The sequence below is a fragment of the Marinifilum sp. RC60d5 genome (assembly GCF_052400665.1).
Classification (GTDB): Bacteria; Bacteroidota; Bacteroidia; order Bacteroidales; family Marinifilaceae; genus JBQTGK01.
Window position 1 is genome coordinate 1 of sequence record NZ_JBQTGK010000009.1, and the last position, 115,343, is coordinate 115,343.

At 34.5% G+C, this 115,343-nt stretch carries 91 protein-coding genes, 2 tRNA genes, 2 rRNA genes and 1 riboswitch; of the genes, 74 read left to right on the top strand and 21 right to left on the bottom strand.

All coding sequences use genetic code 11. The annotated features are described in order from the left end of the window. The 4 genes from ACT3CE_RS15305 to ACT3CE_RS15320 all read left to right on the top strand — a co-directional run. A 23S ribosomal RNA gene (locus tag ACT3CE_RS15305) occupies positions 1 to 112 on the top strand; the annotation flags it as partial. Between the two features lie 110 nt (positions 113 to 222). Continuing rightward, a 5S ribosomal RNA gene (gene rrf, locus ACT3CE_RS15310) occupies positions 223 to 333 on the top strand. A gap of 181 nt (positions 334 to 514) precedes the next feature. After that, positions 515 to 2,482 (top strand): putative porin, encoded by a 1,968-nt coding sequence (locus tag ACT3CE_RS15315; protein WP_444710644.1) that lies wholly within the window; start codon positions 515 to 517, stop codon positions 2,480 to 2,482. A 172-nt stretch (positions 2,483 to 2,654) separates the two neighbouring features. Further along, the gene (locus ACT3CE_RS15320) at positions 2,655 to 3,986 is read left to right on the top strand and encodes a transporter substrate-binding domain-containing protein (protein WP_444710645.1); all 1,332 of its coding nucleotides are present in this window, start codon (positions 2,655 to 2,657) and stop codon (positions 3,984 to 3,986) included. On the opposite strand, the gene ACT3CE_RS15325 is transcribed toward ACT3CE_RS15320, so the two are convergent. The 6 genes from ACT3CE_RS15325 to gdhA form a co-directional block, all read right to left on the bottom strand. Further along, positions 3,978 to 4,634, bottom strand: a complete 657-nt coding sequence (locus ACT3CE_RS15325; RefSeq protein ID WP_444710646.1) for an NUDIX hydrolase — start codon at positions 4,632 to 4,634, stop codon at positions 3,978 to 3,980. The genes ACT3CE_RS15320 and ACT3CE_RS15325 overlap by 9 nt on opposite strands. Before the next feature lie 114 nt (positions 4,635 to 4,748). Then, entirely contained in the window at positions 4,749 to 6,131 is a 1,383-nt protein-coding gene (gatD, locus tag ACT3CE_RS15330) for a Glu-tRNA(Gln) amidotransferase subunit GatD (protein WP_444710647.1), read from the bottom strand. Next, on the bottom strand, positions 6,131 to 8,095 hold the full coding sequence (gene gatE, locus ACT3CE_RS15335) for a Glu-tRNA(Gln) amidotransferase subunit GatE (RefSeq protein WP_444710648.1): 1,965 nt from the start codon (positions 8,093 to 8,095) through the stop codon (positions 6,131 to 6,133). The genes gatD and gatE overlap by 1 nt, the downstream gene beginning before the upstream one ends. Positions 8,096 to 8,183: 88 nt before the next feature. Next, positions 8,184 to 8,675, bottom strand: a complete 492-nt coding sequence (locus ACT3CE_RS15340) for a DUF2059 domain-containing protein (protein WP_444710649.1) — start codon at positions 8,673 to 8,675, stop codon at positions 8,184 to 8,186. Positions 8,676 to 8,757: 82 nt separating this feature from the next. Further along, positions 8,758 to 9,633, bottom strand: a complete 876-nt coding sequence (locus ACT3CE_RS15345; RefSeq protein WP_444710650.1) for a lysostaphin resistance A-like protein — start codon at positions 9,631 to 9,633, stop codon at positions 8,758 to 8,760. A 114-nt stretch (positions 9,634 to 9,747) separates the two neighbouring features. Beyond that, complete coding sequence (gene gdhA, locus ACT3CE_RS15350; RefSeq protein WP_444710739.1) at positions 9,748 to 10,746, bottom strand: NADP-specific glutamate dehydrogenase; 999 nt, start codon at positions 10,744 to 10,746, stop codon at positions 9,748 to 9,750. Between the two features lie 42 nt (positions 10,747 to 10,788). On the opposite strand from gdhA, the gene ACT3CE_RS15355 reads away from it, so the two are divergent. Both ACT3CE_RS15355 and ACT3CE_RS15360 read left to right on the top strand, forming a co-directional pair. After that, a complete protein-coding gene (locus ACT3CE_RS15355) occupies positions 10,789 to 11,094 on the top strand; it encodes a hypothetical protein (protein WP_444710651.1) in 306 nt (101 codons plus the stop codon). Positions 11,095 to 11,098: 4 nt separating this feature from the next. Continuing rightward, a complete protein-coding gene (locus ACT3CE_RS15360; RefSeq protein ID WP_444710652.1) occupies positions 11,099 to 11,467 on the top strand; it encodes a hypothetical protein in 369 nt (122 codons plus the stop codon). A gap of 2 nt (positions 11,468 to 11,469) precedes the next feature. Here ACT3CE_RS15360 and ACT3CE_RS15365 read toward each other — a convergent pair whose 3' ends face one another. After that, a complete protein-coding gene (locus ACT3CE_RS15365; protein WP_444710653.1) occupies positions 11,470 to 12,663 on the bottom strand; it encodes a hypothetical protein in 1,194 nt (397 codons plus the stop codon). A 136-nt stretch (positions 12,664 to 12,799) separates the two neighbouring features. On the opposite strand from ACT3CE_RS15365, the gene ACT3CE_RS15370 reads away from it, so the two are divergent. Then, on the top strand, positions 12,800 to 14,953 hold the full coding sequence (locus ACT3CE_RS15370) for a glycoside hydrolase family 2 TIM barrel-domain containing protein (RefSeq protein ID WP_444710654.1): 2,154 nt from the start codon (positions 12,800 to 12,802) through the stop codon (positions 14,951 to 14,953). A 45-nt stretch (positions 14,954 to 14,998) separates the two neighbouring features. On the opposite strand, the gene ACT3CE_RS15375 is transcribed toward ACT3CE_RS15370, so the two are convergent. Next, positions 14,999 to 16,243 (bottom strand): ABC transporter permease, encoded by a 1,245-nt coding sequence (locus ACT3CE_RS15375; RefSeq protein ID WP_444710655.1) that lies wholly within the window; start codon positions 16,241 to 16,243, stop codon positions 14,999 to 15,001. 72 nt (positions 16,244 to 16,315) lie between these two features. Here ACT3CE_RS15375 and ACT3CE_RS15380 point away from each other — a divergent pair, with 72 nt between their 5' ends. Both ACT3CE_RS15380 and ACT3CE_RS15385 read left to right on the top strand, forming a co-directional pair. Continuing rightward, complete coding sequence (locus tag ACT3CE_RS15380; protein ID WP_444710656.1) at positions 16,316 to 17,521, top strand: exo-beta-N-acetylmuramidase NamZ family protein; 1,206 nt, start codon at positions 16,316 to 16,318, stop codon at positions 17,519 to 17,521. A gap of 202 nt (positions 17,522 to 17,723) precedes the next feature. After that, positions 17,724 to 18,305, top strand: a complete 582-nt coding sequence (locus tag ACT3CE_RS15385; RefSeq protein ID WP_444710657.1) for a thioredoxin family protein — start codon at positions 17,724 to 17,726, stop codon at positions 18,303 to 18,305. Positions 18,306 to 18,392: 87 nt separating this feature from the next. Here the strand turns inward: ACT3CE_RS15385 and ACT3CE_RS15390 are convergent, their stop codons facing one another. Further along, complete coding sequence (locus tag ACT3CE_RS15390; RefSeq protein WP_444710658.1) at positions 18,393 to 19,592, bottom strand: pyridoxal phosphate-dependent aminotransferase; 1,200 nt, start codon at positions 19,590 to 19,592, stop codon at positions 18,393 to 18,395. Between the two features lie 315 nt (positions 19,593 to 19,907). Between ACT3CE_RS15390 and ACT3CE_RS15395 the strand changes: the two genes are divergently transcribed. The 5 genes from ACT3CE_RS15395 to ACT3CE_RS15415 all read left to right on the top strand — a co-directional run bounded on the left by ACT3CE_RS15395 (position 19,908) and on the right by ACT3CE_RS15415 (position 27,542). Next, positions 19,908 to 22,532, top strand: a complete 2,625-nt coding sequence (locus ACT3CE_RS15395; RefSeq protein WP_444710659.1) for a valine--tRNA ligase — start codon at positions 19,908 to 19,910, stop codon at positions 22,530 to 22,532. A 176-nt stretch (positions 22,533 to 22,708) separates the two neighbouring features. Next, a complete protein-coding gene (locus ACT3CE_RS15400; protein WP_444710660.1) occupies positions 22,709 to 23,059 on the top strand; it encodes a RidA family protein in 351 nt (116 codons plus the stop codon). 194 nt (positions 23,060 to 23,253) lie between these two features. Then, entirely contained in the window at positions 23,254 to 24,591 is a 1,338-nt protein-coding gene (locus tag ACT3CE_RS15405; RefSeq protein ID WP_444710661.1) for an NAD(P)/FAD-dependent oxidoreductase, read from the top strand. 232 nt (positions 24,592 to 24,823) lie between these two features. After that, on the top strand, positions 24,824 to 25,534 hold the full coding sequence (locus tag ACT3CE_RS15410) for a DUF6515 family protein (protein WP_444710662.1): 711 nt from the start codon (positions 24,824 to 24,826) through the stop codon (positions 25,532 to 25,534). Between the two features lie 502 nt (positions 25,535 to 26,036). Continuing rightward, positions 26,037 to 27,542 (top strand): glutamine synthetase family protein, encoded by a 1,506-nt coding sequence (locus ACT3CE_RS15415; protein WP_444710663.1) that lies wholly within the window; start codon positions 26,037 to 26,039, stop codon positions 27,540 to 27,542. Between the two features lie 79 nt (positions 27,543 to 27,621). Here ACT3CE_RS15415 and ACT3CE_RS15420 read toward each other — a convergent pair whose 3' ends face one another. Both ACT3CE_RS15420 and ACT3CE_RS15425 read right to left on the bottom strand, forming a co-directional pair. Then, the gene (locus ACT3CE_RS15420) at positions 27,622 to 28,947 is read right to left on the bottom strand and encodes an ammonium transporter (protein WP_444710664.1); all 1,326 of its coding nucleotides are present in this window, start codon (positions 28,945 to 28,947) and stop codon (positions 27,622 to 27,624) included. 330 nt (positions 28,948 to 29,277) lie between these two features. Next, positions 29,278 to 29,676, bottom strand: a complete 399-nt coding sequence (locus ACT3CE_RS15425) for a DUF4783 domain-containing protein (protein ID WP_444710665.1) — start codon at positions 29,674 to 29,676, stop codon at positions 29,278 to 29,280. Positions 29,677 to 29,900: 224 nt separating this feature from the next. Between ACT3CE_RS15425 and rlmH the strand changes: the two genes are divergently transcribed. The 3 genes from rlmH to ACT3CE_RS15440 all read left to right on the top strand — a co-directional run bounded on the left by rlmH (position 29,901) and on the right by ACT3CE_RS15440 (position 34,895). Beyond that, entirely contained in the window at positions 29,901 to 30,374 is a 474-nt protein-coding gene (gene rlmH / locus ACT3CE_RS15430) for a 23S rRNA (pseudouridine(1915)-N(3))-methyltransferase RlmH (protein WP_444710666.1), read from the top strand. Between the two features lie 82 nt (positions 30,375 to 30,456). Beyond that, the gene (locus ACT3CE_RS15435) at positions 30,457 to 34,122 is read left to right on the top strand and encodes an ATP-binding protein (protein WP_444710667.1); all 3,666 of its coding nucleotides are present in this window, start codon (positions 30,457 to 30,459) and stop codon (positions 34,120 to 34,122) included. Beyond that, positions 34,119 to 34,895, top strand: coding sequence for an MBL fold metallo-hydrolase (locus ACT3CE_RS15440; RefSeq protein WP_444710668.1), 777 nt, complete (start codon positions 34,119 to 34,121; stop codon positions 34,893 to 34,895). The genes ACT3CE_RS15435 and ACT3CE_RS15440 overlap by 4 nt, the downstream gene beginning before the upstream one ends. Here ACT3CE_RS15440 and ACT3CE_RS15445 read toward each other — a convergent pair whose 3' ends face one another. From ACT3CE_RS15445 to era, 5 genes are all read right to left on the bottom strand, one after another. After that, positions 34,896 to 35,489: a response regulator transcription factor gene (locus ACT3CE_RS15445; RefSeq protein ID WP_444710669.1), complete on the bottom strand. Its 594-nt coding sequence runs from the start codon at positions 35,487 to 35,489 to the stop codon at positions 34,896 to 34,898. Positions 35,490 to 35,501: 12 nt separating this feature from the next. Then, a complete protein-coding gene (locus tag ACT3CE_RS15450; RefSeq protein WP_444710670.1) occupies positions 35,502 to 36,230 on the bottom strand; it encodes a hypothetical protein in 729 nt (242 codons plus the stop codon). 110 nt (positions 36,231 to 36,340) lie between these two features. Next, positions 36,341 to 37,600, bottom strand: a complete 1,260-nt coding sequence (locus ACT3CE_RS15455) for a tetratricopeptide repeat protein (RefSeq protein ID WP_444710671.1) — start codon at positions 37,598 to 37,600, stop codon at positions 36,341 to 36,343. A 134-nt stretch (positions 37,601 to 37,734) separates the two neighbouring features. Continuing rightward, positions 37,735 to 39,042 (bottom strand): ribosome biogenesis GTPase Der, encoded by a 1,308-nt coding sequence (der, locus tag ACT3CE_RS15460; RefSeq protein WP_444710672.1) that lies wholly within the window; start codon positions 39,040 to 39,042, stop codon positions 37,735 to 37,737. A 51-nt stretch (positions 39,043 to 39,093) separates the two neighbouring features. Then, entirely contained in the window at positions 39,094 to 39,975 is an 882-nt protein-coding gene (gene era / locus ACT3CE_RS15465) for a GTPase Era (RefSeq protein ID WP_444710673.1), read from the bottom strand. Between the two features lie 695 nt (positions 39,976 to 40,670). Further along, positions 40,671 to 40,789: riboswitch (FMN riboswitch) on the top strand. 151 nt (positions 40,790 to 40,940) lie between these two features. On the opposite strand from era, the gene ribD reads away from it, so the two are divergent. From ribD to ribH, 4 genes are all read left to right on the top strand, one after another. Beyond that, entirely contained in the window at positions 40,941 to 42,068 is a 1,128-nt protein-coding gene (gene ribD / locus ACT3CE_RS15470) for a bifunctional diaminohydroxyphosphoribosylaminopyrimidine deaminase/5-amino-6-(5-phosphoribosylamino)uracil reductase RibD (protein WP_444710674.1), read from the top strand. A gap of 63 nt (positions 42,069 to 42,131) precedes the next feature. Continuing rightward, the gene (locus tag ACT3CE_RS15475; protein ID WP_444710675.1) at positions 42,132 to 42,788 is read left to right on the top strand and encodes a riboflavin synthase; all 657 of its coding nucleotides are present in this window, start codon (positions 42,132 to 42,134) and stop codon (positions 42,786 to 42,788) included. Between the two features lie 29 nt (positions 42,789 to 42,817). Continuing rightward, positions 42,818 to 44,056: a bifunctional 3,4-dihydroxy-2-butanone-4-phosphate synthase/GTP cyclohydrolase II gene (locus ACT3CE_RS15480; protein ID WP_444710676.1), complete on the top strand. Its 1,239-nt coding sequence runs from the start codon at positions 42,818 to 42,820 to the stop codon at positions 44,054 to 44,056. A gap of 60 nt (positions 44,057 to 44,116) precedes the next feature. Next, positions 44,117 to 44,578, top strand: coding sequence for a 6,7-dimethyl-8-ribityllumazine synthase (ribH, locus tag ACT3CE_RS15485; protein WP_444710677.1), 462 nt, complete (start codon positions 44,117 to 44,119; stop codon positions 44,576 to 44,578). Positions 44,579 to 44,708: 130 nt separating this feature from the next. Here the strand turns inward: ribH and ACT3CE_RS15490 are convergent, their stop codons facing one another. Then, a complete protein-coding gene (locus ACT3CE_RS15490; RefSeq protein WP_444710678.1) occupies positions 44,709 to 46,055 on the bottom strand; it encodes a pseudouridine synthase in 1,347 nt (448 codons plus the stop codon). A gap of 349 nt (positions 46,056 to 46,404) precedes the next feature. Here ACT3CE_RS15490 and glmM point away from each other — a divergent pair, with 349 nt between their 5' ends. The 9 genes from glmM (at position 46,405) to ACT3CE_RS15535 (ending at position 56,709) form a co-directional block, all read left to right on the top strand. Next, a complete protein-coding gene (glmM, locus tag ACT3CE_RS15495; RefSeq protein WP_444710679.1) occupies positions 46,405 to 47,793 on the top strand; it encodes a phosphoglucosamine mutase in 1,389 nt (462 codons plus the stop codon). A 515-nt stretch (positions 47,794 to 48,308) separates the two neighbouring features. After that, complete coding sequence (gene mdh, locus ACT3CE_RS15500) at positions 48,309 to 49,247, top strand: malate dehydrogenase (RefSeq protein ID WP_444710680.1); 939 nt, start codon at positions 48,309 to 48,311, stop codon at positions 49,245 to 49,247. A gap of 171 nt (positions 49,248 to 49,418) precedes the next feature. Further along, positions 49,419 to 49,847: a retropepsin-like aspartic protease gene (locus tag ACT3CE_RS15505; RefSeq protein WP_444710681.1), complete on the top strand. Its 429-nt coding sequence runs from the start codon at positions 49,419 to 49,421 to the stop codon at positions 49,845 to 49,847. A gap of 150 nt (positions 49,848 to 49,997) precedes the next feature. Beyond that, positions 49,998 to 52,982 carry a protein translocase subunit SecDF gene (gene secDF / locus ACT3CE_RS15510; protein WP_444710682.1) on the top strand — a complete coding sequence of 995 codons (2,985 nt, stop codon included), beginning with the start codon at positions 49,998 to 50,000 and terminating at the stop codon, positions 52,980 to 52,982. Positions 52,983 to 53,260: 278 nt separating this feature from the next. After that, positions 53,261 to 53,488 (top strand): twin-arginine translocase TatA/TatE family subunit, encoded by a 228-nt coding sequence (tatA, locus tag ACT3CE_RS15515; protein ID WP_444710683.1) that lies wholly within the window; start codon positions 53,261 to 53,263, stop codon positions 53,486 to 53,488. A gap of 43 nt (positions 53,489 to 53,531) precedes the next feature. Continuing rightward, a complete protein-coding gene (locus ACT3CE_RS15520; protein WP_444710684.1) occupies positions 53,532 to 54,467 on the top strand; it encodes a calcium/sodium antiporter in 936 nt (311 codons plus the stop codon). Between the two features lie 10 nt (positions 54,468 to 54,477). Beyond that, positions 54,478 to 55,137, top strand: a complete 660-nt coding sequence (locus tag ACT3CE_RS15525; protein ID WP_444710685.1) for an ABC transporter ATP-binding protein — start codon at positions 54,478 to 54,480, stop codon at positions 55,135 to 55,137. Continuing rightward, positions 55,130 to 55,906, top strand: coding sequence for a TIGR02757 family protein (locus ACT3CE_RS15530; protein ID WP_444710686.1), 777 nt, complete (start codon positions 55,130 to 55,132; stop codon positions 55,904 to 55,906). The genes ACT3CE_RS15525 and ACT3CE_RS15530 overlap by 8 nt, the downstream gene beginning before the upstream one ends. Positions 55,907 to 55,986: 80 nt before the next feature. Continuing rightward, the gene (locus tag ACT3CE_RS15535) at positions 55,987 to 56,709 is read left to right on the top strand and encodes a tRNA1(Val) (adenine(37)-N6)-methyltransferase (RefSeq protein WP_444710687.1); all 723 of its coding nucleotides are present in this window, start codon (positions 55,987 to 55,989) and stop codon (positions 56,707 to 56,709) included. Between the two features lie 14 nt (positions 56,710 to 56,723). Here ACT3CE_RS15535 and ACT3CE_RS15540 read toward each other — a convergent pair whose 3' ends face one another. Then, a complete protein-coding gene (locus ACT3CE_RS15540) occupies positions 56,724 to 57,467 on the bottom strand; it encodes a hypothetical protein (RefSeq protein ID WP_444710688.1) in 744 nt (247 codons plus the stop codon). A 79-nt stretch (positions 57,468 to 57,546) separates the two neighbouring features. Then, the gene (locus ACT3CE_RS15545) at positions 57,547 to 58,878 is read right to left on the bottom strand and encodes a saccharopine dehydrogenase family protein (protein WP_444710689.1); all 1,332 of its coding nucleotides are present in this window, start codon (positions 58,876 to 58,878) and stop codon (positions 57,547 to 57,549) included. A 280-nt stretch (positions 58,879 to 59,158) separates the two neighbouring features. On the opposite strand from ACT3CE_RS15545, the gene mutS reads away from it, so the two are divergent. From mutS to ACT3CE_RS15625, 16 genes are all read left to right on the top strand, one after another. Continuing rightward, positions 59,159 to 61,774 carry a DNA mismatch repair protein MutS gene (mutS, locus tag ACT3CE_RS15550; protein WP_444710690.1) on the top strand — a complete coding sequence of 872 codons (2,616 nt, stop codon included), beginning with the start codon at positions 59,159 to 59,161 and terminating at the stop codon, positions 61,772 to 61,774. A 221-nt stretch (positions 61,775 to 61,995) separates the two neighbouring features. Beyond that, positions 61,996 to 62,068, top strand: a tRNA-Gly gene (locus ACT3CE_RS15555). 17 nt (positions 62,069 to 62,085) lie between these two features. Beyond that, positions 62,086 to 62,169: transfer RNA gene (locus ACT3CE_RS15560), tRNA-Leu, on the top strand. Between the two features lie 342 nt (positions 62,170 to 62,511). After that, complete coding sequence (locus ACT3CE_RS15565; protein ID WP_444710691.1) at positions 62,512 to 62,979, top strand: hypothetical protein; 468 nt, start codon at positions 62,512 to 62,514, stop codon at positions 62,977 to 62,979. A 332-nt stretch (positions 62,980 to 63,311) separates the two neighbouring features. Beyond that, positions 63,312 to 63,878 carry a TetR/AcrR family transcriptional regulator gene (locus tag ACT3CE_RS15570; protein WP_444710692.1) on the top strand — a complete coding sequence of 189 codons (567 nt, stop codon included), beginning with the start codon at positions 63,312 to 63,314 and terminating at the stop codon, positions 63,876 to 63,878. A 148-nt stretch (positions 63,879 to 64,026) separates the two neighbouring features. After that, positions 64,027 to 65,106, top strand: coding sequence for an efflux RND transporter periplasmic adaptor subunit (locus ACT3CE_RS15575; RefSeq protein ID WP_444710693.1), 1,080 nt, complete (start codon positions 64,027 to 64,029; stop codon positions 65,104 to 65,106). 4 nt (positions 65,107 to 65,110) lie between these two features. Beyond that, a complete protein-coding gene (locus ACT3CE_RS15580) occupies positions 65,111 to 68,152 on the top strand; it encodes an efflux RND transporter permease subunit (RefSeq protein WP_444710694.1) in 3,042 nt (1,013 codons plus the stop codon). A gap of 17 nt (positions 68,153 to 68,169) precedes the next feature. Next, positions 68,170 to 68,946, top strand: a complete 777-nt coding sequence (locus ACT3CE_RS15585; protein ID WP_444710695.1) for an enoyl-CoA hydratase/isomerase family protein — start codon at positions 68,170 to 68,172, stop codon at positions 68,944 to 68,946. A 108-nt stretch (positions 68,947 to 69,054) separates the two neighbouring features. Next, on the top strand, positions 69,055 to 70,407 hold the full coding sequence (locus ACT3CE_RS15590; RefSeq protein WP_444710696.1) for a TolC family protein: 1,353 nt from the start codon (positions 69,055 to 69,057) through the stop codon (positions 70,405 to 70,407). A 580-nt stretch (positions 70,408 to 70,987) separates the two neighbouring features. Beyond that, on the top strand, positions 70,988 to 72,760 hold the full coding sequence (locus ACT3CE_RS15595) for a V-type ATP synthase subunit A (RefSeq protein ID WP_444710697.1): 1,773 nt from the start codon (positions 70,988 to 70,990) through the stop codon (positions 72,758 to 72,760). Further along, entirely contained in the window at positions 72,757 to 74,067 is a 1,311-nt protein-coding gene (locus tag ACT3CE_RS15600; protein ID WP_444710698.1) for a V-type ATP synthase subunit B, read from the top strand. Before ACT3CE_RS15595 ends, ACT3CE_RS15600 begins: the two co-directional genes overlap by 4 nt. Positions 74,068 to 74,094: 27 nt before the next feature. Further along, complete coding sequence (locus ACT3CE_RS15605) at positions 74,095 to 74,703, top strand: hypothetical protein (RefSeq protein WP_444710699.1); 609 nt, start codon at positions 74,095 to 74,097, stop codon at positions 74,701 to 74,703. A 2-nt stretch (positions 74,704 to 74,705) separates the two neighbouring features. After that, the gene (locus ACT3CE_RS15610; RefSeq protein ID WP_444710700.1) at positions 74,706 to 75,209 is read left to right on the top strand and encodes a DUF2764 family protein; all 504 of its coding nucleotides are present in this window, start codon (positions 74,706 to 74,708) and stop codon (positions 75,207 to 75,209) included. Further along, positions 75,209 to 75,817, top strand: coding sequence for a V-type ATP synthase subunit D (locus ACT3CE_RS15615; protein WP_444710701.1), 609 nt, complete (start codon positions 75,209 to 75,211; stop codon positions 75,815 to 75,817). The genes ACT3CE_RS15610 and ACT3CE_RS15615 overlap by 1 nt, the downstream gene beginning before the upstream one ends. 8 nt (positions 75,818 to 75,825) lie before the next feature. Beyond that, on the top strand, positions 75,826 to 77,640 hold the full coding sequence (locus tag ACT3CE_RS15620; protein WP_444710702.1) for a V-type ATP synthase subunit I: 1,815 nt from the start codon (positions 75,826 to 75,828) through the stop codon (positions 77,638 to 77,640). Positions 77,641 to 77,660: 20 nt separating this feature from the next. Further along, the gene (locus ACT3CE_RS15625) at positions 77,661 to 78,116 is read left to right on the top strand and encodes a hypothetical protein (RefSeq protein ID WP_444710703.1); all 456 of its coding nucleotides are present in this window, start codon (positions 77,661 to 77,663) and stop codon (positions 78,114 to 78,116) included. Between the two features lie 219 nt (positions 78,117 to 78,335). Here the strand turns inward: ACT3CE_RS15625 and ACT3CE_RS15630 are convergent, their stop codons facing one another. Then, entirely contained in the window at positions 78,336 to 78,701 is a 366-nt protein-coding gene (locus ACT3CE_RS15630; protein ID WP_444710704.1) for a hypothetical protein, read from the bottom strand. 102 nt (positions 78,702 to 78,803) lie between these two features. On the opposite strand from ACT3CE_RS15630, the gene ACT3CE_RS15635 reads away from it, so the two are divergent. The 28 genes from ACT3CE_RS15635 to ACT3CE_RS15770 all read left to right on the top strand — a co-directional run bounded on the left by ACT3CE_RS15635 (position 78,804) and on the right by ACT3CE_RS15770 (position 113,165). Then, positions 78,804 to 80,249 carry a tyrosine-type recombinase/integrase gene (locus ACT3CE_RS15635; protein ID WP_444710705.1) on the top strand — a complete coding sequence of 482 codons (1,446 nt, stop codon included), beginning with the start codon at positions 78,804 to 78,806 and terminating at the stop codon, positions 80,247 to 80,249. 112 nt (positions 80,250 to 80,361) lie between these two features. Further along, on the top strand, positions 80,362 to 80,922 hold the full coding sequence (locus ACT3CE_RS15640) for a hypothetical protein (protein WP_444710706.1): 561 nt from the start codon (positions 80,362 to 80,364) through the stop codon (positions 80,920 to 80,922). Continuing rightward, positions 80,922 to 81,158, top strand: coding sequence for a hypothetical protein (locus ACT3CE_RS15645; protein ID WP_444710707.1), 237 nt, complete (start codon positions 80,922 to 80,924; stop codon positions 81,156 to 81,158). The genes ACT3CE_RS15640 and ACT3CE_RS15645 overlap by 1 nt, the downstream gene beginning before the upstream one ends. Before the next feature lie 418 nt (positions 81,159 to 81,576). Further along, positions 81,577 to 81,780, top strand: coding sequence for a helix-turn-helix domain-containing protein (locus tag ACT3CE_RS15650; protein ID WP_444710708.1), 204 nt, complete (start codon positions 81,577 to 81,579; stop codon positions 81,778 to 81,780). Beyond that, positions 81,770 to 84,631 (top strand): DEAD/DEAH box helicase family protein, encoded by a 2,862-nt coding sequence (locus tag ACT3CE_RS15655; RefSeq protein WP_444710709.1) that lies wholly within the window; start codon positions 81,770 to 81,772, stop codon positions 84,629 to 84,631. The genes ACT3CE_RS15650 and ACT3CE_RS15655 overlap by 11 nt, the downstream gene beginning before the upstream one ends. After that, on the top strand, positions 84,621 to 87,656 hold the full coding sequence (locus ACT3CE_RS15660; protein WP_444710710.1) for an N-6 DNA methylase: 3,036 nt from the start codon (positions 84,621 to 84,623) through the stop codon (positions 87,654 to 87,656). Before ACT3CE_RS15655 ends, ACT3CE_RS15660 begins: the two co-directional genes overlap by 11 nt. Continuing rightward, positions 87,643 to 88,350, top strand: coding sequence for a hypothetical protein (locus ACT3CE_RS15665; protein ID WP_444710711.1), 708 nt, complete (start codon positions 87,643 to 87,645; stop codon positions 88,348 to 88,350). The genes ACT3CE_RS15660 and ACT3CE_RS15665 overlap by 14 nt, the downstream gene beginning before the upstream one ends. A 19-nt stretch (positions 88,351 to 88,369) precedes the next feature. After that, positions 88,370 to 90,319, top strand: coding sequence for a DNA methyltransferase (locus ACT3CE_RS15670; RefSeq protein WP_444710712.1), 1,950 nt, complete (start codon positions 88,370 to 88,372; stop codon positions 90,317 to 90,319). A gap of 597 nt (positions 90,320 to 90,916) precedes the next feature. Further along, positions 90,917 to 91,330: a Fur family transcriptional regulator gene (locus ACT3CE_RS15675; protein WP_444710713.1), complete on the top strand. Its 414-nt coding sequence runs from the start codon at positions 90,917 to 90,919 to the stop codon at positions 91,328 to 91,330. Positions 91,331 to 91,409: 79 nt separating this feature from the next. After that, on the top strand, positions 91,410 to 91,808 hold the full coding sequence (locus tag ACT3CE_RS15680; RefSeq protein ID WP_444710714.1) for a DUF6769 family protein: 399 nt from the start codon (positions 91,410 to 91,412) through the stop codon (positions 91,806 to 91,808). 66 nt (positions 91,809 to 91,874) lie between these two features. After that, entirely contained in the window at positions 91,875 to 92,342 is a 468-nt protein-coding gene (locus ACT3CE_RS15685; protein ID WP_444710715.1) for a hypothetical protein, read from the top strand. A gap of 39 nt (positions 92,343 to 92,381) precedes the next feature. Next, entirely contained in the window at positions 92,382 to 96,722 is a 4,341-nt protein-coding gene (locus tag ACT3CE_RS15690; protein WP_444710716.1) for a CusA/CzcA family heavy metal efflux RND transporter, read from the top strand. An 18-nt stretch (positions 96,723 to 96,740) separates the two neighbouring features. Then, the gene (locus ACT3CE_RS15695; RefSeq protein ID WP_444710717.1) at positions 96,741 to 98,066 is read left to right on the top strand and encodes an efflux RND transporter periplasmic adaptor subunit; all 1,326 of its coding nucleotides are present in this window, start codon (positions 96,741 to 96,743) and stop codon (positions 98,064 to 98,066) included. Positions 98,067 to 98,076: 10 nt separating this feature from the next. Beyond that, positions 98,077 to 98,409 carry a P-II family nitrogen regulator gene (locus ACT3CE_RS15700; protein WP_444710718.1) on the top strand — a complete coding sequence of 111 codons (333 nt, stop codon included), beginning with the start codon at positions 98,077 to 98,079 and terminating at the stop codon, positions 98,407 to 98,409. Between the two features lie 78 nt (positions 98,410 to 98,487). Beyond that, the gene (locus tag ACT3CE_RS15705) at positions 98,488 to 98,874 is read left to right on the top strand and encodes a DUF302 domain-containing protein (protein WP_444710719.1); all 387 of its coding nucleotides are present in this window, start codon (positions 98,488 to 98,490) and stop codon (positions 98,872 to 98,874) included. Beyond that, positions 98,855 to 99,661, top strand: coding sequence for a cation transporter (locus tag ACT3CE_RS15710; RefSeq protein ID WP_444710720.1), 807 nt, complete (start codon positions 98,855 to 98,857; stop codon positions 99,659 to 99,661). The genes ACT3CE_RS15705 and ACT3CE_RS15710 overlap by 20 nt, the downstream gene beginning before the upstream one ends. A gap of 6 nt (positions 99,662 to 99,667) precedes the next feature. Then, on the top strand, positions 99,668 to 100,558 hold the full coding sequence (locus ACT3CE_RS15715; RefSeq protein WP_444710721.1) for a cation diffusion facilitator family transporter: 891 nt from the start codon (positions 99,668 to 99,670) through the stop codon (positions 100,556 to 100,558). Positions 100,559 to 100,570: 12 nt separating this feature from the next. Then, positions 100,571 to 100,777, top strand: coding sequence for a GDCCVxC domain-containing (seleno)protein (locus tag ACT3CE_RS15720; RefSeq protein ID WP_444710722.1), 207 nt, complete (start codon positions 100,571 to 100,573; stop codon positions 100,775 to 100,777). A 306-nt stretch (positions 100,778 to 101,083) separates the two neighbouring features. Further along, positions 101,084 to 101,743 carry a hypothetical protein gene (locus ACT3CE_RS15725; RefSeq protein ID WP_444710723.1) on the top strand — a complete coding sequence of 220 codons (660 nt, stop codon included), beginning with the start codon at positions 101,084 to 101,086 and terminating at the stop codon, positions 101,741 to 101,743. 927 nt (positions 101,744 to 102,670) lie between these two features. Further along, entirely contained in the window at positions 102,671 to 103,402 is a 732-nt protein-coding gene (locus ACT3CE_RS15730; RefSeq protein ID WP_444710724.1) for a hypothetical protein, read from the top strand. Positions 103,403 to 103,404: 2 nt separating this feature from the next. Beyond that, a complete protein-coding gene (locus ACT3CE_RS15735) occupies positions 103,405 to 104,463 on the top strand; it encodes a WD40 repeat domain-containing protein (protein WP_444710725.1) in 1,059 nt (352 codons plus the stop codon). A 2-nt stretch (positions 104,464 to 104,465) separates the two neighbouring features. After that, positions 104,466 to 105,830 (top strand): phospholipase D-like domain-containing protein, encoded by a 1,365-nt coding sequence (locus ACT3CE_RS15740; protein WP_444710726.1) that lies wholly within the window; start codon positions 104,466 to 104,468, stop codon positions 105,828 to 105,830. Between the two features lie 984 nt (positions 105,831 to 106,814). Beyond that, positions 106,815 to 107,477, top strand: a complete 663-nt coding sequence (locus tag ACT3CE_RS15745; RefSeq protein ID WP_444710727.1) for a hypothetical protein — start codon at positions 106,815 to 106,817, stop codon at positions 107,475 to 107,477. Positions 107,478 to 107,501: 24 nt separating this feature from the next. Then, positions 107,502 to 109,202 (top strand): hypothetical protein, encoded by a 1,701-nt coding sequence (locus ACT3CE_RS15750; RefSeq protein WP_444710728.1) that lies wholly within the window; start codon positions 107,502 to 107,504, stop codon positions 109,200 to 109,202. A gap of 245 nt (positions 109,203 to 109,447) precedes the next feature. Next, entirely contained in the window at positions 109,448 to 110,152 is a 705-nt protein-coding gene (locus ACT3CE_RS15755) for a DUF4019 domain-containing protein (RefSeq protein ID WP_444710729.1), read from the top strand. A 279-nt stretch (positions 110,153 to 110,431) separates the two neighbouring features. Next, positions 110,432 to 111,253, top strand: a complete 822-nt coding sequence (locus ACT3CE_RS15760; protein WP_444710730.1) for a macro domain-containing protein — start codon at positions 110,432 to 110,434, stop codon at positions 111,251 to 111,253. 3 nt (positions 111,254 to 111,256) lie between these two features. Beyond that, entirely contained in the window at positions 111,257 to 111,772 is a 516-nt protein-coding gene (locus ACT3CE_RS15765) for a TIR domain-containing protein (RefSeq protein WP_444710731.1), read from the top strand. 250 nt (positions 111,773 to 112,022) lie between these two features. Continuing rightward, on the top strand, positions 112,023 to 113,165 hold the full coding sequence (locus tag ACT3CE_RS15770; RefSeq protein ID WP_444710732.1) for a carboxypeptidase-like regulatory domain-containing protein: 1,143 nt from the start codon (positions 112,023 to 112,025) through the stop codon (positions 113,163 to 113,165). Between the two features lie 197 nt (positions 113,166 to 113,362). On the opposite strand, the gene ACT3CE_RS15775 is transcribed toward ACT3CE_RS15770, so the two are convergent. After that, positions 113,363 to 114,889 (bottom strand): IS1182 family transposase, encoded by a 1,527-nt coding sequence (locus ACT3CE_RS15775; protein ID WP_444710733.1) that lies wholly within the window; start codon positions 114,887 to 114,889, stop codon positions 113,363 to 113,365. Positions 114,890 to 115,343 lie beyond the last annotated feature (454 nt).

Genomic DNA, 115,343 nt, shown 5'->3' on the forward strand with positions numbered 1-115,343 from the left:
AAGATGAGATTTCCTTTAAGGGTCGTTGGAGACTACAACGTTGATAGGTTGCAGGTGTAAAGGTGGTGACATCAAAGTCGAGCAATACTAATTACCCAAAAGCTTCTGAGTGACAAGGTCAATGGCTGAATCTAACAAAGGTTCTTTTACTTTATTTTTTTCGATATGTTATGATATTAGTTATCCACTTGGTTTAAGATCAAGAAAAAGGATACAATGATTTTAGGTGTTTATAGCGACAAGGTTCCACCTCTTCCCATTCCGAACAGAGAAGTTAAGCTTGTTAGCGCCGATGGTACTGCCGAAAGGTGGGAGAGTAGGTCGACGCCAACCTTTAAAAGAGTCTTATTCTGCATGAATAAGACTCTTTTTTTATTTAACTTGATTTTTATGTATCTGGTTAATTTTTCTTCTTTATGGAAATTTATTCCTTTAGCACTCTCTTAAGTTTTTTTAACCTATATTTTAATTCAATTTCTTCTCGTTTTACCCACTTTGTTTATCTTTGTAGGCTATGAAACAATATTTCATAATATTCGCATTTGTAATTGGATTTACATCTTTAGCTGTTGGACAGAATACCATTAGTCGAACTCCAATTGGTAAAAGGCAAAATAAATTTTCTAAGGATGATGATTCAAGTCAGCTTGATAGTTTAGGCTATAATGTTGATTCTATTATTAAAGCATGGAAGTTAAGGGATTTAAATTCGAGCAAACTATTAGTTAGTTTGGATACAATATTAGGTGAGCAGCAAAATTATAATCCTATTTATAAAACTAGTCTCTCTAATTCTTATCTTGGGAATTTGGGCTCAGCTTATCAAAGCAATATTTATATAGATAGAGTAAAGGATGAATCATTTCTTTTTTTTAAGCCTTATCGTACATATATGATAAAGCCTGAAGATATTGTCTATTTTAACACAACGACTCCTTATACCCGTCTATCCTATGAAACTGGTGGACCTAAAGGCCAATCTGAAAATTTACTTAGAGTATTACAAACTCAAAATATAAGTCCAAACTGGAATTTTGGAATTAATTATGATCTTATATCTAGTGATGGACAGTACCAGAATCAGAAAACAAAACTTTACGATTTTACTTTATTTTCTTCTTATAAGAAGAGAGAGTATAGTGTAGATGTGGTTATGAACATGAATCGTATGTTTAGTGAGGAAAATGGAGGGGTTTATAATGACTCATTAATTACAGATATAAATGAAGAGCCAGAGAATATTCAGGTTAATTTAAGTGATGCAAGTAGTAAGCTTACAAATTTTAATTTTTTTATGAATCATTCTTATGGAATAGGAAAAGAGACTGAAAAAATTGTAGAAGAAGACACAACATATACCTATGCAATTAATTTATTGTATAGCCTAAATTACGAAAATAATAGCTGGAAATATAAAGATGACGATTTGAGTAGTGATTATTATGATACTTCTTATCTGGATCAGAGTGCTACTTTTGATAAAGTTGAGCAATCTACAGTTAAGAATTCATTTCAGGTTGTCTTTAACGAAAATGAAAATAAATGGATCCGACTTGGTGCCAGATTTGGCATAGTGAGTGAATTTACTAAATATAATTTGCGTCGAAATGTGAGCCAATATGCATGGCAGCAGAAAGATGAGAATATTCATAGTAACGAGATACTAGCAAGTTTATTTAGTATGTCAGGGAAATCCTTAAACTGGAAGGCATCAGGAAACTATGTTTTCGAAGGGTATAAACAAAACGATTTTAAACTAAATTACGATCTTACGAAATGGCTTGGTGAAAAAAATCAAGGTCATGGATTCTCTATTTTTGGAAAACTGGAATCAAGAACAGCTGATTTTATGTTGAAAGAATATTATGGTAATCATCAGAAATGGAATACTGATTTTGATAAGATTACAGAGTTACAGGTTGGTTTTGAATATTTTAACGAAAAATATAAATTCAAAATTGGAGCCCGATTAAATCAGATTGACAATTATACTTATTTCGGTTTAGAAGCCTTACCGCAGCAATCGAATAGTGGGTTGACTATTGTTACAGGTTATGTAGAGAAAAATTTTAAATTAGGGAACTTTCATCTAAACCAAAAGTTGGTTGGTCAAAATAGTTCTAATGATGATATTTTGCCTTTACCCTCTTTATCAGTCTATAGTAATAACTATTATAAGAATGAATTTTTTAAAGGTGCTTTAGGTTTTCAAACTGGTGTTTCTGTACATTATAATACCGCTTTTTATGCTCCTGATTATATGCCTTCCACAGGGCAATTCTTTTTGCAGGATCAGAAGGAGTTGGGTAATTATCCTAAGATTGACGTGTATGTTAATTTTAGAATTAAGCGAACCAGATTGTTTATAATGTATGAACATCTAAATTCATCTTTTGGAGACAAAAATTATTTCACTACATACCACTATCCAATTAATCCAGGAATGCTTAAATATGGTCTTATATGGACTTTTTACAATTAAGAATTCTTTAATCTAAGCCAGATTTTATATCAAATTTATTTTGGTTGGCCCCCTGTTTATTTCTAATTTAACATTAGAAAAGGAAAATTATATGCCATATATTAAATATATAAAACTTGTTATACCTTTGATTTTCATGGTATTTCTGCAAACTTGTAATCAGCATAGAAAGATGGCTGAATTGCAAATGCAGGATAAACCTGTGATGGAATTAAAGCACGTAAAGCTGCGTGGTAAGTTAAGGGTAATGACAGATTACAATTCCACGAACTACTTTATATATAAGGGTAGAACAATGGGCTTTCAATATGATATGCTACAAGCTTTGGCAAAACATTTGGGAGTTAAGTTGGAATTAACAGTTAATAACGATCTTCGCGAATCTTTTGAAGCCCTCGAAAGAGGAGATGTGGATTTATTAGGGATGAATTTGGCTGTGACCAATCAGCGCATTGACAAGTTTAATTTTACGGTTCCGCATAGTCAATCGAGACAGGTACTGATTCAATTAAATGATTCTATACAACCTGTTAGCTATATTAGCAATCAATCTCAGTTGGTAGGAAAGGATATTCATGTATCTGAAGCTTCATCCTTTGAAGAGCGTTTAAAAAGCTTATCAAAGGAGTTAGGAGCAAGTATTAATGTGATACCTGAGAAAATGGAAGTTGAGCAACTTATATCGAAAGTTGCTAGTGGAGAATTAAAATACACCATTGCCGATGAAAATGTAGCTATGGTAAATCAAACTTATTATCCTGAAATAGATATTAAAACAACTGTTAGTTTTCCACAAAATCTTGCTTGGGCTTTGCGAAAGGGAGCTAATCATTTAACTCAGGATGTGAATATGTGGTTAATTGATTTTCAGAAAACGAAAGAATACAAACGAATATATCGCAAGTACTTTCATAGTTCACGAATAGAAGCTATGCTCCAGAGTGAATATTTTACACTAAAAAGTGGAAAAATATCTGAATATGATGATTTGTTGAAAGAAAAATCGCAGATTGTTGATTGGGATTGGAGATTATTATCTGCATTGGTTTATCAGGAGTCTCATTTTGATCCGAAAGCAAGATCGTGGGTAGGAGCTTTTGGTTTAATGCAATTGATGCCCGAAACAGCCTATAGATATGATGTTGATACTTTATCTCCGGCAAGGGATAATGTTGATGCGGGTGTTAAGTATTTAAAGTATTTAAGTGGGCGTTTGGATAAAACTCTTGATGATAAAACAGATCGTTTACAATTTTTACTTGCTTCCTATAATGTTGGCTTAGGCCATATTTTAGATGCACGTCGTTTGGCGCTTAAAAATGGTAAGAATCCCGATCAATGGAAGGGGAGTGTGGATTATTACCTATTGAATAAATCAAAGCCCGAATTTTTTAATGATCCTGTAGTAAAGTATGGATATTGCCGAGGAGAAGAACCCTATTTATATGTAAGCAAAATATTAGATCGCTACGCGCATTATAAAAATATGGCCTTATTAGAGTAGCCCGGCTCGTAATAATATGGCTCTTATTTCGGACAATATCATTGCGGTAGCTCCCCAAACTTTATGTCCTTTTGCATCGAAATAAGGTGCCGTAATGGTTATATTCTTTTTCTTAAAACTAAAATTGAAAACATTTTCCTGTGAAAGAAGTTCTAGAACTGGCATTTCGATAAGTTCTTCTACTTCGAATTTACTGATTTTAAAATCGGGTTTTTGAGTGCAGTACCCTAATACTGGAAGAACCATAAAATTACTTATAGGAATATACAGTTCGGTTAAAAGACCAAGAATATTAATTTTCTTGCTATCAACACCTAATTCTTCATTTGTTTCGCGAATAGCGGTAATAGTTCTATCTGAATCATACTTTTCATATTTACCGCCGGGTAGGCTAATTTGTCCACTATGATTCGTGCTTCCTATTGTTCGCTTTATAAATGGAAGATACAATTGACCATTCTTCGGATAAAAAAGTAACAGAACACTACTGTCTTTGGCTATGCTTTGGTTACTTTCTTTTAATGCATTTTCTCTTAATGAGGGGGCCATGATTTTTTGAGCATCAAATCCGGGAAGACCTTTGCTTAATTCCTTATTTATTGTTGAAGTAAATTGTTGTAAGTCAAATGCTGTGTCCATTATACTCATAAGCGTTTTTTTTATTTTACTTAAAGATAAAAATAAAGTTTCCTCGATTTGTCAAAAAATTATTAATCTTTTGTGATATTATTTAAAAACCCAGTGTTTAAACCGGGTTTATACTTATTTCCTAAAATTTTTAACAAACTGTTCTACCTCCGGAACACCTCCCTGATAAAGCAAATATCCGTTATAGGGTTCTCTTTTGGTAATTTCATCGTTTACAGGAGTCTTCATAATTTCAATTACTTCTTCTCTTTTCGTAGTTTGTCCTAAAGTCCAGCCAAGTTTTATGTACGCTGCTTCGGGTAACATATTATCTAAAGGAATTACGCCCATTGCCATTAAATCACGACCAGTATCGTACACAAACATGTGTGTATAACCCCAAAGTGTTTGAACGGTCATAAATATATTAACACCTTTCTCTATGGCTCTTTTTAAAGCCGGGTAAACAGGTTTGTTAACATGGCCAAGACCGGTGCCGGCTATAATTATTCCTTTATAACCACAATTTACAAGAGCATCGATAATATCAGGTTGCATATTAGGATAATAATATAGGATGGTAACTTTGTCTTCGAAGTAAGGTAGAATTTTTACATTTTTATCTTTTCTGCGATGGTTAAATTGTTTTTTTATTGATTTTACTCCTTTTCGGGTTACAGTAGCTAAAGGAGTATCGCCAAGAGTTCTAAAAGTAGACCGATAGCTGGAGTGCATTTTTCTGACTCTGGTTCCCCTGTGTAAAAAGCCATATTCATCTGAAGTTGGTCCAAACATACAAACCATAACTTCTGCAATTTCACCATGTCCGGCAGCTACGGCTGAATGCATAAGATTTAAAGCGGCATCAGAGGATGGGCGATCTGAGGATCTTTGTGAACCAACAAGAACAACAGGAACAGGTAAATTTTGAACCATGTAAGTTAGTGCTGCGGCGGTGTGATGAAGTGTATCTGTACCATGAGCAATAATAATTCCATCTACTCCGTTTTCTATTTCTTTGCCTATTGCTATTGCTAAAGCTTTATACTGTTTTGGCCCCATGTTTTCACTGAAAACGGCAAATACTTTTTCGGTTGTTAAGTTACAGATGTCGGCTAATTCGGGAACAGAACCGTATAATTCACCTGGAGAAAAGGCTGGGATTACAGCTCCAGTGCGGTAATCTAAACGAGAAGCAATGGTACCTCCTGTTCCAAATAGTTTTACATTGGGCTGTCCTTCGGTGTATGGAAATTCTTTCTCGGGAACTTTATAATTGGCTTTTTTATAGCCGGTTTCCTTCATTTCTGTTATTGTATTTATATTAATACCAATATTATAGCCAGTAGAAATTTTTAGAACGATATGTTGATCGTCATCGTTTTCGGCTCGCGGTAATATTGTACCATTAAATTCTCCTCTTGTAGTTACGATATGTGTTTTTCCCCACACTCTAACATTGTATTTTTTTAGGCTTTCTAACGAATCGCCTTTATATCCTTGAAATAGATCTTCCATTATTGCAGACGTTTATCGATAATTGTACGTAAATCCTTTAAGTCAATATTCCCAATGGCTTGTTTATGAAGCTGACCCATAATCCAGTTGGCAGCTTCTTCTTTTTTTTCAATGTCTTTAAATTTTTCAGAAAGAAAATCAATAGGAGCAGCTAACTCATCCAGACTTCTTTTTCTAAATTTTAAAGCCGTTAGCATCGAATTAAATTCCATGTTAGGATGTTGACAAAGAGTAGGAAGTAGATATCTGGCTATATTAGCATGTAATCCTTGTTCGTGAATATACCTAAAAAGAGCAATCAGCTTTCGAGAATTTAATTCGGGATTGGGCTTTATCTTACCTATAATATTTTTGTATGTGTGTCCAAAAAATATTGAAATCTGCTTAGGATCAAATTTAAAGCGATCGCAAATTTCTGCGATTACAGGATATAAATTTTCACTTAAAATAAAGTGATATGTATCCATTGGTACTCCCCATTTCATGAGTTGTTCAATTCTTATTGAGGTGTCGTGAGGTAAATTCTCCCTTAATTTATTGATATATTGATCTGATAATGGAATTGGAGCAGAATCGGTATCCGGATACATTCTATCGGCTCCGGGAAGTACTCTTTCGAATATTGTGGTTCCATTCGAAAGTGATTTTCGTGTTTCGTTGGGTACACCTTCAAATGCCATTTTGCAACGCTCATTTATTGTTTCCAGGGCAGTAGTAATATCTTCCTTAGGTCCCCAAATAATTAGTTGAGCATCATCCTTAGCGCTATTTAGTATTTTTTTTATTTTATTAAAATCGATTTCAGAAATTACAGTTTCATTTTGTTCGCTATGTGCCATATTTGGAATTTCCAGGCAGGCAATAACTTTTAATCTTTGCGAGATTTCATCGGCAAAAACTTGATCTGGTTGGGTAAAGTGCGATAGCAGGCCTTTAAAATAGGGAAGATTAATGGCAACCATTTTAAGGTTTTTTTCTTTACAATCGATAAGTGGCTGATAGGAAAAATTATAATCGTGAATATCAATTTCCTGAGCAGTATATTTCCACTTATCTTTATCTACTTTTTGTAAAAGTAATTTTTGGATATGCAATAAAGCCCATTGCCTGAATGCCTCGTTATGAGAAAGCTCTGGAATCCATTTGTTATGAGCTACACCTTTTATTTCTACGCGTGCTCCACCTTTGCAGCTTACATTTACATCTTCGCGACCTGCCCCCATTCCTGTGCGCACTAAGCCAGTGCTTCGGTTAAGAAATCGAATGTATTCTGCTGCTTCTCTTAATTCGTTGGGAGTCTTAAGTTCTGGGGCAGTAACAGTTTCGATTAGTGGGGTACCAAGACGGTCGGTTTTGTACCATCGTTCATGGCCAATATCGGCAATTTCGCGACACGAATCTTCTTCTATACTTAATTGTATAATATTGACTTTTTTATTGGTGAGTTGAATATGACCATTAACACCAAGAATTGCAGTTCTTTGAAATCCTGTTGGAATGCTTCCATCGAGATATTGTTTGCGGGTGATGTGAACTTCTCCAACAATATTTAATTTGCACATTAAAGATATTTTAAGTGCAATTCCTAAGGCTTCAGAGTTGATTTTAAAGGGAGGTGTATCATCAATTTCATAGGTGCAGGCTGTCTCATTATTTATTCGATAAATAATATTCTTACGGGTTTTAAATTCCATAAGGGCAGTGCCATCGTATCCACCTAGTTCGCTCATAGCTGGTCGCATGTGGCGAATTATTTCTGCATCGTAATCTTCGTTTTTCTGAAAAATTCCGCAAGGACAATGGCAAAACAACTTTTCTTTTGTGTCGAGTTGCTGATGAACCTCTAAGCCCGACATAAATCCTATTCGTTTATAGTCTTCAGGTTTTGCATTTCTGCGATTTACATAACCAATTTGCTGTCGGCTTAGCTCGTAGTTTTGTTTGGGTGTGATATTTTTATCCATTTTAGGCTTAGGTTATTTTTAACCGTAAAATGTACAAATTATCAGAGTATTATGATATGATTTTATTCATGTTTGCCTTTGGAAATAATCAGGGAGTAAATGGCAGTCTTATTTTGTAGCCTTTACGTTCGATATCTTCATATATTTTTTTGCCAATTGTTTGTCCCCATATCATTCCGGCCTGCATACTTTCGGTTGTGATTTCAGGAATTTTTTGTGCGATTCTTTTTCCTGCTTCCGATTCGAAAAATGTAATCATCGCCAATAAATCATCATGAGACATATTTTTCTTATAAACTGGGACAATCATATCCATTAAATCATCAATTGAGGTATTTAAAAATTCGTGTTCAGCTTTTTCCCAATATTTTTCGGGAACATCAGATTCTACACTTTTAAGTTGTTTAATCATTGTTTTTACCGATTTTGAAAAGCTTTCGGCAGATCCATTAATTTGAAAAAGGTATTTTACATCTTTTGTAAAGGCATCTTCTTCGTTATTTATAGGTTTAGTGTGGGCATTACTGTTTAAAGAAATGAATATAACAGATATCAGTAGTAAGGCTTTGTTTAGTTTCATTTTTTTGTGTTTTATGGAGAATATATGTCTAGGTTTAAAACTTTAAGTCACGGGTAAATATATGGTAACCTGTTTTGTTGGATTAAGATTTTAGCAAGCGATAATCCTGTTTTCGGTAGATATACCAAAATAGAATAATACAAGCAGTACAAAGAATACTGGCAAGTAAAGAACCTTCAAATCCAAATTTTCCACCAGTAAGTATCTCGCTACCATTAATAGTTTGAGAAATTAATGTATTAGTTTTTGTACCACTTACTTCGAAACCGAAAATTGGTCCCTGAAAAAAATTCCAGCTAAAATGAAGGGCAATTGCGAACCATAAATTTTTGGTGAATATATATCCAATTCCCAAGAGAATTCCGGCAAGTAGAATATTTGTAATTCCTAAAAATGAAACATTAGGATTAAATAAATGAAGGGCTGTAAATATTAGTGAAGAAAGTACTAGTGCAAGATATCTGTTCATTGAATCCATAAAGTTTGGTAGGATGTAACCACGGACAAATATTTCTTCGTTAAGTGCAACAATAATAAAAAGGAATAGCGATTGCAAAAGGCTTATTCCCGAAAATTTAATTGAATCAATTGTTAGGTTTCCATTTTCTTTAAGGATAATTAGTCCAAGTCCCATCATTACAATTCCCGCAAGTAATCCGTAAAGAATATCTTTGTATCGATTTTTTAATAAAAATCCTAAGTCGATAAATTTTTTTCGATCAATGAATCTAGCAAAAATCCAAACAATAAGTATTGTGCCAAGAGTCCCTGTAAACTGCGTTGTTAGCATTTTACTTTGCGATAAGTAGGTTTGACTTATGTTTGGTTCGATAACTATTTCGTTTATTATCATTCCAAATAATTGAAAAATAGCAGATACAATTAAAAAAGGAATAATAATTAGAATAGCACGCAGCCATCCTTGTTTTATAGCTGGTATTGGGTTTAATTGGGACATAATGGTTAAAATTTTATCAGGCACTAAAGTTAACAAAATAATTGAAATGGATTGTGGGCAATAAAAAAAGCTTGCTTTCAAACAAGCAAGCTATCTATGTTTTAATGTCTTTTTTTATACAATTCCTTGTGCTATCATTGCATTTGCTACTTTAACAAAACCTCCAATATTTGCACCATTTACATAATTTACAAATCCACTTGAAGTTTTTCCATATTTTACACAGCTTGTATGAATATCTTTCATGATTCGCTTTAAATGTTTGTCGACTTCTTCGCGAGTCCAGCTTATACGCATTGCATTTTGCGACATTTCCAGACCTGAAACAGCAACTCCACCTGCATTAGCAGCTTTACCTGGGCCAAATAGAATTTCGTGTTTAATATAAACCTCAATCGCTTTAGGAGTAGAAGGCATATTGGCTCCTTCCGAAACACAAATACATCCATTATCGATAAGTGTTTGGGCTTCTTTTTCGTTGATTTCGTTTTGGGTAGCACTTGGCAAAGCAACATCGCATTTTACTCCCCATGGTCTTTCGTTAGGAAAATATTCTACATTATATTTTTTAGCATATTCCTCAATTCGTCCTCGTTTACTATTTTTTAGACGCATTACGTACTTAAGTTTATCTGCATCAATTCCATTAGGATCGTAAATATAACCAGAAGAGTCGGATAAGCTTAGCACTTTTCCGCCAAGTTCATTTACTTTTTCGACCGTAAATTGTGCAACATTGCCCGATCCTGATACTGTAACAAGTTTATTTTTTAGACTATCTCTTTTTGCCATGAGCATTTCCTGAGCAAAGTAAACATTCCCATATCCTGTTGCTTCGGGATGAATTAAACTTCCTCCCCATTCGGCACCTTTACCCGTTAAAACTCCGGTAAATTCATTGCGAAGGCGTTTATACTGCCCAAATAGATATCCAATTTCACGACCGCCAACACCAATATCACCGGCCGGCACATCGGTGTCTGGTCCTATGTGTTTGCTTAATTCGGTCATAAAACTTTGGCAGAAACGCATAACTTCTCCGTCTGACTTTTGCTTAGGATCAAAATCAGATCCTCCTTTTCCTCCTCCCATTGGAAGTGTGGTTAAACTAATATCTTAAAATACAATTATATTCCTTTATCTAAGACAATTGAGTTGGTTTTAGATATTGTAAAAGAGGCTATGGGATCTCCAATAGAAATTGAATTTGCAGTAGACTTAACAAAAGATAAAGATGGAAAAGCATCATTCTATTTGTTACAGATAAAACCTTTAATTGGAAATGTTGATGACTACAACCTTAAGTTAGAAGAGCTTGATAGAAATAAATTGATGCTTTTATCAGAGATGAGTATGGGAAATGGCCTGGTAGATGATGTTTTAGATGTTATTTATATTGATCCGGTATTATTCCGCAGAGACAACTCCCGAAATTGCTTTAATAATCTCAAAAATAAATGAGAAAATGCGATTGAAAAAGAAACATTATGTTTTAATTGGTCCTGGCAGATGGGGTACCCGAGATCGCTGGATTGGTATTCCAGTGAAATGGAAGGATATTTCGAATGCTAAATTAATTGTAGAAACCAGTTTTGAAGCATATCCTTTGGATGCATCATCGGGTTCCCACTTTTTTCATAATGTAACCTCAATGAATATAGGATATTGCTCTATTCATCATCATTCCGAAACTTCCTTCGTTGATTATAATTTATTGAATAAGCAGGAATTAATTAACGAATATGGAGCAGTAAAACACATACGCTTTAACAAGCCATTAAGTATTAAAATGGACGGTAAAAAGCGATTGGCTGCCGTAAATTGGAAAATATGAAGTTAATCTAATGCTTTAAAATGAATGATTTCTGTTTTCAGGTTTTGTTCCTGATATCCGGAAACTTTAACAAGTAATTCGAAATATTTTGGAAAATTAGTCTGGTATTCGGGTTTATGTTTAAGTATTGTTTTTTCACAATTTTTACTGGTAAGTAAATCCATAAGTCCCTTGTTTCCTATGGAGTGGGAGTCGGAAAGAATGGATAAGGTTTTGCCTTTGGGTGTTGGAATTTTTATGAAGAAAGCATAATCTGTATAAAAATCGTTGTAAGATTTTATGGCAGAATATATAGTTGTATCGTTTTCTGATATTAATTGAAGGCTGAGACCACTTTTATGGGGGATTCGTATTGAACTTTGAGCTAAAAATTCATGGAATATTCCAATCGATTTTAATGATGTTAACACAATTGTATTGTTATTTATAATATTTTCGATATTAATATTTGATCCGGATTTTAGCTGAATTTTATTATCACTCTCCGATAAAACCTGAAATAAAAAAGGCAAAGAGTTGATGTTGTTGTTCGCGAAATAAGAGATGTCACTTTTTTTAATTTCATACTTATTTCGAGAGAATAATTCATTAGTGTTTACCAATTCTTCTTCAGAATTGATATTGAAATCGCGAATCACAATAGTTGAGTCGTTTTTTAGATTTCGAACGGTAAAAAAAAACGGATTAGCAAGTATAAGGTTAATATTACTTTTTTCAATAATATATTCCTTCCAAATTGAGTTGACCAATTTTTCTGACTTAAAAAAACCAGTTTGCCAGAATATCAGTAAATTAAATATAAGAAGTACACTTAAGCTGAGTAAAAATAGTTTAATGAGATTTGTATCTTTTTGTTGACTTCTTTTGCTTTCGGGTAAATGAAAATTAAGTTCGTATTTTCCTTTAGGAATTTCAATAATTATTTTTTCTTTTTCACCTTCTTTTTCGTAATAATCAGCAAGTTTTGTTCGTAGTTTATGAACATATACTCTGGCTATTGTTTCGTCATTCTCTTTTAAATCACCTTTTCTGTCGAACAAATCAATTGCAATGTTAATGGCTTTAACATGCTGCTTTTTTTCATGAGATTCGAATAGGTATTGCAGAAGTTTTCGAAGCATTTCTGACCTTGAAAATACCTTTCCTGTAAGTATTCTAGTTATAATTTCTTTTTTGTCTGATTCTGATATCTCCATTCTTATTATTCAGATATATAATAATTTAAGACCATTGGTTACGGTAACCGGTTACCGTTTTTAACTTTTAAGAGTAAATAATAACTCCTATTATTGTTTCAAATCGAAAGATATAACAAAACTAAAATATAATATCATGTTAAAGCAGAAATTGCATTATTGCCTTATTGTATTCATCGGAATTTATTTTTTATCCAGCTTTACAGCTGCCGCTGATAAAAGAATTAAATATTCGATTAATAATAATGAGTGGAAATTTAAAAAAGAAGATGTGAAAAATGCACATAAAGTTTCATTTAAAGATAGTGAATGGCTGAGTGTAAATATTCCTCACGATTTTAATGGCGGAAGTGATGGGGTAAATAATGATGTGTTCGAAGGAAGATTCGATTTTGAGAACGATGTTCGTACAATGTACAAAGGACCGGCTTGGTATCGCACAAAATTTAAGATAGATGAAGTTCAGAAAGGAAAACGTGTATTTGTAGAATTCGAGGCTGTTTCCTTAGAAGCTCAGGTATGGGTAAATGGAAAAAAAGTTGGTACTCATAAAGGTGGATATACGGCATTTTCTATTGATATTACCAATTTTATAAAGTTTGGGAAAGAAAATATATTGGCGGTAAGAGCCGATAATACTAACAATTCAGGGATAGCACCCTGGATGTCTGATGAAAAAGGTTCATTCCCATTTAGTTTCGATTATGCAGTTTATGGAGGGATTTATCGTGATGTATGGATTCAAATTACAGATCCGGTAAAGATTGAAAAGGTATTTAACACACCAGTATGCGGAGGGCAGGCTCCAAGTGTTTTATCTATTGAAACTCGTGTAAAAAACTATTCCAAAAATACTAAGAAGGTAAAATTAAGTTCTAAAATTTATTCTCCGAATGGAAAATTACTGGCTGATAAGATTATGAGTAAGACCATTGAAGCTGGTAGTGAAAATAGTTTTTTACAATCGGAATCGGCTTTTGGGGAGGTTAAATTTTGGAGTGTAAATGAACCTAATTTGTATAAGGTAGTTTCTACAATTAGTTACGATGGAAAAGTAATTGATAATTTTGAGAGTAGCTTTGGATTTAGATATTATACTCTGGCAAATAATGAGGCTTTTAGTTTAAATGGAGAACAAATGTTATTAAGAGGTGTAAACCGACATCAGGATATGGAAGGTTTGGGCTATGCTTTGCCGAATGAACAACATTATGCCGATGCACAAATAATTAAAGATGCCGGATTTAATGTGATTCGTCATGCTCATTATCCTTGCGATAGAGAATTTGCTAAAGCTTGTGATGAGTTAGGTTTACTATTGTGGTTAGAAATTCCCTTAACAGGTAGTGTTTCGGATGATCCGGCATTTTTGGTAAACTGCAAACAGCAGATGAAAGAAATGGTGGAACAATATTATAACAATCCTGCAGTAATAGTATGGGGTGTTGGAAATGAGTCTGATCGCTCGGGAGCAAATGAGGCAGGATCGAATAAAGTGTATCAGGAATTGGTTAATCAGACCAAAGAAATTGATCCCAACAGACCCATAACAGGATGTAATTTTAAGTACAAGTCGAATCAGCAAATTGTTGATGTTTATGCTCCACAAGACTGGAGTGGCTGGTATATGGGAGAGATAGATTCATATAATCCGTCTCAAATAATTGGAGAATATGGAGCTGATATGGAATATACGACCCATAGCGAAGAAAAATTTGATGTGAGCAAAAATTATTATTCTTCCGGAAAAACAGAGTTTTGGTCGCAGGAATATGGATGCTTACTACACGAATACAAAATTTCTGTTGGAGAATCGAATAAAGGTAAATTTCCCGGCCATTTTGTTTGGGTAGCTTTCGATTTTGCTTCTCCAAGAATTGGTCGTGACATAAATCCAATTCCTTATATGAATCAGAAAGGATTGATTTTGCATGATCACAAAACAAAAAAAGATGTTTATTACTTGTACCAGAGTATGTATAGAAAAGCAAGCGATTGTCCGATGGTTTATATTGTTTCTAAGTCATGGCCCGATCGTTTTGAAGAACCAGCAGAAAAAGATGTTTGGGTATATAGTAATTGTGATTCGGTAGTTTTGTATAAAGATTTGAAAAAGAATGTTTCTTACGGATCGAGAATTAAAAATGCGGGTCCCAGAGGTGATACTCGTTTTCAGTGGGATTCAATAATGGTGGATACCAAAGTTTTGTACGCTGAAGGATGGTTTGGCAATAAAATTGTAGCAAGAGATACCCTAAACCTGGGGAAACGATCCGATGTAGAAAAATAGAAATATTAAAGATTAGGGCAGGGAAATTACTCTGTCCTTTTTTTTTTAATCGAAACGAATAGCTTTGGACGGACTAATTTTTGTGATTAGATAGGAAGGAATTAGTAGCATAGATATTGTTGCTATTAAGCTGCCAACATTTAAAAGTAAAATATGGGTGAATTTTAAATTAATAGGTACAGTATCAACATAATAACTGGTAGGGTCGAGAGGGATAATTTTGAGATAATGTTGAAGCAGGCAAATTGTAATTCCAATAATATTTCCCCAAAGCATACCTTTTCCTATTATCATCGAAGCCTGATACAGAAATACTTTTCGAATAGACCAGTTTGCGGTTCCCAGTGCTTTTAAAATACCAATCATGCTGGTTTTTTCCAGAATAATAATTAGTAACCCCGAAATCATATTAAAGCCAGCAACCAGAATCATTAAGGCCAAAATTATCCAAACATTAATGTTTAGTATTTCCAGCCAACTAAATATTTGTGGATATTTACGGTCTATACTTCTTACTTTTAGGCTGCCGCCATCCTGGGTATAAGAACTTGCAGTAATTCCTTTAACCCAGTACGTAATATCTGCTAAATTGTCAAAATCATCAATAAAAATCTCATATCCACTTACCTGATCATTGCTCCAATCGTTTAGTTTTTGAATGTGCCTCATATCACAAAGCAGAAAGAGTTTGTCGAATTCGGCCATCCCGGTATCGTAAATCCCGCCTACGGTAAATCTTCGTTGCCGTGGAGGTTGCTGAATAAAATACACCGATAATTTATCTCCAATATTTAAATTTAGTAAAGAAGAAAGCGTTTTAGATATCAGAATATTATTGTTTTTTGTGCTGTCGGCAAGATGAATTATCTCACCATCAACAAGGTGTTTATTAAAAAAGCTCCAATCGTAATCTTTGCTCACTCCATTAAGCACAATGCCTTGTATCTCCGATTTAGTTTTTAAAATTCCGGGTTTGGTTGCAAAAGTTTGGATGTGAGTTATTCCATTAATTTGTTGGATTTTTTTGCTATCGATAATCTCTTTATTGATGGGTTGAGTCTCAAAAGAAGAATTGTTGTCGTAATTAGTGATTTGAATATGAGATCCAAAGCCAATTACCTTATTGGTAATTTCCGATTTAAAACCAGTAACTATGGCTACGGCCAAAATCATTACGCAAATCCCAAGCGAAATACTAACTTTGGCAATGCTGATGATTGGGTGAGAAATGTTTTTTTCTCCCTTTTCGTTAGTGGTAATTTTTTTGGCTATAAATAGTTCGAGGTTCAAAATTGAAATTATTTTGTTGCGATTCATACAAAAGTAGTAATTTCATGTTAACCCAAACGGAAAAATATTAAAATGAAGTCTACTGTTAGTTATTATTTGTTCACTTTTTTGTTGAGTATTATTTCTATTACTTCTTCCTGTGCCGAAGATAAGGATACTAGAATTGTTGTTGGTGCAGAAAATACCAGTCAGTATCTTTCTTTTTTACACGATAAGAATATTGCTTTGGTAGCCAATCAATCGTCTCTGGTGAATGGAGAACATCTGGTAGATTTTCTTTTGAAGAAAGAGATTAAAATTAAACGAATTTTTAGTCCCGAGCATGGCTTTAGAGGAAAAGCAGATGCTGGTGAAAAAATTAAAGATGCTAGGGATAAATTAACCGGAATAAAAATAGTTTCGCTTTATGGCAAGCATTATAAAGCATCGCCTGCCGATGTAAAAGGTATTGATGTTATGTTATTCGATTTGCAGGATGTTGGGGTTAGATTCTATACTTACCTTTCTACTTTGCATTATGTAATGGAAATATGTGCCGAACAAAATATCCCCTTAATTGTATTGGATCGGCCAAATCCTAATGCACATTATATAGACGGACCCGTTTTGGAGATGAAATACTCCTCCTTTGTGGGAATGCATCCGGTTCCTGTTGTTTATGGAATGACCATTGGTGAATATGCTAAAATGATAAATGGTGAAAAGTGGTTAAAAAATGGAATGCAATGCGATTTGCGAATTGTTCCCTGCAAAAACTGGATTCGTAATCAGAATTATAAATTGCCTGTAAAACCATCGCCTAATTTGCCAAATTCGTTAGCCATTACACTTTATCCTTCCTTGTGCTTTTTCGAGGGCACTCCTGTTAGTGCAGGACGAGGTACAGATTATCCGTTTCAATTGTATGGTCATCCTTTAATGAATAAAACCGATTTTACTTTCACACCACGAAGCATTCCGGGAGCCAGTAAATATCCTAAGTTTAAAGGAAAATTGTGTAATGGATTTGATTTACAACAGATAAACGAAAACGAATTTAGAGCAAAGCAAAAACTAGATTTATCTTATTTGATAACTGCTTATTCGCAATTAAACAGGAAAGTGAAATTTTTTAATGCATTTTTTAAAAATCTGGCTGGAACCGAAAAATTAAAAATGCAATTACAGCAGGGTATGTTAGAAGAGGAGATACGTGAAAGCTGGCAAAAGGACATTGCTAAGTTTAAACATATAAGAAAGAAATATTTGATTTATGATGATGTTAATTTAAATCATTAGGCTCGCAATAAATTATTTGTCAGTTTAATAAGTATGGGAAGTAGCTTTACTAAGTATTCGTTTTCAGGTAATAAATCAATAAAGCAAGTTTTGTTGTAGTGGTAAAATGTTGTGCAATTACGTAAAAAATTGGATGTTATTATTTAGAACTTTTCAAAATAATAGGTAAATTTAAGGGAGTATCAACAAAAAAAAAGAAAATATGGCATTTACCTTACAAATTGGCGATAAAGCTCCCGAGTTTAATTTAATTGCAAGCGATGGTATCAGATATAAATTATCCGATTTTAAATCATCGAAACTATTGGTGGTGTTTTTTACCTGTAACCACTGTCCGTATGTTATCGGATCGGATGAAGATACAAGAGCAATTGCAGATAAATATATACCTAACGGAGTAGAGTTTATAGGTATCAATTCAAATTCTCCTACTACTTATCAGGAAGATGATTACCAGCACATGGTAAGTAGAATGGAAGAGAACGATTTTCCCTGGGTTTATTTGTATGATGAAACACAGGAAGTAGCGATTAATTATGGGGCCTTACGAACCCCGCATTTTTATTTATTTAATGAGAATAGAGAGTTGATTTATACAGGGCGAGCTGTCGATAATCCCAAAGACACCTCAAAAGTAACAGTTCGGGATTTAGAACGTGCAATTGATGAATATTTAGCTGGAAAGGAAATTTCGGTTCCGCTTACCAACCCAATTGGCTGTAATGTAAAATGGGATGGAAAAGACAAACATTGGATGCCTGCAGATTCGTGTGATTTGATATAGAAGAATTTTAAGTATATCAATCTCAGAATAAAAAAACGGCTCCCAAATAAGGAGCCGTTTTTATTATGTATTAAGCTAATACTTTCGTTACAAAGTTCTTCCAGGGTAAACTTTCAATGCAGCATCAAGAGTTTCCATTGCTTTAGCTAAATCTTCTTTTTTTAATACGTAAGCAATACGAACTTCATTTTTACCTAAACCAGGAGTTGCATAAAATCCTGTAGCAGGAGCAACCATAACAGTTTGGTTTTTGTACTCGAAATCTTCCAAAATCCACTGAGCAAATTTATCAGCATTATCAATAGGAAGTTTAACTACAGTGTAGAAAGCACCTTTAGGAGTAGGACAGTAAACACCTTCCATTTTATTCAGGGCTTCTACCATAAAATCGCGACGAGCAATATATTCATCGTAAACTTCGGTAAAATATTCTGGTGGAGTATCTAATGATGCTTCGGCAGCAATTTGTCCGAAAGCAGGAGGACACAAACGAGCCTGAGCAAATTTCATTGCTGTCTTTATTACTTCTTTATTTTTAGTAATCATGGCTCCAATACGAACACCACATTCGCTGTAACGTTTCGATACAGAGTCCATCATGATTACATTCTGCTCTAAACCTTCTAAGTTCATTGCCGAGAAATGTTCTTCACCACCGTAACAAAATTCGCGATAAACTTCATCAGAGAACAGGAATAAATCGTGTTTAATGATTAGCTCACGCAATTGGTTTAATTCCTCTTTTGAGTAAAGGTAACCTGTTGGATTGTTAGGATTACAAATAACAACAGCTTTGGTTTTTGGAGTCATTAACTTCTCAAATTCCTCAATTGCTGGTAAGGCAAAATCGTTTTCTATATTCGATGTAATAGGTACTACATTAACTCCGGCCGAAACAGCAAAACCATTATAGTTAGCGTAAAATGGCTCTGGAATCAGTACTTCATCACCAGGATTTAAACAAGTCATTAGCGCAAAAGTAATTGCTTCCGATCCTCCTGTTGTGATCAACATTTCGTTCTCGTCAACATTAATACCAATGTTTTGGTACATTTTTGCCAATTTCTTGCGATAAGAAATATTACCTGCCGAGTGAGAATATTCAATCACTTTTTGGGTACAATTTCTAATAGCATTCATTGCAACCTCAGGGGTTTTAATATCAGGTTGACCAATATTTAAATGGTAAACCGTTCTACCTTTTGCTTTTGCACCTTCTGCATAAGGAACCAATTTACGAATTGGTGACTCAGGCATTAATCTTCCTTTGTCTGATATTTGTGGCATTTCTTATTTGTTTATGTTGTTTAAGAATAAGTATTTCTTTAGCGCCAAAAGTATATAAAAAACTATCTAAAAAAAATGATTTTTACTGCTTTTCAGCATTGCTTTAAAAATCTGACCTTTAGGAATCAAGTAAATTAAAATGGATATTTAAGGAATTTAAATTCACAGCTAAATAACTCATTCACACATTTACTTAAAATCTCATTCACACTTCTCTTCATTTTATTGTCATTCAGTGAAGTAATATCCGCTAGAATTTCTTAATTTTGAGCCAAATTTTTTGAAAATCTAGAATTAATAAAATATAGTTAACACATGGAAATCCCAACTAAGTACAATCCTGTTGAATCTGAGGATAAATGGTACAAGTATTGGATGGATAAAGGATTTTTCCACTCAGTACCAGACGAGAGAGAGCCGTATACAATTGTGATACCTCCGCCAAATGTTACCGGAGTATTACACATGGGGCATATGCTGAACAATACAATTCAAGATGTATTGGTCCGCAGAGCCAGATTACAGGGAAAGAATGTCTGTTGGGTGCCAGGAACCGATCATGCATCTATTGCTACCGAAGCAAAAGTTGTAAATAAACTAAAGCAGGAAGGTATCGCTAAAGCTGATATTACTCGCGATGAGTTTATGAAACATGCCTGGGAGTGGAAAGAGAAACACGGAGGAATTATTTTGGAGCAGCTGAAAAAATTAGGTGCTTCATGCGATTGGGAGCGTACTGCTTTTACCATGGACGAATCTTTGTACGAATCGGTAATCGATGTATTTATTGATTTATATAAAAAAGATAAAATTTACCGCGGTATTCGTATGGTAAATTGGGATCCTTCGGCGCAGACTGCTGTTTCCGATGAAGAGGTGATTTACAAAGAGCTGCAATCGAAGCTTTACTATTTAAGATATAAGATTGAAGGAAGCGAAGATGAGTACGTAACCATTGCTACCACTCGTCCGGAAACCATTTTAGGGGATAGCGCAGTTTGTGTGAATCCTAATGACGAGCGTTTTACTCACTTAAAGGGTAAGCGTTGTATTGTTCCTTTGGTAAACCGATCTATTCCTATTATTCAGGACGAATATGTAGATATGGAGTTTGGTACCGGAGCACTAAAAATTACTCCTGCTCACGATATTCATGATTACGAAATTGGTGACAAGCACAACTTAGAAACCATCGATATTTTTAACGATAATGGTACCATGAGTGAAGCCGCTCAGCTATACGTAGGAAAAGATCGTTTCGATGTTCGTGATTTGATTATTCCTGATTTGGAAGCTGCCGGTAACATGGTTAAGATTGAAGATTACGTGAATAAAGTAGGTTTCTCGGAGCGTACGGATGCGGTAATCGAGCCAAAACTAAGTATGCAGTGGTTCATGAAAATGAAAGAGTTGGCACAGCCGGCTTTGGAGCATGTAATGAACGATGATATTCAGTTGCATCCTGCAAAATTTAAAAATACATACCGTCACTGGATGGAAAATGTTAAGGATTGGTGTATCTCTCGTCAGTTATGGTGGGGACAGCGAATTCCTGTTTTCTATTTGCCTGAAGGCGGATATGTAGTTGCCAAAACTGCCGAAGAAGCGGTTATTGAGGCGAAAGCTAAAACCGGAAAAGAATACAAAGCTGAAGACATGCGCCAGGATGAGGATGTGTTGGATACATGGTTCTCTTCATGGTTGTGGCCAATTTCGGTATTCGATGGAATCCGTAATCCGGAAAACGAAGAAATTAAATATTATTACCCAACTAACGACCTGGTTTCTGGTCCGGATATTTTGTTTTTCTGGATCGCACGTATGGTGATGTCGGGATATGAATACAGAGGTGAGAAACCATTTTCGAATGTATATTTGACAGGTATTGTTCGCGATGCACAGCGAAGAAAAATGTCTAAATCATTAGGTAATTCTCCTGATCCTTTAGATTTAATTGCCAAGTATGGTGCCGATGGTGTTCGTGTGGGTATGTTGCTTTGCTCGCCTGCTGGTGGTGACTTGCTGTTCGACGAAAATTTGCCTGAGCAAGGTCGTAACTTTACCACTAAAATCTGGAATGCATTCCGATTGGTTAAAGGGTGGGAAATAGCAGATATCGATCAGCCTGAGTCTGCAAGAATTGCAACCGAAGTATTTCATGCTCGCATAAATAGCACAATGGAGCAATTGGATGAGCAGTTCAAGCAATATCGCATTAGCGAAGCATTAATGACTGTTTATACTTTATTCCGCGATGAGTTCTCATCCTGGTATTTAGAGATGGTAAAACCAGCTTATCAGCAGCCAATTGACAAGAAAACTTTCGATTCAACTGTTGCTTTGTTTGAGAAATTGATGCAGTTATTGCACCCATTTATGCCTTTCTTGACTGAGGAAATTTACCATTTATTAGCGGATAGATCAGAAGAGGATAGCATTATGGTTTCGGTAATGCCTAAACCTGAAGCTTATGATTCTGCTTTGTTAGAGAAGTTTGAGCAGGTAAAAGAAGTGATTGTTGCAGTTCGTAATATCCGTAAGCAAAAGAATATAGCTTTTAAAGATGCATTGGCAATGAATTACAAATTGGAAGAAGGAACTTACGATGCTTCTTTCGATTCGGTAATTGCTAAAATGTGTAATCTTAGCGAGATTTCTGTAGCTGAAGGTGATATGGCTGGTGCAATGTCATTCATTGTAAAAGCTGTTGAGTATTTTATTCCTCTTGGCGATTTAGTTGACGTTGAAGAAGAGTTGAAGAAAATGGAAGAAGAGTTGAAATATACCAAAGGCTTCCTTACTTCTGTTCAGAAAAAAATGAGTAACGAACGTTTCGTAAATAATGCACCTGCCAAAGTGGTGGAAATGGAGAAAAAGAAAATGGCCGATGCCGAAGCTAAAATTAAAGTTTTAGAAGATCGCATTGCAAGCATGAAGTAAAAGAGTTTATCTCTGATATATATAATGCCGTTCCTTGGGGAGCGGCATTTTTTTTAATAGAACACGGATGATACGAATGGCACGAATAAAATCTGGGCAAATCCGTTCCATCTGTGTTTCATTTCTTTTCCTTTTTCATATCTTCGCTCCACAAAATAACTTAAACAGATACCAAAATGACAATCAAAAGAACAGATTCTACTCCAAGAATGAGCCGTATTGTTGAGCATGGAAATACCATTTATTTATGTGGACAAACAGCTAAAGACGCTACAAAAGATATAAAAGAACAAACCATAACAACTCTTGAAAAAGTAGAAGAATTACTAGAGAAAGCAGGTTCTGACAAGAAACACATTCTTTCTGTAACCATTTACGTGCGCGATATGAAAGACTTCGCTGCCATGAACGAAGTTTGGGATGCCTGGGTGGTTGACGGATACCAACCTGCACGTGCTTGTGTTGAAGCTCGCATGGCCCGACCAGAGTTATTAGTGGAAATGTCGGTAGTGGCTGCTAAGAAATAAGATTAGGTTTATAATTTTTGGCGAATCCAGATTTTAAATTAAATCTGGATTTTTTTTAATTAATTTTTCCCGCAATCGCTTGTAGTTTTTCGTGTATTAGAATATTAGAGAAATAATTCTTTAATTTGTAATAAGAGAAAAGAATCTTAAAATACGAAAATAGATTGAATGATGAAAACTATTTAATTAAGTTTATGGATACGATAAAACACATTCCCGAAAATGGAAAATCAAGAGTTGTGATTGTTGGTGGCGGTTTTGCAGGTTTAAAATTGGCGAGACAATTGGCAAAAACTAACTATCAGGTTGTTTTAATTGATAAAAATAATTTCCATCAGTTTCAGCCTCTTTTTTATCAGGTGGCAACCTCCGGATTAGAGCCAAGCTCTATTGCATTTCCTTTACGTAAAATTTTTCAAAAGAAAAGTAATGTTCATTTCCGAATGGCCGATTTGATAGAGGTAAATCCTAATATGCAGGAAATAATTACTAGTCTTGGTAGTTTAAAATATGATTATTTGGTTTTGGCAACAGGTGTCGACACCAATTATCTTGGGAATAAAAATATCGAGGAGTTTGCGATTCCCATGAAATCGGTATCCGAAGCAATTTTTCTGAGAAATTCTATTTTAAGAAATTATGAAAAGGCATTAAACGAAGCAGATCCTCAGAAAGCGGCAAACTATATGAATATTGTGCTGGTTGGTGGTGGTCCCACTGGCGTTGAATTAGCCGGTGCATTGGTCGAAATGAAAACTAAAATTCTACCTAAAGATTATCCTGAGTTGGATTTTTCCCTAATGAATGTGTATCTATTTGAGGCTTCGGGTCGTTTGTTGAGTGGCATGTCGGATAAAGCATCCGCGAAAGCAAAAGCTTACCTTGAAAAACTGGGAGTGATTGTAAAAACAGAAGCTCGCGTGGCCGATTATGATGGTTTGAAAATTAATTTGGCAGATGGTGAAAGTTTTAATTCGTACACACTGGTTTGGGCTGCAGGTGTTGCAGCAAGGTCTATAAAAGGAATATCAGAGGTTGCCGCAACAAAAGGAGGAAGACTTCGTGTTGATCGATTCAATAAGGTTTATGGATTAAATAATGTATATGCTATAGGAGATCTGGCTTTTCAGAAAGAGGGCGAATTTCAGAATGGACACCCGCAAGTTGCTCAAGTTGGTTTGCAGCAGGCTGGTAATTTGGCTTTTAACTTTAAAAAAAACTTATCTGTTAACAAAATGAGACCTTTTCATTATAAGGATAGAGGATCATTGGCAACTATTGGTAAAAATCTTGCTGTTGCCGATTTGCCAGGAATAAAAATGCATGGTTTTATCGCATGGGCACTTTGGTTGTTTGTTCATTTAATGGCGATTGTTGGTGTTAAAAATCGATTTTTTATACTCATTAACTGGGTGTGGAACTATTTTACTTCCGATCAATCTTTGCGTGTTTTAATAAAGCCAAACAAAAGAAGTTTTATTGATAGAGCAAATAAGAAAAATAAAAAGACCAATACAATTGGTTTAAATTGAGAATAATCTGTAGAATTTGAAAGTACTGTTTTTATTCAAGAATAGTGCTTTTTTAATTTTTGGCATGGGCTTTGTTTTTTAATCTTTAAAGTATACCGGTAAAATACTTTTACAAGATTCATCCCTACCATAGGATGACGAATTAGTAGCCTAATATATTTAGGAAGTTTTGTTGTAAAACTTGTCCTGTATCCGAAAAGGATTAATTGGCTTTCACTAAAAAGAAAAGCTCATGAAAAAAATTATATTCTATAAGCTGATATCCGGTATAGTATTGGTGTCAGCCATAATTTTGTCTGGTTCGAATGTTAATGCACAGAGAAGATCCGACAAGGAGAATAAAACGCGGTATGAAGAACGAAATAAGATCAATGAACTGAGAAATCACGATCGCAGTGACAGATACAATAAGAGTACGTATCGAGCCGATCGCAAACATGCTAAAGGCAAAACTTATAGTGCCGATAAGAATAGGTTGAAGCATCATAAAATTTATCATACTCATAAAGGCCATAAATATTATGCAGATAAGCATTATAGAAAACATAGATCAAATCATAAGCATGGGTATTATTCTAAGCACCTGAATTCGCACAGTAGATCTCCTTATTTCTATAATAATTACGGACATAGTTGTTATCATCATTCAAGATATGGGGATGTGGTAATGAGATTTGCATCGGAACCACTTATTATTCGCTATCGAAACGGAAAATATTATTATTCGGATGGATATTATTATAGATTTTACCCGGAAATTGGATTTGTAGCGGTTAATCCTCCAAGTTCAGTTTACTTCTCTTATATTCCTGATAATTGTCGCAGAGTATCGCACCATGGCAATGTGTATTATTCCAATGGGGATCTTTGTTTTGAAAGGCATAGAAAAGGATTTAGAATTGTAAAGGCTCCTTCGGGAATACGTTTGTCACTTAAGTTTTAGTATTTAACAGTATTAAAATAGATATTTTTTGCTTTTACTAAAAATTAAGGGGTGTTTTTTATTTTTAGATAAAAAACACCCCTTAATTTGAATAAAAATACACCCTTGACACATAAAAATGACGTTTTTGGTCTTGCCTTGTTGAAAATGGGGTATTTTTATCTGTCTGTTTTTTCTTTTCAATACAGACTCTATTTTTTTAGGGAGTGTAAGGAGAAAAAGTATTTCTTTTTTTTAGAATGGCTATTGCCTGTTGGGGGCTGTCTAAATATCTTCAAAATTTAATCGCGAAAACGATTTCGACAACCTGTTGTAGAACACATTTTGCTTGTTCGTGAATTTATATAAAATGAGGTTTAATGCTTTGTTAATCAGAGTTTTTAAATGTGTATATATATGTTCGCTTAAATGTTCTTATCTTTTTGGAAATTCAATATAAACTCGGCTATTTTATCTCTCAAGAACTAACAATGACAACAAACATTATAAAAAGGGGAATATCATGAAAAGGAAAGCTTATTTATTGGATCCGAATAAGCTGGTTAAATATTTACAGAAGCCAGCAGAAGAATTTACAAAAGAAGATTTGATTAAATATATTGTTGAGAACAATATTGAAATGATTAATTTTCGCTATGTAGCGGAAGATGGAAAACTAAAAACTCTCAATTTTATTATAACTGGAGCAGATCATCTTGATAGTATTTTATCAACAGGAGAAAGGGTAGACGGATCGAGTTTATTTTCTTTTATTGGTGCCGGATCGAGTGATTTATATGTTATTCCTCGATTTAAAACTGCATTTCTAAATCCATTTTCGGAAGTTCCAAGTTTAGATATTCTTTGTTCGTTTTATACGGCCGAAGGAAAACCATTGGAAAGTGCACCTGAATATATTCTTAAGAAAGCTAACAATTCATTTACTAAAGCAACAGGTCTTCAATTTAAGGCTATGGGTGAGTTGGAATACTATATTAAGAGTGAAAATCATACTTTATATCCAGATGTGGATCAAAAAGGATATCATAGCTCTCAGCCTTTTACAAAATGGGAAGGGTTGAGGAAAGAGGCCATGGTGTTAATTGCTCAATGTGGAGGTAAGATTAAATATGGACACTCCGAAGTAGGAAGTTTCTCTTCTGGTGATGATGGATACGAGCAACACGAAATTGAATTTTTACCTGTGAATCCGGAGGAGGCAGTTGAGCAGTTGATAATTGGTAAATGGATTGTAAGAATGCTTGCCGCCCGTGAGAATGCTTTGGTAAGTTGGGCTCCAAAAATTACTGTGGGTAAGGCAGGTAGTGGTTTGCATATTCACATGCTGGTAGAAAAAGAGGGTAGAAATATTTGTATTGAGAATGGTAAATTAAGCAATACAGCAAAAAAAATGATTGCTGGGATCATGAATTTGTCGGGAGCGCTAACAGCTTTTGGAAACACAATCCCTACTTCATATTTGCGCTTGGTTCCTCATCAGGAAGCACCGACTTATGTGTGTTGGGGAGATAGAAACCGATCTGTTTTGGTACGCGTTCCTCTTGGATGGGTAGGAGCATCGGATATGATAAAAGATGTTAACCCACAACAGGCTGCCGATCCAAGAGATTTTTCTAGTAAGCAAACTTTTGAATTTAGAGTGCCCGATGGATCTGCCGATATTTATTTATTGGTGGCTGGTTTAATTGTTGCTGGTCAGCATGGATTAGAGATGGAAAACGGACTGCAATTGGCCGAAGAATTATATGCGGATGTTGATATCTTTACCTCAGAGTATAAAGAGAAACTTGATAGTTTAGAGCAATTGCCAACTTGTTGCTGGGAAAGTTCAGATGCTTTAGCTGCCAAAAGGGAAGTGTTTGAAAAGAATGGAATATTTCCTAAAGGAACAATTGATGCGGTAGTAAATAACCTCAAACTTTATAAAGACAATGGTTTAAATGATCGTATTTTGGGTAAAGTAGATAAGATTATGGAGATTGTTGACAAATATATTCATTGTATGTAATTAGAATGGAGGCTAATTACATTAAAAAAAAGTCCTGTAAGCAATATGCCTACAGGACTTTTTGTATTAACAGAAATAGTTATTCTTTATAGGCAAAAGAATATGACTCATCATGTTGTGAAATATCCAGACCTTTCTTTTCGGAGTATTCGGATACTCGTAATGGAACAATCTGATTTGTTATCCAGTACAAAAGGTAAGAACCACCAAAAGTGAAAATTCCTACGATTAGCAGTGCAAGAATGTGCATTAAGAAAGTGTGAAATTCTCCATGAATTAATCCAACATTGTGAGCAAAAACAGCTGTTAGAATCATTCCGGTAATACCTCCCATTCCGTGTGCTGGAAATACATCTAGCGTGTCGTCTAGTGAAGTTTTTCCTTGCAATGTAATCGCATAATTGCTAATAATAGAGGCAATTACGCCAATGGTAATAGATGCTCCAACATCTACAAATCCTGCTGCAGGAGTAATGGCTACTAAACCAACAACAAGACCAATTGCGGCTCCCAATCCCGATGGTTTATTTCCTCGTGCTCCATCTAAAAATACCCAGGTTAGCATAGCTGCAGCCGAAGCAGTATTGGTATTTAAAAGAGCTAATACTGCAGTTGATGAGGCTTCCAAAGCAGAACCTGCATTGAAACCAAACCATCCAAACCAAAGCATACCGGCTCCTAGTAAAACGAATGGAATATTAGATCGTTTTTCGTTGTATTTAGAGTTGGTTCTTTTTCCTAAGAACATTGCTCCTGCAAGAGCAGCAAAACCTGCCGACATGTGAACAACTGTTCCTCCGGCAAAATCTAGCACTCCCATATTGCGAAGAAAACCATTTGGGTGCCAGGTCCAATGAGCAAGCGGGGCATAAATAAATATTGTAAATAAGCTGATAAATATGATGTATGCGCGAAACCTCACCCTTCCTGCAAATGATCCGGTAATTAGTGCAGGAGTAATAATTGCAAATTTTAATTGAAAAAGAGCAAACAGGGCAAAAGGAATTGTTGGCGACATTTCGGGATGTGTAAATCCGCCCACGTTTTTAAACATTAAAAAAGTTAAGGGATTCCCTAATAATCCATATCCTTCGCTACCTATACTTTCACCAAAAGCAATGCTAAATCCGCATATTACCCAGATGATACTTACAATTCCCATTGAAACAAAACTTTGTAGAATTGTAGAGATAATATTTCTGGGATCTACCATTCCTCCATAGAAAAAGGCTAGGCCGGGAGTCATTAGTAATACCAAAGCAGTAGAAGTTAGCATCCATGCCACATCTCCAGCTACAATATTTGGATCAGTTGATCCGAATTCTACGCCGGGTGCAAAAATCCCAACGATCGACACCACTACTAAAAATAGCAGGGCATATAACCACTTTTTACTGTTTTTCATCTTTGTAAAGATTAATAAGGTAAAATAATCTGTTAGGTGTGATTATTATTATGTGGTCCGTCAAATTTACGCTTCGGGGTCAAAAATAAAGTAAAATATTCAATATAACAACAAGTATGTAGGGGGTGTAATTACAAAAACATCAATAAAAACCATTTTAACCCCTATTATTAGCATGGTGTGTAATTCTGTTTTATTTTTAAAAATCAGTATGGTGAGTTTTTAGAAAGGATATAATATTGAAGAATGCAAGTATGAACCGATGTGCAGAAATCAATTAGATGGTTTAAGGGGTTATAAAAAAAGCTTCATGTAAATGAAGCTTTTTTATTAGTCTTTTTCTATATTTAGTTGATGTATTATAAACTTTCCATTTTGTTCTTTAAGAAGAAAGCTTACCCTAAATTTACCTTTTTTGGTTTGTAAATCGCCGGTTACATATCTTGCTCCGGTTTTACCGCCTGTATGTTTCCTGATGAAATTGACAGGTGGAAAATCATTAAAAAATTTTGACATAATTTGTTTAGCCTGAGATTTACTGTAGCTTGATTCTTTATCCTGAATGCTTAAAGCAACTCTATCGCCAAAAAAATTAGATAAGCTAATGCTATTTCCTTGTTTAAAAGCAAGAATTAAATCTCCTGGTAAATCATTTCTATTTTGGGATATAGTATTTGAACAATTGCCCAATATAAGAATACCTATAAATATGTATTTTATAATTCTCATCTGAATAGTTTTAATCTAATATCATTTACCTTTATGCAAATTCTGTGCGAAAAGTATATCGCAAGATAAAAAAATCTCATTAATGAAGATGACTGATTGGTAATAAATCATTAATGGTTTTAAATATTATATTGATTATGTGCTGTTTATGGTGTTTGGTTGAGTTTTGTTTCTAGGTGTAATATAGAGTTAAAAAACTGATAAAACAGATTAAAAATTTAAAAATGAAAATAACTCTTCTTGTAATTGGTAAAACGGATAAGGATTTTGTGATAAAAGGAATCGAAGAATATAGAAAGAGGTTGGTGCATTATCTTCCTTTTGAATTGGTCATAATTCCTGATTTAAAGAATACTAAAAATCTGTCAGAAAGTCAGCAAAAGCAAAAAGAAGGTGAATTAATTCTGGATAAAGTAAAAACGTCGGACACCTTAATTTTGTTAGATGAAAATGGAAAAGAATTTTCATCGGTGGGCTTTTCGAAATTTATTGAACAGAAAATGATTGCTGGAGTTAAGAATTTGATTTTTGTTATTGGAGGACCTTACGGTTTTTCTCAGGATGTGTATAATAAAGCCCAAGGGAAAGTGTCCTTATCTAAAATGACCTTTTCGCATCAGATGATTCGAATGATTTTTGTGGAGCAACTTTACAGGGCAATGACAATAATTAAGGGAGAACCTTACCATCATGTTTGATGATTTAATTGAATTATGCTAATTTGGGAGAGGTTTAGCACGAATTTTGTTAAATGAAACAAGAATCTTAAAATTTTCTCTCTTGAAAAAAGAACTTCTCAAATATGTTTTGGGACTGTTATTGTTAGTTTTTCTGGTACTGGCAATATCGTCTGATTATTTTTTTAGTCGTAACAATAGTCTCATTCATTCTGCTGATCGTATTCAGGAGGTTTTTCAAAAAAAAGAATTGCTCCTGTCAAAGGATATAGCTGAGCTTCGTTCCGCTATTAAGAATGGAAACTTAGGCTTAAATCGGTACAAAGATTTTTCTGAATTCGAGCACGACTTGAAGGATGATGGTTTTGTTCTTTTGGGATTTAAAGAGGATAGTATTATATTTTGGAGTGATAATTCCTTTATCCTGCCAAAGGATTGTTCGTTGAAGAAAATGGAAGCTTCGGTTGCAAAATTTCCAAACGGCTGGTACTATATTGAAAAACAAAAGCAGGATTCTATTGATTTTTATGGCTTACTTCTACTAAAAAAGATATATCCATATCAAAATAAATTTTTACGTAATTACTTCGATAAAGAATTTAAAATTCCTGCAGAGTACACTATTTCATTAGATAATGAAAGTGGAGTGCCAATAAATAATAAGAATGGCGATTATCTTTTTTCTATTAACGAAAGTGATTTAAGTTTTGTTACGCAGAAAGAAGAAGACGGAACAGGTGTGTTATATGGTATTTTTACTATTCTCGCACTTATTTTTTGTACTATTATAATTACCAATATACGAAACAAAAAAATTGGAGTTGTCTTGCTTATTGTGTATGCTCTAGGATTATTTTTTGTCAGGTATTTTATGTTGTTATGGAATGTTCCAGGGGTATTATCCGATCTTGAAATTTTTTCTCCATTATTATTTGCCAGTTCATTCTTTTTTCCATCGCTGGGAGATTTTGTGATAAATGCAGTATTTCTTTTTGCTCTAGTTTATGCTTATTCGGTTTATGCAATAAAAAATGAATTAAGTAAAAACATTACAAAAGTTTGGTTTTACATATATATTATTTGTCATTTAATTGTTTTTTGGATTCTTTACTATTGGATTGGTGAATTAATTGCCAGTTTGGTGATTGATTCTAGCTTTAGTTTGCAGATGTTTGTTTTTCAGGATAAGGGAATGTATATTTTTACAGGTTTCTTTATTTTATTGCTGCTTCTGTATTCTCTTGGTTATTTAGCATATACAACAGCTGTGTTGGCAAAATATAGTTGTGCGCGTAATAGGTATTTCACCGTCGTTTTTGTTGTTGCAGTATTTGCTTTAGCTCTTATTTATTTTTGCGATTCTGTTGATAAGGATATAAGCTATTATCTGTTTCCTTTAGCATTGTTCCTGTTTACTGGTTTTGTTGCTTATTGGGAAGATAAGAGAGCCAGATATTCATCACTCATAATTTTATTGCTGCTGGTAGCCGTTGCTATTACTCATCGTATTAATGTTTTATCAGAGAAAAAAGAGGTGCAGAATAGAATGGTTGCTGCCATGAACCTCTCAACAGAGTACGATCCAACTTCTGAGAATCTTTTGATTGATATGCAGAAAAAACTGGATGAGGATAAAATGCTAGCAAATCTTTGCGATAGGCCATTTCGAAATGAAATGAAAATAATGGATCATATCCAGTCAAAATACTTTACCGGATATTGGGAGCAATATCATTTACAAATAACCATTTGTAATGATAGTGATGACCTAAATATTGAGCCCGATAATGAAATAAGAAATTGTTTTGAATTTTTTCATGAGATGATTTTAGAGGCCGGAGAAGCTATTCCCAATACTGATTTTTACTATCTGAATGAATTTAACGGAATGGTATCCTATTTAGGAGTTATCGAAACAAAATCGAAACGGAACGATTTGGTTAAAATTTATATTCGTTTAGACTCAAAAGTGGGCAATGAGGGATTGGGTTATCCCGATTTATTATTGGACGAAAAAGTTGCTCTTCGTCCTCGGGGAAACGACTATTCTTACGGAAAATACCGAAAGGGAAAGCTAATTGCATCTTCGGGAGACTACTCCTATTACATGAGTAATAAAGTGTTTGGAAAGTCGGATAAAAATGTATTTAGAATTGAATTAGATGGATATGATCATTTGGTATACAAATTTGGCAGCAATGCAGTTGTTGTAAGTAGCAAAATTGTAGGTTGGTATAATCGAGTAATTACAGTTCCATATATTTTTGTGATGCTCTATATTTTTGGATTTCTAATTTGGTTCTTAGAAAAGTGTCCCTGGAAATTTAAATTTAATATGAGTTTTAAGTATCGAATACAATATTCGATACTTGGTTTGTTAATGCTATTTTTTATTTTGCTTGGAGGAGGAACAGTTTACTATACGATTGAGAGAAGTGAACAGTTAAATAATAGACAACTACGTGAGAAACTGCAGTTGGTAAAAAGAGAGGTTATTGCAAATCTGAATAAGGATAATAATGTTGATTTCTTAACAGACCAATTGCGCCGTTTGTCTGAATTAATATATGCAGACATACACATCTACGATCTTTCAGGGAAACTGGTGTCATCGTCGCGACCCGAGATCTTTGAAAAAGGATTGCAGCATACAAGAATGAATTTTGCAGCCTATTATCAATTATTCTTTCAGGAGAAAACCAGTTTTATACATCGCGAAGAAATAGGATCCATGTCCTATTTATCGGCTTACGAAGCAATTTTTGATGAAAACAACGAGTTGGTAGCTTTTATAAATTTGCCATATTTCCTCAAAAGTCAGGAGCTGGAGAAGGAGATGTTTAATCTTGTTTTGGCAGGAGTAAATCTTCACGTATTCATGATTTTGTTGGCAATTTTTCTTTCTGTATTTATTTCCAATAAGATTACTAATCCGCTTAGATTAATTCAAAATCGCTTAAAAGCAACACGCTTTGGATCTTATGGCGAAAAAATTGAGTATTCTAAAGATGATGAAATTGGAAGTTTGGTTAAGGAATACAATCAGATGTTGCTGGAGCTGGAGGAGAGTGCCGAACGATTATCTAAATCGGAAAGAGAGTCGGCCTGGAGAGAAATGGCTCGCCAAATTGCTCATGAAATTAAGAATCCGCTTACTCCAATGAAGTTGAGTATTCAGTTTTTACAGAGGAGATTCGATGAGAAATCAGAAAATAGAGAAGAGCATCTTAAACAAGTTAGTAAAACTTTAATTGAGCAGATTAATGCTTTGTCGTCTATTGCAACAGCTTTTTCTAATTTTGCAAAAATGCCTAAAGCTAAAAGCGAGAGTTTAAATTTGGTTGATATTATTTATCATGTAATATCATTATTTAAAAATGATAAATTTGATTTAAAGTTGGTGTTGAATGATATCGAAAATGCAAATGTTTTTGTCGATAGAGAGCAATTTGTTAGAGTGTTTGTAAACCTGATAAATAACGCAATACAATCTATTCCCGAAGATAGACCAGGCCAAATTGTTTTGGAGCTCGAAGAGCAAGATAATTTTTATCAGGCATCGGTAATCGATAATGGTTTAGGAATTGATGATTTAGTAAAAGAAAAATTATTTTATCCTAACTTTACAACTAAATCGGGAGGAATGGGGCTTGGTTTAGCAATTGTTAAAAATATTGTAGAAAATGCAAATGGAAAAATCTGGGTTGATTCTGAAGAGAATGTAGGCTCCTGTTTTTTCGTTAAAATTCCAAAATATAAAGAGCTATGAAGATAAAGATCTTAATGGATAATACCGCTAAGGAAGGATTTGATTCGGTACATGGATTTTCGTCTATTATTGAGGCGGGGAAAAAAATACTGTTCGATTTAGGACCCAATGACCTGTTTCTAAAGAATGCTGAGAAGCTGGGTGAAGATCTTAATGATATTGATACAATTGTGTTAAGCCACGGGCACTGGGATCATGGCGATGGATTGGCTTATCTTTCGGATAAGAAATTGATTTTGCATCCAAGTAGTTTTATCGAAAGATTTAGAAAAAGGAATAATACCCATGTTGGCCTTGCTATGTCGAAGGAAGAATTGCAGGCAAAATATGAAATAATAGAATCTAGTGAACCATATTGGCTTTCTGATCAGATGGTTTTTTTGGGTGAGATACCTCGTGAAAATGATTTCGAATCGAAGGAAAGTCCTTTTCTTTTGCCCGATGGATCGTCGGATTTTGTACCTGACGATTCGGCCATAGCCATTAAATTGAGTAAAGGATTGGTTGTGATTAGTGGTTGCGCACATGCGGGAATTTGTAATACAGTATCCTATGCACGCAAAGTATGTGGGGAAGATAAAGTATATGCAGTTTTAGGTGGTTTCCATTTGAAAGAAATAGATGAGCTAACAAAGAAAACCATTCAATTTTTAAAAAATGAAAAGGTAGAATTAGTGGGGCCAACTCATTGCACGAGTTTTAAGGTTCGCGACGAATTTAAAAAACACTTAAAAGTGATAAATCTAGATGCCGGAGCCGTAATGGATTTGTAGTTAATTTACTTCGTCCATAGAAATGAGATTGTGTAAAATGGCATACACCGTTAATCCGGAAACAGATTTAATACCAAGTTTATGGGTAATGTTTTTTCGATGCGTTACAACTGTGTGTATACTAATAAAAAGTTGATCGGCCATTTCTTTATTTGTTAAGCCTAAAGCTATATGCTTTAGAATGTTTTTTTCGCGGGCACTTAAAGGGTCGTTCGATTTTTCAGTAGGGATGTCTTTATTTATTTTATTGATAAGCTCTTGTATTCTGTCCAAAATATAAGTTTGGGAGTCGGAATATAGTAAATAGGCATCCGCTTTGTATTTTGTTTTTATTTCCTGATTGTCCGAAATGAGCACCAAACTCATACTTTTCCCATTCTCGAAAACTTGTTTCAAGTTACTGGAATTGGAATCCATCATATTTGGATTTACAATTAAAATATTCGGCTTAATACGATTAAGCGTATCAATAAGTATGTCTTTATTACAAATGGTTTGTACAACCTCGGCATTTTCTAGTTTTTGTAAAATAGAATACAAGCCTTTTCTAATCAGACAGAGATTTTCAGCTATAAGTATAGTTGTTTTTGGCATAGAATCAGGAGTTTAAAAAAGGTTTTTAATAGATTTCTCCATTAATATAATCTTAGGTGTTAAAACCTTGTCTTCTATGCGCGAGTGGTAGTTTAAATCTTCTTCCAGCCTGAATAAATCCTGAATAATGGAATGATATAGGGTTGTATTTTCTGGCGGCCTAAGGTATTTAATCATTATGGTTCGTAAGTCCATTAATTTTTCTTCTACATCATCATGACCTTCTTCGTATTCTTCTATTGAGAAGGATTCGAATATTTCTTGATTTTTTTCTGAGAAATCTTGATTGTTAATAATCTCATTTACTGTTAGGGCATAAGGAAAAACAGTATCTTCCTCGTGCATGATGTGCGCCGTAAGTTCGTTTTTATAATCTTCAAAAAAGTTTTTAATTAAATCAATAAACTTTTTATTTTCAGACTCTTCTGAGGCTAATCTCATTATTTTCCGCTCTATTTCGCGCAAAGTAGTATTTAAATAACTAGCATGAGTCATTCTTAGGTAAGCCACAATGTTTTTAACCGAAATACTCTGAAGTTCTTCTTTAGGAAAATAATCCTGATCGTGATATGCGTTTACCAGCTGTAGAAAAAAATTCAGGTCAACATCATTTTCTTCACAAACATCTGCTACGGTTTTTTCTCCAAAGCCTAAATTAATTCCAAATCGATGAATAACAGGAATTAACAGGTAATTCATTTGAATTACGTCGGCTAATTTCATATTTTGGCTTAAGCGCATATCTTTAATATTTTTAATCAGTCTAAATTAACTAATTTTTGCGAACTACAAATGTAGATTTTAAGCTGCTTGTATGCAATCCCCATTATTAGGTATAATGCGAGTGTTAACTACTTCTCAAAATGGATTTTTTCTTTGATATGAAGAATTCTTGATTTCGCATACTCGTACCTTTCTCCACCAATATCGCTGGTTTGTTGTATGTATTTCGAATAATATTTTAAAGCTTTAGATTTATTGTCTCCGAACTCTTCGTATGTGCTTGCGATCTCGTAAAGGGTTTCAGGATTAGAATCATCAAGTTCGATATTTTTAAGATATTCTTTCACTGATTTTTCGAATTCTCTATTTGCTCCGTACGCTTTTGCCAAATATAGGTGTATTGAAGCTTTAATAGGGGGATTAATATAAAATAAGGCATCTTCAAGAAATTTTATTCCTTTTTCAGTGTCGTGTAATCTCGAATAGCAAATGCCCAGATAAAAGTTAATCATAGGGTCTTTTTCTACTGCTTTATTGTATTTTTCAAGCCAGTTAATTGCTTTATTATATTGCCTTGTTTGCATATAACAAATGCCAAGTTGTTTGTAATCGCTAAGTTTTAGTTTATTTCTTTCGTTTAAATTTTCAAAAATATTTAAAGCATTCTCATACCACTCTAAACCAATTAAGCATTGTGCTTTTTTCTTTAAAATAAGATGATTGTTGGGGAAAGTATTTAGTCCGTTATTGGCAAATGCTAAAGCTTGTTCATAAGCAGCCATTTCATAAAACTTTTGCATGATATGAAGAATTACTGATAGGTCAGCTTCGTTTAGTTCGTAGGCTTTTAAATAAGATGCCAATGAACCCAGATAATTTTGCATCTTATTTTTTAGACTGCCAATTTGTTTGTGTAAGTATGGATTTAGGGAATCTTTAGATATTAATCGCTCATAAATATTTAAACTTTTATTGTAGCTGCCTAAAATTGTATAGGTTTTTGCAAGTAATAAACCGCCTTGATAGTTAGTGCTATCAAGTTTCTGTATTTTTTGTAATGTATTTCTGGCAGCAGGATAATTGCCCATAGCGTATAAACAATTGCCAAGATTGATTAGCGTTGGAACCGATTTTGAATTTAATTGATATGCTTTTTGATAATTTTCGACGGCAAGCTTGTTCCGGTTTAAATTTTGATATGCTTTGCCCAAACGAAAATGTAATTGGCTATTGGTACTGTCTTTATCGATTAACTGATTTAATAGCGGAATTGCACTTTCATATTTACCTGAAAACAATAGCTGATCGATTTTATTTACTTTTTGCGGGTATACTTTAAGTGAAAATATAGCAAGTGCTACAATTAAACTTATGCTTAGTTTTATCATTGGGTTTAGGGTTTGGTAATTATCAGTATAAATATAACTAAAAGATTAGTTATAAAAAATTTTATCACTTAGAATAAAAAAATAGCCGACTCATAATTTCTGAGTCGGCTAATGAAATTGCATGTTTTAGCAATTTATTTTTTTCTGATAAATATCTGAATAGGAACTCCGGTAAATTGCCAGTTCTTTCTAATCTGATTTTCAAGATATCTTTTGTATGGATCTTTAACGTATTGTGGTAAATTACAATAAAAGGCAAATGTTGGAGCTAAAGTAGGTAGTTGAGTAACATACTTAATTTTAATAAATTTTCCTTTTACCGACGGAGGAGTAAAGGCCTCAATAGCAGCTTGCATGACTTTATTTAATTCAGAGGTTGTAATTTTACGAACCCTGTTTTCATAAACATCAAGAGCCGATTCCAATACGTTAAGTAATCTTTGTTTCTCGGTTGCCGATGTAAATACAATTGGCACATCGTTAAAAGGGGCAATTCGATTTCTGATTTGTTCTTCGAAATCTTTCATGGTATTGGTTTCTTTTTCTATCAAGTCCCATTTGTTAACCATGATTACAACACCTTTTCGGTTTTTAATAATCAAATCAAAAATTGCTAAATCCTGAGCTTCAACACCACGGGTTGCGTCTAATATCATAACACAAACATCAGCAGTTTCTATGGTTCGAATCGAACGCATTACCGAGTAAAATTCTAAATCTTCATTTACCTTTGGTTTTTTACGAACTCCTGCCGTATCAACCAACATAAAATCGTGTCCAAATTTTTGAAAACGCGTATGAATAGAATCTCGTGTGGTTCCTGCTACATCGGTAACAATATTTCTTTCAACACCAATTAAAGCATTTACGGTTGATGATTTTCCAACATTAGGACGACCAACAAAAGCAATTCTTGGTAATTCAGAGTTTTCTTCCTCAGGCTTTTCTTCAAAATCAGCAACTACTGCATCCAGTAAATCTCCTGTTCCCGAACCATTAACCGAAGAAATTGGATAAACAAATTCACCAATTCCAACAGAATAAAACTCGTTGGCAGAAAACATTAATTCGCTATTATCTGCTTTATTCGCAACTAAATAAACTTTTTTATCTGTTCTACGAAGAACACGAGCAACTGCTTCGTCTAAATCGGTAAGTCCGTGTTGTACATCTAAAACAAAAAGAATAGAATCAGCTTCCTCAATGGCAAGAAGTACTTGTTTACGAATTTCGTCATCAAATACATCTTCCGAATTAAAAGAGTATCCTCCCGTATCTATTACTGAAAATTCCTGTCCGTTCCAGTCTGCTTTCCCGTAATTACGGTCGCGAGTTACTCCGGCAGTTTCATTTACGATAGCTTGTCTTGTTCCTGTAAGTCTGTTAAAAAGTGTAGATTTTCCAACATTTGGACGACCTACGATTGCAACGATATTGCTCATTTCAATTATCTGTTATCTGTAAATGGTATCAAATGATAGCCATTAATTTCATTATTGCTGATAGCCGAAGCCTTTCAACTTATTTTCTTTATTTCTCCAGTCCTTAGCAACTTTTACATACAATTTCAGAAAAACTTTCTTTCCAAAAAATACTTCCATGTCTTTTCTTGCTTCGGTACCTACTTTTTTTAGTGCTTTTCCCTGATGTCCAATAATAATTCCCTTTTGAGAAGTTCTTTCAACATTAATCACCGCCATAATGTTGATAATTTTTGGCTCATCCTTAAATTCTTCCACTTCTACCTCTACAGCATAAGGAATTTCTTTTTCGTAATTGGTTAATATCTTTTCACGGATAATTTCATTTACAAAAAATCGAGATGGTAAATCTGTCATTTCATCTTTCGCAAAATAAGGAGGTCCTTCTGGTAAAAGCTCTAAAATTCTATCAAATAAATTGGATACATTAAAATTCTCTTTGGCAGACATAGGGAAAATTTCTGCTTTCGGAAGCTTCTCTTTCCATACATCCATCATTTCAACCAACTTTTCCTGATTGGTTAAGTCGATTTTATTGAGAATTAAAATCACAGGCTTATCTGTGTTTTGTACCTTCTTTAAAAAGTCTTCATTTTTGTCGATTGTTTCAACCACATCGGTCACATATAAAATAATGTCAGCATCTACCAATGCCGAGGTTGAAAACTTCATCATCGATTCCTGAAGCTTGTAGTTGGGTTTTAATACCCCTGGCGTATCAGAATAAACAATCTGAAAATCATCTCCATTTACAATTCCTTTAATACGATGACGAGTGGTCTGCGATTTCGAGGTGATAATCGAGATGCGTTCGCCAACCAAATTATTCATTAAGGTTGATTTTCCAACGTTCGGATTTCCAATGATATTTACAAAACCTGACTTATGAGGCATACCTACTCCAATTTAGTGATTTAAAAATTTTTGCAAAGATAGAATAATTAATATCATTTACGAAAAAGTATCAAATGTGACAGAAATAAAAGAAAGCAATTTTGTGAGTGAGCAAGTTTTTTCAGCGATTATGGAGAAATAGAATTTCAATCCGAAAAAGTACCCCTTGATGGCGTAATCTTTTTCAGCTCGTACTCTGCAAAGCAGAAATTTTATTTTACGGCAATTCCGTGATTTATATACCTGTTTAGGTTATTTACCCTTCGGTTGTGGTTTATTATAGATGCGTTTAGGTTATTAATGTATATTTTGAGGTTCCGAAATGATAATTTTAGGTTGACTAACCCCAATTTTGAGGTTCCAAACCTAAAAAATGGGGTTAAGTACCGAAGTGTTGAGGTTTGGAACCGAACGGTATCAAAAAACAACCTAAATGCATCTATAAATAACCTAAACGTATCAATAAATCATCCCAAAATATAATTTCGCAAGCGCAACAGATCAATGATGAAGCTCATTGGTTGGGTTTGTTAGAGGGCGATTTTTAATTCGAAAAAAGATCCGACTTACAAACAAGATCCAGCAAGCGAACTGTTAAGATTCTTTAAAGCACATCAGCTTCATTTGTTTTTAAATGCGAAAGCTCTATATTTGTATCGTAAACATTGTTTAAAACTTTGTTTCAATACATTTTATTGTTTCTTCAGGGCAGGGTGAAATTCCCGACCGGCGGTGATAGTCCGCGAATCTGTAACAGGATTGAACTGGTGTGATTCCAGTACCGACAGTACAGTCTGGATGGAAGAAGAAAAACAATTGATCGATTTGATTAATTCATGCCAATGGAAATAATTTTCCGTGTGGTGAACTTATAATAGATGCCCTGAATAGTTTATGAACTGTTCAGGGCTTTTTTATTTTTTGATCTTAGAAATGAGATTTGTATTTACTCATTAACTAAAAGAATGAATAGAGATTACGAATACATGCAAATGGCTTTTGAGCTAGCCAAAAAGGGGGTTGGGAAAGTAAACCCAAATCCTTTGGTTGGTGCAGTCATTGTAAAGAATGATAAAGTAATTGGTGAAGGTTTTCATGAATACTATGGTGGGCCGCATGCCGAAGTGAACGCATTTCGTTCTGCTAAAGAATCGGTAGAAGGTGCTACAATGTATGTAACACTTGAGCCTTGTTCGCATTATGGAAAAACACCTCCTTGTGCCGAGGCAATTGTAAAGAACAGGATTTCGAGAGTTGTAATTGGGATGTTGGATCCAAATCCATTGGTAGCAGGTAAAGGTGTAAAAATTTTAGAGGACCACGGAATTAAGGTTGATTATGGCTATCTGTGTGAAGAATTGACCGATATGAATCGTGTTTTTCTTAAGTATATCCAATGCAAATTACCTTATGTAGTGATGAAGACGGCCATGACTTTAGATGGAAAAATTGCCAGTAGAACAGGAGATTCTCGTTGGGTTTCCAATGAAAAATCGAGAGCTAAAGTTCACGAATTAAGAAATGAACTTTCCGCTATAATGGTAGGTGTTGATACAGTAATTGCTGACGACCCAATGCTGACAACCAGATTGGAATCAAATAAGGGACGTAATCCAATTCGTATTGTTGTTGATAGTAACTTAAGAACTCCTTTGGATTCGAAGATTTTAAATAGCAGCGATGAAGCTAAAACAATAGTTGCCGTTACAAAAAGTGCCAAAGCTGATAGAATTAAAGCTGTTGAGGTTTTAGGGAATAAGGTGCTGATGTTTAATTCTTCAGATGGAAGAGTTCATTTGGCGGATTTGATGGCGAAATTAGGTAAAGAAGGAATTGATGGTATTCTTTTAGAAGGTGGAGCTACCCTTAATTTTTCGGCTTTAGAAGCTGAGATTGTTGATGAGGTAGTTGCTTTTATTGCTTCAAAGATTATTGGTGGAGCAGGCGCAAAATCGCCAGTAGGAGGAGATGGTATTGAATTGATGAAAAATGCGATTCAGTTGAATGATATAAAAATTGATCAGTTTGATCAGGATATAATGTTAACAGGAAGAATTAAAAAGAACTCTGAAAATATTATGGAGTGTAATTAGAGTAAAGGCATTTGAAGTATTAATACTTTAAATTTTGAGCTTGTTACTTGATACTTGAAAAATATGTTTACAGGATTAATTGAAGAAATAGGAAGCATAAAATCTATTAAACGAGGAGGAGAATCGATACGATTAAGTATTGCTGCTCACAAAATAATGGATGACGTGAAGTTGGGCGATAGCATTGCTACAAATGGAATTTGCCTAACTGTAGTTAGTTTTACTTCTACTGGTTTTTCGGCCGATGTGATGCCAGAAACCATGAGCCGAACTAATTTTGGATTGCTCGGAACAGGAAGTCGTGTGAATTTAGAACGAGCCGTTCGTGTTGGTGACCGGTTAGGTGGACATATGGTGAGCGGACATGTTGATGGATTAGGCGAAATTGTTGGCAAAGAGCAAGACGATAATGCCATATGGGTGAGTATTGCCGCTCCTAAAAACATCCTGAAATATGTGATTGAAAAAGGATCGGTTGCCATTGATGGTATCAGCTTGACTGTGGCTTATGTAGATGATAAAATGTTTAAAGTATCGATTATTCCGATGACACAGGAGGATACAACATTAATATCAAAGAAAGCAGGCGAAAAAGTGAATTTGGAATGTGATATGACCGCTAAATATATTGAAAAATTCATGTTTCATAAAGAAGAGGAAAATCAGAAAACAAAATCAGATATCTCGATAGACTTTTTGAAAGAAAATGGTTTTGCTTAATTAAAAATAAACAACAATAACATAAAGCTATGGATTTTAATACTATAGAAGAGGCGATTGAAGACATCAAACAAGGGAAGATGATTGTGGTGGTGGATGATGAAGATCGTGAAAATGAAGGTGATTTGTTAATGGCAGCCGAAAAGGTTACGCCAGAGGCAATTAATTTTATGGCTCGACAGGCTGGTGGTTTAATTTGTATGCCCATTGTTAAAGAACGGTTAGATGAGCTGGACATTGATATGATGGTGTACAACAATACCGATGCAAAGCAAACAGCTTTTACCGTTAGTATTGATGCAGCAGATTGTGCAACCGGAATTTCGGCTCATGAAAGAGCACACACCATTCAAAAAATATTCGATAAGGATGCTAAAGCAGAAGATTTTACGCGTCCGGGACATGTTTTTCCTTTGGTAGCTCGTAAAAATGGTGTGTTGGTACGTGCCGGACACACCGAAGCAGCAGTAGATTTGGCTCGAATGGCTGGTTTATTTCCTGCAGGTGTGATTTGTGAAATCATGAACGAGGATGGAACAATGGCTCGTGTTCCGCAATTAAAAGAATACATCAAAAATCATAATCTTAAAATGATTACGATTGCTGATTTAATTGAATATCGTCGCCAGACAGAAAGCATGATTGAAAAAATAACCGAGACCGAAATGCCAACTAAGTATGGAGAATTCAGAGCTCATGGTTATATCAATAAAATTACAGGTGAGCATCATGTCGCTTTGGTAAAAGGTGATGTAAATACCGATGAGCCTGTATTAACGCGAGTGCATTCGGAGTGTTTAACAGGAGATGCTTTTGGATCATTGCGTTGCGATTGTGGAGATCAGTTGCAGGAGGCTTTAAAAAGAATTAATAATGCCGGACGTGGTGTGTTGTTATACATGCGACAAGAAGGAAGAGGAATTGGTCTGATTAATAAATTGCGAGCCTACCAATTACAGGATATGGGTATGGATACTGTTGAAGCAAATTTGGCTTTAGGTTTTAAAGCCGATTTGCGCGATTATGGTATCGGTGCAGCAATTCTTGCCGATTTAGGGATTAAAAATTTGAGACTGATGACCAATAATCCTCTAAAAATAGCAGGCATAAAAGGATACGGAATTAAAATTGTTGATCGGGAAGAGATTGAAATGTCGCATCATGAGAAAAATGAATTTTACCTGATGACGAAGATGAAAAAAATGGGTCACATGTTGCATCAGGATGTGAAGTGGAATCTTCAAAACGACGATAAAAAAATAAAATAAGTTAATGTGTAAATGAGAATATGAGGAATCTCATTTCTCACATCTAAAATCTAAGATAAAATGAATACAATTGAAGGTAAATTAATAGCTGAAGGTCTTAAGTTTGGAATTGTAGCAGGCCGTTTTAACGAATTTATTGGAAGCAAATTAGTAGGTGGCGCTATAGATGCAATTAAGCGTCATGGAGCATCCGAAGCTGATGTTGATCTTGCATGGGTTCCGGGAGCATTCGAAATTCCATTGGTTGCTAAAAAAATGGTGAAAAGTGGAAAATACGATGCGGTAATTTGTTTAGGAGCTGTAATTAAAGGTTCTACTCCTCATTTCGATTACGTTTCGAACGAAGTTACCAAAGGTGTGGCTAGTGTTTCTTTAGATTCTGAAGTTCCTGTTATTTTTGGGGTTTTAACTACAAACTCTATCGAAGAAGCAATTGAACGTGCGGGTACAAAAGCAGGAAATAAGGGGTTCGAGGCAGCGGTTTCTGCTATCGAAATGGCTAATTTGTTAAAACAATTCTAATTTAATATACAGCTCTCTTGTGAGTTGTCAGAATACAAATAAAAAACTGCAATCTGCTTTGAGTATATTTCTCAATAGTAGATTGCAGTTTTATTTTGTTAGAGCTTAATGCTTTGTGCTGATTGGTCTGTTAAAAATTCTTCAGCATTCTAACTTCTTCCTCGCTTAGGAATCTCCATTTTCCTCTAGGCATATTTTTCTTGGTAATTCCTGCAAAAAATACCCTGTCAAGTTTTTCAACTTCGTAACCCAAATGCTCGAAAATACGACGAACAATTCTATTTTTTCCAGAGTGGATCTCTAAGCCTACTTGTTTTTTGTCTTCCGAATCGGTAAAACTAATGGCATCAGCTTTTATTAGGCCATCTTCCAGTTCTAAACCTTCTAAAACCTTATCAAGCTCTTCCTGGGTAATTTCTCGATCAAGAAATGCATGATAGATTTTTTTCTTGTTATAGCTTGGGTGAGTTAAGCGTTTTGTTAGATCACCATCATTCGTAAAAAGTAAAACTCCGGTTGTCATTCTATCTAATCTTCCTACCGGATAAACTCTTTCCTTACAAGCATTTTTAATTAGGTCAATAACTGTCTTGCGTCCCATAGGATCATCTAGGGTGGTAACAAAATCTTTAGGTTTGTTTAGAGCGATGTAAACTTTTGCTTCAGGATGAAGAAGCGTTCCATCCATACATACCTTATCCTTAATGTTAACTTTTGTACCTACTTCGGTTACAACAGTACCATTAACAGTTATTCTGCCATCGGCAATTCGGTTGTCTGCTTCTCTTCTCGAACAAGCACCTGTGTTCGAAATGTATTTGTTTAGTCGTAGGATTCCATCAGCAGGGCCTACCATTTTTGCATGTTCTAACTGTTTCTTTTTGCTATAATGCTTACTGCGAAGCACATCTTTACCTGGTTTATTTTTAAATCGCTCCGCCTTTAGTTCTTCTATTTCTTTTTCAGATTTTTCTTCAAACGGTCTTTTTCTGTTAGCAAAGTTTGATCTTCCTCTGTCGTCTTTACGGTTTCTCGATTTCCAATCTCTGTTACCTCTGCGATCTCTTGGCGAATCTTCTTCCGAATAATTTGAGAATGATTCCCCATCGTTTTTTCGATGGTCTTTATTAAAGTTTCTTTCGCCTTCGTCTCGGTGTCTATTAAAATTAGAGCCGCGTTCCCTGTCAAAGCGTCTTGCTCCTCGGGAATCTTTATTCGATCTTTTAAAATCTCTTGTCTGATCTTTGTCCTGAGAAGTTGAAAATGGTTTTGAGTCACCATCCTTTCTGCGATTACTTTTTTCAAATTTTCTTTTTCCTTTAAAGGTTTTCTCGCCTTCTTCCTTGTTTCTGTCGAAATTAGAGCCACGCTTCTTGTCGAATCTTGAATTCGAGTCTTCCGATTTTCTATTGTCGTATCTTTTCGACTCAAATGAAGCTCTTCCTCTACTTGGTCTTTCTTTCTTATTCTCTTCCATTTCTGATTAAATCATCTGTTCTGAACCTGCAAAGGTATTAATAATCAAAGAATATATTAATTTCGGATGTTAATAAATATAAATTAATAGCATTAAAATTTAGTCTTGGCATTAAATTTTGCTTCTGACTAATTCTGTGGTAAGACCAGTATGCATTTAGATATCCTTTGAAAATAAGGTCTAGATCAATAACTTTTAAACAATAATCGACATAAAAAGGAATAATGGCTTGATTTGTTTTATTAAATTTGATCCGGAATTTATTTTTTAGTTTTTAAAATTGTGTAGGAATTTTAAAAGCATATCCATGTTATTTAACTGATCTGTAAACTTTAAACAAAATTATAATATGACATTAATTAAATCTATATCGGGAATTCGAGGAACCATTGGCGGACAAGTTGGCGATGGCTTAAGTCCTCTTGATGTGGTAAAATTTGCTGCAGCTTATGGAACCTGGGCATTACGCCGACACAATGGCAATAAAATTAAAGTTGTGGTAGGTCGTGATGCTCGTATTTCCGGCGAAATGGTTGATAAGTTAGTTGTTGGAACTTTATTAGGCCTTGGAATTGATGTTGTAGAGATAGGATTGGCATCAACACCAACAACAGAATTGGCTGTGACAGGAGAAAATGCTCATGGAGGTATTATTCTTACAGCAAGTCATAATCCAAAGCAATGGAATGCATTAAAATTATTAAACGAAAAAGGCGAGTTTCTTAACGATGAGGATGGAAAATTAGTTCTTTCTATAGCCGAAAACGAAGATTTTAATTTTGCAGATGTTGATGATTTAGGAAAAGTTACCAGCATAGATAATTATACTCAAAAGCATATCGATCATGTTTTAGCTTTAAACCTGGTTGATGTGGAAGCTATAAAAGAAGCAAATTTTTCTGTTGCTATTGATGCTGTAAACTCGGTTGGTGGACTTGCAATACCAGAATTATTAAGAGCCTTAGGGGTAAAAAATGTTATTGAATTGTATTGTGAGCCAAACGGGCAGTTTCCTCATAATCCGGAACCACTTCCCGAAAATCTTACCGAAATTGCTAAGGTAATGAAACAAGGCAAAGCCGATTTGGGTTTTGTTGTGGATCCTGATGTAGATAGATTGGCCATTGTGAACGAAGATGGAAGCATGTTTGGTGAGGAGTATACTTTAGTGGCTTGCGCCGATTATGTTTTGGCAAATACTCCGGGGAATACGGTTTCTAATCTTTCTTCAACAAGAGCCTTAAGTGATGTTACGAAAAAACACAAAGGAGAATATGAAGCATCGGCAGTTGGCGAGGTGAATGTTGTTACCAAAATGAAAGCTAATAATGCAATTATTGGTGGAGAAGGCAATGGCGGTATTATTTACCCGGAAAGTCATTATGGAAGAGATGCATTGGTAGGAGTTGCTCTGTTTTTAACTTATATGGCTAAATCAGGGAAAAAAGCATCTGAGTTAAGAGCATCATATCCAAATTATTTTATTTCAAAAAATAAAATTCAATTAACACCAGAGATCGATGTGGATGCTGTTTTAATTGCCATGAAAGAAAAATATCGAAACGAAAAAGTAAATGATATTGATGGTGTTAAGATTGATTTTGCAGAAGAATGGGTTCATTTAAGAAAATCGAATACCGAACCGATTATTCGTATTTATTCTGAAAGTGAAAGTGAAGATACAGCAAATAAACTGGCTGAAAAGATCATTTCTGAGATAAAAGAGATTATAAAATAACTACTATTCATAAACTTATGAAAAGTGTAGTGGGCTCTCCGCTACACTTTTTTGTTTTATAAAAAGAAAAAATTCCGTAATCGTTTGCGTGGTGATTTGCCGATGCTTTTCACGGTATTTTTTATATTGTTTTTTTGATTTTTTTTAGGAATTTATTTTTAGTAGATGGTCTTATAAATACTGTAAATATTAGCAGATCCGAATATCTGTAATTGAGCTAAAGTGTTGTGTGGGTGTTTTTACCCACTGTCGGAAGTTTCTAAATAGATAGAAAAGTGTATGTATGTTTTTAAAATTTTATATATTTAATGAATCCTGTTGAAAAGCAGGTTTATTTCTAATTTAAAATTCATCATTGTATATATATTTGTCACATAATAAAGAAAAAATTCTTCATTAGAGAGATAAATTATATAATCATAGACTAAATGCTTTATGAAACGTTCATGATAAAATGAAATTGAAATTATTTGATTCATGATTATTACATATTGCTTTATTAAAAACTTATTGACATGAAAATTACAGTTGTAGGTGCAGGAAACGTTGGCGCAACTTGTGCTAATTGCATTGCTCAAAAAGAATTGGCAAACGAGGTAATTGTTGTAGACATTAAAGATGGTTTGGCAGAAGGAAAAGCCTTAGATATGTGGCAAACTGCTCCAATTAATTACTATGATACAAGAGTAAAAGGTGTAACTAATGATTATGCAGCTACTGCAGGATCAGAGGTTGTTGTAATTACTTCGGGTCTTCCTCGTAAACCAGGTATGAGTCGTGATGACTTAATCGCGACCAATGCAGGTATCGTTAAAATGGTTACCGAAAATGTAATTGCTCATTCTCCAGATGCAATCATCATCATTGTATCTAATCCATTAGATGTTATGACTTATGCAGCATTTTTAACTGCTAAAAAAGCATCGAATAAAGTATTTGGTATGGCTGGTGTATTAGATACAGCTCGTTACCGTGCATTCCTTGCTGAGGAATTGAATGTTTCTCCTAAGGATATTCAGGCATTACTTATGGGTGGACACGGTGATACAATGGTTCCATTGACTCGCTATACTACTGTTGCGGGTATTCCTGTTACCGACCTAATCGAAGAAGATAAATTGAATGCTATTATCGAAAGAACTAAATTCGGTGGTGGTGAGCTAGTGAATTTAATGGGAACATCTGCTTGGTATGCTCCAGGTGCTGCTGCAGCTCAAATGGTTGAGGCAATTGTTCGCGATCAAAAAAGAGTTTTCCCGGTTTGTGCATTGCTTAATGGCGAATACGGAATGAAAGATATTTATCTTGGAGTTCCTGTAAAATTAGGAAAGAATGGTATCGAAGAAATTATCGAAGTAAAATTAAACGAAGAAGAAATGGCTATGTTGAAAGATTCGGCAGAAGCTGTTAAGTCTGTTATGAAAGTATTAGATGATATGAATATCGTATCTTAATTGATTTATTTTATTAAAAGTAAAGAGGTTGTTTCTAATTTGAAACAACCTTTTTTTATATAAAATTATTTTGAATGTTACAGTATCGAACCTCATTTAGATTTTGTTTAGTAATGATAGTGTAAATATCTCATGATTTGGTATATTTGCTATCCTTTGTAAATGCATATAATGGATTTTGAAATACCCATAGAAATTATAGAACTTGAAAATAACAGTTATCACCTGCTTGTTAAGTGTAAAATTAATTCATCACAGGAAGGCGATTTGGTGATTGATACTGGTGCATCAAAAACAGTTTTAGATAAAAATTTTGTTGACATTTATGAAAAAACTGAACAGGATGAAGCAGAGATGCAATCAAGAGGATTAGGAGAAGGAAGCATTGAAACACAGATGGGGAAAATTGAGAATTTTCAGATTGGTGAATTAATCGTTGAGAATTTTTCCTGTGCATTAATCGACCTTTCAGGTATTAACGAAATGTATCAGCAATACTGTGAACGAAAAATTTGCGGTTTATTGGGCAGCGACTTCCTTTTAGAGCATCGAGGAATTATTAATTATAGAGAAAAAAATCTGAAATTTGAAAGCTTCTAATTCTCCCAGATTTCAAAAAGTCTTAAAATGCAGTAAACGCTTGAAAATATTGAACAAAGGAATTTGAAAAAAATTGATATATTTGTGCGTTAATTTGAGGGTAAAAATATAAAATACCACATATAATAAGAATTTTTTAAACCTAAACACATGCGAAATAAAGGAGCGATTCGTCTACTCGCTATTGTCTTTGCGTTAGTGAGTTTGTATCAATTGACTTTTACTTACGTAACGAAAAAAGTTGAAAAGGAGGCTCAGGAATTTGGAGCCGGCGACATTAAAAAGGAACAAACTTATCTTGACTCGATAAGAGGAGAAGAGGTTTATAATTTCTTTTGGCTGAAAAAGTACACTTATAAAGAGTGTAAAGAGTTGGAAATGAATCTTGGGCTTGACCTAAAGGGCGGTATGAACGTTACAATGGAAGTTTCTGTTGTTGATATCATCAAAGCGATGGCTAACAACAGCAAAGATAAAACTTTCAATGCTGCAATTGCCAAGGCAAAAGAGATGCAGGCTAACAGTAACAAAGGATTTGTTACTCTGTTTGGAGAAGCTTTTAATCAAATAGATCCTAATGCTCAGTTATCATCTCCAGATATTTTTGGAACTCTTGAATTGAAAGATAAAATTCCATTTGGAGCTTCTAACGCTGATGTGTTAAAAGTAATCAAGGAAGAAACCGATGGTGCGATTGATAATACATTTAATATTCTTCGTTCTCGTATCGACCGTTTCGGTGTAGCACAGCCAAATATTCAAAAAGCTGATGTATCGGGTCGTATTATTATCGAACTTCCAGGTATTAAAGATGCTGCTCGTGTTCGTAAGCTTTTACAGGGAACTGCAAGTTTGGAGTTCTGGGAAACTTACAGTACTGGTGAGGTAATGGGGTATCTTAATGCAGCAAACTCTAAATTGGTAGAGATTAATGCCGCTTCGGATGTTGTTGATGAAGAAGCTACAAAGGTAAAAAAAGAAGTTAAAAAGGAAGCAACAGATAAAGAGGCTTCTCTTTTAGATAAAATTGAGGATGAAGGTGCACAAGATACTTTGGCAACTCAGGATGCTAAAGCAATGGAAAAAATGTATCCTTTGTTTTCAAAATTAAATCCAGCTCAACAAGGCGGATCGTCAAAAGCTGTTGTAGGTAGATCATTAGTAAGAGATACTGCAGAAGTAAATAAGTTGTTGGCAATGCCAGCAATCAAATCGGTTTTACCTCGTAACTTAAAATTTTATTGGGGAGTTAAACCAATTGATGAAGGTGGAAACGTATTTGAATTATTCGCAATTAAAGTTACCAGTAGAGATGGAAAAGCTCCTCTTGATGGTGATGCTGTAACTTCAGCTCGTGAGCAAGTAGATCAAAATACTGCTCGCTATGAAGTATCAATGAGCATGAGTGGTGAAGGTGCTAAAACCTGGGCTCGCTTAACAAAAGATAACGTAAACCGTGCCATTGCAGTTGTTTTGGACGGATATGTATATACTGCTCCTAATGTAATGGGAGAAATTAAAGGTGGACAATCAAGTATTAGTGGTGATTTTTCGGTTACTGAAGCGAAAGACCTTGCAAATATCTTGAAATCAGGTAAATTACCTGCTCCAGCTCACATTATTGCCGATGAGGTTGTTGGACCATCATTGGGTAAGGAGTCTATTGAGAAAGGGATGTATTCTTTCATTATCGCCTTCCTTTTGGTATTGGTTTACATGTTCTTCTTCTATAGTAAAGGTGCTGGTTTAACTGCAAATATTGCTTTGATTGCCAACTTGTTCTTTATTTTTGGTATTCTTGCTTCTTTAGGTGCTGTTCTTACTTTACCAGGTATTGCCGGTATTGTACTTACAATTGGTATGTCGGTCGATGCGAACGTACTTATCTATGAGCGTATTCAGGAAGAATTGAAATCAGGTAAGGGATTAAGCCTTGCGGTAAGCGATGGTTATAAGAATGCTTATTCTGCAATTATCGATGGTAACATCACTACCTTATTAACTGGTGTTATTCTTTACTTATTTGGTGAAGGTCCAATTAAAGGTTTTGCAACTACATTGGTAATTGGTATTTTCTCTTCATTATTTGCAGCAATTTTCATTACTCGTTTAATTTTCGAAGCTTCTTTAGCACGTAATAAAAATATTACTTTCTCAACTAAATTTACCGATAATTGGTTGCGTAATGCAGGAGTTAAGTTTTTACAGAAAAGAAAAATATTCTATGTAATTTCTGGAGTAGCAATTGTATTGAGTATTGGTTCTCTTGCAACAAAAGGTTTGAATCAGGGTATCGATTTTACTGGAGGTAGAACTTATGTTGTAGCATTCGATCAGCCAGTAGCTGTTGAGGATATTGCTCAATCTCTTGATAAAGTATACGGACATGCTCCAGAGGTAAAAACTTTTGGTGGCGATAATCAGGTTAAAATTTCTACAAAATACAAGATTGAAGAATCGGGTACAGAGGTTGATGATGAGGTTGAAGGCTTATTATATGATGGTTTGAAGTCATACTTAGCTGATGGAACATCAAAAACTGATTTCTTAGAGAACAATCGTAAAATGTCACAAAAAGTAGGACCAACCATTGCCGATGATATTCGTACTTCTGCATTTTGGTCTATCATAGGAGCATTAATCGTGATCTTCCTTTACATCATGTTCCGTTTCTCGAACTGGCAATATGGTTTAGGTGCTGTTGCTGCATTAGCTCACGATTCAATTATCGTATTGGGTATTTTCTCTATTGGATATGGCATGTTGCCATTCTCATTAGAGATCGATCAGGCATTTATTGCGGCTATCCTTACGGTAGTGGGTTATTCGATTAATGATACCGTGGTTGTATTTGACCGTATTCGTGAGTATTTGGGATTATATCCTAAACGCGATCGCGAAGAGGTTGTAAACAATGCTTTGAATAGTACAATGCGTCGTACATTTAGTACATCGCTGTCTACAATGGTTGTATTATTGGCAATCTTCTTGTTCGGTGGTACTTCAATTCAAGGATTTACATTTGCATTATTAGTCGGAGTAATTGTTGGTACATACTCTTCACTATTTATTGCATCACCAATTGCTTACGATACCAGCTTACGTGTACAAAAAGTAAAAGCTAAGAAAAAATAATATTTACTATAAAATATTTAAACCTCCGGATCTTTTGATTCGGAGGTTTTTTTTATTCTAATTTTCTCATAGGAAGTGGCAAGAAAAATGATTTTCCTATTGGCAAGTTTATCTTAAATCTACTATCACTTATCTATTTAAAATTTCTTAGGTATATTTGTACAAAATGAGTTTGATATCGATTACTATTTTATCAATTCTAGTAGAAGAGCAATACAGATAATTCTTTATTTCTCGTTGTAAAGTATTCATTATTCGATTCTAAAGGAGTAATTTAAATGGAAAACATGCTTTTATTTATCAGTGGAGGAGAAATTGTTGTTGTATTTATTGTTGTTCTCTTGCTGTTTGGATCTAAAAAGATTCCGGAACTGGCGCAAGGGCTGGGTAAAGGAATGAAAGAATTTAAGCGAGCAGCTGACGATATTAAAAAGGAGATAAAAGATGAGACTGATATTCTTGATAACATCAAGGATTTTAAGGATGATATCAGTAAAAAATTATAACTTAATTCGATCTTACCTTAATTCGGTAAATTTCTTTATATAAATGGATTATTTATTTTTAATTATAGGATTCATAGTCCTGTTATATAGTGGTGACCTACTGGTTAAAGGTGGAGTAGCGCTTTCTTCGCATTTTAAAATTTCAACTTTGGTTGTGGGCGTTACTGTTGTTTCGTTTGGTACTTCGGCACCTGAATTATTCGTTAGTTTAGATGCTGCTTTATCTGGGAGTCCTGATATTTCGATTGGAAATATTGTTGGTTCTAATATTTCAAATATAGCTTTGGTGCTTGGTTTTACAGCCATTTTACTCCCCTTGCCAGTACGCAGTAATTCCATAAAATTCGACTGGCCTGTTATGATGGGAGCTTCAGCTTTATTTTATATTTTCATATTAAATAATAAGCTAGAGACCTACGAGGGAATTATATTTGTTTTGTTATTGATTTCGTTTATGGTCTGGACGGTTTGGAATTCGAGGAGAGAGAGTAGAAGTATGGTTGAAAGTTTTAAAGAGGCAAAATATTCTATTCCTGTCTCTATTATACTTTTGTTAGCATCATCCTTGGGTTTATATTTCGGGGCAAATTTATTAGTAGATAGTGCCAAGAATATTGCCATAGATTTTGGGGTGAGTGAGCGCGTAATCGGTCTTACTATTGTTGCTTTTGGAACATCGGTACCTGAATTGGCAACCTCGGCAGTGGCAGCATTTAAAAAAGAAATGGATATTTCTATTGGTAACATTATTGGTTCTAATATTTTCAATATCCTGGGTGTATTGGGTGTAACATCCATAGTTAAAAATATACAGGTAAGCGAGGCAATTATTTCATTTGATGTATTAATTATGCTTGCAGTGTCTTTCTTACTTTTCTTACTGATATTGCCACTTAAAAATGGTAAACTTCATCGTTGGAAAGGTGTTCTGCTTATGGCAAGCTATTTTATTTATGTATATTTGGTTTTCAAGCAATAATTGAGTCTATATGATCAGTGCAGAACAAATCAAAAAAAGTTTTGGAAGCGTAAATGTTTTAAAGGGAGTTGATCTTTGTATTAAAAAAGGAGAGATTGTTTCGGTGGTTGGAGCCAGTGGAGCAGGAAAAACAACTTTATTGCAGATATTAGGAACTCTGGATCGACCCGATACAGGTTCCATTTTTTACGGTGGAACAGATGTTTCCTTATTAAATGAGAATGATTTATCGGCTTTTCGAAATTCCAACATTGGGTTTGTTTTCCAGTTTCATCATTTGTTGCCTGAATTTACCGCATTAGAGAATGTTTGTATACCTGCTTATATAGCTAATAAATCCAAACACGAAGCTACCAAACGTGCCAAGGAGTTATTAGAAATGCTAAGCTTAGGGCATCGTTTAGATCATAAGCCCTCAGAATTGTCGGGTGGAGAAAAGCAAAGAGTAGCTGTGGCACGTGCTTTAATAAACGATCCTCTTGTAATCTTAGCCGATGAGCCATCCGGAAATCTTGATTCTAAAAGCAGACAGGAACTTCACGAACTTTTTTTTACTTTGCGCGATCAGTTTAACCAGACGTTTATTATTGTAACGCATGATCCTGAATTGGCCGAATTATCGGATCGGAAAATTGTAATTTCGGACGGACAGATTGAAAAAGATGCTTGATTTAACCCCATTGGAATTAAAAGACTTTTTGGAGGAAAAGTATGATTTGTATAATCGTGAATCTTTTATAGGAAGCGATCCTATTCAAATAATAAAACAATTTAAGCGTAAAGAGGATATTGAAATTGCAGGATTTATGAGTGCGAGTATTGCCTGGGGACAGCGACAAACTATTATTCGTAATGCACAGCAGTTAATGGAGCTAATGGGGCAGCAGCCTTATCATTTTGTCATGACTGCTTCCGATTCCGATTTTGACGTTTTCAAGGGTTTTAAGCACAGGACTTTTAATGGAGAAGATTGTATTTTCTTTTTAAAATCATTGCGAAATATATATAAGAATCATGCAGGTTTAGAATCTGTTTTTACTTCCGGAAGAAAACAAACGGGCGATGTAAAAGGTGCGATATCTTACTTTCGTAAGGTTTTTTTCGAAATTAATCACCCGCAACGAACCGAGAAGCACATTTCTAATGTGGATAAAAAGTCGGCTGCCAAGCGTATAAATATGTTTTTGCGCTGGATGGTAAGAAAAGACGAACGTGCTGTTGATTTGGGCCTGTGGACCGGGATTAAGTCTGCCGATTTATTTTTGCCTTTAGATGTTCATACCGGAAATGTGGGGCGAAAGCTAGGTTTACTCACAAGAAAACAGAACGACTGGCCTGCTGTTGATGAAATAACTTCAAATTTAAGAAAACTTGATCCAAAGGATCCTGTAAAATATGATTTTGCTCTTTTTGGATTGGGGATTTTTGAGAAATTTTAACAGGAAAATATAATCGAATTACCTCTATATTCAGGCTTTAGAAGAATTTATTCTTTTTTAAATCTACTCAATAAAATACAATGTCGAACAATTACTTTAAATTCAAACAGTTTAGAATTAATCAGGAAGGGTCAGCCATGAAAGTGGGAACCGATGGGGTTTTATTGGGTGCATGGACTGAGATTGATGGGACTGATAGAATTCTTGACATTGGAACTGGAAGTGGATTAATTGCAATTATGCTTGCCCAGCGCACAAATGTTAATGCGAAGATTGATGCAGTAGAAATTGATGATTCGGCTTATGAACAAGCCTCCGAGAATATAAACAATTGTTTGTGGAGCCATAAAATTCACGCTTATCATCTTTCTTTTCAGGATTTTTGTAATAAAACAGAAGCGAATGGTTACGATAGAATTGTGAGCAATCCGCCTTATTTTATGAATGGCTTAAATGCCAAAGGAGAAGCGCGGACAAAAGCCAGAAGTGCCAATCATTTGCCATTTGAGGAATTAGTAGTAGGAGCAAAAAAACTCTTAAAACCAACAGGTACATTATCGGTTATTTTACCAATTGAAGAAGGAGAATATTTTGAGCGTATTGCCAGATTAAATGGTTTTTATGCCAGGAGAAAAGTTTCTGTTTTGCCAAATCCAGGAAAACCGGCAAAAAGATATTTGTTGGAATTTTCACTGCAAGAAGTTGTACTACAAGATTATAGTCTTGCAATAGAAAATGGACAAAGGCATGTTTATACAGCCGAGTATATGACTCTTACCAAAGATTTTTATCTTAAATTTTAACACATAAGATTTCTCTATTCTTTTGATAGTAAGCGAAAATTAGTCCAGTATTCTTCCAGTTCATACTTACTTTCATAAGCTCCGGCTTTTAGTTCATCCACTCTTTTTTGAATGTACTCTTTACTGCTTAGGGCCGAATAATATTCCTGATCAGCTTCGTTTACGCTGGCGATACCAATACTAAGAATCGAATTTGCAGGTTTTTTATCGAAATATAATTTTTTTAGGGGGATATGAATCCGGCAGCTAAATAAAACCTGTTTGTTTGTATTTAAAAATACTTTTACCTCCTCATTTACATAGGTCGTATTAAGTAAAACACTCTCATTAATTTGTCTATCTATAATTTCATAATCCTGAAACCTATCAATTAATTCTTCCTGAAATTCAACGGTAGTAAACCTTTTTAAGTAGGATCTGAATTGTTTGTCGGTAAATGGAATATCAACTGGCATTGGATAATTTACAGCAAAAATATTTTTCGATTTTCCATTCGGATCTATCCAGATACTAAGTCCCAAATTGTAAATTTTTCGTAGGGTAATTGGAGAATTGGTCTCCAGAATAATATCAATAGATGTATTGTTGTTAAATACTTTCAAGCTTGTTTTATCGCTTGGATGATAATAAATTGCTTCGGTAGTTTTAAAATTTTCTTTAGAAGATATCGGGTTCCAATAACTGTTAAAATATTGAACAGATGAACAGGATGTAACAGTAATTACAAAAACCGATAGTAAAAGGTAAATTCGAAGCATAAAAGCTAATATTAGATTTTATTCAAAAATAGGAAAATACGAATCTAATTTAAGCGAACAAATCTAAAGTTTTTAAAAATTATAAAATGATTTCTTTTTCGATAAATTTAACACCTAAAGTTTCCAGTTCATTTAAGATAGGTTCGTAAAGTTCGGGAGTAGTAGGAATGTGAACCCCAGGTAAATTTAGCTTACCTATTGCAAGAAGTTTGGTTGCAATGGCCAAAGGAGTACCAACCGTATACGACATTGCAGTATTGTTTTTATCTTTTCCTTCGCAGCACATCGATGAGATGATCTGTTTTTTCATGCCTGTATTTGTAAACTCAAACTGATGCTGCATAACCAATAAGTCTCGGTCTTTTTCGTTTAAGGCCCATTTTTTTTCCAGAATTGATTGCAGGATCATCGCCGGACTAGCATCTTTAATGCCAATAGTTTCATTTGAAAACAAACCAAGCCATTTTAGTTTATGAAAAGCTTCAGAATTTTTATTTATGTTCATAAATTCATTTAGATTTTCTTCGGTATGTTCCAGATCGCCAGGAAGAAAACTATTTAAAAATGATCTGCCCGATAATAGATGAGAGTTTTTTATTTTGTAGGAATCGTCGGTGCAACCTAAGCGCACCAATATGTTCCAGGCTTCGCAATATCCGGGGCGACGCAATGTGCCTCTAATAATGGTTGGTATATCTTCTAATCCGTAAAGCTTACAATAGTGCAAAGAATCTCTGTTTGGATACACTTCAAATTCCCCGTAAGCATCAATTTCAGTTTTGATAATATTACTGAATAAATTGTAATAAGGAATGTATTTGTAATGCCCATTTTCTTTGTATTGGGCTATGCCTTGTCCGGCAAGGACTACATTTTTTGGATTCCAGGAGAATTTATAATGCCATGGGTTGTCATCGCAATCGGGTGCAACTAAACCGCCACAAAATGATTTAAAAGAAAGCAATTTGCCACCCTCTTTTTTAATTTTATTGATAACTCTCATGGCCGACATGTGATCAATTCCAGGGTCTACACCCAATTCGTTCCAAAACGATAGTCCTTGTTCTTTTGCTTCTTCATGTAGTTCCTGCATTTCGGGAGAAACATAAGAAGGAGTTAGCAGATGTTTGCCATATTTTAAACATTCCTTAGCAACAATAATATGTAAAGAGGCAGGTACCATACTTATTACAATATCGGCAGCCGAAATTTCACTTGCTCTTTGCTCTAAATCTTTTAAGTTAAATCGGAGAGCAGTACCATTAGGATGAAGACCTATCTTTTTTTGTGCAGCTTGCAGCGACATGTCGCCAAGGGTAATTTTCCAATTATATTTATCCGATTGTTTAAGCAAGTACTGTATTAGATTGGTAGAAGAAAGACCAGCTCCAATAATTAGAATGTTTTTCATATCAATATTATTTGTATCTAATTTAAGATGTAAATCATCAATAAAAAAGAGATTATTCTACTGTTTAAGGGAATAAATTACCTGTTTTTGTATTTCAGCCTTGTTTAAATTTACAACAATACAAAAGTAAATACCATCACAATTGATAGATTTTTTAATATTTTTTTTTCGAAAGAGATTTATAATCATCATGTATTTGAATATATATCCTATCTATTTTTAAGGAATGAGTATATTTGTTCGAGATAATAAAAGAGAGTAAATTCTAAATATTTTTCCCTTGGCAAAACAAAAAAAAGCTGTCGAAACGCCCCTAATGAAGCAATATTATCAGATGAAAGACAAACATCCTGATGCAATTTTACTTTTTAGAGTTGGCGATTTTTACGAGACATTTGAAAATGATGCAGTTCGGGCATCCGAAATTTTAGGAATTACATTAACAAAGCGGGCCAATGGTTCGGCATCTTATGTTGAGTTGGCAGGATTTCCGCATCACGCCATAGATACCTATTTGCCAAAATTGGTTCGTGCAGGAATGCGTGTGGCTATTTGCGAGCAGCTGGAGGATCCGAAAAAAACCAAGAAAATTGTAAAACGGGGAATTATTGAGTTGGTAACTCCCGGGGTTTCCTATAATGACAATGTGCTTGAGTATCGGGAAAATAATTTTTTAGCCTGTGTTCATTTGGAGAAAAAATCGGCGGGAATTGCTTTTCTAGATGCGTCGACCGGTGAATTTCTTACTGCTGAAGGAAGTTTTGAATACATCGATAAGTTACTGGGTAATTTTCAGCCCAAAGAAGTATTATATCAGAAAGGAAAAGAGAAAATTTTTCATGAATTGTTTGGTGGCAAATTTTACACTTTTACCATGGACGATTGGGTGTTTACCGAAAGTGCTGCCAAGGATCGTTTGTTGCGTCATTTCGAAACGTCCTCGCTAAAAGGATTTGGTGTTCAGAACCTCAGGAATGGAATAATTGCTTCGGGAGCTATTCTTCAATATCTGGATATTACCAAACACAGTCAGACCGGTCATGTAACTCAGTTGTCTAGAATTGAAGAGGACAGGTATGTGTGGCTTGATAAGTTTACGGTTCGTAACCTTGAATTATTTGGTGTTTTAAACGACGGAGCACATACTTTATCGCAGGTAATGGATAAAACCTTATCGCCAATGGGATCGCGTTTGTTAAAACGCTGGATTGCTTTACCTTTAAAAGATATTACAAGAATAAACAGCAGATTGGATGTGGTGAAATTTTTTCATTCAAGAGAAAATGAAGCCAGCACAATCGAAGATGAAATTAGACAGATTGGTGACTTGGAGCGGATTATTTCTAAGGTTGCTGTTGCCAGAGTGAGTCCTCGTGAAGTGATTCAATTAAAGAATGCATTAATTGCCATTGAACCCATACGCGATTTTTGTTTGAGTAGCGGAAATAATGGTCTTTTGAAAATTGGTGATCAGTTGAATCCCTGTTTAAGCGTACGAGAGAAGATAGAGAAGGAAATAAAGGCCGATCCTCCTAATATGGTAAGCAAAGGGGGAGTAATTGCCAATGGAGTTTCTAAAGAGCTCGATGATCTTAGGAAAATTGCCTTTTCGGGGAAAGATTATTTAGTGCAAATGCAGGTTCGTGAAAGTGAACGAACAGGAATTCCATCGCTTAAAATAGGTTTTAATAATGTATTTGGATACTATATAGAAGTAAGAAATACACACAAAGATAAAGTGCCCGAGGAATGGATTAGGAAGCAAACTTTGGTTAGTGCAGAACGATACATTACTCAGGAGCTAAAAGAATACGAAGAAAAGATATTAGGAGCAGAGGAAAAAATTCTGGCTCTCGAAACTCGCCTGTATAACGAGCTGGTTTTAGGAATTGCCGATTATATATCAACAATTCAGTTAAATGCTGCCATGATTGGGCGTTTAGACTGTTTGCTGTCTTTTGCACGTTTAGCCAGAGAGAATAAGTACTCATGTCCGGAAATTAACGATACACAGGTAATTGATATTAAGCAAGGGCGACATCCGGTAATCGAAAAACAATTGCCAATTGATGAGCAGTACATTGCCAATGATGTTTATCTCGATAATGAAAACCAGCAGGTAATAATTATTACAGGTCCGAATATGGCTGGTAAATCGGCTTTGTTGCGTCAAACAGCCTTAATCGTACTTATGGCACAAGTGGGGAGTTATGTTCCTGCCGAGTCGGCAAAAATAGGCTATGTAGATAAAATATTTACTCGCGTAGGAGCGTCAGATAATATTTCATCAGGAGAATCTACCTTTATGGTAGAAATGAACGAGGCAGCCAGTATTTTGAATAATTTGTCTTCCCGAAGTTTAATTTTATTAGATGAGCTCGGAAGAGGAACCAGTACGTACGATGGAATTTCTATAGCCTGGTCGATTGTTGAGTATATACATGAAAATGCAAAGTCGAAAGCGAAAACATTATTTGCTACGCATTATCATGAGTTAAATGAGATGGAAAAATCGTTTAACAGGGTAAAGAATTATAATGTTTCGGTAAAGGAAGTAAATAACAAAGTGATTTTTCTTAGAAAGCTGATTTCCGGAGGGTCGAATCATAGTTTTGGTATTCATGTGGCCCGAATGGCAGGTATGCCTAAATCGGTTGTAAAGCGTGCCGATGAGATTTTAGAGCAACTAGAAGGAAATAAAAATGAAGAGTCGTTGGCTAAGCCCATTGGAAATATTGCACAGCAAAGAGAAGGATATCAAATGAGCTTTTTTCAGTTAGATGATCCGGTTTTGGAACAAATAAGAGGAGAGATTTCTGATTTGGATATAAATAACCTAACCCCAATCGAAGCATTAAACAAGCTAAATGAGATAAAAAAGATCTCAGGATTGTAATCAGATAAAAAAAATAAAAAAAAAGTGAGTCTCCCATTTATAAAGGCTTTCGGCGCGTACTATCTGAATTTCAAGGAGTCAGAAATGTGAAGTTGCAGAAAGATTTTCTGCTGATTTAAAAAAAATAGCAGAAATGTTTTTTTTCTTTTGCAGAATCAAAAAATACGCATATATTTGCATCGCAATTGAGAGAACAACGGTTCACTTTTAAAGCAAATAATGCGAGAATAGCTCAGTTGGTAGAGCATAACCTTGCCAAGGTTAGGGTCGCGAGTTCGAGTCTCGTTTCTCGCTCAAAATCCAATAAGGATGCCCAGGTGGTGGAATTGGTAGACACGCTGGACTTAAAATCCAGTGGCCTTTAGGCCGTGCGGGTTCAAGTCCCGCCCCGGGTACAATAACCCTCATAAACAGCAATGTTTATGAGGGTTTTGTTTTTTTATAGAACGAATGGGGAATGTTTAGATCAGTCACAAAAATTGAGCCTCTAAATAAATTAACGGATCAATTTTTTTAATCTGTATAGAATACTTTTAGACTTGCAAGACCTTTAAACTATCTTCTAAAGCCCCTACTATTCGTAGTAAAAGATTATCATCGGTAATTACCTTACCTTTTAGCAGAATCATTTGTGCTGCGATTTTATTTCCTATCTTATCCGATCACCCATTTAAGCAAATTTCTACTATTTTTAGAATCCAATTTTGTGTGATTTCAGAATAATTACTGGATTATTTATGAATAACAGGCAGGTGAGTGATAATGATTTGAAGTTTAAATACATCCAGAATCAGGGAGGTGTTACCTCTAGAGTTTTACTAAAACTAGATACGATTTTTAATGTGAATCGTATTGTATATTTTATAGATATGAGAATTCTTGTTCCTTCAGCAATTTTAAGCCTTTTAACTGGTTGGATTTATTCTCAACTAACTCCATGGGGATACTTCAAACATGGTTGGTTAATATTCAAATGGGTAATTACGGTTCTTATAATAGTGCTTGGTACTATATTCTCCGAACCATGTATTGCAAAAACTGTAGAAATATCTGGACAACTTGGTTTGGATTCAGTAAAAAACTCAGACTATCGATGGTATATGAATAGTCATCTTACTATGGGAGTTTGTATGACAGGCACGCTTATTATTGCAGTTTTTATTTCCATATTAAAACCTAAGAAAATAGTAAAGAAGAATGCTTAATATTTAAGCTTTATTTTGCTAAAGGCAATATATGAAACGAATTCATTCTGAAGAAAATGTGATTGATAATATAATTATAAATTTTTTATGTTATCAGGATAACTTCTGGAATTTTTTATCAGTTAATTGACAAATCGATACAGAAGAAGTAGTATTATTCGTTAAACCGTACTTCAATTAGTTTGGGTAATATTTACATGGTTTTCATTTATATTGCTTCTTTTTTTGTGAAATGAAAATAATGTTAAAAAATCAAAATTTACTTGCTGTGGAATAAAAATAAATTACATTTGCACAGAATAAACTAAAATAATATAATTGGTTTACTTGTTATGAAGTTTGGAAACGAGAATATAGAAAAAATTGTTTTTGAAAGTACTAAAAACATTTTGCTAAAACGAGGAGTTAAGGGGTGGAATATGGATGATTTGGCAAAAGAATGCGGAATGTCTAAAAGAACACTTTATAAAATAATAGGTAGCAAGGAAGAATTATTGTACAGGTGTTATCAGGATACTTTTAATTTATATGCAGAGAATTTTAGAAAGTTTATAAAGCAGGATGTTGATTATTATACTTTGCTTGATAATTTGTCGGATCAGATTGCAAATGGAATTGACGAATATGTGATTGCCAGTTCGAAGACTATAAGAACAGAATATCCTCAAATATCAAAAATGATTGATGAGAAAATTGATATTCATCATGAGTTAATAATTGCATTTATTGAAAAAGGATGTGAGAAAAACTTACTAAGAGATGATGTGAATCCTAAAATTATTGATCATATAGTGGAAGCCTTGATGAGTTATAATGTGATGAATAGTAAAGGTAAGGCTGATTTTGAAATTAAAATAAAAGAGCAATTAAAATTTTTATTTGAAATAATTAAAAAATAGAGATAATTAACTAAAAATCTTGGGGATACTTAAGCATTATAGCTAAAGTAAGCCTTATTTTTTTGAACAAAAGTAAACTAAGAACACAAAAATAGTTTACACAGTGGTGTAAATAAATTAATATTGAAAATCTACTAATGTTTGAGTAATGAAGTATTTAAAAGGTATCAGCTATTTGCTGATAGGAATGTCGATTTTTGTTGGTTGTAAAGAAAAAGCCAAAGAAAAAGTACATGTAAGATCGGTTAAAGTTTATCATACAAGTAGTAAGGTAAATCAGAACAATGCAACAATTGTTCCTGCAAGTATTAATGAGAAGCGAGAGACAAAGCTTGCATTTAGAGTAAATGGTCCGTTGGTTAAATTGAACGACATTATTGGCGATTATGTATCAAAAGGACAGGTAATTGCTAAAATTGATACACGTGATTACAAAATTGCACTAGAATCGACACAGGCAGCTTATAAATTAGCTAGTGCAGAATATAAGCGCTATAAGACTTTATTGGAAAAAGAAAGTGTATCTGCAAGTACTTACGATCTTATGGAATCGAATTATACTGCAGCAAAAACGGCTTACGAGTCGGCTAAAAATGCATTAGAGGATACTGAGTTAAAAGCTCCGTTTTCCGGATACATTAGTGATGTATACGTGAATAATTTTGAAGAAGTAAATCCTGGACAAGCTATTGTCTCGTTTATTGATCTTTCAAAATTTGAAGTGAAAGCCTGGATTTCCTTAGAGGATTTAGATAAAATTAATGATAGCACTCAATATGCTTGCTTAGTAGAAGTAGGGAATAAAAAAATAAGTATTCCCGGAACTTTAAAAGAAGTAGGACACAAAACTAGTATCTCAAAACAATCTTATCCTATATCAATATTGATTGATGCGCCGGATAATGTAAAGCTTCGTTCAGGAATGACAACACACCTTGAGATTATTGAAAATGGAGCTGATTCTGTAGCTTCTCTGGAAATTCCTGTTACCTGTGTATTCAATAAAGAAAATAAAACATTCGTATGGCTATTTAACGAAAATTCAAAAACTGTTTCTGCAAAGGAAGTGGCCAGTGGAAAAATATTGGCTAACGATATGATAGAAATACAAAAAGGATTGACTGGTGGAGAAAATATTGTTAGCACAGGAGTTAATTATCTATTTGAAGGCCAAAAAGTAAAGAAGTACGAAGGATTTTCAAAAACAAATGTAGGTCACAAATTGTAAGAAAATGAATTTAACAGAATATTCACTAAAGAACAAGATTGTAGTTTACTTCTTGTTGCTGATTGTAATGGTGGGAGGAGTTTCGTCTTACTTCAGTATGGGTAAACTCGAAGATGCCGTGTTTACTATTAAAACAGCTTTGGTTGTTACACAATATCCGGGTGCATCCCCTCACGAGGTGGAACAGGAAGTAACCGAGGTAGTAGAGCGTGCAGCTCAAAGTATGGATAATATCGATGAAATATTTTCGAGTTCGTATGCAGGTCTTTCTATCGTTGAAATTGAACTGGAAGATAAGTTACGATCAAAAGAAATGCCACAGGTTTGGGATATTCTTCGTAAAAAACTAAAAGATGCAGAAGGAAATTTACCTTCAGGAGCAAAAACTCCTCAGGTAATTGATGATTATGGTGATGTATATGGAATGTTTTATGCAATTACCGGCGATGGATTTACTTACGAAGAACTAAACGATTATGCTCAGTATTTGAAACAGGAATTATTACCGGTTGACCAAGTTGGTAAAATTACCTTGTTTGGAAATCGTACCGAAGTTGTTGATGTGATCATTAAGGAATCAAAAAAATCGGAATTGGGAGTTAATCCCGGTATTATTGCTCAGGCATTTAATTCTCAAGCTGAGATTGCTGCCGCTGGAAGTATTGAAATCAACGATCGTTACATCAGAGTTTCAGGTAATAATGCCTTTAAAAATCTGGAAGAAATTAAAAACACGATTGTACAGGTTGGAGAAGAACAGTTCTATTTAAAAGATGTAGCGGAAATTAAAAAGTCTTTTCTGGAACCGGCTCAGGGTTTGATGAAAAGAAATAAACAGAATGCAATTGGCTTAGGAATTTCTACAACCAAAGGGGGAAATGTACTCACATTGGCCGAAAATATTAATGCTAAGTTAGAAAACATCAGACCTAATTTACCTTTAGGAGTAGAAATAACATCCGTATACAATGAGGCCAAAGAGGTAGAGAAAGCTAATGATGGTTTTATTATGAACCTGATTGCATCGGTAGCTATTGTTGTAGTTGTATTGTTATTGTTTATGGGATGGCAATCGGGATTACTAATTGGTAGTGGTTTGGTATTCTCAATTTTGGGAACTCTTATTGTAATGAATGTGATGAACATTAGTCTTCATCGTACATCGCTTGCAGCTATTATTATTGCAATGGGAATGTTGGTTGATAATGCTATTGTAGTTACCGATGGAACTTTGGTTTCCTTACAAAAAGGAATGAATCGCAGAAAAGCCATTGTGGATATTTCAAGTTCAACATCGCTTCCTTTGTTAGGTGCAACACTGATTGCTATATTGGCATTCTTACCAGTATTTCTTGCGCCTAATGCAGCTGGAGAAATTTGTCATGATTTATTTCTGGTATTGGCCATTTCGCTGATTCTGAGTTGGTTTTTTGCCATGACACAAACAGCTATTACAAACGAGAAATTCCTGAAAGCACCTAAAGAAATTAAAGATCCTTACGCTAGTAAATTTTATCAGAAGTTTAAAGGTATTTTGTTGGGAACCTTAAAGCATCGATGGATTTCATTGTTTGGAGTAATTGGATTTCTAATTATTTCTTTAGTGGCATTTACCAATTTAAGGCAGTCTTTCTTTGATCCTATGCAAAAGCCATATTTTATTGTGGATTATTGGTTGCCCGAGGGAAGTTCGGTAAACAAAGTTGAACAGGATATGCTTATGGCTGAGAAAGATCTTCTTGAAAATTATCCTGAGGTGGTTAATGTTACAACAGCAATAAGTCAAACACCTTCTCGATTTTTATTAGCTGCTCAGGCCGAAAATTATAATACGAGCTTTGGTTACCTGGTGGTTGAAACGCATAGTTCGGACGAAACCGATGAAATGATTCCGAAGATTACAGAATACTTTAGAGACAATTATCCACAAGCCAGAGCAAGAGTAAAAAAATATATTGCAGGACCGCCAATTGCTTACAAAGTTGAAGCCCGATTTATGGGACCCGACCCTGCTGTCTTAAGAAATTTATCGGAGCAAGCCAAAGCAATTATGCACAACGCACCCGAATGTGGTGACATTTGTGATGACTGGAGAAATAAAGTGCTGACCTGGGCTCCAAAATATTCACAAGTAAAAGGTTCGCGTGCAGGAATTTCCAGAAGTGATTTGGGAAATGCCATACAACAATTAACGAGTACAGGATTAGGTATTGGTTTATATCGTGAGAATGAAGAAAAATTGCCGGTCATGTTAAAAGTAGATCAGACAGCCAAAAATAGCATAGAGGCTATTGAAAATACAAGTGTTTGGTCGCAGACTGGAGCATATTCAGTACCACTGAAAGAAGTGGTTGATAGTATTAGCGTATCATGGGAAAATAGTGTGATCAAACGATATAATCGTCAGCGTGCTATTACGGTACAATGCGATCCTGCTAATTCCGATATGACAGGTGCAACGCTATTAGCTGCAATAAAAGATAAAATCGAAGCTATTCCATTACCATCAGGTTATGGCATTATGTGGGATGGTGAATTAAAACCTTCTACAGAATCGAAAGAGGGTACTGGAACATTTTTTCCCATGGCCATGCTTTTAATGGTATTTATTATTGTTATGCTTTTTAATAGCGTACGTCAGTCATTGGTCGTAATTGCAATTATTCCTTTGTCGATAATTGGTGTTGGAATAGGACTATTTGTAACAAATAATGCCTTTGGTTTTATGGCTATTGTAGGATTTTTAGGCTTAATAGGTATGGTGCTGAAAAATGCCATTGTACTAATGGATCAGATTAATATAAATCTGGAGTCTGAGGGAATGAAACCTTTGCCAGCAGTTGTTGATGCAGCTGTTAGTCGTTTACGTCCAGTATTCTTAGCAGCCGTTACTACAATTTTAGGTATGACACCAATTATTACAGATGCTATGTATGGTTCAATGGCCATTACTATCATTTTCGGCTTACTGTTTGCAACAGTTCTTACTCTTATTGTAGTGCCATTGCTTTATGTGATTTTTTACGGAATAAAAGTGACTGAATAATCCTAAAATAAATAAAGATGAAAACTGAAATAAATACGAAATATTTCTACTCAGAATTAAACGAAGGAACTCTGGTTCTTTATTTGAACTATAGTTTAATTCTGGAACAAGAAACCTTTGATCATAGAAATCAGTTATTGAGTTTTTTGGATGAGGTAAATGAAAATCAAGATGTTAAAGTTTTGGTTATCAGAAATAATCATCCGGATTTTAACTTGGATAAATACAAAGAAAAGTGGAATGCATTATACGAGGCTAGTAATTACGAGGGTAATATTTTAAGGGTATTTAGAACATTTAATCAATTGCTTCTGAAAATTAAATCGATGCATAAGATTGTTTTTTCAGTTTACTCGAAGCCTGTTAGTGCTATGTTGTTTAGTTTAAGCATGGCTGCAGATCTGAGATTTGTTTCGCGTGATTTTTATATTGATAACGACAACTACAATTTTGTGAATATCCCCAAAGGAGGTGCAACTTTTGTAGAATCGAACCTGATGTACGTAAATCCGGTAAAAATGCTTTTCCAGTCTGATAAGGTTCATTCATCCGATTTGCTTCAAAAACATATTATAGATGAGGCTTATAACCAGGAAGAGTTAAAAGAAAGAGTTCTTAAGCTTGCAGAACGCTATTCAAGGTTCGATTATATCGAATTTGAAGCAGTAAAAATAGTTCAGCAAAGCAGAATACAGAAACTTGATATTTGTTTACAAGAGGAAAATGATTATTTATTAACCTGTATTCGCAAGAAGAAAAATTTAAATGATCGGAAAATATCTCGAATTAAATAATTTCAAATCCAATGAAACGAGCATGATTAAAAAAATCATTAAGACTATAACAATGATTATTTTAATCTTGTGGCTTCCATCTGACAATACAAAAAAAACGATAAACAGATGAATAATATAATAGTAAAGATATCAATGGCCCTTTTTCTTGGGCTGTTGATGATTCCAAAAATAAATGCACAAGAAGTTTTAACACTTCACGATTGCAAACAAAAAGCAATGGACCACAACCAAACGGTAAAGTCTGCTTTATCCGATTTGGAGTCGAGTGAGGCTTCGCTAACATTGAGTAAGAGATCTATGTTGCCTGCATTTGATATATCATCAAGCTATACTTATTTATCCGATCCTAATCAGATGATTGTTCCGGGCTTTGAGTTGCCAACAGTTGATGGATTACCAAGTGGAGTATATTCTCCGGCAAGCATAAGCGATTTGGCTTATGAAAATTCTTATTCAGCAAGTTTAGGAATGAGCTTGCCTATTTATATGGGCGGAAAATTAAGACATGCAAATAAACTGTCTTCTCTTTCTTTATCAATGGCCGAGGATAATGTTGATTTAAGCAAATCTGATTTGTTATTAGATGTAGAAACAAAATACTGGAATGTTGTGTCTTTGCAGGAACAAAAAGGAGTAGTAGAGAAATCTATTGCACTTTTAACCGATGTATTAAAAGAAGTTCGCAACAGATATGAAACTGGGGTTGTAACCAAAAACGAAGTGTTAAAAACACAAGTGGAGTTAAACAATTCAAAATTGTCATTGATTGAAGTATCCAATAATTTAGAATTGGCAAAAATGAGTTTAAATCAAAGTATTGGTAATGGAATTACATCAAAAATTAACATTCAGGACTCTATAATTAATATACCAGAGCAATTAGCTGCCATTTCGTATAGTGAAAATCATCTGGATAGCCGACCAGAAATAAAAATGCTAAACAATCAGGTAGAAATGTCTAAAGTTGAGAAAAAGATAACAAATGCTGATTATCTGCCTCAGATTGTATCTTATGCAAATTATGTGTCACAAAATCCAAATCGCTACGCACAGCAGGAAAATGAATTTACCTTTAATGCTGGTGTTACAATGAGTATTCCGGTGTTTCATTGGGGCGAGAAAAAGCTGAAGAAAGTGCAAAATAAAATTGCAATTCAAAAAGCTGAACTTGATTTGGAAGAGAGTTCTGAACTAATCATATTAGAAATAAGACAAGCAATTTTTCGTTTGAAGGAAGCTTTGGTGAAATTAGATTTTACAACAACATCACTCGAGCAGGCAAATGAAAACTTAAAACTTGAGACAAATCGTTTAATGGAAGGTGTAACAACTACCAGAGATTTATTAGATGCGCAATTGCAATGGCAACAATCACGTGCCAGTTATATCAATGCAAAAACAGAAGTAAAAACCAACGAAGCTAAATATTATAAGTCAATTGGAGATTTAAGACTTTAGTTTTTGAAAGCAAAACACAAATTAATCTAGATAATAGATATATAATTTTTTAAATAGTTTTTGGTTTAATTAGTAGGTTTGGACAGGTTGGTTGTACTAATTATTATTAGAATTTAAGATATATTCGATTTAATATTTGCGTGTTATTCGGAGGTCTAAATAACTTATTAGTGGGTATTAAGTTATTGGTTTAGGACTAAATGTCAAGTGTAAATTTTTTAATAGTAGATATTCATGTTACAGCCAGCCTGTTCTTTAATCTTTAAAATAAGTTATTTCTTTTGTATGGCTTCAGATAAAAATTGATTGAATAATGTAAGGTTAAAATATCTTAATAAAAATTAAACAAGCTAAATTAGAGAACACCCAATTGAAATAATAATTAGTTTTACTTCGATAATTTGAAAGAATAGAACCACCTCAAAAATCTGCAATAAGCACAGATTTGATTCTGAATTCTACAGATAAATTTTAAGATTGAATAAAAGTAATGAATAATATTTTTCAATAAAGCAACAGAAGTAAACTAAGTAAACAAATGTAGTTTATAAGGTTATATTGATATTAGAAAATCTGAATTATGGATAGTAATAATAAAAGAACAGGAAGCCTTATTTCAATTCAGGATTCTTTAGTTAAAGCTAGATTCCTGGGAGAAGTAATTATGGGGGAAACTGCTGAAATTTCAGTAGATGGAAAACTCCTTCAGGCAGAAGTGCTGCAAATAATTCCTGATCATACGAATGCAAATGCCGGAATTGTAGAAATGCAGGTGTTTGAAGATTTAACCGGAGCACAAATTGGTGATTTGGTTGAATTTAAAGGAACGCCTTTGTCGGTGCTTTTAGGTCCGGGACTTTTAACCAGTATTTGGGACGGACTACAAAATCCATTGTATAAACTAGGAGAACAGAATGCTTATTTGGTGCCGGGAATGAAAGCGCCAGCGCTTGATGAGGAGAAATTGTGGGATTTTACACCATCTGTAAAAGTTGGTGATATCCTAAGTGGTGGAGATGCTATTGGGTCTGTTCCGGAAGGTAAATTACTACATAAAATTCTTGTGCCATTTAGCTTTGGCAAATGCAAAGTAGAAAGTATAATAAATAAGAATTCTGTAAATATAACACAAGAAGTTGCTGTTGTTAGCGATGAGCATAAGAATAAGCACGTTCTGAAACTGGTATTTCAACAGCCGGTAAAATCACCAATTCCGTTTAAAGAGCGAGCAATTCCAAGCCAGACCATTTCGACAGGTGTACGTGTAATTGATTTGCTGGCACCAGTAGGATATGGCGGTACGGTAGGAAATCCAGGACCATTTGGTGCAGGAAAAACAGTTTTGCAACACTCGCTTTGTAAATATGCTTTAGCTGATATAATTATTATGGCTGCATGCGGCGAACGTGCAGGAGAGGCCGTTGAGGTGTTTAAAGATTTTGCAGAATTAGACGATCCTACAACAGGTGAATCTTTAATGAACCGGATGTGTATTTTTGGTAACACCAGTTCTATGCCGGTTGCAGCACGTGAAGCCAGTGTATTTATTGCGCTAACTGTTGGGGAGTATTATCGATATCAGGGATATAATGTAATTCTTTTGGCCGATTCAACTTCTCGCTGGGCTCAGGCTCTTCGCGAACGTAGTGGGAGACAGGGAGATATTCCCGGACCGGAAGCTTTTCCGATGGATATTCCCGACCAGATTAAAGGTATGTATCAACGCGCCGGTGCTGATGTTGCAACTGGAGGTTCATTAACATTTATTGGAACAGTATCTCCGGCAGGAGGTAACTTTCAGGAACCGGTAACACAAGCAACAATGGATGCCACCGGAGGTTTTTGGGGATTGTCTCAGGATCGTGCCGATGCAAAAAAATATCCGGCTATCGATCCGTTGGCTTATACCACTTCGGTTTACGACAGTTTTATTTCGTGGAACGATAGAAACAAAATGTTGCAAATATTGCAGGAAGCAAATGGAATCGACCAAACCATTAGTACCATTGGTTTGAAAAAAGTACCAGTCGAAAAATATGTTCTTTATCAAAAAGGACAAACCATCGATTTTTGTGTAATGCAGCAAGATGCTTTTCACGAGCTTGATGCTTGTACACGACCCGAACGGTTGACAGTTATCAATCAGGCAGTTCAAAAATTAATCGATAATCCGATTGAATTTTCACAAAATGGAATGGAAGATGAAGAGCTGAAAGAGATGGTGAAAGCAAAATTCGACGAATTGCGCCAATGGTGGAAAGACTGGAACAGCAGTGCTTATGATGAGGAGCAAATTGCATTGTTACCACAACAAATTGAACAGTTTATTTTACAAGAGGAGTATGCATTATGATACGAAAAGAAATAAATAAAATAAGTGAGGTTGGAAAAGCTTTGATTTCGGTAGAAGGAAATCCGGGTGTGGCGCTAAATCATGTGGTAGAGCTGCTCGAGGCAGATACAAATCAAAGTCTTTCCTTTGCAAAAGCCATTAATATTACCGAGGATTCAACTCGTTTTCAGGTGTTTAATGGTACGCAGGGATTGAGTACGAAAACAAAAATCCGAATGCACGAAGTTCCCTTAACAGCGGGTTTTTCGCATAATATGCTGGGGCGTAGTTTCGATGGAATTGGAAATGTTGCTGATGGAGGTCCTGAAGTTATTTTTGAGAAACAGGTGTCCACACGTTTGGATACTTTGAATCCTACAGCCCGTTTGGTGCCCAAGCAGGCATTGTGGACGGGTATTCCTATGATTGATGTGTTTAATACTCTGTTAAAATCGCAGAAGATTCCAATTTTCGCAGGTCCTACCGAACCTTATAATCGTTTGCTTTCTCAAATTGCAAAAGGAGCACAGGCCGATGTAATTATTTTTGCCGGAATTGGATTAAAGTTCGATGAATATCAATATTTCAAAGAACAGCTTTCTCAATCTGGAAACATCGATAAAACCATCATGTTTACTCACCTTGCCGGCGATTCTCAGATTAAAGGATTAATGTTGCCAGATGTAGCTCTGGGAGTAGCGCGCGAATTTGCTGATCAGGGACAAGATGTATTGGTATTGCTTACAGATATGACCAATTGGTCGAATATTTTACGAAATGTAGCCAACTATCAGGATCAGATTCCATCCCTACAGGGATATCCGGGATCGCTTTATTCTGAGTTGGCCAAGCGTTACGAAGTGGCTGCAGATATTGAAGATTCAGGTTCAATTACCATTATTGGAGCAACAACACTGGAATCGCTCGAAGATCCTGTGCCTGATAATACAGGTTACATTACCGAAGGACAGTTTTTTCTTGAGAATGGTAAGTTGAAGTTAGCACGTTCGCTTTCGCGATTAAAACAAGCTGTTAACGGAAAAACCCGAAACGATCATCGCCCGATAATGACTGCCATGGCATCTTTACTTGCCGATGCCGAAAAAGCTTATGAAGCAGCAGAAGTTGGAGCCGCAAATGATGCATTTTCACAAAAACTTTTGCGCTACAGAGAAGATTTTATTGCAAATATGGAAGAACCATTTGGCGAACCTATTGAGCTGGAAGCTGCTCTGGATAAATGCTGGGATATTCTGAAAAGACATTTTGAACCAAATGAAACAGGTCTAAGTAAGAAACTGATTGAGGAATATTGGAGTGAGAACTAAGGACTAAGCATAAAAACGACAGTAAAGATGACTGATAATACTAAAGAAAATTTGGAGGGTATAGTTTCCAAATTAAAAGAAAAAGGAATAAACGCAGGAGAATCGGAAAAACAAAGAATTATTGAAGAAGCCAAAAAGCAGGCCGAAGTAATTATCGCTGAAGCGGAATTGTTAAGAAAAAATATTTTGAATGATGCGAAAATGAAAGCCGAACAGGTGGAGGGAAATTCTCGCAAAGCTATTGCTCAGGCTTCGAGAGATATGGTTGAGGCAACAAAAATATCAATTCTTCAACATTTAAAATCAGTTTTTGGGAAACAATGCGAAGCTTTATTTACTCAGGAACAATTTTTACAGGAATTGGTAAAGTCGGTTGTGAGTATAATTTCGGGAAATAAAACAGTAGCAGTGCCACAAGATACAATAAAAGCAATGGAATCATACCTATTGAAACAATTGTTTTCGGAGCAAATTGTATTGAAACCGCTTGGCGATAGTAGCGCTAAAATTATTATGGATTCGACAGATAAAAAAGGAGTTCAGTTTGTTTTAAGTGCGCAGGATGTGGAAGAGGCTTTGTTTTCCTTATTGAATAAGGATTTGGTTGAACGGATCACTAACAATCAGGAGGAGTAGTTATGTCGAACATGGTATATCTTATGAGTAGTTTGCCATCTTTGACATTTGGGCATATTCCACCAATTTCATTGAGCGAGTTTAATAATGATGCTAAAAATCAATTGTCGGCGAAGCAGTTTAGAATGTTGGAAGCGCTTGATATAGTTGGTATAAAAGGAAATGACAATGCAGGATTGAAGAGTGTGAATAGCATGTTGGAAAGTGTGAATCGTGACCTTTCGGAAGTGCGAAAAGCCAAAATGCAAAATCGACAGCCTACTTTGGACCGATTACCAGTATCTGTTACATCAGGAAATCCGTTGGAGCGTGAAAAACAAATCATGAAATACGTATGGGAGGAATTAGATTCCATAGAATCGGGTAAAACATTTACAATGACCGAAGTAATGGTTTATAAGCTAAAGCTACAGATTTTATGCAGGATAAATTCCTTTGATTTGAAACGAGGAGCAGAGGTTTTGGCATCGGTTGTAAATCCAACTAAAAAAGAGGAGGATGAATAATGGCAGGTGTAAAAATTAAATATACAAAAACCGAACAAGCTCGTCAGAAAAAGATTTTGAAGGTGTCGGAAAGGATGTTGCCTTTATTTGAAGCCATGGAAAAATCGTTGATGGCAACTGTAAATGCAATTTCGGAGCGGATTGAAGACATTAAAGAACAGATTGAGTGGAACAGAAAAGCTGCGGAAGCATGGCTTGCCGTAATGAGTGATTCGTGGGTTGATATTGATGAATTTATATCAGTAGATAAAATAATTACCAAAGCGGTTGATGTTGCCGGTGTGCGGGTGCAGCAATACGAAGGTGTTGATTTTAAAGTGATGCCCATTAACGAAGATACGCCTTTATGGGTGGATGATGCTATTGTTTTAATGCAGGATCAGTTGCAGTTGCGGGCAGAAATAAAATGTTTGAAAGATCAAATTGATTTGCTTGAAGAGGAATTGCTTGATGTTCGTGCAAGGGTAAAATTATTTGAGAATCGTCGCATACCGAATGCAAAAATGGCCATACGAAAAATTGGTTCGAAACTACAGGATGATGAGCGATTGACAATTGCGACTGCAAAAGTTGTTAAAACCAGTAAACAAGGGGAGGCCAGGCTATGATAATAAAAATGAAAAAGCTAATGCTCCTGATGCCCGAATCGGCAGTTGATGTAGATGCCAATCTTAGGGTTCTTGGAGAACTTGGTGTAATGCATGTTTCTCCCTTGCAGGTCGCTAAAGATGAGTCGATTGATAGAGTAGATGCGCGGATTAAGCAATTCGAAAAAGCAATTGCAATTCTGGATAGCTACGATGAAGAAAAAGATTCAAATTTGGATCTTACAGAAATCAGAGATTATTCAAAACTTGAAAGAGGTGAGATTCTTTTAATGGAACGGGTTTTAGAGACCGAGAACAAGAAAAAGACTTTAGAGAATACAAAGCTGAACCTAAAAAATGATTTGGATTGGTATGGCAATTGGGGAAAGGTATCGCTTCAGGACATTAAAGAACTCAATGAAAATGGTATTTGGATAAAATTGTATCTTCTTACTGATAGAGAATTAAAACAGGTTTTTGGGCGCGAGGATATTTATGTTGTTGGTAGATGTAATGATTTAAACCAGGTAGTATTTATTAGTGAAGATGCAGATAAAAAACTGGACTATCAGGAAATTTATTTTCCATTGTCGGACTTTTATCAGGATAAAATATCAAATGAGAATACCGAGAAGCAACTGGAAGAAAATAAAAAGATTTTGCTTCACTTGCAGGCTCAAAAAGATGTATTGAAAAATGCGCTCGATGAAAGAAAACGTCGGTTAGATGTGCGTAACATTCAATACGGAGGAATTGCTATTGATAATCAGGTGCGCTGCTGGAAAGGATTTATACCCGAAGATCGAGTAGATGAATTTGTGGGAGTAGCAGAGAAATATAGTTGGGGCTATGTAATTGAAGAGCCAACAGCCGAAGAAATAGACGAGGTTCCTACTCTTGTTCGCACATTGCCCTGGGCAGAACGAATTAAACCTGTAATGGATTTTATGGGATTGGTTCCGGGCTACAAAGAGCTTGATGTTTCGAAGGTGTTCATGATTTTTTTCACCTTTTTTAGTGGAATTCTTGTGGGAGACGCAGGCTATGGATTGGTATTTTTATTGATTACCTTTTTTGTGCATCGTCAGCAAAAATTTGCAAAGAAAATAGAGTTTAATTTGTTCTATACACTTTCAGTTTCCATTCTATTTTGGGGAATATTAACCGGAACCTATTTTGGATCGGCAGCCATTGCAGAAGTACCAATATTGCATAGTTTAAGAATCGAAAAGCTTGCCAGTTTCGGGGGTGATAGTCTTTTTATACAGAAATTAATGTTTCTGATTGGTGCCATTCATCTTACCATAGGGCATTTTCAAGTAGCCTGGAGATACAGCAATAGCGTAAAAGCCATAGCGCAGTTGGGTTGGGTGTCAATTATTTGGGGTTTGTATTTGGTTGTAAATCAAATGGTATTAGGAATCCCTGCTCCGGGGATCATGATTTGGCTTTTTGTTGCAGGAGCTGTATTAATAGCATTGTTCTCTAATCCGGGAACCAATTTTGTAAAAGGAATGCTTTCGTCGCTGGCAAATTTGCCACTTAGCATTATCAACGGTTTCTCGGATATTATATCATACATAAGATTGTATGCTGTGGGTTTATCAACAGTATTAATGGCAGCAAGTTTTAATCAAATGGCATTGGGCGATGGTGTTACTACGCTGGCATCGGGATTGGGTGCTGTTGTCGTACTAATCCTAGGACACGGATTAAACATGATTCTTGCATTAATGGCAATACTGGTTCATGGTGTGCGCTTAAACATGCTTGAATATGCGGGTCATGCATCGGTAGAATTTTCGGGGAATGAGTACACCCCATTCAAATTAAAAAATAAGTAAAGTTTTAAAAATTCAATAATATGTTATTAACAGTAGTAAACGGCTTTGGTGGACATGCTATCGCCTTAGGAATTGCAGGTGTAGGTTCGGCAATAGGAACAGGAATTGCTGGTATGGGAGCTTTAGGGCTTTGGAAACAGTCTATAAAAGACAAGAAGAAACTTCCTGCATTGGCATTAGCAATGGTAGGTATGCCTTTAAGTCAGGTAATTTATGGTATGATATTTATGAACTCATTGATGGGTGCAAATCTCAATCCGGATAGTTATATGAATCAGATGATTTGGGCATTTTTTGTAGGTATTGCTATTGCTGCATCGGCAATTATGCAGGGTAAAGTTGGAGCTGCCGCATGTGCAAATTTAGCTGTTGACGATAAGCAGGGGTCTGGAATGTATATTGCAGTTATGGGTGTTATAGAAACAGTTGCTCTTCTTGCTATGGTATTTGGAATGGGAGGTATTCCTGCAGCATAATTAATAATTTTGATTGGTAATTAACTTAGATTTGTAAAGCAGTTCCTTAAATTAATAAGGGCTGCTTTTTTTGTAATAGTTAGGATACAGCTTTTACTTCTGTGTGAAATCAGGATAGGGGTTTGCTGTAGATTGATTTTAAAATCTGAAAATCGATGCAAATAATAGAATTGTTTTAATTGTAGATTTGATAAATATGTGTGAGAATATGAATCAAACTTATTTCATGTAATCTTGTTGCTGTACAATAAGAACTTTTCCATCTTCTACTGATGCTGTATATCCATAATCGTAACAGAAATAGTATAAAATGCCATTTTTACTTTTCCAGGTATGGGTTAGATGTTTAAAATCCATACCTAATTTTTTGAGAAATGATTTTCGAACCGTTGCTTTGCCCGACGGACAGGCTTTGTATAAAGCTCTTCTGTTTGCTCTTAATTGTTTGTTTATAAGTCGTATGTAGGATTCGTACGATTGACTAATTTGGTTGTGATAAGCACTTTTACACTGGCTATTGCAAAATTTTTTATCGGCACGACCCACAAATGGTTCTTTGCAGTATAAACATTTTTTTTGTTGCATGGCTTAAAGCTTTACTATTCGTTTTATAGACGTTTGTAATCGTTTATAAGCGTCTGTAAAACACTTAATATAAGAATTCAATTTATATTTCCAGTAAAAAAGATGAAACAAAATAGGCCTATCATTTATTTAAATCACGTAAAAAATAGTAATGAGGATATTTCGATTCTTTATTTTAAGAGCAATGATGCCATTGTATCACGAATTGCTAAAAACAGCTGGATTGTATGGAGTGTGGAGCATAAGGCATATAAAGTAAAAAATACAGCGCAAACCATAGGACTACTAAAAGATCTTTTTTACGATATCGCAGATGTAAGTACAAAATATTTTGAGGCAAGTATTAAAAATAATACCAAATCTATTTCGATTGGGAGTGCTACTTATTTTAAGGGAGTGTTGGAACCGGCATCAAAATTGGCTTGCATTACACTTGTGCCCTATAAAAATGAGGAAAATAGATGGATAGTTGTGAAGTACAATAACAAAGCTCGTATTAATAAGATACTGGTTAAAAATAAATATGCGCAGTGGAATAAAGATTTACATTTATTTGTAATAAATCCTAAGGTAAAAGAGATTGCTTTATTTCTTAATTCGGTGACCAATTGTTTAAAAATAAGATTGCATAACGAGCTGGAGATAAGAGATTACAGAATAATGCAAATTTTATTCGAACAAGCCTATGTAAAGGGAGTTTACTTTAAAAGTTGTCCGATAGAATATCTGCAATACATGGTGCTTAAGGGCTATAGTATAAATACAATTACTACATATTATTATTTTTTACTGCGTTTTATAAATTCATTTAAACATGATAAGATAAATAGGATAAATGAATTTAATTCGGAAATAATAAATACCTATCATCAGAATATGATGGCCGAAAAATCGTGTAGTGAACAAACTATTAATCAATCGATAAATGCCATAAAATATTATTACAGCAATATTTTGGGAAAGAATATTGAAATAAATCAGGTAATAAGACCAAAACTTGGACGAAAACTCCCAAAAGTGTGGAATAAGGAAGAGATTCAGCAAATATTTAATGCTGTTACCAATGTAAAACACAAAGCCTTATTGTATTTGGTGTATGGTAGCGGTTTAAGAATAGGCGAAGCATTAAACCTTAAGATAGAGCATATCGATTCGAATAGAATGTTAATAAATGTGTGCAAAGCCAAAGGCAAAAAGGACAGATCGACCATTATGGGCGAGACAACTTTGATTACACTTAGAGAGTATTATAAAAAATACAAACCAAAAGATTATTTGTTCGAGGGTCAGTTTGGAGGTAAATATTCATCGTGCAGTGCAGGAAAAATACTTGCTAATGCTATTGCAAAATCTAAAGTTCCAAAACGAGGAGGCCTTCATTCTTTACGTCATAGTTTTGCCACTCATTTATTAGAATCGGGTACCGATTTGCGTTATATTCAGGTGCTTCTAGGTCATAATTCTTCTAAAACTACCGAAATATATACCCATGTGAGCAATAAAAATTTGCGCCTAATAAAAAGTCCATTAGATGACATTACCTTATAAAATATTTATTATTTTAGCTATTGCATTTAAAAGTAACTTAACACATAATAAATATAAGCCTAATATAGGTAGGGTTACTGAATAGTTGTACAGCATTAGGACAGACCGAATCATGAGAATTTTAACAACCATATTATTATTTGGAACATTTTTGATAACCAACGCTCAGAAAACAATTACCTATGAAAAGCTCTTAGATGAATTGATAAATTCTTCTGAACCTGATATCATTTCTATTTATTCATATCAGTTGGAACAAAAGGCCGAGTTATATCTGATTGATTTGGTTATGGACGGCATATTATCGGAGCCTCCTTTATATAACACAGAGACAAAGACACAATTGACCGCTGAAATTGTAACAACTGCAGAAGTGAGAAAACGGATTGTCAACTCATTAAATTCAAATGGATTTTTGGATAGTTTATATTTGAGGACTGATACCGTTTATACAAATCTAAAGGTTCATAATGACTATTTTGTGATTGAGAGACCTTTGATTGTTCTCGAAATTCTGCATGGATATGAAGGTGGAATAATGCAGACATATATAAAAGTGGATAGTGATATGCGAGTTGATAAAATTCTTGAAATTTTAAGTGCAAACTTGAACAAGAAACAACAAAGGTTTTTTAAGCAATTCGGGGAAAACATCAAAAGACTAGAACATTGATGATTAAAAGAAAACAGTTAAGTTTTTTTGGATTGGCATTGATTGTCATTTCAGCAGGATTGATAGTGAGAGAAATATTACAGTACGATAAACTTCCAGGAATGGATGACCCAATCAGTCAGGTCGCTGATTTTTTTAAGTATAAGGAAAATGCCGTTACGAATGGAATTATATGGTCTGGTTTATTAATAATTGGATTGATTATATATTTGAAAAACAAGGAAATAAAGGAATAACGCTGTACAACAATAAATATGCGTAATGCGGGGCGATGTGGTAAATTTGAACATTAAAGCATTAAATAAACAAATTAGCGGTTTGATAGTGAAGTGCCTTGAAATCCCGCACTACGCATATTTGAGCCGTTGTATGCAAGCGAAAAAAAACGTTCTTCGTGGGTATATAGGAGCGAGATTGAAAGAATTTATTTTGTTTTCCTTCCCTTTAAAAAAAAGCCATCGCACAAACAGCACATTTGCAAATCGCACAATCCATCCCACAACCAAAATTTGCAAAAGAGCTGTTTCTCCTATCCCTCTGTGTACGAGCATAACGACTGTTGTATAAAAAGAGATAAATAATTAACAAATAACATCTCAAAAAAAGAGATAAATAAAGAAACTATTGTATTTTAGCAGTCAAATATTTCACGAAATGAATAGAATAAAAGAGGTATTAGAAGAGAAAGGGATTAAACAAAAATGGCTTGCCAAAAAACTGGATAAGAGCTATAATATGGTAAATTCTTATGTGCAAAACAGAAAACAACCTCGCATAGAAGTATTATACAATATTGCAGAAATACTAGATGTTGAAGTTAAAGAATTATTAATAGAGAGAAGCCAAAATGATAAATAAAATCATAAGAAATAAGACTATCCAGTGGCTTCAAAAACCCGATTGCCCTGCTGCTAATTTACTTAACTATATTCGTAAGGAAGATAAGCTAAGAGAAACGCAAATTGAAGCAATTGAGACTTATTTATTTTTAAAGATTGAAGGTGAGAACAAACCACTTTGGCAACTTTTTGCAGAAGGGTTTTTTACAAATGGAACGGATTTGTCAAAGCTAAATATAAATGAAAATGCTCGTTCGTATTTAGCTGAAAACAAAGATGCTTTTGCGTTGTTTGATTTTTCGAGGCAATTAAGCGGAGATAAAAAAATATTACCAAAACTTGAAACTTCCATTAAAGATTCTCCTGAAAGTTTAGATTATGAAAAAATCATAAAGAAACTTTTCTATGGTGTAAATTACTCTGATTATTTAATGAGTTTGCCTATGGGGTCAGGAAAGACTTACCTGATGGCTGCATTTATTTACATTGATTTATATTTTTCGGCTAACGAACCTGACAACAATAATTTTGCACACAACTTCCTTGTTTTAATACCGTCTGGTTTAAAAACCTCTATCGGTCCTAGTTTGCGAACAATAGAAAAGTTTGACCCATCGTGGGTAATTCCAGAACCTGCTGCAACAAGCCTAAGAAAACAATTAAAATTTGATGTGCTTGACGAGGCAAAATCAGCAAAGCAAAGTAATAAAGCAAGAAATCCGAATGCAAAGAAAGTAAATGAATGTTTACCAAATCCTTTTGGGCAAGTGTTTGTTGTAAATGCAGAAAAGGTAATATTAAACAGGCTTAAAGATGAGCAACAGTTGTCAATTTTTCAAGATGACGAAGATAGAAAAGCAAATGAATTAAGAGCCTTAATCGGAGATATACCAAACTTATCTATTTTAATTGACGAAGTACATCACGCTGCAAATTCCGACATAAAACTACGTCAGGTTGTAAATAAATGGAATGAAAAAGGAAATATTACTACTGTTCTTGGTTTTTCGGGAACACCTTATTTGTCCTCTGCCGAGAGAATTACGCTTACCGAAAACGAAAATCTGCGAATAGCAGAAATAACAAACACGGTGTATTATTATCCATTAACCACAGCAATAGAAAAGTTTCTAAAAAATCCCACTGTTAAAATTGCTGATAATTTAACGCATCTAGAAATAATAAAAGGAGGCATCACTGACTTTAAAAAACAATATGGTGACCTTGTTTATGAAGATGGCACTATTGCAAAATTAGCCATATATTGTAGCGACATTGCTATGTTGGAAGACGAAGTTTATCCTTTTTTGCAATCAGAACTTAATATATCTTCTAATGAAATACTAAGGTATCACGGTGGTAATAAGACCTATACTTTACCTAAAGAAAATGCACTTGATTTTAAATCATTAGACACTCCATTATCCAAAAAGAAATATATTCTACTTGTTGCAATTGGAAAGGAAGGTTGGGATTGTAAAAGTTTAACTTCCGTTATATTGCCTCAAAAGAGCAAGAGTGCTTCTAAGAATTCCATTATTCAAACCACTTGTCGTTGTTTGCGTCAAGTTATAAAAGGGAATGACGAAACAGCTCTTGTTTGGCTAAATCGTGAAAATGCAAACATTTTAAACAAGCAGCTAGAGAAAGAACAACAGACGTCTATCGAAGAAATAAATAGTTTAAGTAAAAATACTAGTTCTGAAATAGTTGAACGAACATCTAGAATGGAGTTCTTGAAAATTCCTAAAATAGACTTTTATCAACTAAAAGTAAGATATCAATCTATTGAAGAAGAGGAAAGTGAGAATACAACAGCAAAATTAATTTCTTTAAAGAACAGTATAAAGGAGTATAAATCTTCTGCTGTGGTTACAACTACAGGATTAGATAAGCTTGAGGATGGGGAAATTGAATATATTCTTGACACGAGCAATAGTATTGCAAACTACAATACGTGGATTTTTGATATAGTTAAAGATAGTTTTATGACAATATCGACAACTGAACTTCACAAGTTTGATATTCAGCTATCAGCTATTTTTAAAGCAATTACAATAAAGAAAAGTGAGGGTTTATTTTGGAATACTCAATACGATACCTACAATATCGAAAATCAAATTCGTTTAGCATTTAGTATTAAAAAACACCTTAAAACAGATGAAGAAATTATTCCCAAAGAAGCAAATCTCTTAATAGTAGATAAACTAAGAGCAATAGAGAACAACAAATATATATATCCATCGGCAGAAGTTAGTGAACAGATACTTCAATTTGACAAATCTCCTTTAAGCGAGCAAGAGTTTAACAAGCAAAAGCAAGATAGAATATTGGAACTTACAAGCGAGGGTAAGTTTGAAGAAATAACAAAAGTAGCAGCAGAGAAGATTAATCCTTTGGTTACTCAAAAGGACAAAACTTTTCATCTTATACCCTATAATTTCGATAGTGGATTCGAAAGTCAGTTTTTAAACAAAACACTACAACTTAAAACATTTAAGGAGAATAATCTTGAAATATATTTTAATGGTGAGCGTGGATTGAGCGAGTTTGTGATAAATTGTTTTGCTAAAAAAGGAAAATATTGGCGTAATGTAGGAAAATACACTACCGACTTTTTAATAATAAAACGTAGCAGTGATAATAAAATTCATAAAGCATTAATTATTGAAACTAAAGGAGAAGCTTATGCTGATGATAAGAGTTTTCTGCGTAAAAAGAATTTTGTAGAAACAACATTTTTAGAGCAAAACAACGAAAAGTTTGGTTACAATAGATTCGACTTTTTATACCTAGAAGATAGCGATGATATTATAGAAAATATAGCAAGTTTGGATAATAAAATAAAGGAGTTTTTTTATGAAAGATAAAACTAAAAAACCTTATTTTTTTGATAAGGAAAAATCGGGTTTTTCAATAGAAGATTTTGAACAAATTAGTTCAGAGCTCTTTCATTTCAGCAATGATACAAGTGCTCTTACAAATGTGTTGCAAAATAATATATATTTATATTCATCGTCTAATGATAGAAACAATACTCAATTCTATTATATTGATTGTAATATATTGACAAAAAAAGAGTTAGAGGCGGTTCATCTTAATATTTTTAGTGAGGATAAGGCTGAATTTTATGTGGTAAAACAGCAAAAAGATAGTGCTGAAGAGTATTCTATAAAGTATGCAAAAACAACTCCTAACAGAATAATTGAACTTGATTCTATACCTACAAATTCAGAAGATGAAGAATTACTAAATATAATAAATAAAAACAGTATTGATTCTGGTTTATTTTGGGTGTATTATAGTAATGAATTACGAAAAGTTCAAAAAACGAATGTTAGAAATGAGCTAGTAAATATACTAACTGAACTTAGAGTAAATCTTTCAAATGAGATAAATTCAAATGATAAAATTCCTGTAGAAAAAAGAGATGAATTTGTTCAAGCTCTAATAGACAGAACATTATTTATTAAGTTTTTAGAAGATAGACACATAATAAATTCATATTTCTATGGTGATAATATTGTATATAAAGACATTCTGAAAAAAGATGCCAAAGAGGTAAATCAACTTTTTACTAAAGTTCACAGCATTTTTAATAATAATCTTTTCGATGACCCTACAATTGATGATTATGTTTTAACCGATGGTGTTTTGAAAGCAATTATTAATTCAATTGAAGGTGTAAAGAATGGTCAATTATCACTATTCGATTTAAAGTTCGACATAATCCCAATTGAATCAATTAGCTTAGTTTATGAAATTTTTCTTGATGAAAAACAACGTAAAAATGGGATATATTATACTCCGCCTCAGTTAACAAATTTTATTACAGAAAAAACCATCACCCATAAAGGGAAAATTATCGATTCGGCTTGTGGGTCGGGAGCATTTTTAATTTCAGCTTACAAAAGATTATTGCAATTAGATAATAGAAAATTCGAGTATGTAATCGATAAAATTAACCATCGAACAAAGCTAATTAAGGATAATATTTTTGGTATAGAAAAAGAAGAAATTGCTCGCAGATTATCTGTATTCTCTCTTTACTTATCAATACTTGATGATTTAACTGTAGAGGAAAATCATACGCTAAAAAAACTTCTCGAAAAAGAAAATAACTATCCATTATTTCACGAAAATATAGGAGAAAATATTATTTGCAGCAATACTTTTGAACCAAATAAATTTGATAATGAAAAATTTGATTTTATTGTAGGAAATCCACCTTGGAAAAAGGATTTTAGCAAAGAAGATGCTTTTGCTGTTTTATATCTAAAAAATAATGAATCAGACTTTAGTGGTAAATCTGAATTATCTCAACTTTTTCAGCATAAAGCTAAAACTTGGAGCACAGAAAGCACAAGGTATGGTTTTGTAGTAAATACATCTAACTATACAAACGAAGACAGTAAATTCCAAGACTATTTTTACAGAAATTTCAATATCGAGAATTTCTATGAAGTAACAAACTTAGAGCTTTTTACAGCCTCTGAACCAGCAATTGTATGTATTTATACAAATGGACTTAAAGAGGGAAATAAATTAACACTCAACGTCCTTAAATCAAATGACTTCACAAAGCTATTTAAGAAGATATTGATATCGGAGGCGGACAACATTATAATTGCACAAAAAGATTTAATCAATTCAGATAATCAAGAAGCAACTCCATTAAAAACTCTTTTAGTTGGTAATACTGGCGATAATAGAATTGTTGAATATTTGGAAAGTCAAAAGTTTGATAAGTTTGAGAATTACATTTTGAAAGATGAAACAGGAAAATGTTTTATCAGACAAGGTGTAACCATTTACGCAAAAGACATACTGCCAAAGTATTTTAAAATACCTAAAGATGAGTTTTCTAAATATAAAGCTTCAAAAATTCAAGAACTAAAAGAACTATTTCATATAGAAAACACAAGTACAGATAAATCTGATGCTTTTAAGTATCCATACTTAAGCCCTAAGCATATATCAAATTTTACATTTAGTTTTAAGGATGTAAAATATTATTTAAATGAAAACATTTCTAACTTAAGGCGAAAAGGGAAAAGGGAGAATTTTATTGATAAGAGAATTTTATTACCTAGAAAAACAGATAACCTTAGAGCTTGTTTTCTTGATTCAAATAGTGTAGAAAATTATCCTAGTGAGGACGTACATACAATAAAGCTAAATAACAATAACTATTACCTATTTACAGGAATATTAAACTCGAAACTCTCAGAATATTTCTTAAAATTAAAATACTGGCATAGAGCAAAAAGTGGATTCCCTCGGATTAACGAAACAGCAATTTCACAAATCCCAATACCTAAAAATAAAAACGAAGAACTCGTTAATCAAATTGATGAACTAAGCGAAAAATTCACAAAAGGTGAGCTTTTGTTTGAAAATAAAGAAGATGAGTTTAACGAATTGATTTTTAATCTATATGGCTTAGGTATAATTGAGAAGCAGCGAATTAATGACTTCTTTATCAAGGAAAAAGAAAAGGTTAAAACGGTTGATTTAATAAACTATGCTAAGGAAGTTTGTGAGTATTTTTCTGATTTTACGAAACAGGGCATTAATGTATTTTACCAACCTTATAACGAGCAAAATCTAGTAAAAGGTGTTTGTATTGTCAAAGTTTATTTTGGAGAAAGAGAAAATATATATCCAAGTTCAAAGAAAGTTGGTCGTCATTTATTACTAGAACTAATAAAAAATGTAAGCGAGAAAAATATATTAAGTCTTAGAGAACGTATTTATGGTAAAAATACAATCTATTTTATTAAAGATAATTACAAAAGTAGTTGGTCGCTAACTAAAGCCAGCGAAGATGCTATAGAAGAGATAAATAAAATTAATGAGTTCAATACTAAAAATAGCAACAATGACAAACGATAGTATGAACGCTTTTAGCTCGGTTGCTAGTAATTTTATTCATCCCGAAGATGATAGTGCTTGGATTGATTTTATTTGGTCAAACATTATTGAATATTATAACTCTATAAACAATAAAAGTTCTTTTGCTTCTCTAACTGAAAAAGAAATAACACAGAAAATATATTTCCACCTAGATAACAAGAAAAGCTTTAGACGTAAGGTATTCGTTAATTCAGAACCTCGTTCCAATAATGAAGATATTGAAGGGTATTACGACTTGAAATTTGAATCTCATTATTGGAGACAGGGAGATGTTCATTATGTGATAGAAAATAAAATTTTAGACCATACACAAACCAGTATAAAAGAATACACTTACTATCCCAATAAATCTAAAACGAAAAAAGGTAAAAAAACAACCTTTAACGATGGAGGAATGTATCGCTTTTTATCAAATAAATATGCTGTAAATATGTCTTATGCAGGAATGATGGCTTTTGTTAAAGGCAATAACATTAATACTGTAATTGATAATGTAAAAGAGGAAATAAAGAAATTAAGTATATCTGGAAATAATACTTCTTACGGAAAGTTACTTGACGAAAAATTATTAAACAAAAAGGTTAACGGGTTTCAATACTCATTTTTATCAAGCCATACCAAGATAGACAAAACAGATATTGAATTCAGACACTTTTGTTTAGTTTTTAATTAGAATCAGAAAATATAAAACAATGCCAGTAAAATATATACCATACACGCCAAATACCGTTGAGGGTGAAGCCATACTTGATAATATTACACGTACACAGCGTGTATTGCGCTATCGTGATAATAATCAAGTGTATAATCGCATTAAACGAGGAATGCCATATTACGAAGTAGAAACAGTTGAACAAGTAGGTAATAAAGATAATACTGATAACCTTGTAATACGTGGCGAGTGCATTTCTGCCTGTGCCTACCTAAAAGAACAAGGCGTAAAAGTAGATTTAGTTTATATAGACCCACCATTTGCTTCGGGTGCCGACTATGCTAAAAAAGTACACATACGCAGAACCCCTAAGCTTGCCGAAAAGATAATACAAGCCGAAACTCAGCTAGAAGCCGAAGAACTACAAGCTTTTGAGGAAACAATGTATGGCGATATATGGAAAAAAGAAGACTACCTTAATTGGATGTACGAAAACCTGCAAGCCATTAAAGCTGTTATGAGTGATAATGCTAGTATTTATGTGCATTTGGATACAAAAATCGGACATTATGTTAAAATTCTAATGGATGAAGTTTTTGGAGAGGAAAATTTCAGAAATGAAATCATTTGGTGTTACAAAACTTCATTACGTGCATCTAGTAAGTCATATGGCAAAGACCACGATATGATTTTTTTCTATTCAAAGAGTGATACAAATGAAATTCATCCTGACAAGAAGGATTTTCCATCAAGCGAAAGTACAATAAAACGTTGGAAAGAATATGCTGATGAAAATGGTTTTGTTAGTAATAAACATTTTGCAGGGAGTAAAAGTACAATTATCAACACTGATGATGAAAGCAAAGGGTTTAATATTTATAATGGAATTCCACGAGATTGGTGGGAGATTTCTGCTAATGTTTCGAAAGGAAATACTGATGAAGTTGTCGCAGGAAAGTATGCCACTCAAAAACCCGAAGCCTTACTCGAACGCATAATAAAAGCATCCTCAGACAAAGGAATGGTAATAGCTGATTTCTTTGGTGGTAGCGGTGTGACAGCCAAAGTTGCCAACGACCTTGGGCGAAAGTTTATTCATTGTGATATTGGCATAAACTCAATACAGACGGTTCGCGACCGCCTTGTGGCAAACAAAACAAGTTTTATCATAAAAGAAATAAAAGATGGAGTTGCACTTTTTCGCAATCCACAGCAAACTATGGATAAATTGGCTACGCTAATCACTGGCTTGCAACAAAAAGTAGAAGGCGTTTCTAACTTTTGGTTTGGTGCTATTACAGATAGTAAAATGGGCACTATGCCTGTTTACGTACCAGACCTAATCAATAGTAAAGAAAAGGTATTAGATATTCCGACAATTAACCGAATAATAAATGAAGAAATTCAAAACCTAAACATTACTGCTAAAAAAGTAATTGTTTACTATATCGATATAGATGACGAAAAAGAATTGCGTAAGTTTATAAAAGACAACAATGCCACTACTGTAGATATTGAACTAAAAGACCTAAAAAACCTACTACACGAAGTTGTTGTAAACGACGAAATATCCTTGACTTGTAATAAAGTAGAAATCACTAACGAAAACAAATCGCTTTTCGATACCGCTGACAATAAAGAGCTTTATCAAATTAGCATCGAAAAGTTTGTTAGCGACCGATTAAATCAAAAAATTGGTGCTTTTAACGATAAAGGTAATTTACAATCTCTCAATAAAGGAAAAGCATTTAATCCAATAAACATTAGTGAAGAGGGCTTGGAGCTTATTGAGCTAATAGCTGTAGATTGTGAAAATTCAACAGGCGAATGGCATTGTAGTACAGAAATAAAAATTGATAAACTAGGCTATGTCATTTTAGACGGAGAAAAGACAAACAATTTTTGGGATGGGAGAATATTATCTAAAAAGAAACCATTACGATTAAAAATTAGGAATATTTCTGGAGATGAAACAATTGTAACAGTTTAGCCAACCCATACTTGTAAGCACATTGGCAAGTCGCACAAGCCAACGCTCAAACCAAAACTTGCAAAAGAGCTTCCAAGTGCTACCCACTGTGGCAAAGCCATTTTTTGCCAACGCTAAAACAAAATAAATTAGTGCTTCGTACAAGGTCTGTGCAGTTTTGATTAGATATAAAACAAGCGTTAATGTGCAGAATAATAGATGAATACAATAAACGCCAGCATACAACAATATGTATAGTGCATAGCGGGTTCAGTGCTTATTTGAGAGTTTATCACTCGCCCGTATTTCGGTGCTGTTTTGAAAGGTAAATCTCACGTAATCCGCTACGACACCATACACGAGCCGTTAGCAACAAGGCGAAAAAAGACATGCAATTATAAAAGTTCGGTGTAAACTTGGAGGAATTTATTTTGTTTTTTTCTCCCCCCCGCAAAAAGAAGAAGAGAAACCCCGACCCACATTGCAGCACATTTCCAAGCCCCCACAAGCCAACGCCCAAACCAAAGGCTTGTAAAAGAGCTGCAATTCTGCCTACGCACCGGTGCTTAATTGTTACATTTGAGCTTTGAACAAACCGAGATTATTGAAATTAGTATAATGAAAAAGGAAATAGACAACAAACTCAACTTGAAAAATATCAAACCAACCGCAATGCGAGAGTTGGTATTGCAAGTTTTAATCGAACAAAAAACGGCTATTAGTTTACCTGAATTGGAGCAAAAATTTGAAAAAGCCGACAAAGCCACCCTTTACCGAACTTTAAAAACTTTTGAAGAGAACAAACTGATTCATTCCATTGAAGACGGTTCGGGTTCTTTGAGATACGCACTTTGTCAGGATAATTGCCAGTGCGACCCCGAAGACCTACACGTTCATTTTCTTTGCACAAAATGTAATCAAACGTTTTGTTTAAATGACATCCCTGTTCCAACAATAAATCTTCCTAATAGATTTTCCCTCGAAAGTGTGAATATGGTTGTGAAAGGGATTTGCTCCAATTGTGAACGGTAACTTTGCAACCCGGTTGCATGAACTTTGGTGTATATTTGTCGTTATAACTTTAGAACAAACATTTTAAATCTCTGATAGATTGAAATTAAATGGAAAACATACAAGCAAATTTCTTATCCTGATTGCAGGACTAATTATTTTTGCCCATGCTGTTATTCCACATCACCATCATTTCGATTCCATCGAAGCTCATCCCGAAAATTTAAAATGCGAAACTACTAATTCGGACAGGCACAATGAAAACCCGGATACGCATTGTCATGCATTTAATATTATCGTTTCAGAAAAATCAAGCGATATAGTTGTCATTTCATCTACAGTTTCTCATCTCCATTTCGACCTTTTTAATATTGGAATAAAACCAGACATAGCATTATATATAAATGATGTAAGAACTACCATTTATTTTGGTTTCTCACCACCCAAACCAATATTCCTTTCCACCCATTCATTAAGAGCGCCCCCGGCTACTGTTTAATTTCTTTTCGAATTATCTACCGATAGAGCATTTTATCGGCATTACTAATCACTTAATCTTTCGTGTATGAAAAAAAAGAGATTAAGCAAGCAGCAGCTTCTTGAAAAGCAAAAGCTTGATGAAAAAAAATTTAACAGGACCATACTGATAAGTTTCAGCATCCTTTTTCTATGCTCAATGTCAATTTTAGTTTTCTATACCTATCGATGCGAAACCAGGTTAGCCTGGCGTAAAATGGCATGGTATGGTAAAGTAGTACCTAAGAATTGGATATGCATGAATGGGGATAATCTTCAAATCCATGAAAGCACCAAAGCGGTTTTTGATGACAAAATTTACTATTTCTGTAGCCAGCAATGCTTCAATCATCTCGCGAAGCATTTCAGGAAAGTTGCTATTGTCGCTGATGCCGTTTCAGGAGATTCAATAAATAAATCGGATGCAATTATCGGTCTTAAAAAAAGAAACAAGCCCGAATTGGTTTATTTCAGAAATAAAGAAAACTTCAAAGAATATTATGAATCAAAACACTAAAAATAAAATCAAGTTTCAAACAAATAAAACAGATATGAAATGATAAATAATATAATATCTTTTTCAATAAAGAACAAGGCACTTATCGGGCTGATGACAATCGGACTGATTATTGGCGGAATATATTCCATGACCAAAGTGCCGCTTGACGCCACACCTGACATTACAAACAATCAGGTATTAGTGATTACCACCGCACCCAATTTGGGCACGGAAGACATTGAACAGTTTGTAACCTATCAGGTAGAATTGGCAGTAGCGAACCTGCCCGACGTGACTGAAATACGAAGTGTCTCAAGGTTCGGGCTTTCCGTAGTTACAATCGTTTTTAAAGAAAGTGCGGGAACCTATTTACCCCGGCAATTGGTAAGTGAAGCCTTGGCAGAAGTAAAAGAAAAAATTCCCGATGGTTTTGGACAGCCTTTTATGGCTCCAATAAGTACGGGTTTGGGCGAAATCTATCAATATACGCTTGAAGTAAAACCGGGTTTTGATACCATTTACGATGATATGGAACTCCGTACCATACAGGAATGGATTGTAAAAAGGCAAATGGCAATGCTTCCGGGTGTTGTTGAGGTAAACTCTTTTGGTGGTAGGGGAAAGCAATACGAAGTGGCTATTAACCCGGATAAACTTCGGAGCATGGGATTAACAATTTCCGATGTTTTTGAAACCCTTGAGGATAACAATCAGAATACCGGTGGTGCTTATATCGAAAAAAACTTTCAAGCCAATTTTATCAGGGGCGAAGGATTAATGAGGTCGATTGATGATATTAAGAATACTTTAGTTGCAAACATCGATGGACAGCCTGTTTTTATACGGGATGTGGCAGAAGTTAAATACGGTAGTTTTGTCCGTTATGGGGCTTTTACTAAAAATGGAAAAGGAGAAGCAGTTGGTGGAATTGTGATGATGTTAAAAGGGGAAAACTCGAATGATGTGATTAAATCGGTAAAAGAAAGAGTAGCCTTAATCCAAAAATCACTTCCCGAAGGCGTTGTAATAAAACCTTTTCTCGACCGAAGTAAACTCATTAAAAGTACAACCTCTACGGTTGCCGAAAACCTTTCGCTGGGTGCTTTAATTGTAATATTTGTACTCGTAATATTTCTGGGAAATTTAAGGGGCGGTTTAATTGTGGCATCAACCATTCCATTGGCATTACTTTTTGCATTTATAATGATGAACCTGTTTGGGGTTTGGGCAAACCTGATGAGTTTAGGAGCATTGGATTTTGGAATTTTGGTTGATGGTGCGGTAATCATTGTTGAAAGTATGATTTTTTACCTTCATCGAAAGAACCTTATAGGCACAAAACTTGACCAGACCAAGCGCAATGAAATTGCCTATAATTCGGCAAGTAAAATGATGAACTCAGCATTTTTTGGGCAGCTCATAATTCTGATTGTTTTTATACCCGTATTAGCCTTGCAAGGTGTCGAAGGTAAAATGTTCATCCCTATGGCAATGACATTTGGTTTTGCTGTATTGGGCGTGGTAGTATTGTGTCTTACATATATTCCTATGATGGCAGCTCTGTTTATTCAGCCGCCTAAAACAGATAAAAAATCATGGGGAGATAAAATAATTGGAAAACTTGAAAAGATATATACTCCTGTAATTGTATGGGCACTGAAAAGAAGCCGGATTGTTATTGTAATCGCTTTGGTCTTGTTAATCTCAGGGGGATTCGTGTTTACACGAATGGGGGCTGAGTTTATTCCCAAACTTGATGAAGGCGATTTTGCTTTTCAGGCTTTTTTAAAGCCGGGAACTTCCTTAACTGAGGTTACTAAAGCTTCAACTCGTCTGGAACAAATTGTTCTGGAAAACTTCCCCGATGAAATAGAAAGTATCCAAAGTAGAATTGGGGTGGCAGATTTACCTATGGACCCGATGCCAATTGATATTGCTGATATTTTTGTGATATTAACCCCACAAGACCAGTGGACAAAAGCTGAATCAAAAGCTGAATTAATTGATAAGGTGAGAGAAAAAGTGAGCGTATTGCCCGGTATCAATTATGAATTTAGCCAGCCCGTTGAAATGCGCTTCAATGAATTGCTAACTGGTATTCGTCAGGATGTTGCCGTTAAACTATATGGCGATGATTTGGAAATGCTGGCTGACAAAGCAGAAGAAATTGCCGGGTTAATTTCTGGAATTGATGGTATTGCAGCCGTGAAAGCTGAAGCAACAAGAGGATTACCTCAGATTACGGTTAATTACGATAGAAATAAGCTTGGTCGGTACAACTTGAATATTAAAGAACTTAATACTATCGTTGAAACTGCTTTTAGTGGCGGTGTTGCCGGAAGTATATACGAGGGTGAGCGGATGTTCGACCTTGTTGTTAGATTGGACGAAGAACATCGAACAAGCATTGACGATTTGCGAAACCTGTTTGTTAATCTTCCCGATGGTAATCAAATACCATTAAAAGAAGTTGCTGAAATTAGTTATCAGCCAGGACCGATGCAAATTAGCCGTGACAATACCAACAGGCGTACCTATGTGGGGATTAATGTTGAAGGCAGGGATATTAAGTCGCTCGTAGAGGAAATTCAAACAACTTTAGATGAAAATTTGGAGCTACCGACGGGTTATTATATTCGGTATGGGGGAGCATTTGAAAACCTCGAAAGAGCTTCAAAAAGATTGACTCTGGTAGTTCCACTCGCTTTAGCATTAATTTTCATGTTGGTGTTTTTTGCGGTAAAATCGTTTAAACAAACCCTCATGATTTATGTAGCTGTACCATTTGCCGCTGTAGGTGGTGTATTCTCATTATACTTAAGAGATATGCCATTCAGTATTTCTGCCGGAGTGGGATTTATTGTTTTGTTTGGTGTGGCTGTGTTAAACGGATTAGTCCTCATATCGGGTTTTAATGAACTCAAGGCAGAAGGGAAACTCCATATCAATGATATTATTATAAAAGGTTCTATCAGGCGTATCCGACCAATACTGTTAACAGCATCTACCGATATTTTAGGGTTTTTACCTATGGCTGTGTCGGCTTCTGCTGGTGCCGAGGTACAACGACCACTGGCAACTGTGGTCATTGGTGGAATGCTTACATCAACTTTGCTAACCCTTATTGTGCTGCCCATTCTCTATAAGTTTGTTGAATCGGGAGTTAAAAAAATTAAGTTACCTAAACCGGCAATGGGTGTACTTTCTGTCCTTTTTATAATGGTAGGTTTGGGGATTTCAGGAAATGCCAATGCGCAGGATTCTTCACTAACATTGCCACAAGTCATTGAAAGGGCAAAAGAAAATTATCCTTCAATTAAAGCAGCCCAATTGGAAGTTGACAAACAGGAAGCTTTAAAAGCAACGGCTTACCAATTGGGTACAACCTCTGTTTACACGGGTAAAGAAGAAGTGGGAAACGGTGCGCCCGGTATTCAAAACAGAATTGGGATTGGTCAGTCGGATATCGATGTTTTTGGCATTCCGGCAAAGAGCAAGTTAGCAAATGCTCGCACCCAACAAGCTGTTTCGGGGCAGAACCTTACCGAATATTCGTTAACCCGTGATGTTAGTATCGCCTGGTACAATGCGGTTCATGCCAAACAGCAATGGCAGCTTTATAAAGAACTCGACACCTTGTACGCCGACTTTCAGAAAGCTGCGGAATTGAGGTACAAAACACAGGCTACTTCTAAAATCGAATACCTTTCCGCTTCGGCTAAATACAAAGAATTGCAGGTTAATTTAAAGAAAGCTGAAAGCAACTATTTTGCAAGCTTGCAAATTCTGAATCAATACCTGTTATACCCGGTTGCGGTAGATGTTAATATACAGGGTTTGGGGCAATATGCTTTCAATATCGTTTCCGAAATTGATTCATTGAGCGAAAGCCCGCTGCTGAATTATTATTCAACCGGAATTGATGTGGCTGAATCGGCATGGAAAGCGGAAAAAGCCAATTTCCTTCCAAAGTTAGACCTGGGTTATAAATGGCAGTCGGTTGACGGCAATTCCGGGTTTTATGGTTGGGAAGCAGGTATCTCTGTCCCGTTGGCATTCTTTTCACAATCGGGAAAAACCAAAGCTTCAAAAATTGACTTCCAAATTGCCAATCGGCAATACGAGCAAAAAGAACTGGAAATAAAAGCTGGGTACAATCAGCAAATTAGCCGTTACCTTACCTTGCAACAGGTTATCGACTATTACATAAAAGAAGCGTTGCCCTTGGCAGATGAACAAATTCAGGCATCCAACCTGGCATATCGGCTCGGAAGTATTGACTATGTTCAATTTATTCAAAACATGGCTACAGCAATCAACACAAAACAAGAATTTTTAAACCAGCAGGCAGAGTATTATCAATTGTCTGCCCAATTGAAATATTTAACAGGTAAATAATCGAAAAAATTATATAAAATGAAGACAAAAATATTTTTAGCATTTATCATGGTGGCTACAATGTTATCGTGTAATTCAGAAAAAAAAGATAGCCATGAAGGTGAGGAACATGAAGAGCATGGTGTTGAAGGGGCAGTAGTTTTAAATGCCAGACAACGTGAAGCCCTAAATTTAAAATTGGGGTCTTTTCAAATGCGTAATCTAACAACGCTTGTAAAGTCAAATGGTCAGTTGGAAGTCCCCCCGTCAGGCAGTGCCGAAGTTACAGCCATTATTGGTGGCAATGTAAAAACAATTAATGTTTTTCATGGCGATAGGGTAAAAAAAGGTCAATTACTGGCAGTGCTCGAACATCCCGATTATATCTCTTTACAGGAGGGCTTTGCTGAAATATCCAGCAAACTCGAATTTATCGAAAAAGAGTATGCACGCCAAAAAGAGCTTTTCGAGAATAATGTGGGAGCTGGTAGGGATTATCAGCAAACAAAATCTGAATACAATACAATTAAGGCTAAATATGAAGGCTTAAAATCACGATTGCAGTTGTTGAACCTTTCTCCTGATAAAGTTAAAGAAGGTGAGATTTCAAGCACAATAAGTATTCTGTCGCCTATTAACGGTTTTATAAATGACATAAATATAAAAGTTGGAACTTACGTTGATGCAAAAGACATATTAATTGAAATCACCGACAACAGCGCAGTTCATGCCGATTTTATGATTTACGAAAAAGACGTTCATCTGATTAAGGAAGGGCAGAAAATACATTTTATTGTTTCTAACCGACATGATGAAGAATTAACGGCAACAATATTTGCAATTGGGAAAGAATTTGAGACTGATTCAAGGGCAGTTCATATTCATGCAAAAATAAATGAAAAAATTACAGGTTTAATCTCAGGAATGTACATTTCCGGGCATATTCATACAGATGAAAACTATACACGTACTTTGCCCAACGATGCAATTGTTACCGAAGGAACCAAGTCATTCATTTTTGTATTAGACAATGAATCTATGGAAGAACATGACCATGATGGACACGATGACGGGAATGATGGTCATGAAGATGATGGTCATGAAGATGATGGTCATGAAGAGGTGGAGAATCATGACAATGATAACGACGAGGGTCATAACCACGATGAGCATGCCAACGAATTAAATAAAGAGAACGATGAAATGACTTTCCGTATGGTAGAGGTTATGACTGGTCTTAAAGATGAAGGTTATACCGAAATAAAACTGATTGACCCATTACCGGAAAATACGCAAATTGTAATGAACGCAGCATATTATCTACTGTCGGACATGGGCAAAGAAGAAACTGAACATGACCATTAAAATTAGAATCATGAAAGAAATAAAAGCATTTATAAGACCAAACAAAGTGAATGAAATTGTTCAACAACTTAAAGAAAAAGGCTTTGAGAACATGACCATTTCAACTGCAGAAGGAACAGGGAAATTTCAAGATGACAAAGCATTTGTTTCCCAAAAATTCTCGATTACTGATAGCCCAATGGCAAAAATTGAAATGGTAGTTGCGAAAGAAAAGGTAAACACGGTAGTAAGCATCATTTCGAAATATGGTAAAACATTAAATCCCGGCGATGGGTTAATTTATGTTTCCGATGTCGAAAAGGTGTACCGTGTGAAAACGGGTTTGGAAAATGGAGAAAAATAATTTATAACTTTAAGGGCAGGTTGCCTTAATATATCGGGCAACTTGCTTTTTTAATAATTCACTTTAAAAGCAAATGAGATGAAATACTATTTTGAAAAAACATTGAATTGCTCTTTTGAAGAAGCAGTAAAAAGGGTAACAGAAGAACTCAAAAAGGAGGGTTTCGGGGTTTTAACTGAAATCAACATCCACGAAAAACTAAAAGAAAAATTGGGAGTAGATTTCAGAAAGTACCGCATACTTGGTGCGTGTAACCCTGCTTTTGCCTACAAAGCATTGCAGGAAGAAGATAAAATCGGTACAATGTTGCCTTGCAATGTTATCGTGCAACAAATTTCAGAAAACCAAACAGAAATTGCTGCCGTTGACCCGATGGCATCAATGCAATCAGTTGAAAATGAAAAATTGGCAGGTGTTGCAAATGAGGTTCAACAAAAATTAAAACATGTCATTCACAATGTTTAAAAGCACCTTTAAAATTTCCAAAATGGATTGCCCTTCCGAGGAAAACCTTATCAGGATGAAACTCGATGGGCTTTCCATGATTAAAAGTTTGGTGTTCGATATTGAAAACCGAAAACTTACTGTCTTTCATTCCGAAGAAAGCCCTGAAATTGAGAATCACCTGAAAGAACTCAATTTAGGGTCGCAACTCCAAGAAACAATTGTTGTCCAAGCGGATGAATTCAAGGACAATTCATCGGTACAGTCGAAACTCCTTTGGACGGTTTTGATTATCAACTTTGCATTTTTTATTATTGAAATTACCACGGGTTTTATTTCTAAATCTATGGGTTTGGTTGCCGATTCGTTGGATATGCTGGCAGATGCACTCGTTTATGGTCTTAGCCTTTGGGCGGTTGGTTCAACTGTGTTCCGCAAGAAAAAAGTAGCAAAATTGAGTGGCTATTTTCAACTGGCTTTAGCACTGATTGGTCTTATAGAAGTAATACGCCGGTTTATCAGTTTTGAAGCTGTGCCGGATTTCAAAACCATGATTATTGTTTCCATATTGGCATTGATTGCCAATTCCATTTGCCTATATTTATTACAAAAATCAAAAAGTGAAGAAGCACACATGAAAGCCACGATGATATTCACATCAAACGATATTATTATCAATACCGGTGTTATCGCAGCAGGTGTATTGGTTTTGTTGACCCAATCAAAGTATCCTGATTTAATCATTGGTACAATTGTTTTTTTAATCGTAGTAAGGGGGGCTTTCAGGATATTAAAACTTGGTAAATAAAACATTATGGCACACTCGCATGAACATACTACTCAAAAAGGTCACGGCAAAGCATTTGCAATTGGTATTGGATTAAACATCGTCTTTGTCGCCGTTGAAATATTTTATGGTTTAATTGCCAACTCATCAGCATTATTAGCCGATGCCGGGCATAATGCCAGTGATGTTTTAAGTTTGGTTTTTGCATGGGCTGCTATTTGGCTTGCCTCCATAAAACCAAAAGGGAAATACACCTATGGCTTGCGAAAAACAACTATTCTGGTATCAATCCTGAATGCACTTTTACTGTTTGGGGCGGTTATCGCTATTGGGTGGGATGCCATTGGTAAATTTAAAAATCCTGAACCCGTGGCAGGAACACAGGTAATGATTGTAGCCGGAATAGGTGTGGTAATCAACACCATCACAGCCTTGTTATTTATGAAAGGGCAAAAAGACGACCTGAACATCAAAGGAGCTTTTCTTCATATGGCTGCCGATGCCGGAGTTTCCCTCGGAGTAGTTGTTGCCGGGTTATTGATTAACATCACCGGAATCCAATGGATTGACCCGATAATGAGTTTCATTATTATTTTGGTAATTCTTTGGGGAACATGGCGTTTGTTTACCGATTCCATTGATTTGGCATTGGATGCTGTACCAAAACACATAAAGCTTGAAAAAGTACGTGACTTTCTTTCATCTCAAAACGGGGTTGAAGATATTCATGATTTGCACGTTTGGGCAATGAGTACAACCCAGGTTGCATTAACTGCCCATCTGATAATGCCAAAAGGATTTAGCGATGAATTTATTTCTGAATTGCAGGAAGCTCTTAAAAATGAATTTGGCATAGGGCATACCACTTTTCAAATCGAAAACGAGAAGATTGAAAAAGAGTGCAAAACCGATTGTTAAAATTTTATCAAAATGAATCTTCAAACCCAATCAATAATAACCTGTCCAAATTGTGGTTTTCGAAAGGAAGAAACCATGCCCATGGATTCTTGCCAATTCTTTTATAAATGTGAAAATTGCCATACCATTCTGAAACCAAAACAGGGAGATTGCTGTGTGTATTGTTCGTATGGTTCGGCAAAATGCCCTTCCATTCAAAAGAATGAAAGTTGCTGCTGATTTTTTTTAACAAAATGGAAGTACAACTGAGTTCTAACAAAAAGTATTTTCGTTATATTTAACATTTAGTTTTACAAACACAAAATCAAGTTGAAAAATAGCAGGTGTAAGTTTGGAAAATGCAATAGTAGAAAGGAAAAATAGACTGGCAGGGAAGGAAAATATTGCAGTACGTACGAAAAATACAATTCCAAATCCGAAAAGAGAAAATGTGAGTGGGGAAAACGCAATTGTAAAACTGAAAAACAGAATTGTAAAAGCGAAAAAACCAAAAGTAATTAATTATAAACCTTTAAAAATTAAATTATGGCATCACGAACAAAACTTACAGACTCAGCAACATTGGAATTGTACCGGGTAGCTTTGGAAAATGCAGAAACCCAACCTGAAATTTCAGCAATCATGGCAGATTTAGGCTTCGATTCGGCAGTTATCGCAGAAGGTAAAGCGTTGCTAACAAAAACCCGAACAGCATACGATGCAAACAAAACCGAAGACGATGAAACATCTGCCGCTTACGCCGATTTTTCAAGTAAAAAGGAACAATTGGAGGATACATTCAACATTCACCGCAAGAAAGCAAAAGTTGTATTTCGTAACGATTCATTAACCGCCGACAAATTGGCAATTTCTGGAACAATGCCACGGACTTATATCAAATGGTTAGAAGCTGCAAAGAAATTTTATTCCGTGGCATCAGCCGATACAGCGGTTCAAGGTAAATTATCCCGTTTAAAAATCTCCGTTGACGACTTGACAGCGGCAAACACATTGATTTCTGAATTAGAAACGGCAAGAGCAGTTTACCTGAAAGAAAAAGGGGAATCACAAGATGCAACCAAAGGCAAAGATGCAGCATTTGCAAAGATAGATGATTGGATGAGTGAGTTCTATGCCGTAGCAAAGATTGGTTTAGAGGACAATCCACAACTATTAGAAGCATTGGGCAAAACCATAAGAGGATAGTGGAATTGCCCTCCCTATTTGTAAGCACATTGGCAAGCCCCACGAGCCAACGCACGACCAAAGCTTGCCAAAGAGCTTACAAAGCCAGCCCAAGTAACCGCCTTTAAGGGCGGTTTTAGGGTTGCCCTCCCACAAAAAAACAAAATAAATTTGTGCTTCGTTGAAAAGTCTGTGCTATAATAAAGACTAATAAATAGACTTAAAACGCTGACTGTCAGGACGAAAAATGAACGCCCAGTTGCTAACAAAGTGTATAAATCATTGGGCGGATAGTGCTAATTTCAAGGGCGTTACATTTAATAAACATATCAGCGGTTTGACAGTGAAGTGCTTCGAAATGCCCAACGCTTCATACACCAACCGTTACAGCCAATTAGTTGGCTAAAGCCTAATTTGTATAAGCCCAAAAACTTTATGGAATTATAGTTTCGAATTGATTGGGAATTGACACGTAAAAAAAATGAGTAGATTATTTTAATCGGCCTAGCGAGCTGATTTACAAACGCGGCAAGGTGCATATAATGGAGCAAGGCGCTTATTGTGTAGCATTTTGAGCTAAAAGAATGCAAATTTTTGGTTTGTAACACTCATATCGGGCTTTTTTTCGGAAGCTGATTTGCATACGAAGGCCTCAGCATCCCATAAAAGTTTTTGTTCTAGCTCATTAAATTTTTTATGTTGAAGTTCGATCGGGGATTAATAACTGGCTGTAACACGCTGGCAAAAAGCATAAGTTTAGGTGTTTAATTTTAAGGAATGTTAAAATATTAGGTTCCGCCAAACATTTGCTTCAAAAAATTTATTAAGTTTAATGCAGAAACAAATATTTGGCTCGCTAGAAGTTTTGAGTTTTGTTCACAAATTACTTACGCTTCTTCCAGCCACCGTTACAAGCCATTAAAAAAAAAAGACACAACATACAATAATATGATAGATTGGATTGCTGCATATAGAAGACTTTATAAATTCCTTGACGGTTATACAGGTTCACAATTTATAAAGACAGTTCAACAAGTTGACCCTGACTTGCTTGACTATAATGATTACATTGAAAAAAGACGAAACGAAGTAAAAAGCACGACAAAAAAAGATTACTTTAAGGACATTTTACTTTCTTATCCTGATGACATTAAGCACCATTTATTTGAAACTTTCTTAAAACCAATAGAAGACACATCTCCTGATGAAGTAAAGGATATTAGAACAATAATTGGTGGCGGAAAAGTTGACATTAGAAAAGCTATATATGCAAAAGCAGTTGCATCGAAAGAAATAGATGAAAAATTAATTACCGATACACTCAATGGACTTAAAGCATTTCCAGAAGCTTACAAGTTATACAATAGAGCTTTGAAGGATTTTAATAGCGGCAATAATGAAAGACATATTTTAGATGACCTAAGATTGTCAGTTGAATGTTTTTTGCGAGCTATTCTTGGGAACGAAAAGACTTTAGAGAATCAAGCTCCGTTTTTGGGTAAATATCAAAAAGATAAAGGTATTTCATCAGAGATAAGCAACACCTTTTTGCGACTAATAGATATTTTTAGTAAATATCAGAATAACTATGTAAAGCATCACGACAAAGTAAAACACTCTGAAATTGAATTCATTTTTAATCTTACAAATACATTTTACCGCTTTTTACTTTCTCATTGAATATGAAAAATAAGAATGAAAATAATTCTTCATTAATACCTATTGGCTCGACTGGCTTAGTTAGAGTGAGTAATTCTATTTCTGTTACTAATAAATTACTGGCAGAAAGCAAATTCCAATTTAGCGGAGACTTCAAAGGTGAACAAATATGGAAAGTTGATGGACATAAAATGGCAGTCAGACAAATTATTATCGCTGATAACATTTTAAACAACAAATCTTGTTTGGTTTCCGCTGGTGAAGATGGATTTATTAGCCTTTACGACTTATCAAATGGTGATTGTTTTTTTAAAGAGCAGATAGAAAATAATTGGCTGACATCAATTGCTGTTTGGAATGAGAAGCTTCTTTGTGCTGGCAGGTCTGGAAAATTATTTCGGGTTACGTTTGATGAGGATTGTATCAGTAGAGAAGTAGTTCAAGCTCACGAATTGATAATTAAGAATATTGTTGTCAGCCCTAATAATAGGAGTATTGCAACTTGTAGTTGGGATGATACAATAAAAATTTGGGAACCAAAGAAACTAAAAGAAACTAAAAAAATACTAGCACACAATTTTGGTGTTAACGATGTACTTTTTTTACCAAACAATGAGACTGTTATTAGTTGTGGAAAAGATGAAAAAATAAAAATATGGGATATAAAAAGCAAGGCTCAATTAGGTCAATTCGATGGACACAAACATTGGGTAGAAGCTATTACATTTAATAGTTCAAAAAATATTCTTGCAAGTGGTTCTTGTGACAACACAATAAAAATATGGGACATTGATAAACAAGATTGTCTCTTGACAATAGAAAATGAGGAATGGATTAACGATTTAGTTTTTTCAGATGATGGAAACTATTTAGTCGCTAACTGTTACAACGGAATATCAAAAGTATTTGACACAAAATCATTTCAATTGATTTGTGAATATAATGAACATTCAAAAGTATTTCCTTATCACCATTCAATTAAAAGGGAAGCAACAAATTGGATTTACTCAGTTCTCTTTGATAAAACTAATAAAGCAATTTATACTGCAAGTGTTGATGGTAGTATTCATAAATGGAAATAAATATGCAAACAGAAGCAGTATTTGAAAATATAGCAGAACGAATTCAACAGGAAATTAGCAAGGCACAGAAATCTGTATTTATTGCGGTTGCTTGGTTTACCAATAAAAATATTTTCAATGAATTAGTAAATAAAGCAAGAAACGGTTGCACCGTTTCTCTTATTATTTCTAACGATAATATCAACCTTAATTCATACATTGATTTTGACCAATTGGCTACTGGTAAATCAAAGGTCTTCAAGATTGGTAATGGAGATACAGAATTAATGCATAACAAATTCTGCGTTATTGATTATTGCACTGTAATTTCAGGTTCATATAATTGGAGCTACAAGGCTGAAAACAATTTTGAGAATGTAATTATTACCAGTAGCGACACAATCTTAGCAAAACAGTTTATTGCTGAATTCGATAATATCCGTAAACTATATTATCCCGATGCTGCAAAAGAAGAAATTACTTTCCCGTTAAACAAAATTATTAAACGATTAGAAATTCTAAAAAACTATATACTACTTGAAGATATTGAAGAATTGGACAAGGAAACCTACAAATTAAGAGAATACGAATTTAACTCTGATTTACTTGAAATTATAGACAATGTTGAAAAAGAAGAATTTGCATCGGCAATAGCAAAAATTCAAAACTTCATTTCAAAAAATCAACAACTTTCTATTTGGACAGACCCTGAAATTGCAGCTCTGAAACTTGAAATTAAGAATTTAGAAAACCAACTTAACGGATATGACAATGAAAAGATAGAACTTGAAAAATTGCTGTCAGAATTTCAACATCAACATACAATTGAACTGGGTGATATTATCCTCGGTATTTTAAAACTGCGTAAACAGAAGTATAAATCTGACAAAACAAAATATGAAGAGGCTGAAAATGACGAAAAACAATATCGCGAAGAGGTTAACACGGAAAAGGAAAAGGAAATCTATGAATTAACAGATGAGCAAAAATTAGAACTGAAAAAGAAATTTAGAAAAGCAACTGTTTTATGCCATCCCGACAAAGTTAGTGATGAGTTTAAGGAAACAGCTCAAAAGATTTTCATTGAATTAAAGCAGGCTTATGATTCGAATGATATAAAGAAAGTTTCACAGATACTTGAAGAACTTGAAAAGGGTAATTTCTTCAAAGCAAAATCAGAAACAGTTTTAGAAAAAGATTTATTGAAAGCTGCTATTGCTAAATTACGTAGACAAATAAAAATTCTTGAAACAGATATTATCTCAATTAAAGAAAGTGAAACATTCAAGACAATTATTGACATCGAAAATTGGGATGAGTATTTTAATAGTATAAAAGAAAAATTACAGAGAGAATTTGAAGAATTGAAACTTGAGATAGAAGTTTAAAGCTTTGAATAACAAGGAAGTCGAGTAGGTAAAGGGGAATTTCACCCCTAAACCTCTCACAGAACCGTGCGTGAAAGTCTCCCTTCACACGGCTCCTCGCAGTCATGAAACCATCTCAGGTTTCGCATGTAAGTTAGCTCATCCTCTTTCAAGTTGGCAAATATGCTCGACTGCGCCAACCCCTTCGCTATGGCAATAATTACAAAGCCTTTACTTGACACAAGTTGCTACTACGGGTTAGTCCGCCCCTATTCCACTGTATTGATACTCTCTGGCTTGCCCGAAGGTTTTCGCCATTCTCTCTTAACACCAGCAGATAGGTTCTCCTGTTCCTTAAATGAGCCAAGGTATAGTTCCTGCCGTCTTTACTCCGGATACCGATGCAGCCAATAAACTGGTAATCTCTGCACTTATCCCAATGTACCGTCCGACCATTGGTTCTCAGTATCGCATACGTTATTATCGAAGCCTCTTCGAGCGGTTCACTTTCGTTCAGCTCCTATACCCATTCCTGACAGATTTCCCACTAATAAGTGGGTTTTCAGCCTTTTCCCGTGCTGTTCAGTACCAACCCCTTGAAAGGGAAGCACCGCAGGATGGATTGAAAACACTTCCAGCAAAGCGTTTCCGAGAGACCAAAATATCATGCCAGCCGTGTCAAAATTGCATTAGGACAATATTGACAGCATGATAAATTCCTCTCATCTCATTTAAAGTTATGATGAATCAATTTCAAAGAACTTACTTTCTGGTTAACAGAAAGATTCATTATATTTGAAAGTGCCCTGATTCATCGCAGGACACACAAACGGCTTGTAACATTTTGTATAAGTAATGGCAGGCAATGTGCTAAATATTAAGGTTTGTAGCCCGCTCAAACTGTATAGCGGTTTGACAGGAAACTATCACGCAATCTGCCACTACTCATACAATTTACCGTTAGGGGGCATAAAACGAACTGCTTGGCAATAAATATTAACAACGATGAGAGATATTAATGCTATAAAAACAATTCTAGAAGATTTAAAAAACAATTCATTAGATAAGATTGACCATTTTGCTCTTTCTAGTATTGACAAATTACCATTGAAGGTTCAATTATTTATTGAAGTAATAAGCAAAAGAATGATTGATTTTAGTGAATCAGTTATTATTTTACTAGAAGGGAATCATATAATACCAGCTATACCGCTAATCCGTGCGATTATAGAAAACCTTGCAATTACAAATAAAGTATTTGTTTCGTTTGATAAATCAATAAGTAATAATCAGTTGACAAATGGTTTTGATGAAGATATAACTAAAATAATACTTGGCACTCGATATTGTGAAGAGTATAAATCCACTAATATTCTAAACTATATTGACAAGCTAGATAAAGAGATTAATGGTATTAGAAAATATTATGATTCTCTTTGTGAGTATACTCATCCAAATTGGAACGGTGTTGAAGGAGCATATTTAATAAGTGATAATAATTCGAATGTTACCGAAATAACTAAAGTAATTAATAAAGAACATGATTTAACCAATTATTTTATAGGATGCTTTTTGTTGGGTGTGACATATTTTTCCGCTAAGACACTTTATATGAGAGAACACTTACATAGTTTTGTTTCTCTTTGTGAGCATGACCTAAATCGCTAATCATAAGCATAAAAGACTTATAATATGACAACAACATCAACATCAAATACAAATGATATTAACTACTGTTATGATTTGATAGATTCACTTAAATCACTAATAGAAAATAACAAACAATCTTCAGGTGGACACATAAGTGAAACATCAGATGGCAGAGGACATATGACTCCGATTAGAACAGGAATTGATAGTATTGCGGTAAGTGAATTACTTAATGAAGTTTTAATTGGAGGAAAAATTAAGAAAATTGCCCATTCAGAGAATAAGAAACTAATTTCTAGTTTTTATAAAACTCTTCAAGATATATACATTGAACTAGAGAAACTAAGCTTTGGGTTTACACCTGAAATTGAAGGACTATTAAAGCAAATAAGAAGTTCCTTTGCAAAGGCTCTCCCTAATGAGGATTTAACCAAAAAAGAAATTGAGGATAACATCAAGATAATTCATAATCGAGAACAGAATAATCGTGATAAAAACAAACGCAATGAAGAAAATAGAAAAATAAAAGAAATAATTACAGGTAATATTACAAAAATTTCAATCCTGCTTTTAGGAGTGGCTTTATGCTACTTATGGGGTAAGACTATATTGCTTATTTATGTTTTAATTATATGCGTTGGGCTACTTACTGGTATAATTTCACAACTAAGAAATAAAACAAAAAATGAAAAGGACACTTTAAAGCCTGTAAATAAAACACATAAAACAAGTAACCAGACAGATGAAGAATCGCTTCAAGAATGCTTCAAATTAATTCAATCCCTATCATCCATCACGGAGACTTATTCAGAAATAGAAGCATGTCATTTTAATGAAAAAGGGGAGGCCACTAGATTTCAGGAAACCATAAATGTAGAGAAAGCATCTCATTTTTTTAAAGACGTTCTAACTGGTGATACTATAAAAACTATTGCTAACTCAAAAAAACAAGACCTCATTTCGGATTTCTATAAAACTCTTCAAGAAGTTCTTTACAAGATTGAGACGTCTCGCGGCTCTATAGATGGTTTGCCTGATTTATTAAAACAAATACGAAACTCTTTTTGCATAGCACTGCCCGATGGTAATAAAACCAAAATTGAAAACAACATACAAATTATCCAAGAGCAAGAAATAAACAAAAGAAATAATGTACAGAAATCAAATAATCAACCATTAAAAGCAAACGCAGTAAAAAACAATAGAAGTTATTTGCCAAATGAGATTATCGATATTGCTTTTAAAATCGGTGCGCAGACTTACTCTAATTTCTTGACATCTTTTAAAGCAAATGCGAAAGATTACGGTAAGGTAAGCAAATTTGAAATCGACTTGTATTCCTTTTTTATTTGCGATATGCTTTCATATTCAGTTTATAAGAGTGAGAAACTAAGGGCAGAAATTTTGAATACTTTTTTAAGGAGAATAAATGACAAATATACTGTCTTGTTGAGTGGAAATTCTAGCGTAATAAAAATTAGACTAGAAAAATATTTCAAGACATACACAATGATTCTAAATCAATCATCAGAAAATAATGGTTTTAAAAGTATTGAGGAGCAATTATTGTATGTTTTACTTAATACTTCGCAAGAAACACAAATTCAAGAAAACTATGCTCCTAAACCGCAGGACATGTTTGAAAAAATGACTAATACAAAAAGGTTTATAGTGCAACACAATGAATATTTTAACGGATTATTTGAAGAACTTGAAAGAAAAGTAAGCAATTACGCCCCCTAACATTTTGTATAATGCATAGGGCAGAATTGCTGTATTTGAAACTTTTGCGCTTTCTTCAACCCCGCCGAAGCGCAGCTTCGACGGGGTGTCTAATTTTGCAGGTGTCAAACCTGCGCTTCGGCTACTTAGCGGCTTGACAGGAAAGTGCTTTCTAATGCCCTACGCACCATACAATTTACCGTTGGCGTTCATTGCGAGAACCGACTGCACAATATTAAACGGATTAGAAAACAAGACAATTAAATATGAAAAGACTAACAGTATTTTTTATAATCGGATTGATAATATCAAGTTGCTCTGTAAATAATAAGGAGATTATCATTCTTAAAACCTTAGACCAATTTGAAAGACAGGAGGAAAACGAAAGACTTGGAGTTGATATTTTGAATTATATGTTCCCAGTTTTTTTACAACAAGAGTTCCCTGACTTTACCCAGAATGATTTAAAAAATATCACCTGGCAGTATTTCATTCGTGAAAGTGATAAGCAGGTTTCATTCCGACTAATCTTGAGTAATGAGGTTTTATCACAAAAAGACAAGATTACTGATTTCTTCGAAAAGACGGTAGATGAGCAGGTTGAGAGACAAGTACAAGACAGGGAGATTTTTGATAAGGCAGTAAAACTTACGGAACAAAGTCTTGAGCAACTTGACAATGGAGAGTTTGATGAATTTTGGAGCAATTCGGGTTCACTAATGCAAAATATGACAACTAAGGAGGATTTTTTTGCGACAATAACAGATAGAAAGAAAATTAATACGATTGGTGGAGACAGAGTATATCATAGCAAACAATACTATAATAAAATGCCAAACTCAGAGAAGAAGGATTTTTATGTAGTAAACTTGACATTTGAGAAAGACAAAAATATGATGGAGCAGATTACTTTTCAATTGGAAGATGGAGAGTTAAAAATTGCTGGATATACAAATAGATTACCAAATTAATTTAAGATAGGAACGATAAACAACGAAACGCCAACAATGTATAAAAAACATAAGTGGCTCAGTGGTTTACGGAGCTTTGGAGCATTTATTCAGCTCCGCCAAATCTGCGATTTGACGGTTGCTTTTAAAACATTAAATTTGTGTCTAATCGCAAATTTGGCTCAGTGTAAATTGATAGGTAAGTGCTTCGAAATCACTTACGTTTCTTATACTAACCGTTAGGCAAAATTGAAAGAAACAAACCTGCAAGCATGATTAGGTACCAAAAAAAGATATATTATGAAATTTAAAGTAAAACCATTTGATAGAAAACTCTTTAAAAATTATTTAGAAGTATTATCAGTTGTTGGTTTACTTTGTTCATTTGCTCTAATTGTAATAACTATTCCAAATTGTTTAAAAATATATGTAGGGATTGGATTGGTATTGTTGCTGTTGATTATTTATATAATCATGTGGTTAAATGCCAACAAACAAGACAAAACTAAGCTAAACATTAATAATTCAACAATAATTATTAAAACTGGCGATATTTTCGAAGAAGATGGACTTAAAGTGATTGCATTTAATGAGTACTTTGACACGCAGGTTGACAATAGAATAATATCAGAGAATACCCTTAATGGCAAATATATTAACTCAAAAATTAGTGATGTTAATGTACTTGATAATTTATTAAATGAAGATGAACATTTGAAAGATAAGGTAATTGGTGAAAACAATAGACTTCATGGTAAAAATAAGAGATATAGTCTTGGAACTGTTTTTTTGCATGAAGAATACATTCTGACGGCTTTTTCAAAATTTGATAATGATAATAGAGCATATCTATACATCAATGACTATATAAGTTTTCTTATAAATTTTTGGAATGAAATTGATATAATTTATGCTGGTCGTTCTATTTCAATTCCGCTTCTTGGTTCTGGAATAACTCGTTTTAAAGGATTTGATTCCGTAACTGAACAGGAATTACTTGAGCTTTTGATTTGGTCATTTAAAGTAAGTAGAATTAAATTTACTTATCCCTCAAAAGTGTCTATTATAATACATGAATCAAAAAAAGACAAAATCAATTTTTATAAATTAAAAAAGGATTAAGATATGGCATACAGGACAAAAACATACTTAGCAGCAGAATGGGATGGTGATAACGATGCAATTGAACAACTTCATAAATGGAAGAAAAGTAAATATTGGAGCTTAACATTTACAGATGCTCACGATTTGACTCAAGCAAGAGATAGTAGCTTAAATTGTAGTATCAAATCATCACTTGCGAACAGACTTGATTCATCAAAGACATTTGTTCTAATTGTTGGGTCGAATACAAAGACTGTAAGGAATGGCAGCTGTCAATATTGTTCGTGTTATAATAGTTGGACAAAAGCGTGCTCGCGAGGGAAAAATGTAGATTATCGAAGTTATATAGAATATGAGTGCGCAAAAGCTATTCGGGATGATTTGAAAATAGTAGTTTTATATAATGCAGCATCTGTAAATAAAAATAAGTGTCCTGAAATAATTAAGAATGTTGGATTACATAAGGCCATGTGCTATTATGAAAACGGGACTTGTTACTGGGATTATCAAACGGTGAAAAATGCTCTTGATGAATAAATTGATTTTATAAGAGGATAGAACAACTTTGCCTAACATTTTGTATAAGTAATGTCAGGTAAAGTGGCAAATATCAAGGTTTGTAGCCCGCTCAAACTGCATTGCGGTTTGACAGGTAAGTACCACGCAATCTGCCACTACTCATACAATTTAGCGTTAGCAACAAGCGAAAATCCGACACACAAGCAGTCAGGACATTATTAATTAAAATCTTAACATATTAAATAGAGATTTTTTCAATTATTTTTTAATGAAAACACTATTAGTATTCTACACTTTCACACTTATATCACTTAATCTTTTAAGCCAAGAAATGATAAGCGGTTGCGTTTTAGCAGAAAATGGCAAACCCATACCTTACGCAAGTATTAGTATTAATGAAACGATTGGAACTATAACTAATACAGATGGTTTTTTCAATTTAGAACTACCACAAAATAAACTTGATACACTTTTGGTTAGATGTTTAGGATATAAATCGAAATCATGTACTATAGATGAAATAAAAGAACGAAAAACTGTTCTACTATCTCCAGTATCTTACCAACTTGATAATATTACAATTTCACCTATTGATCCTGAAAATATAGTAAAAGAAGCTACAAAAAAAATTAAGACTAATTACAACAGAAATATTAAATTATACGGAGTATATGGACAAACATTTCTCTCAAATGGAAAATACCAAGGGATTTTTAAAGCAGATATAAATGTCAATATTAAAGGATTTAATAAGAATAGACCATCAAAAATTGAAACTGAAGTTCTGAAACACGAATTGTACTTATCTGACACATCAAGACATTTTATATCAGAGAATGCATTATTAAAAACAATGTGTGTGTCTTATAAACATTTTATTCTTTTAAAAAACTCTTACACATTTACATATGAAGGAAGATTCTTTAGTAATAATAAAGAAATAATAAAAATAAGCTTTAAACCGAAAGAAGTTGACACCGGAAAAACACAGGTAAAAGGCTATATGTTCATTGACAATGTTACAAAAAGCTATTTATACTTTGATTATTCCCTCGTTAGTAAAGAAGATAATTTCTTAATTAACAACGACATAAAGCAAAGAAGAACAGGTTATAATGCGAAAATATCATATGTAGAACAGGAGCATTACTACTCTGTGAATTATGCCATAATTACACATGAAATGGATATTATGTTTGATGATGGAACTATAGCCAAAAATCACTCAATATTCAATTTTTTCAGTAAAAACAGTCAAGAAAAGCAGTCAACTCCCGACAGTACATATCAGTCCATTTCTGATATTCTGAAAAACTCTAAGGGTAAAACTCTCTCAAAATCTAATGATAAAATTAAGAGCTACGTTATAGAGTCGGATGATGCCCTTGAATTTAAAAGGAGTATTGAGTAACCATTATAGATTGCCGCTGATCATAATTATTGAATATTTTACGGGAAGATTAAATGATAACGCAAGTTGCTAACAAAAGTAACCGTTGCACAACCGATTAAAATTTCTGATATTACGATAAGAGCCTTAAATATTTGTTATTTGACAGATTTTTAAGGCTTCATTTTTTAAATGATGATGATATGAGTTTTAAATTATTAAGTTCTTAGAGGGAAGCTAAACGAGCCAAATATGCTTTTTAAAATAGCGAAATGACTAATCGCCTGATTGGTCATTGTTTCAGCTGTTTTACTCATAAACTTCAACATCTTTTTAAGATTATAAGCAGTAGCTGACATATGCATCACTTTATTGGCCTGAGCAATTCCAATGGTGTTGATTTTTCTTAGTCCCATAAACTGGGTTAAGGTTCCGAAAACAGGTTCGACAGTAGATTGTCGCTTGCCTTTCATTATTTTTCCAAGCTTACTTCTAACCCTTTTATTATTGCGTTCATATTGATCTTTATACACAGTAATGGCAATTTTTTTCTCAAAACCTTTACCAATGCATTTTTGTTTAGTCGGACAATTTTTACAATCACTTCTTTTGGTTAGGTAATGATCTTGCAAAGAGTTTTTCATCATTTTTCGTTTGCGAAAAGTAACTTTCTTTCCTTGTGGGCAAAGCCAGTAGTTTTCTTCTTTACAAAAGATAAATCCTGCCGGACCACCTTTGTAAGTTCCATGCTGTGGAATGTAGCTTATAATGTTTTCTTTTTCCAAAAACGCGTAGTTTTCTCCACTACTGTAACCTGCATCAGCCAAAAGAGTAGTCCACAATAAGCCTTGTTCTTTTAGTCTTTGTTTCAAACGCTTTGTGGTATCCTGCAAGTATTGACTGTCTTTTTTGTCGGCATGATAGGCTTTTACATCAGTGATTACATGATGGGCAGTATCAACACTGATATTGTTTAGATAGTTAAGTTTCCTTGCTTTCCCTGGCTTTACACTTATTCGTGCATCGGGATCGGTGGGACTGTAATGGGTTTTATTACTGGTATACTTGGCTCCTTTATTGCTTGCTCCAGGTCGTTGATCCTGATTCTTTTTCCAATTTCGATTGCGACTTTCTATCTCCTGTAATTCTCGCTTACTTGCCGTAATTGTTTGTTGTTTTTCTGGGGCTTTATTCTTTTTAGGTTTACGATCTTCCCGACTTTGGTAACGAGCTTTTTGAAGGTAGGCTTCCAATTGTTCTTCAGGAACTTTCAGCTCCAAACTATCCATACTTGCATTGGCTTTAATTGGAGCAGAATCGATCGCCTGAGTGTGACCGCTAACAATTCCTTTTTCTACACACATACTTAAAACATGAGTAAAAACCTGCTCAAATAAATCCTCTGGAAATAACTGACGAGTTCGACTTAGTGTACTGTGCCAGGGTAGCTGTTCGTCAATATCGAAACCTAAGAAAAATAAGATGTCAAGCCGCATAGAGCAATGCTCCATCAGCTTTCTATCGCTGATGATATTTTCCAAATAACCAACCAAACAGAGCTTATAGAAAACGACTGGATCGATACTTTTCTGTCCACATTTACCGTAGTAAGTATCCGTTTGTTTATATAAAAAGGATAAATCTAAAACCTCTTTTAACCTGCGGTAGAAATTATTTTCAGGAACCCGATGTGAGAGTTGAAAGCTTGAAAATAACTTCTCTTGATAAAGCTTCTTCCCTTGCATGTTTTGTTTACAAGTTATGCCTTTATTATTGAAAAGTAAAGATATTATTGTTAGATTTATAAACAAGTTATTAAGAGTTGTGCAACAAGCACAAAAGCTAAATTTCATGGGCGCTGGCGAGTCACCTGAGAGTTAGTTCAATTAAGAAACACCAGCAAGCCAATTAAATTGGTTTGCTGAGAAATATAAACAAATTTATGCGGCTTGCTTTCGCGCGGTTTGAAAAGTAAATTCTTTGAAATCGCCCATGAAACTTAGCAAGACCGTTGCCATTCATTGGCGAAACGCACTCAAATTGAAAAAATCGAAATAATGAAAAAAAATAATTTACCTTTAATTTTAATAATCGTGAGTTGTATATTAATAATCTTGAATTTTATTTTCACCTCTGATGAAATGAATTCAGGTTTTTGGTTAAGAATTGCTGCAAGTGTATTTTTGATTTTAGCGATGG

Excerpts from the sequence above, each read along its gene's own strand:
- ACT3CE_RS15640 (WP_444710706.1), top strand. The coding sequence starts at position 80,362 with ATGAGAATTTTAACAACCATATTATTATTTGGAACATTTTTGATAACC.
- ACT3CE_RS15670 (WP_444710712.1), top strand. The coding sequence starts at position 88,370 with ATGCCAGTAAAATATATACCATACACGCCAAATACCGTTGAGGGTGAA.
- ACT3CE_RS15530 (WP_444710686.1), top strand. The coding sequence starts at position 55,130 with ATGCTTGATTTAACCCCATTGGAATTAAAAGACTTTTTGGAGGAAAAG.
- ACT3CE_RS15505 (WP_444710681.1), top strand. The coding sequence starts at position 49,419 with ATGGATTTTGAAATACCCATAGAAATTATAGAACTTGAAAATAACAGT.
- glmM (WP_444710679.1), top strand. The coding sequence starts at position 46,405 with ATGACATTAATTAAATCTATATCGGGAATTCGAGGAACCATTGGCGGA.
- ACT3CE_RS15395 (WP_444710659.1), top strand. The coding sequence starts at position 19,908 with ATGGAAATCCCAACTAAGTACAATCCTGTTGAATCTGAGGATAAATGG.
- ACT3CE_RS15610 (WP_444710700.1), top strand. The coding sequence starts at position 74,706 with ATGTCGAACATGGTATATCTTATGAGTAGTTTGCCATCTTTGACATTT.
- ACT3CE_RS15750 (WP_444710728.1), top strand. The coding sequence starts at position 107,502 with ATGACAACAACATCAACATCAAATACAAATGATATTAACTACTGTTAT.
- ACT3CE_RS15740 (WP_444710726.1), top strand. The coding sequence starts at position 104,466 with ATGCAAACAGAAGCAGTATTTGAAAATATAGCAGAACGAATTCAACAG.
- ACT3CE_RS15325 (WP_444710646.1), bottom strand. The coding sequence starts at position 4,634 with ATGAGTATAATGGACACAGCATTTGACTTACAACAATTTACTTCAACA.
- ACT3CE_RS15385 (WP_444710657.1), top strand. The coding sequence starts at position 17,724 with ATGGCATTTACCTTACAAATTGGCGATAAAGCTCCCGAGTTTAATTTA.
- ACT3CE_RS15420 (WP_444710664.1), bottom strand. The coding sequence starts at position 28,947 with ATGAAAAACAGTAAAAAGTGGTTATATGCCCTGCTATTTTTAGTAGTG.
- ACT3CE_RS15710 (WP_444710720.1), top strand. The coding sequence starts at position 98,855 with ATGTCATTCACAATGTTTAAAAGCACCTTTAAAATTTCCAAAATGGAT.
- ACT3CE_RS15735 (WP_444710725.1), top strand. The coding sequence starts at position 103,405 with ATGAAAAATAAGAATGAAAATAATTCTTCATTAATACCTATTGGCTCG.
- ACT3CE_RS15345 (WP_444710650.1), bottom strand. The coding sequence starts at position 9,633 with ATGTCCCAATTAAACCCAATACCAGCTATAAAACAAGGATGGCTGCGT.
- gatD (WP_444710647.1), bottom strand. The coding sequence starts at position 6,131 with ATGGAAGATCTATTTCAAGGATATAAAGGCGATTCGTTAGAAAGCCTA.
- ACT3CE_RS15595 (WP_444710697.1), top strand. The coding sequence starts at position 70,988 with ATGGATAGTAATAATAAAAGAACAGGAAGCCTTATTTCAATTCAGGAT.
- ACT3CE_RS15685 (WP_444710715.1), top strand. The coding sequence starts at position 91,875 with ATGAAAAAAAAGAGATTAAGCAAGCAGCAGCTTCTTGAAAAGCAAAAG.
- ACT3CE_RS15755 (WP_444710729.1), top strand. The coding sequence starts at position 109,448 with ATGAAAAGACTAACAGTATTTTTTATAATCGGATTGATAATATCAAGT.
- ACT3CE_RS15340 (WP_444710649.1), bottom strand. The coding sequence starts at position 8,675 with ATGAAACTAAACAAAGCCTTACTACTGATATCTGTTATATTCATTTCT.
- ACT3CE_RS15575 (WP_444710693.1), top strand. The coding sequence starts at position 64,027 with ATGAAGTATTTAAAAGGTATCAGCTATTTGCTGATAGGAATGTCGATT.
- ACT3CE_RS15570 (WP_444710692.1), top strand. The coding sequence starts at position 63,312 with ATGAAGTTTGGAAACGAGAATATAGAAAAAATTGTTTTTGAAAGTACT.
- ACT3CE_RS15700 (WP_444710718.1), top strand. The coding sequence starts at position 98,077 with ATGAAAGAAATAAAAGCATTTATAAGACCAAACAAAGTGAATGAAATT.
- ACT3CE_RS15615 (WP_444710701.1), top strand. The coding sequence starts at position 75,209 with ATGGCAGGTGTAAAAATTAAATATACAAAAACCGAACAAGCTCGTCAG.
- ACT3CE_RS15525 (WP_444710685.1), top strand. The coding sequence starts at position 54,478 with ATGATCAGTGCAGAACAAATCAAAAAAAGTTTTGGAAGCGTAAATGTT.
- ACT3CE_RS15720 (WP_444710722.1), top strand. The coding sequence starts at position 100,571 with ATGAATCTTCAAACCCAATCAATAATAACCTGTCCAAATTGTGGTTTT.
- der (WP_444710672.1), bottom strand. The coding sequence starts at position 39,042 with ATGAGCAATATCGTTGCAATCGTAGGTCGTCCAAATGTTGGAAAATCT.
- tatA (WP_444710683.1), top strand. The coding sequence starts at position 53,261 with ATGGAAAACATGCTTTTATTTATCAGTGGAGGAGAAATTGTTGTTGTA.
- ACT3CE_RS15635 (WP_444710705.1), top strand. The coding sequence starts at position 78,804 with ATGAAACAAAATAGGCCTATCATTTATTTAAATCACGTAAAAAATAGT.
- ACT3CE_RS15600 (WP_444710698.1), top strand. The coding sequence starts at position 72,757 with ATGATACGAAAAGAAATAAATAAAATAAGTGAGGTTGGAAAAGCTTTG.
- secDF (WP_444710682.1), top strand. The coding sequence starts at position 49,998 with ATGCGAAATAAAGGAGCGATTCGTCTACTCGCTATTGTCTTTGCGTTA.
- ACT3CE_RS15480 (WP_444710676.1), top strand. The coding sequence starts at position 42,818 with ATGGATTTTAATACTATAGAAGAGGCGATTGAAGACATCAAACAAGGG.
- ACT3CE_RS15655 (WP_444710709.1), top strand. The coding sequence starts at position 81,770 with ATGATAAATAAAATCATAAGAAATAAGACTATCCAGTGGCTTCAAAAA.
- ACT3CE_RS15540 (WP_444710688.1), bottom strand. The coding sequence starts at position 57,467 with ATGCTTCGAATTTACCTTTTACTATCGGTTTTTGTAATTACTGTTACA.
- ACT3CE_RS15455 (WP_444710671.1), bottom strand. The coding sequence starts at position 37,600 with ATGATAAAACTAAGCATAAGTTTAATTGTAGCACTTGCTATATTTTCA.
- ACT3CE_RS15445 (WP_444710669.1), bottom strand. The coding sequence starts at position 35,489 with ATGCCAAAAACAACTATACTTATAGCTGAAAATCTCTGTCTGATTAGA.
- ribD (WP_444710674.1), top strand. The coding sequence starts at position 40,941 with ATGAATAGAGATTACGAATACATGCAAATGGCTTTTGAGCTAGCCAAA.
- ACT3CE_RS15725 (WP_444710723.1), top strand. The coding sequence starts at position 101,084 with ATGGCATCACGAACAAAACTTACAGACTCAGCAACATTGGAATTGTAC.
- rlmH (WP_444710666.1), top strand. The coding sequence starts at position 29,901 with ATGAAAATAACTCTTCTTGTAATTGGTAAAACGGATAAGGATTTTGTG.
- ACT3CE_RS15580 (WP_444710694.1), top strand. The coding sequence starts at position 65,111 with ATGAATTTAACAGAATATTCACTAAAGAACAAGATTGTAGTTTACTTC.
- ACT3CE_RS15770 (WP_444710732.1), top strand. The coding sequence starts at position 112,023 with ATGAAAACACTATTAGTATTCTACACTTTCACACTTATATCACTTAAT.
- ACT3CE_RS15520 (WP_444710684.1), top strand. The coding sequence starts at position 53,532 with ATGGATTATTTATTTTTAATTATAGGATTCATAGTCCTGTTATATAGT.
- ACT3CE_RS15585 (WP_444710695.1), top strand. The coding sequence starts at position 68,170 with ATGAAAACTGAAATAAATACGAAATATTTCTACTCAGAATTAAACGAA.
- ACT3CE_RS15665 (WP_444710711.1), top strand. The coding sequence starts at position 87,643 with ATGACAAACGATAGTATGAACGCTTTTAGCTCGGTTGCTAGTAATTTT.
- ACT3CE_RS15390 (WP_444710658.1), bottom strand. The coding sequence starts at position 19,592 with ATGCCACAAATATCAGACAAAGGAAGATTAATGCCTGAGTCACCAATT.
- mdh (WP_444710680.1), top strand. The coding sequence starts at position 48,309 with ATGAAAATTACAGTTGTAGGTGCAGGAAACGTTGGCGCAACTTGTGCT.
- ACT3CE_RS15535 (WP_444710687.1), top strand. The coding sequence starts at position 55,987 with ATGTCGAACAATTACTTTAAATTCAAACAGTTTAGAATTAATCAGGAA.
- ACT3CE_RS15775 (WP_444710733.1), bottom strand. The coding sequence starts at position 114,889 with ATGCAAGGGAAGAAGCTTTATCAAGAGAAGTTATTTTCAAGCTTTCAA.
- ACT3CE_RS15400 (WP_444710660.1), top strand. The coding sequence starts at position 22,709 with ATGACAATCAAAAGAACAGATTCTACTCCAAGAATGAGCCGTATTGTT.
- ACT3CE_RS15650 (WP_444710708.1), top strand. The coding sequence starts at position 81,577 with ATGAATAGAATAAAAGAGGTATTAGAAGAGAAAGGGATTAAACAAAAA.
- ACT3CE_RS15545 (WP_444710689.1), bottom strand. The coding sequence starts at position 58,878 with ATGAAAAACATTCTAATTATTGGAGCTGGTCTTTCTTCTACCAATCTA.
- ACT3CE_RS15745 (WP_444710727.1), top strand. The coding sequence starts at position 106,815 with ATGAGAGATATTAATGCTATAAAAACAATTCTAGAAGATTTAAAAAAC.
- ACT3CE_RS15695 (WP_444710717.1), top strand. The coding sequence starts at position 96,741 with ATGAAGACAAAAATATTTTTAGCATTTATCATGGTGGCTACAATGTTA.
- ACT3CE_RS15370 (WP_444710654.1), top strand. The coding sequence starts at position 12,800 with ATGTTAAAGCAGAAATTGCATTATTGCCTTATTGTATTCATCGGAATT.
- ACT3CE_RS15645 (WP_444710707.1), top strand. The coding sequence starts at position 80,922 with ATGATTAAAAGAAAACAGTTAAGTTTTTTTGGATTGGCATTGATTGTC.
- ACT3CE_RS15730 (WP_444710724.1), top strand. The coding sequence starts at position 102,671 with ATGATAGATTGGATTGCTGCATATAGAAGACTTTATAAATTCCTTGAC.
- ACT3CE_RS15630 (WP_444710704.1), bottom strand. The coding sequence starts at position 78,701 with ATGCAACAAAAAAAATGTTTATACTGCAAAGAACCATTTGTGGGTCGT.
- ACT3CE_RS15440 (WP_444710668.1), top strand. The coding sequence starts at position 34,119 with ATGAAGATAAAGATCTTAATGGATAATACCGCTAAGGAAGGATTTGAT.
- ACT3CE_RS15415 (WP_444710663.1), top strand. The coding sequence starts at position 26,037 with ATGAAAAGGAAAGCTTATTTATTGGATCCGAATAAGCTGGTTAAATAT.
- ACT3CE_RS15565 (WP_444710691.1), top strand. The coding sequence starts at position 62,512 with ATGAATAACAGGCAGGTGAGTGATAATGATTTGAAGTTTAAATACATC.
- ACT3CE_RS15365 (WP_444710653.1), bottom strand. The coding sequence starts at position 12,663 with ATGGAGATATCAGAATCAGACAAAAAAGAAATTATAACTAGAATACTT.
- ACT3CE_RS15705 (WP_444710719.1), top strand. The coding sequence starts at position 98,488 with ATGAAATACTATTTTGAAAAAACATTGAATTGCTCTTTTGAAGAAGCA.
- ACT3CE_RS15715 (WP_444710721.1), top strand. The coding sequence starts at position 99,668 with ATGGCACACTCGCATGAACATACTACTCAAAAAGGTCACGGCAAAGCA.
- ACT3CE_RS15315 (WP_444710644.1), top strand. The coding sequence starts at position 515 with ATGAAACAATATTTCATAATATTCGCATTTGTAATTGGATTTACATCT.
- ACT3CE_RS15620 (WP_444710702.1), top strand. The coding sequence starts at position 75,826 with ATGAAAAAGCTAATGCTCCTGATGCCCGAATCGGCAGTTGATGTAGAT.
- ACT3CE_RS15410 (WP_444710662.1), top strand. The coding sequence starts at position 24,824 with ATGAAAAAAATTATATTCTATAAGCTGATATCCGGTATAGTATTGGTG.
- ACT3CE_RS15360 (WP_444710652.1), top strand. The coding sequence starts at position 11,099 with ATGCGATTGAAAAAGAAACATTATGTTTTAATTGGTCCTGGCAGATGG.
- ACT3CE_RS15425 (WP_444710665.1), bottom strand. The coding sequence starts at position 29,676 with ATGAGAATTATAAAATACATATTTATAGGTATTCTTATATTGGGCAAT.
- ACT3CE_RS15625 (WP_444710703.1), top strand. The coding sequence starts at position 77,661 with ATGTTATTAACAGTAGTAAACGGCTTTGGTGGACATGCTATCGCCTTA.
- ACT3CE_RS15490 (WP_444710678.1), bottom strand. The coding sequence starts at position 46,055 with ATGGAAGAGAATAAGAAAGAAAGACCAAGTAGAGGAAGAGCTTCATTT.
- gatE (WP_444710648.1), bottom strand. The coding sequence starts at position 8,095 with ATGGATAAAAATATCACACCCAAACAAAACTACGAGCTAAGCCGACAG.
- ACT3CE_RS15405 (WP_444710661.1), top strand. The coding sequence starts at position 23,254 with ATGGATACGATAAAACACATTCCCGAAAATGGAAAATCAAGAGTTGTG.
- ACT3CE_RS15760 (WP_444710730.1), top strand. The coding sequence starts at position 110,432 with ATGAAATTTAAAGTAAAACCATTTGATAGAAAACTCTTTAAAAATTAT.
- ribH (WP_444710677.1), top strand. The coding sequence starts at position 44,117 with ATGAATACAATTGAAGGTAAATTAATAGCTGAAGGTCTTAAGTTTGGA.
- ACT3CE_RS15765 (WP_444710731.1), top strand. The coding sequence starts at position 111,257 with ATGGCATACAGGACAAAAACATACTTAGCAGCAGAATGGGATGGTGAT.
- ACT3CE_RS15320 (WP_444710645.1), top strand. The coding sequence starts at position 2,655 with ATGGCTGAATTGCAAATGCAGGATAAACCTGTGATGGAATTAAAGCAC.
- ACT3CE_RS15690 (WP_444710716.1), top strand. The coding sequence starts at position 92,382 with ATGATAAATAATATAATATCTTTTTCAATAAAGAACAAGGCACTTATC.
- ACT3CE_RS15660 (WP_444710710.1), top strand. The coding sequence starts at position 84,621 with ATGAAAGATAAAACTAAAAAACCTTATTTTTTTGATAAGGAAAAATCG.
- ACT3CE_RS15675 (WP_444710713.1), top strand. The coding sequence starts at position 90,917 with ATGAAAAAGGAAATAGACAACAAACTCAACTTGAAAAATATCAAACCA.
- ACT3CE_RS15605 (WP_444710699.1), top strand. The coding sequence starts at position 74,095 with ATGACTGATAATACTAAAGAAAATTTGGAGGGTATAGTTTCCAAATTA.
- ACT3CE_RS15450 (WP_444710670.1), bottom strand. The coding sequence starts at position 36,230 with ATGCGCTTAAGCCAAAATATGAAATTAGCCGACGTAATTCAAATGAAT.
- ACT3CE_RS15475 (WP_444710675.1), top strand. The coding sequence starts at position 42,132 with ATGTTTACAGGATTAATTGAAGAAATAGGAAGCATAAAATCTATTAAA.
- era (WP_444710673.1), bottom strand. The coding sequence starts at position 39,975 with ATGCCTCATAAGTCAGGTTTTGTAAATATCATTGGAAATCCGAACGTT.
- ACT3CE_RS15380 (WP_444710656.1), top strand. The coding sequence starts at position 16,316 with ATGAAGTCTACTGTTAGTTATTATTTGTTCACTTTTTTGTTGAGTATT.
- ACT3CE_RS15590 (WP_444710696.1), top strand. The coding sequence starts at position 69,055 with ATGAATAATATAATAGTAAAGATATCAATGGCCCTTTTTCTTGGGCTG.